Source organism: Paenibacillus sp. 22594, from assembly GCF_052044425.1.
Taxonomy (GTDB): Bacteria; Bacillota; Bacilli; order Paenibacillales; family Paenibacillaceae; genus Paenibacillus_AQ.
The window spans coordinates 1-115,343 of record NZ_JBQENA010000009.1 but is presented as its reverse complement, the minus strand read 5'-3'; the positions used below and the strand labels follow the sequence as shown (position 1 = coordinate 115,343).

Below are 115,343 nucleotides of genomic sequence, written 5' to 3'. Positions count from 1 at the left end.
TGATTTTCCAGTGGGAGGTGTTCCACCGGACTTCACCATCTTCCAGCAGGAAGATTTGCGGGGACTCATGCTTGATGCCGAAATCTTCGGCAATCTGGTTGGAGACCGGACGGTCTTCAATCACATGAACCACAGCAGCGGGAGTACCAGAGCTCTGGACATAAGCCTGGAATTCTTCATTTGCCTTAGCGCTGATCGGGCAGGTGGTACTGTGCTTGAAGAGCAGCTTTTTACCGGGCTGTGCAATGTATTGATGCAATTCATCAAGACTGCGGATTTGTTGTATGGACATTTGGGGGTCACCCTCCTGGTAGTTTATTTTGCTAACAATTCGGTTGTTAACAATGATATTCCTGATTGTAACATAGTTCAAAATTAAATCAAAAGGAAGAATCAGCAGGGAATGCATGGCGGAATAGTCCAGCAGAGGACGTTGAAAAATGACAATTGCCATGCTAAGGTGTATGGGATATGGCGATTTATGTATATTGATGTCTGATAAGAGGGAGTGATCCGTTCCATGAAAAAGGTCGCTTGTGTTACCGGTGCCGACCGGGGACTCGGATTTTTCCTTGTGCGCTGGCTTCTGGAGAATAAATATAAGGTTTTCGCCGGGCAGTACCTGGAGGAATCGGAAGCGCTGGAAACACTCAATGAGAAATATAAGGAACAGCTAATTCTGGTTCCGCTGGATGTCGGCAGCAGCGACAGTGTAAAGCGCGCGGCACGAACTATTGCAGGACGCACAGGGCATCTGGATATGATCATCAACAATGCTGGAATTATTGACCGCGCGGATGATGCCACCATGCTGGTAGATATGGATGACACCGCGATGGCACGCATTTATAATGTGAATACGCTTGGCTCTCTGCGGGTGAGCAATTCGCTGATGGGCCTCCTGCTGCAAGGGAAGCAAAAGCTGATTGTGAACATCTCCTCCGAAGCCGGCAGCATCAGCCGCAATCAGCGGATTAACATGTACGGTTATTGTATGTCCAAGGCGGCGCTTAATATGCAGTCCTCCCTGCTGCACAATCATCTGCGGGTCATGGGGGGCCAGGTGATGGTTTTTCATCCGGGCTGGCTCCAGTCCTACATGAACGGTGACATGAATGATGAAGCCCCTATCCCCCCTGAAGAATCCGCCCGCAAAATTATGGGAATCGTGCAGGAGCATAAGACGCATATGGGCATGGAACCGGCTTATCTTGATCTGGACGGCAATCCCTGGCCCTGGTAAGAACAACTCTTGCTAAGAGAAAGGCGTGGATGAAAGAGTGACAGAATGGAAGGCACTGGCGCTGGGAAGCTATACAGAGGTTAAATATCATCCGTTCTCCGGTGTAGACCGCGTGTTTGAGGAGTTGTTTGCCGGGAAGCTGGACGTGAAATCCACCGAAGATTACTCATTGCTCAGTCCGGACAGCCTATCGGCTTACAAGCTTGTGATAGCGTATACGGAATTTTCGGACGACAAAATAGCTCCTGAACAGAGCGGGGCATTGCTCTCCTATGTGGCTAACGGCGGCGGACTGCTGGTGGTGCACAACGGGATCTCACTACAGCGTAACCAGGAGCTGGGAGTGATGCTGGGTGCGCACTTCACCCATCATCCGGCCTACACCGAGCTTCACATGACAGTTCCGGCAACAGGCCATCCGATCATGCAGGGGATTACTGATTTTGTGATCGAGGACGAGCCGTATTATTTTGACATGCAGCCCTATTTTGAAACGACGGTGCTGGCCGAGTATTTCCACGAGGGGGCCCATCATGCGGCAGCCTGGTGTCATGAGTTTGGGATGGGGCGTGTAGTGTATCTGATGCCGGGCCATCATCTTCCTTCCTTTTCCGTAGAGCCGTTCCGGCAGATGATTACAAGGAGCGGTCTGTGGGCAGCCGGATTACTGTAGTCCTTAATCTTATTTAACAACATCATATGGATGTATTGTGTAAAACCAATGGAGCGTTAGACTTCTGTTGGTTTTTTGGTTGTTTGGCTGCTCCCGGCGATAAAAAGCCTTGACCCTGACACTGGTGTCAGGGTTTATACTAAGAACAGACCATTTCTCATGAACCCCGGGGAGAACAGACCATGAAAATAGGTGAGCTTGCCGCACGGACGGGTGTCAGCATCCGTTCTCTGCGATATTATGAACGTCAGGGCTTGATCACTCCGCTCCGCCAGGCCAATGGATACCGAGAGTATTCGCTCTTGTCCGTGGAGACTGTGGAGACGATCAAACTGTATTTGAATCTGGGCTTATCGACCGAGGAAATCGCCGGTTTCCTGAATTGTGTACTGAAGAAAAAAGAGGCTTTCTGTGCAGAAGTGATGCCGCTGTACCGCAGCAAGCTGGAGGATATTGAGCGTCAGCTCCTGCAGCTGAACCAGATCAAGCAGAATTTGGAGGAACGGATTGCTTCCATACAGCAGGAGCAGCAGGAATCAGAATAACCTGAATAAATTCTTAGACTGATAAGGAGGAGTTATCAATGACTGTTATAAATGCCGGGAACGCAGATACCGTTCGGAGACAGCTGCAGGAAGGTGGAACTGTGCTGGTAGATTACGGAGCACCATGGTGCGCGCCTTGCCGGAGTCTTCTGCCGGTTCTGGAGGAACTGGATGAAGAGTATGGCAGCAATATCACGATCCTCAAAGTGAATTGCGATGAGCTGCCGGAGCTGGCTGCAGAAGCGGGAGTCATGGGACTCCCTACCGTGATCGTATACAATGGGGGGCAGCCTATGGAAAAGCTGGTAGGGCTGCGCCCAAAATCGGCTTATCAGGGCGTGCTGGATAAATTTGCTGCCGCGAATAGCCGGTAAACGCAGGAAAGGCAGGAAGCCGCATGATGCTTGGCTTCCTGCCTTTTTGTTAAAATATAAGAATTTATATGTTTCATGCTATAAATTATCCTTCTATTTCTCGCTGAAACGGATACCATCCTTAAAAGGACGGCGAAGCCGTTTCCACTTGTGAGGAAAAATTATAAATGGAACGAAGTGCGGTTATTTCGCATTCAATGGGAACGGTACCACTTCATTATGGTGCAGCGCTTCGAGCACTTCAGCAGTGAGACTGTCCGTGAATTCAGTCCATACCTTACGGCTGACCCCCAGCTCATCACGGCCAATGGATTGGATCACTTCCAGCCATCCCCGTTTATCGTTAATAGTACCGAGCTGCTCCTGGATGTCTTTGTAGATTTCCTCATGAGCGTGAAATTTCTGGTTGAGCGCAAAGGAAGCGGCACCGGCAGTATAACGCAATTCCTTGGCGGCAATCCGCAGCTCATGCAGCGCATCGAAGGCCTCCTTGGATTCGGCCTCAGGACCCTTGAACAAGGTTTTGCAGGTCTTTTTCTTCTGCTCGTAAGCGACTTCAAGCTCACGCATGACGACATTCGCATCTCTTTTGGCTGCCAGTGCTTCGAGATCGCTGTTAAGGAATGCCTCCCACTCGGCGTCCAGCGCTTTGCCGCATAGCTTGGGCAGTTTGGTGCCCAGTTTCTTGCGGTACTTCTTCCGCTCGTTCCTCTGGTACTGGATAACAGCCTTGAGCAGCTTAGCCGTTTTGGCTTCTCCGGCTTCCTCCGCTTGCTCCCGTCGATCCTTGAAGGATTCAATCAGCACGTCGGTGTCTCTAACCTTGCCGAGCCTTTTTTGCGCCTCTTTGAAGGTGCTGTACAGATCTGCTGTCACCAAATGCTCCGGGTCCAGAATGGACAATAGCGTCAGCAGCTTGCGGCAGTTCACTCTGGCCTGGTGGGTATCTTCATCGCCGAACTCCTTCAGCGCATCCTTACTGTAATCGCGGAAATTGATATAGAGCTTATTCAGGGCCAGCTCCCATTGTCTGGCTTTGCTGATTTGCCGGTCTTTCACGGTTAGCAGGTCAGTCATGCGGCATCACTCCTTATGGGGTTGTGTATAGCATGAGCTTTGGTGCGGGACGATTGCTCTTCATATACCTTAAGGATAACGCTATCATCCTGCTTTTTCAAATGAAGGTGCTGCCCGGAGCTTCGCTGCTGTACCCCGGATCGGTTACAATGGGAATATTGCCTGTATTGTAAAATAGTACAGGAAGACGGAGTGTTCGACGGCAGTCTGCAGGAAGCCAGTAAGTGTGGATGTCTTAATTACGCGAAAAAGGAAAGCGATGGTCAGCGGGAGGGGTTATGGATGAGCGGAGAATACAAACAGCAGGGGCAAGGGCAAGAACGGGGTCAAGCGCAGGAGCAAGTAGTAGAGCAAAGACATATGTACGAGCGAGTGCAGGAGCAGGGGCAGGTACTGTTCCAGGAGTCTGAGCCTGAGCAGGTGCATCCGTCTGCGGGTTTGCTCCCGCCGGTTATGGCGCTCTTTGAGCATTTGGCGGGAAGGGAATCCTCACCGGAAAGCGCAGGCTCCCGAAGGATAGCAGATGCTGAAGAAGCGGCGACGATGCAAGAGACGGATGAGGCGGTTGCCGGGGATATGTTGCTCCCGTTCGCGTTCGAGGAGACGCTCTGCAGGGATGTGGGGGCGGGCCTGGTTCCACCGTCTGTACATCTGTGGAGCCATCCCGGCGGAGTGGCATTGGGCCTGCGGGACAGCAAGCTGCCGCGGGCAGCTGAAGCCATGGCCGCGCTGGAAGAGCAGGGCTACCGTACAGCGGTGCGGCATTCCGGCGGCGCGGCTGTGCCGCTGGATGCCGGCATTGTCAATGTGTCGCTGCTGCTCCGCAAAAGTCCGGGCAAGCTGGACTTTCATGATGATTTCCGGCTGCTGGCTTCGCTGATCACAGAAGCCGTTGCGGTCAGCCATCCGCAGGCAGCTGCGCAGATCCGGGCAGGCGAGGTCGCCGGGTCGTATTGCCCCGGCGACTTCGATCTGGCCATCGGCGGCCGCAAATTCTGCGGCATCGCCCAGCGGAGGCAGAGCAGCGCGTACTTCGTGCACGCGTTCGTGATCGTCTCCGGCTCCGGGCTGGAGCGCGGGCATTTGATCCGCGGCTTCTATGATACCGCCGCGGATGGCGATGACGCGCTGGACTATCCGCGCGTCATGCCGCAGACCCTAGCCGCGCTAGGCGAGCTTGGCGGACCGGCTTCGGCGGATGTATTCGCCGAAGGATTCCGCCAGGCCCTGGCCCGGCGCGGCGTCAAGCTTCAGCCTGCGGCCGGGCTAGCGGCCGCAGGGTACAAGCTCCAGTACACCGATATCCGTGTACTGGAGGCGGCGCGGGTGCTGCGTGAACGCTACGCCCGCTAAGCTGTGTCAGGGCCGGTCGAAGCGAACCGGCCCTGCCCCATAGCCGGTGTAATGATGCATCACCGGCTGACCAGAAAAGTGCCGCATCTGCTGATAGATTCAGCAGGTGCGGCACTTCTTTTTGCAGTCTATAGTTCAACTTGATGTGCCCTATACAATCGGCCGGCGGATCAAAGATACAGCTCTGGTCTCCGGTCGGAGAAAACAGGAATCTGCGCACGAACCTCCCGCACCTTGTGCAAATCAATCTCTCCGCTCAGAATTTCCTCGTTCTCCGAAGCTTCGCAGACCACCTCGCCCCAAGGATCGATGATCATCGAATGGCCGGCAAAGGTGTTCTCGGGATCTTTTCCTGTACGGTTGCACGCAACGACATAACATTGATTCTCAATCGCCCGGCTGATCAGCAGCGCCCGCCAGTGGGCAAGACGCGGCAGCGGCCATTCGGCGCTGATGAATAGGACTTCGGCACCGAGCGCCGTGTGGGCGCGGACCCATTCGGGGAAGCGGATATCGTAGCAGATCAGTCCGGCGCAGCTTGTCCCGTTCAGAGTGAACAGACCCTTGGCATCTCCAGGATGCAGATACAAGTGCTCATCCATCAGGCGGAACAGATGCAGCTTGCTGTATTCGCCGGCGAACGCTCCGGTGCGGCTGAACACATACATGCTGTTGGTTATGCCGTTGTCCTTCTTGCTGGCGACGGAGCCGGCCACAATATGGATACCGAGCTCGCGGGCCAGTCCTGACATCAAAGCCTTCGTGGCCTTCCCCTCAGGGTCGGCAATTTCCGCAAGCCGGGTTAAATCATATCCAGTTGTCCACAGCTCGGGAAGAACCGCACAATCCGTCCCCTGAGCGGCGGCTTCACGGATTTTACGTTCTGCGGCAGCATAATTCACCTGGGGATTGCCAAATGCTATATCGAGCTGAAGCAGGGAGATTTTCATGAAACAGCCCTCCTTTTTTGGTGGAGCACTACCCTTTGATTCTACGGGTAAGCGGCAGACGGGGCAAGTTGAAAGGCAATTGAAATTATTAGTTGACGGGTCAAGGATAAAGGTGTAAAGTGATGAATGTCAAAAAGGTTTTGCGCAATCTATTTGTGTTAGGGGGTTAATCTTGACTGAACATCTGCCTGAGGAGGACCGCATCTTTGAAAGGCTGCAGGCGCTGAACAAAGCCATTACACCAACCTTCGAGCGCTGTGCGGGCATAAGTCCCACCCGTCTCCGTCTGCTTCATGAGCTGTTTCAGGTTACTGAGATCAGCCAGATTTCACTGCAAAAGCAAGTAGACATCGATGCTGCAGCCATCACCCGTCACCTAAAGGGGCTGGAGGAGAATGGTATGGTCTCCCGACGCAACAATCCCGATGACAATAGAGTGACCCTGGTCTCGCTGACTGCGCAGGGAAGAGACAAAATCCGTACGTACAAGGAAGAGAAGAGCCGCTTCATCGGCAGTCTGCTCGCCGGTTTTGATGAGCCAGAGCGCGCTCTGCTCGCAGATATGCTTGTCCGGCTGCAGCATAATATCAACTTGCTGTAGCCATAAACTATAATCCAACTATAAAAGGAGTTTATTATTCATGAATGCAACCAGAACCAATGATTTCACAAGTATTATCACAGGCCGCCGCTCCATCCGTAAATACGACACATCTGTCAAAATTTCGAAAGAAGAAATGACTGAAATCCTTACCGAAGCCACGCTGGCACCTTCCTCGGTGAATATGCAGCCTTGGCGGTTCCTTGTGATTGAAAGTGCAGAAGGTAAAGCCAAGCTGGCGCCTATCGCCAAGTTCAACCAGCTTCAGGTAGAGACCTCTGCGGCCATGATTGCCGTGTTCGGAGATTTGAACAATTTCGATTATGCCGAAGAAATCTACGGCACCGCTGTAGAGCGCGGACTGATGCCTGCTGAAGTAAAAGAAAGACAGCTTGCTGCGCTGGGTGCGCATTTTGCTAAATTGCCTGCAGATATCAACAGAGAAACGATCATGATTGACGGTGGCCTCGTCTCTATGCAACTGATGCTGGCTGCACGTGCCCACGGCTATGACACCAACGCCATTGGCGGCTTCGAGAAAGATCAGATCGCCGAAGTCTTCGGTATGGACAAAGAGCGCTATGTTCCAGTCATGCTGATCTCCATCGGTAAAGCCGCTGAAGAAGGTTACGCCTCCGTCCGTCTGCCTATCGACACCATTGCACAGTGGAAATAAGAGGCGTAAGCTCATATAAGTAAGTCCACGCTTCTAACACGAACTTAGCCTATGCTAGAACTTAAGTTTATGCTTACAAAACTTTTAGGAGGACTAATCCATGATTATTATTCATGCTGTAATGCAAGTAAATCCTGCGCTTAAGGAAAAATTCCTGGCTGAGGCGAAGCAGCTGTTAGCCGCTACCCATAAAGAAGAAGGTAACCTCTCTTATGAGCTGTACAATCATTTCGAACAGGAAAACACCTATATCATGATCGAAATCTGGCGCGATATGGAGGCAGTAGCCAGCCATAATACAAGTGCTCACTTCACCGGATTTGCAGCGAAAGCGTCTGAGTTCCTGACCGCTCCGCTGGACGTTAAGGCATTTAACGGAGAACCGGCCGGCAAATAATCTGCAACCGGAAGATGAATTCCTGCGGTGAATCATTTTGAGCCATCCAGTGAAGCGGATCGCAGGGTTGAAATGAAATAAATACATTCTTCGAAGCAAGGGGGAGTTTCAAGAGCCGGACGGGCTGTTGAGACTTCCCCTGTTTGTTTCGAATATAAGCATTTAATGTATTTTACTCTATACCGATAGGATGGGGTGGTGAGGAAAATGCATGTGCGGTACGTTTATTGACGGACCATCCGGGGTATCTAACCTTAGCCTGACTAGACCTGCCATTTGTTCGCTGGTCCTGAACCGGTTAGATACACCTTAAGAAGGATGGAGGACTTGCCAATGAAGAATATACATAGCCATAACAGAGTATCCCTCGAAGAATGGGATCAAGAGCTGCAGCAGGATGTTATAGATCTAGTGAATTACTATATTTCGGGCGGATCACTGAGGGCGGTTGCTGACCCGTCCGAACGGGTTTCGTCATTGATTGCCGCAGCTCTGGAAGGAGGCGCTGCCCGCGCATACCGACAGAAAATTGGCGGCGTAATCACAGAGTTACGGCAGCTCACTGAATTGCCGGGTTTCAGTACGCAGCTGCTCGAACAGCTTGCCGGTGAGGTCAGCCGGCTGGATTCGGGTAAGCTCCGGGCGCTGGCTCCGCGGACTACCCGTAATAACCAGGTCGACGCATATGTGAACGGACCACAGTGTCTGGAAATGCTTCTTGAGGAAATCACCAAGGCCCGGCGTTATATTCATCTGTCTGTCATGCTGTTTTTTAATGATGATTCAGGCAACCGGATTGCGGCAGCGCTGCTGCATGCGTTGGATCGCGGGGTTCAGGTCCGGCTGATGGTGAATTACACTGTCACTGCCCTGGGGTATGGACATAACCTGGAGGTCGGAAGATTCTCGGAAATCTCGGACCGGCTGGAGCAAGCGGGAGCGAAGCTAAAGGATACCTTCCACTCCTACTATTCTGCTATGGAGTGGAGTAGGAGACGGGCTGAATTGAAGGCTAAGGGTATACCTGAGAGCATCCTGTTCCTGCAGGATAAAGTGCAGGAGGACGTTGAGCTGACGGGGCTGAATGTAATTGACCACCGCAAATTTATGATTATCGACGGGATCACCTCTATTGTGGGCAGTCTGAATATTGGAGATCAATATACGTTTGCTACACCGATTGAGGCCTCTGCCTCTGTGCAGGTGGATGGGCGCCCGATGGGCGTTCCGGTCCGTGAGGAGGAGTGGCATGACGGCTGTTTCCGTATCCGGGGAGCGGCGGCGCTGCCGCTGAATGCCGTGTTCCAGTCCAGATGGCTTCTGCTCGGAGGGGATTTTTTTGATCCGGAGGATGCATTTTATCGTTCCGAAGGCAATACGGATTTCGGCTCAGAGGAATGTACGCTGTTTGTGAGCTTTCCCGGAAACCCGGTCAATCTGATTCAGCAGTATTATCTGGATTTGATCACGTATGCTGCCGATGAGACGGTCATTGTGAACCCATATCTGATTGACCAGGCTTTCTGGGAACGGCTGGGCGGGCTCGGACCGGAACGCTCCTGCCATCTTACGATCTGCAATCCGCTGGAGGTCAATGACCATCCCACCAACCGTGCAGCCGTACGCAGCAATATGTATGTCCCTTTTTGCAATGGGGTGTCTTTTTATGACTACAGTGCCACAGAACGCTTTTCCCATTGGAAAATCACCTATGACCACAGGTCGCATGCGGTGTTCCACGGCTCATATAATATCAACGAAAGAAGCGCCTGCCACGATTTCGAGCTGGGGCTGCTGGTGAAGGGAGAGGCCTTTGCAGCAAAAGTAAAAGCTATGATAGACTATGACCTCAGCGTTTCACGCAAAATCACTGAAAAGAGGGAATTCTTCAAGCACCCGTGGATGCACCCCAGCACTTATGTGAATACAGCAACCCGGAATTATACCTGATCGCGCAGCGGGCATGATGTCATGTATAATATGCAGTAAATCCTAGCAAATGGAGCTATTGCGATGAATATTAAAATACAGATGACAGGCCTGAAGAAGGACGAGGTGTTTTTTGAAGCGAATGCCGGAGAGGGTAGGGGAATCTGGTGCGGAGCTCAGGTGAAGCCGGGTGACCATGCTGTGATAGAATTCGAAATCCCGGCACTGCTTATGCGCTGGGTGGACATCATTCCGGCAGGCGGAGGGGAGCACGGCATCCGTTTGGAGGGCGATGTTGTGGTGCTTACCGGTGTGCTGGACAATATCGAGGAGGATGGAACCGGCTGTCTGCAGCTGGACGGAGAGCTGATCATGTTCGAAAGCCTTGGTGAGCCGATGGCGCTGGGCAGCCTGGTGGAAGTCAGGACCCGGGAGATCCGGTTGTATCCGATTTTTCTGTGAATAAGGCATTCGTCTATCAATTTAACCCATTGGCATAGCCACTCTTGGCTAAATAGGCTAAGATAAATAGTATTCAAGAAGTAAGCTATGAGGAGCAGAGGTTCAATGAACAGCGATATTCAGCAATTCAAGACGGAATTTTTTAAGGCGCTGGCTCATCCGATGCGGATTCGTATCCTGGAGCTGCTGAGCGAAGGCGAGAAGAATGTGAACGAGCTGCAGGCTATTCTTGGATCCGAGGGGTCTGCCGTGTCCCAGCAGCTTGCCGTGCTCCGCGCCAAGAATGTAGTAGCCAGTGTAAAAGAAGGCACAACGGTGATTTACTCCCTGCGTGATCCCCTGATCAAAGATCTTCTGGCCGTAGCCAAGCAGATATTCGATAATCATCTGGTGAACGCAATCTCCCTATTGGAAGGGATCCGCAGCGAATAACCCGGGGCCTCCCGGGGCGGATTACCCGTTGACAAGTGAGGCTTGCAGGAGTAATGTTGCTCTTATATTCAAATAATCAGATATTTAGAGAAAAGAAGGTTAAAGGATGACAGGGTGGGGCCGTTTCAAAGGCTATAATATTGCTTCGCTGCGCAAGGATCTCCTTTCAGGGGTTATCGTCGGCGTCATTGCCATCCCTCTGGGGATGGCATTTGCTATTGCTTCGGGTGTGAAGCCGGAGTACGGAATCTATACAACCATAGTCGCAGGGATTTTAATTTCTTTGTTCGGCGGTTCAAAGTTTCAGATCGGCGGGCCTACGGGTGCGTTTATTCCTATTTTATTCGCTATTGCTATGCAGTATGGCTATGAGAATCTACTGCTTGCCGGGATGATGGCCGGGGTCATTCTTGTCCTCATGGGTCTGCTCCGGCTGGGGGTACTGATCAAGTTTATCCCCAAGCCTGTAACGATTGGATTCACCGCAGGGATTGCCGTCATTATCTTCACGGGGCAGATCGCAAACTTTCTGGGTCTGAAGGATATGAAGCGGCATGAGAGCTTCGTGGACAACATGAAGGAGATCGGCCTGCATATCTCTACGATTAATCTGTACAGTATTCTGACGGCGGCCATTTGTTTGGCTGTGCTTGTGCTGGGTATTCGTTTTGCACCCAAAGTGCCAGGGGCACTGGTCGGATTGCTCTGTGCAACCCTCATAGCCGCACTGTTTTTTAGCGGCAAGGTGACTACGATTGGCTCTGCGTACGGGGACATTCCGAATACACTGCCGAGCTTCCATTTTCCGGTCATAACCTGGGAACGGATTAGGCTGCTGCTTCGCCCGGCCTTTGTCATCGCCATGCTAGGCGCGATAGAGTCCCTGTTGTCAGCCGTGGTGGCAGATGGCATGTCGGGCAGCCGCCACAACAGCAACCGAGAGCTGATCGGGCAAGGGGTTGCCAATATTGCCGCCCCTCTGTTCGGCGGGATTCCGGCTACCGGCGCGATTGCCCGGACCGCTACCAATATCAAAAGCGGAGCCGCATCGCCCTTGTCGGGTGTGATTCATGGTGTAGTGGTATTTCTTATTCTGCTGTTGTTTGCTCCCTATGCATCGAGTATTCCGCTGGCCGCGATGGCACCGATCCTGATGGTCGTAGCCTGGAATATGAGCGAACGCAAGGAATTCCTTCATCTGCTTAAGCTGAAGACCGGAGATTCGCTGGTGCTGTTCATTACGTTTCTATTGACCGTATTTGCCGACTTGACCGTGGCGGTGGAGGTTGGACTGGTGCTCGCTGTTGTCTTGTTCGTCAAACGGATGGGCGAGGTACATCTGGTTTCCAAGGTGCTCCCAGATCCGAACTCAGTGAAGGTCGGAGCGCATATGGTCACGGACAGCCATGACTGTCCGCAGATCGGTATTTACAATGTGGAAGGGCCGCTGTTCTTCGGAGCTGCCTACCGGTTCGAGAATACGATGCCGGGCTTCGGACCGGATAAGCCAAAGGTTATTCTGCTGCGGATGGGCAAGGTGCCGTTTATCGACACCACCGGTGAAGCCAATCTGGCAGGGCTGGTGAAGGAGCTGCATGAGGATGGTGGCTGCCTGATGATCTCAGGCATTCAATCTCAGCCGCTAGGGTTGCTTAAGAAGACCGGATTGTATGACAGAATCGGAGCAACACAGTTCTATGAGCATACCGGAGAGGCAATCACTGATGCGCTTAAGGTCATTAATTATAATAAGTGTCTGGGCTGCCGTCATGCTGCCTTCAGGGAATGCGCAGCCTTTGCCGGACTGGATGAAACGTCTGGCCGCAGTGCCTTCAAAGGGCGCGTGCCAGCTGTAGCACGTAAACTGAGCGGTGAATTGTAGCCGCTGAGCAGTGTGTTTGGATGATTTTTGGCATCAGCGACAGGCAGTGGCAGAGAAGCCTTAGCTTAATTCTATAGCTTCAAAAGCCAGCAAAAGCAGCGCTTCTCCGTTCACCTGGAGAAGCGCTGCTTTGCGTTAGTGCTCTTTTGCCGCTTGCTCTAACTGATCATGGTCCAGTAAAGGTAGTGACCTTTGAATCGGCTCGCCAGCGTGGAAAGAGCCGAACCAAAGGTATTTCTGCCTTTGAATCGGCTCGCCAGCGTGGAAAGGGCCGAACCAAAGGTATTTCTGCTTTTGAATCCGCTCACCCGCGTGGAAAGAGCCGAATCAAAGGTATTTCCGCCTTTGATTCGGCCACCCCGAACAAGCTTATGGCTGCTCCGATTTGTACAAGACATAGAAAAATTTGTACAATTACAAATGAGGGTTAACGAAAATCATAGGGATAAGGAGATTACCCGGACATGAAGGAATTGAATTATATCAAGGTATTTCTGCTTTTGGCAGGACTGTCCCTTGTCACACTGGCGGTCTACGGTGTAGTGTCTCAGCGGACAGACACGTTCTACAAGTTTCTAATCTGGAATCTGTTTCTGGCCTGGCTCCCATTCGTGTTCTCCATGGCCGCCCATGAACTGGACAAAAGAAAGATCGGCGGACTGCTGGTGCTTCCGCTCGGCATCGCCTGGCTGCTGTTTTTTCCGAACGCGCCATATATTATGACAGATTTGGTGCACTTAACGATCCGCAAGAATTTGTATTTTGTCGGTGGAACGATCCAGAGCCGCTACTGGTATGATCTGATTACGCTGCTATTGTTCACCTGGAGCGGCTGGCTGACCGGTTTTTTCTCCCTGTACCAGTTCCAGGCCGTGATATACCGGAAAAGCAATCTGCTGCTCTCCTGGATTTTCGTGGTGTTCGCCTGCGCGCTCGGCGGTTATGGCGTACTGCTCGGACGGGTGTACCGGCTGAACAGCTGGGATGTGCTCACCGACCGGCATCAGCTGTACCAGCTCGTTGTCGACAGCCTGAACAGGCAGTCGGTCTTTTTCAGCGTATTTATTGCGTGTGTACTGCTGGCTATTTATGCAACGATGTACTGCCTGCTGAATGTGCTGGGCAAAGGGAGTGACCGGCCTTATTCCATCAGCTGAAGCTCATCCTCAGACTCCGGATGATACTGGTAGCGCTGAAGATCGATCGCTCCCTTTGCGTCAAAAACGATGCCTTCTCCCAGCAGATATAGCCGCTGCAGAGAGCCGGACTCATCGTCCGTAAGGGCAATTTCCCCTTTGACATTGACCACTCTGTGCCAAGGAAGTTTATACTTGCGGCTCATGGAGTGGAGGATGCGGACGACCTGTCTGGCCCCTCTCGGGCTTCCGGCAGCCCTGGCGATGCCGCCATAGGTCATGACATAACCTTCGGGAATCGAGCGGATGACGGCGATAACCTTTTGCGTGAATGGTGTCATGGCTGGAACTCCTTTTGTACAAACAGTTGTGTGGATTTACTTGATTATATCAGAAGAACAAGGCCCGTGATGCTCCAAAGAGCACTGCGGGCTTTGCTTTTGGAGCACTCTATTTCCTGCACAGTATAATAATGGCGAATAGGAGAACCAGAGTCGGGGGATAATCAGATCAAAACAATGGTGACAGGAGTGACTGCTGTGAAGAACACAGATGCTGCCCTGGGAAACAGACAGGACGCCTCCAAAATATCCTCTTCCCAGCCGCTTAGTCCCTCGCTGGACGATAATGTGGCTCTGTTTCGGCGGATATTCAGCAATGACGGGACGCTTCGGGTACGGGTGATTGAGAATAACCATGGAACGCCGTTGCGCTGCGGCCTGATCTATGTGGATGGAATGACCGATAGGGATCTTATACAGAATGGCATTACGAAACCTGTAATGACTTATCCATTCAAGGAAGAAGACCATGGGAATCCGGCGGAGCTGATGGAGAAAATCCGCATGGAGATCATAAACATCAGTGACATTATGGTTTCGACGGAGCTGGATGAACTAGTAGGAGCTGTTGTAGGAGGAAAGACGGTATTTCTCTTGGACGGTTATGCCGGGGCGCTGAATATTAATGCCCAAGGCTGGCAGACTCGTGCAATAGAAGAGCCTACGACGGAAAAAGCAGTCCGGGGTCCAAGAGAAGGTTTCACGGAATCACTGATCGTTAATTTAACCCTGATCCGCCGCAGAGTCCAGAATTCCGATCTAAAGTTTGTCTTCAGTGACATTGGGACAAGGTCTAAGACACAGACCTGCATCTGCTATATGGAGAGCCTGGCTTCACCGGATATTCTGGCCGAACTTCAGGGAAGGCTTGCGAAGGTAGAAATTGACCATGTCCTGGATACCGGTTATCTGGCTGAACTGATCCGTGACGAGCCCTACTCCCCATTCGAGATGATGGGCAGCACGGAACGACCGGATGCGGTTGTAAGCAAGCTTATGGAGGGCCGCTTTGCCTTGATGATTGAAGGCAGCCCCTTTGCCTTGACGCTGCCTTATGTTTTTGTGGAGAATTTCCAGGCCAGTGAAGATTACTACATCAACTATTATTTTGCCTCCTTCAACCGGTTCTTAAGAGTCATTGGAGCCTTCATGTCCATTAGTATTCCGGCAGTATATGTCGCTCTGGTTACCTACTCTCAGGAGATGGTCCCTACCTTACTGTTGCTCAGCATTGCCGCTGCCAGGCTATCCGTTCCATTCCCAACCATTATCGAGGCATTAATTATGCTGACGATATTCGAAATTTTGCGCGAGGCGGGTGCCCGAATTCCAACCACCATTGGCCAGGCGGTAAGCATAGTGGGAGCGCTGGTGCTGGGGCAGGCGGCTGTAGATGCACGGATTGTGAGTGCGCCAATGGTCATTGTGGTAGGTCTTACCGGAATCACGACCTTGCTTAATCCAAGGCTTACCGGACCCATGATTATCGTGCGTTTGATTCTTTTGTTTGCAGCGTTTTTCCTTGGGATCTACGGATACTTCTTTGGACTGCTCGGCCTGGTGATTCATCTGATGAGTCTCCGCTCCTTCGGTGTTTCCTATATGCTGGGAGTGGGCTCTATCCGCCCGCAGGATATTAAGGATGCGGCGATCCGCGCGCCTTGGTGGGATATGTATCTTCGGCCGGCAATAATCGGTGCGCGCAATATGAAGCGGAAGGCGCCCCGGAAGAAGGCGGGTAGCCGGTGAGACGAGCTCTGAGACTGTTGACACTACAGCTCTGCATGGCCCTGGTACTGTGTCTCAGCGGCTGCTGGAACTATACCGAGGTTGATGATATGTCCATTGTAGCCGGGGTGGCCATCGATAAGGATGCTGCTAACGGCAAGATCCAGCTGACGGCAGAGATGGTTGACATTAAGGGAGGGCTTGACCAGAATCAGGCCGGCTTCAAAATGCTCAGTCTTACGGGGAAAACCATCTTTGAAATTGTCCGCAATATGATAACCCTAACCGGAAAAAAACTGTTCTGGAGCCACGCTAAGGCGATCATCTTCAGCGAGGAGGTTGCCCGCGAAGGGTTGATCAAGACAATGGATTGGTACAGCAGAGATACTGAAACCAGATCAGATGTGTTCATTTTTGTGTCCAGTGAGCCAACCGCGCGGGAGATTCTGAACCTGAACACGTCCACAAAGGCGATTATGTCATTTGAACTGGCACAAATGATGCGTGACGAGAAGTTCACCAGCACTGCGCCGACCGTAGAAATATGGGATTTCATCGACAAGCTGGAGACTTCGGGTAATCATGCAGTGGCACCTCTGATTCACCTCCATGAGCAGAATGGGCAGAAGAACGAACGTGTTAACGGCTGTGCCATTTTCTCAAAGGATAAAATGATAGGCAAGCTGAATGGGAAAGAGACTAAAAATGTACTTTTTGCCAAAGACGGCATTAAGGGAGGCGTACTGGCGGTGAATGACAAACATGGGGTTCCCACCTACTCATTGGAGATATTATCGAGCAGAACCAAGGTGAAGCCAAAGCTGGTGAACGGCAAGCTGAGCTTGCAGGTCCGATCCGTTACACATACCGGCCTCGATGAGATCATGACTACGGAAAACTTCGCGGGCAACGAGGGCATCAATAGCATTGAGGAGCGCGCCGGCAAGGCCCTCCGGCAGGACATCGAGTCTGTCATACGGAAAATGCAGCAGGAATACCATGCCGATATCTTTGGATACGGGGAAATCATTCATGAACATCAGCCAAAGGTCTGGGCCAAGCTCCGTGACAACTGGGATAACGAATTCGCAAAAATGGATATTTCAGTAGACTCCAAGGTGATTATAGAGAGCACTGCCAAAACCTCACGTTCCATTAAGCTGGGAGATTAACAGATATGGTCATTTACCTGCTACTGATCTATGCCATAGTCGTGGTGACTGACCCTTACGGTCTGCTGAAGCAAGGGAAGAAGCGGGACTTCTATGTCTGCTCGGCACTGTGTCTGGTTTCCTTCTCCCTGGCCTTTGCCCTGTCCATGCATTGGGACATCCCCAGCCCGTCTCCTCCGATCGTTTATATGGTTAAGAAGTTGTTCTAGGACCAGACTCTATAAGGGGGGAGGAAAGATGGGCAAGGAAATTATCCCGGCAGGACAGTCTATAAGCATAGCGGTTCTCTTTATTATCGGCAGTTCTCTGTTTATGGGGGCTTCAGGGCAGTCCGGGAATAGCAGCTGGATCGCTTTAATTCTTGCGATGCTGCTGGCCCTTCCGCTAATGTTAATTTATGCACGGCTGCATATGCTGTTTCCCGGTAAGGATCTGTTTGACATGCTAATCCTTGTATTCGGAGCCGTAGCTGGAAGAGTGCTCTCCTGCTTGTATATTTGGTATGCGCTTCATCTGGGCTCGCTGGTACTACGGAATTTCGGGGAGTTCAGTAAGTCGGTTCCTCTGACTTCAACACCCATGCTGGCACCCATGCTGATCGTTAGCCTGCTGTGCGTGTGGGTAGTAAAAGAGGGGATAGAAGTACTGGGGAGGAGTTCTAAATTCCTGCTGCTGTTTACCTTCGTGGTAATTGTTGTGGTACAGCTGCTCTCCATCCCCAAATTTCAATTTCATCAAGTACTACCCTTCTTAGATAGCGGGTGGGCGCCTGTATTTTCAGATGCGATGGGTTCCTTCACCTTTCCGTTTGCCGAAATTGTGGTGTTCCTGGGTGCTTTCCATGCGTTGCCTCAAAAGGGTTCAGCGGTCAGAATTCTGGTCAGCGGCACGTTGATTGCCGGAGTTATTATTTTGTTAATCACGGTTCGCAATCTGCTCGTATTGGGGCCGGATCTCTTATCCAGCCTATATTTCCCCTCATATGTGGCGGTCAGCAGAATCAACATCGGCGATTTCCTGACCCGGATTGAAGGCTCGTCAGCTATTGTTTTTGTTACCACACTGTTTGTGAAAGTGAGTCTCTGTCTCTATACCGCCTGTAATGGCGTAGCCAGGCTGTTCAAGCTGAGCAGTTATCGTTCGGTAGTGCTTCAAATGGGCCTCATCATGGTCTATATGGCGGATTTCATCTATACAGATATTATGCAAATGGAGTATTTTGCCCACCATATCTACAAGGTTTATGCATTGCCGTTTCAGGTGGTCATTCCTGTGATCCTGTGGATTGCCGCTGAAATCCTGGCCCGAAAAAAAAGCCGCAAGCAGAAAGCCGTGCAGCATTAAGGGCAGTGTTGCTCCTTATGCTTCCTTGGTTACGCATGTTCATTTATATTTCCATCCTTCGCAGAAGATAGCTATAATGGGAGGCAGAGAGCTAATTTCTGGTGTAGGAGGAAGCACAGGTGAGTGTATCAAGTATCGTCATGTCCTCGCATTGGGGCAGAGAAGTCAGACATAAATATATTACACAGGAATCCAAAGTGCTCGCGGTAGTATTTCCGGGCAGGAACTACTCCGCAGAACGTTCACTGCTGGATTATGCTTCCAAGCTGGCCAGGGAGTATGGCTGCGATATCCTGCTGCTCGAATATGGCTATCAGAGCGCACGGGCAGAGCTCAAACGTGAAGAAATTGATATTGTAACTGAGGAATGCAAAGCGGCCGTAGCTTCACTTCCGGACTATGAACAGCTGCTCTTCATCAGCAAAAGCATGGGGAGTGTCATTGCCGGAAGAGTGGCGGCAGAGATGAACCTTCAGCAGAAAACCTCGCATTTGTATATAACGCCAGTTGCCGATTCGATGCCGCTGCTGAGACAGAGCCGGGGCAGCATCATCTACGGTGGCAGCGACCCGACATTCACCGAGGAGCATGCTGCCGTGCTTAGCGGACAGAAGAATCTCCGGGTGTACCGGATTGACGACGCCAATCATGCGCTCGAAGTAGGCAGTGTCAATGAATCACTGGCCGTGCTGCTCGTCATTATTAATTTCTATCACGAGTTTTTCCGGGATGCGCTCACAGGCTGAGGCTATAAAGACCACACAACAAGGAGATGATTGTGATGATTCTGGAAGCAGCTATGCTTCAGGTGAAGCCGGGGCTCACCCGCCAGTTCGAACAGAGCTTTAAGGCGGCGTCCGCACTGATTTCTTCCATAGAAGGTTATTTGGGCCATGAGCTGCAGCACTGTCTGGAGGATGATCATAAATATCTGCTGCTCGTGAAGTGGCGCAATCTTGAGGATCACACTATCTCATTCAGGGAATCAAGCCAATATCAGGAATGGAAAGCGCTGCTCCATCATTATTATAGCCCCTTCCCGGTAGTGGAGCATTTCAAGTCTGTTAATCTGGAATAGCTTGGGGGAGACGGTATGCAGGGGAAGCGGATTGGGGAAGGAAGAACCGCAGAGGTTTGGGAATATGGAACAGGGATGATTCTGAAGCTCTATCGTGAGGATATTCCCGCGCAATACGTGGAGCACGAATATGAGATCAGTAAATATGTCTATGAGCATAACGTTCTCACCCCGCAGCCTATGGAGCTTGCTGCGTTTGAGGGGCGTATGGGCATTGTGTTTCAGCAAATTCAGGGACGCTCCATGCTTAGGCTGATCGGTGAGAAGCCGTGGAAACTTGCCGAATATGCAAGACAAATGGCTGTGCTCCATCATAATCTTCATAAACTCCAGGGGGCAGAGGCTTTTGGGAAGCAGAAAGAGAACCTGAAGAGCAGTATTATCGCTGCGCCCACGCTCGCCATGGAGGAGAAGACGGCCGTATTGGCCCAGCTGGAGCAGCTTCCGGAGGGAGACCGGCTCTTGCACGGGGATTTCCATCCGGACAATGTGCTGCTGGATGGGCAGGCGTGGATTATCGACTGGATGACAGGAATTTCCGGCAATCCGGCCGGGGATGCTGCGAGGTCAGTCATTATGCTCAGCATGGGAGCCTTGCCGCCGGGAGCATCATTCGCCACCAGGCTTATTACTGGTTTTATAAGACAGAGGCTCACGAAAGGCTATATCAGAGAATACCTCAGGTTATCGGGTCTTACTTACGCCGAGGTAAAAGCCTGGGTTCTGCCGGTAGCAGCAGCCCGGCTTACGGAAGGCGTTCCGCTGGCGGAGAAAGAGCAGCTGGTCCGTGAAATCCGCAGACGTCTAAGATTAAGCTCCCGCCGGTAAGGATATTTAGGGAAGAAGGTGCGCTGTGAATACATATATTGCCCTGCTGCGCGGTATTAACGTGGGCGGCAACAAAATCATTAAAATGCAGGCTTTGAAGACAATGTTCGAGTCGCTTGGATATGAACAGGTGCGTACATATATTCAGAGTGGGAATGTGGTGTTTGAAAGCGGGGAATCGGCTGCCGCTAAGCTTGAGGCTGCGATCAGTGCGGCGATCCTTGACACTTTTGGTTTCGAGGTCTCTGTGATGATCCGTACGCTTGCGGAACTGGAGGCGGCTATCGCTGCCAACCCTTTTCAGAACCTGTCACAAGAGGATTATAAAAGGCTGTATGTTTCTTTTCTTAGTAAAGCTCCTTCGGAGGATGCACTGGTCAAGCTGATCCCCTACGCCGATGGTGCAGATAAGCTGCGCATTGCCGGCAAAGAGATGTACACCCTGTATGAGGGAAGTGTAAGCCAGTCTTCGTTGTTCAAGGTTCCGCTCGACAAATGGCTGGGCACATCCATTACCGCACGGAATTGGAATACGGTGAATAAGCTGGCAGCAATCGGGCGGGGGGAATAGCAGGCTGGCATTGAAGGACGGTGCTATCCCTTCTCTCATTCAAACAATGGCTTATGTTTATTGAAAAATTGATAAAAAAACCGCACATTGTCCAGCTCAAACCATTCTGCTGTTTGAAGAGGCCTCGCATCCAGATTATATATTTTTGCATGCAACGTGCCTAGAACAAAAGGAGAATGAGTGGCAATAATAAATTGACTGTCAAAATATCGTGCCAGCTCATTTATTTGTTCTGCCATCCGTATTTGATTAGCAGGAGAAAGTGATGTTTCCGGCTCGTCCAATAAATACAATTGCCCAGGCTGCAGATATTCCTCGAAGAACTGCATGGACGTCTCCCCGTTGGAGTATTTTTCCTGGGAAAATTGAATGTCCTCCAGCTTCTTCCTAAACGCATACGTAGCTTCATATTCTGCCGCCTGAGCTTCACTCATCCCTTTGTGCCTCTGCTCATTTATGATTCCCTCACGAAGCACGGAAGATTGCTGGATCTTCTTGATCTCATATAGAACATCCTCTGATTTCATATATCGGCTTCCTTTTGGAAGTTGTCGGATTTCACGTTCTTGCTCATCATGCCCAAACTGATAGCTGCTCCAATCAAGGAAACGTTGCGCATAGTTAATATGCCCATAGCTTGTCATTCTTTCTGCCCCAGGAATGCCCAGCTTGTTGGAAATTACATTGAGTAAAGTGGATTTTCCGCTCCCGTTATTGCCATACAGCACCGTAATCCGATCAAACAAAAGCACCTCTCCAGCCACGTGCTTAAATACATAATCAGGGTATATGTTGGGATTCCGATCTGTATAATCAGAAAGCTTAAAGCTTCTTAAATAAATCATTGCCGCACTCCCTTACCTAATTTTATGCTTCATCATTATCCAATTGAATACTAGCCTTGATGCCCATTGTGGTAATTATATCCTCCTTGGGCCCAATACTGAACCCCACATTGTGGGGCTATTTCTCGTTCCGGCATTCAGCAAACATTCAGCTTGATTTCATTATCAGTTAAGGTAGGGGTGCCATAATACACCTAAGCAAGCTGTGCCGGGGGATAGAGCACTGCCGGAATAGTGTATCGATCGATGGGAGTGGAGAGAAATGAAATGGATAAAAAAGCTGGGTTCCGATGTCGTGCTGCTGGGTATTCTGCTGCTTGCAGCCTTTCTGTATGGCTATGGAATCTGGAATGATCAATACTCAAACACGTACTATACCACGGCAGTAGGAAGCATGCTCCAGAGCTTCCACAACTTTTTCTTTGCTTCGCTGGACTCGGCAGGCTCGGTAACGGTTGATAAGCCGCCTGTGACGTTCTGGATTCAGACGCTCAGCGCGCTGATCTTCGGCCTGCACGGCTGGAGCGTGATCCTTCCGCAGGTGCTGGGCGGGATAGGCTCCGTATTGCTGGTATATCTGCTGGTAAAACCAACCTTCGGCCGTACGGCAGCGCGGCTCGGGGCACTGGTAATGGCAACTACACCCGTAGCTGCTGCTGTCAGCAGAACGAATAATATTGATGCCATGCTGGTATTCACACTTTTGCTGGCGGCATGGTTTCTCTTCAAGGGTACTAAGCACAATAAATGGGGCAGTCTCCTCATAGCGTTTGCCCTGATCGGCGTAGGCTTCAACGAGAAGATGCTGCAGGCATACATGGTGCTTCCGGCATTCTACCTCTTCTATGTTCTGGCGGCGAAGGTGAATTGGAAGAGAAAAACCGGAGTGCTCGCAGCCTGTACCGCAGTGCTGCTGGTGGTTTCGCTATCCTGGGCGGTTATTGTGGATTCGATCCCGGCAAGCAAACGGCCTTACATGGGCAGCAGCGGGACGAACTCTGTGCTGAATCTGGCTTTTGGCTATAACGGGGTGTCGCGCTTGACCGGTGACCGCAGTACCGGCGGCGGCGGAGGCGGCGGAATGTTCGGCGGCGGCGAAATGCCGTCATGGAATGGCGGGGAGATGCCGCCTATGAACGGAGCCGCCGCCCAGGGCGGTCAAGGAATGATGAATGGTATAAACGGTCAGGCACAGGGACAGCCACCTGGAGGTATAGGGGACGAACAGACTGACGGAGGCTTGAATGGCAGAGGCCAGGCTGCAGATGACGGCGGGATGCCGGGACATGCGCCGGGAGGCAGAATGGACGATCGGGGCCAGTTTGATTTCGGGCAAGGCGGCCGCGGCGGGATGAATGGCGGCGCAGGAGGAATGTTCAACACAGGTACTGCCGGTCCGCTCCGCTTGTTTCAATCGGCGTTGTCCGGCCAGGCCAGCTGGCTGCTGCCTTTCCTGCTGTTCGGCTGCATTGGAATCTTTGCCAGCCTGCGCAGACGGAACTTCACATGGCGGCATAAAGAAGCATTGTTCTGGCTGGCCTGGCTGGTGCCGGCTATGGGATTCTTCAGCATCGCCGGATTTTTCCACCAATATTACCTGATTATGATGGCTCCGCCCATTGCGGCACTGGCCGGTGCAGGCTGGCTGCAGCTGTGGACCTATTACAAAGAACGTTCAACCTGGCTATCCTGGCTGCTTCCAGTGGCGACGCTCGCTACAGCTGTTTTTCAGTGGTACATTATTCATCCTTATGATGATAAGATCGGAAGCGGCTGGTCCATAGGTGTTCTGGCTGCAGGAATCGCTGTCACTGTGCTGCTGCTCGTACTGCGGGTATGGAAAGGGCAGGAGAAGCCATTCGTACATGTTGCAGCGGTAACGGGTTTGCTGGTGCTGCTGGTCGGACCTGTCTACTGGGCACTGACACCTATCACTTACGGAGCAAACAGTATGACTCCGGCGGCTGGACCGGACAGCAGCAGCGGTTTTGGCGGCATGGGTGGTATAGGGGGAATAGGCGGCATAGGTGGCAGAAATGGCACAGCGGGAGTCAACGACAATCTGCTGACCTATTTGAAAGAGCGTAATACCGGTGAGAAGTATCTGTTCGCGGCAATGGATTATGGAACAGCAGGCCCTTATATTATCGATAAAAATGAGTCAGTCGTTATTCTAAACGGATTCAACAACTCGGATGTACCGTATACCACCGATACACTGAAGGCGCTCGTGGCGAGCGGTAAAGTGAAATATTTCCTTGTCACTACCGGAGGCATGGGCGGCGGTCGCGGGGGCAGCTCTGAAATTACCAACTGGATCACGGAGAACGGAACTGTAGTTCCAACAGCAGAGTGGCAGGGAACAGAGACAGGCACCAACGGCGGAACCTTGTACGAAGTGAGTGTTCAATAGGACGGGGTTTACCAGGCTGTATAGTAAGCGCGCTTGACTTGGTTTTTTGGCAAAAGCGCGCTTCATGACTAGAAATGAAATTAAGGAGGAGCTGCTCATGAGTACGCACGTGCGCTATTCCATAATCATACCGATGTACAACGAAGAGGCGGTTATTCAGGAAACTTACCGGCGGATAAAAAAGGTAATGGGAACAACAGGAGAGGCTTACGAGCTGCTGTTCGTCAATGACGGAAGCACTGATAATTGTGCGCAGATGATTGAGGAATACAGCTATTGGGATGAGAGCGTGAAGCTGATTGATCTCTCCCGCAACTTTGGTCATCAGATTGCCATTACTGCGGGTATGGATTATGCACTGGGGGATGCGGTAGTCATCATCGATGCTGATCTGCAGGACCCGCCGGAGCTGATTCTGGATATGATCCGGGAATGGAAAAACGGCTATGAGGTTGTATATGCCAAACGGGTGAAGCGGAACGGGGAGTCTCTGTTTAAAAAGTGGACAGCAAGCCTCTTTTACCGGGTGCTGCGTTATTCCACGGACATCTCTATCCCGGTGGACACCGGCGATTTCCGGCTGATCGACCGCAAGGTATGCGAGGAACTGAAACGGCTGCCGGAGAAAAACCGCTTCGTCCGCGGACTGGTCAGCTGGGTCGGCTTCCGGCAGAAGGCTATCGAATATGAGCGTGATGAACGGCTGGCAGGCGAAACGAAATACCCGTTGAAGCGCATGATCAAGCTGTCACTGGATGGGATCACCTCTTTTTCCTACAAGCCGCTGAAGCTGGCGGGCTATCTGGGAGGGCTACTGTCGGCAGCCGGGTTTCTGTACCTTATGTATGTGCTGTACCTGGCGCTGTTTACGGATGCAGCCGTTAAGGGCTGGGCATCGATGATCGGCATTACCTTAACATTCAACGGATTTGTACTGATTATGCTGGGGATTCTGGGTGAGTATGTCGGCCGGATCTATGACGAAACGAAGAGACGTCCGCTCTATATTGTCCAGGATATTTACAGCGGCAAGCAGCAGCAAAGTGCAAGCGAGCAAAGGGTGGCGCAGATTCATAAATAATTGGTGAGGGAGTGGGGCTGGGCGAAAATCTCAAGCAGCTGCTTGGCTGCCTCGGCGATGGCGCAGAGGTCTTGTCCGTCCGGCAGGTGGTTCCCGATGCAGAGGTAAACGGTCGGGTTCGCTGACGGCAAGGCTGAATCCAGTGGATCAAACACTTATGTCCAAAAAGTCCAGCCAGATGTATCTCTGGCTGGACTTAACTTGCCTGAAGCTCTTTCATTCGAACAGAAACGTTAAGCCTTCAGCAGATCGTGATCCACATATCTTGCACCGTTCAGTTCACTGATAATATTAATGGCAACCTTCGCACCGTCTCCGGCAGTAATAATGGCATGAACGCTTACCCCGGCTACCGTACCGGCAGCCCAAATACCTTCGACATTGGTTTTGCCTTCCGCATTTACGGCTACAACGGTCTTGATTCTTGGCTCTGTGCCGTCCTTCGTGTCCACACCGGCTTTGGCGGCCAGATCGGTCAGCACACCCGTTGCCAGGATTACGTGCTTCGCTTCATAGGTAGCGCCGCTCTCACTCTCAATGACAAAGCCCTCGCCGGCTGCAGTGAGGTTCACCGCTTGGTCTGCAACTAATTCCGCACCGAATTTCACAGCCTGCTTATGGCCGGTTTCCACGAGCTCGGGCCCGCCAATTTCAGCAATCCCGTAGTAGTTCTCATACCAGCCTCTGCGCGTCATGCCTTTATCGTTGTCGATTAACAGCGTTTTTTTGCCCGCCTTGGCGGCGAACAGGGCTGCACTTGCACCGGCAGGGCCGGCCCCGATGATGGCGATTTCGTACATAACATAACCTCCTAAAAGTTTTGTGAGCCTACACATCATCCGAACCGCTCCGTACAAAACTCGCTTCGGAAGCATAAGCTTTAAGTTTTGTGAGCGTCTCACTTACTATTATAACGTTAATGATTCTTCATTAGCTAATCCGTGAAGCAGGGAAGGGTAACCTTGAAGGAGGTTCCTTCACCGGGGCGGCTGTCAACACGGATATCGCCGTGATGTGCATCCACAATGGATTTGGTTATGGAGAGTCCTAGTCCTGAGCCGCCGTATTTACGGGTGCGTGAAGAATCACTTCGGTAGAATCTTTCAAATACATGGCAAATATGCTCTGCCGCGATCCCGGGGCCATTATCCCTCACGGTCAGTTCGGCTTCCGTGCCCCGGGCAACCAGGCCAACATGAATAATTCCCTCTTCAGCATCGGTATGTTGTACAGCATTGTGGAATAGATTAAGAATCACCTGCTTCAGCTTGTCGAGATCATACATGCCGCGGATGCCGCAAGGGATTTCGAAGGTAACCCTGCGGTCTCCGGCAAGCATGAGAAGCTGCGGCTGCATCTCGGTGATCACATCTCCCAGCATCATATTTTTGATGTTAAGCTGCGGTGCTCCGTCCATGCGGGCCAGGAGGAGCAGATCCTCTACCAGCTTATTGATCCGTTTCGATTCTCCGTGCATACTTCTTAGCGCGCTCATGAGCTGCTCCTTGTTGTCCGCAGCTCCACGCAGGAGCACCTCTAGAAATCCATGGATGGACGTCAGCGGGGTCCTAAGCTCATGGGAGGCATCAGCGGCGAAACGCCGCATTTGCTCTTTGGCTTCACGCTCACCTTGGAAAGAAATCTCCAGCCGCTCCAGCATTCCGTTGAATGAGCGGGACAGCTGGTCGATCTCCGTCTGTCCCTGGTTTACGGGGAACCGCTCGCTCAGATTGCCTGCATCGATAATCTGTGCGGCCTCCCCCATGTTGGATAAGGGAACCAGCGTTTTGCGCAGGGCTGGCAGGTACAGGAAAAGCCCAGCCAGCAGGGCTGCAACCGACAAGGCTGCAAAAATCAGCAGCTGCTGCATGATTACATCCTTCAGCGGCCCAGTACTCACACTCATCTGCAGCAGCATCCGGGACTCCTGGGGTTTGCCGAGATTCATGAATACAGCCAGATGCTCACTACCGTCCGGTGCGGAAATGAGCTGGTAGCTGCCAGTAGCTTTGTCGGTGGTGTGCTTCAGCAGGTCATTGTATTCCGCATCGGATAATCTGGGAGCGGAGGAATCAGACAGGGTCTCCTCCTGAAAATCCTTGAACCCTCCGCTTGTGCTGTAAATCGCGAGGGTCGTATGGGCGTCCAGCAGAAGCGGACGCCGGTTGGCAGCGTTGCGCATATTGCCGGGGATGGTAGTGCCGCTGCCTTCAGGGATTCCAATACCGCTAGTACTGCCGTTTATAGGCGGCAGGCCGGGAGTTGGCGTGTCGGTGGTGCCACTGCCTTGGTCTCCGCTGCTTGTCCCAGATCTATTCCCACTATTGTTATTGAAAGCCAGCGAGTTGAAAAAAATCTCTCGCGGTACGGAACGGATCTGGGTTTCCATGGATTCCGCGCGGTTGGTGTAGATGAAATCACGCATGAGTACATACTGAAGCACACCGATTAAGAGCAGCAGGCCGGAGAGAATCAGCAGTGAAATGATCAGCAGCTGCTTGCGCAAGGAGCGCGGCGCGGGGAGCCTGCCGAATAGGCCCTTGGCACGGGCAATCATACCAGATCCACCCGATATCCCGCACCGCGAAGCGTGCGTATGATCCGGTGTTCTTTGTCGCCCAGTTTCTCGCGGAGGGAACGGATGTAGACCTCTACGATATTCTCCTCACCGCCGAAATCATAGCCCCATACCTTGTCCAGAATCATCGGCTTGCTCAGCACCAGACCATGATTGATGACCAGGTATTGCAGCAGCTCATATTCGGTAGGGGACAGCTCCAGTACCTCGTCCTTGTGGCGGATTTCCTTGCGCCGGCCATCGATCCGGAACGGTCCGCAGCGCACCTCGCCGAGCAGTCCCGGGAATTGGTTGCGCAGGCGTGCCTGAATCCGGGCCAGCAGCTCTTCGAAGCTGAACGGCTTGACCATATAATCGTCAGCCCCGATGGACAGACCCTTAACACGGTCATCCACTTCATCTTTGGCTGTAAGCATGATTACCGCAAGCTCTGATTCCTCCGAACGGAGATAGCGGCAGAGTTCGAACCCGTCCATCCCCGGCATCATCACATCCAGAATGGCCACATGGGGCTTGAATTCCGCAGCAACGGCAATAGCACTAACCCCGTCCGGAGCGGTTCTTACTTCAAAGCCCTCATTGTTCAGGCCCAGCTCCAGGAACTGGAGAATATGAGGCTCATCATCCACGAGCAGCAATCGTACACCTTGGGCAGCCTTCATGCATTGTTCCTCCACATCGGTAATAGTTAGCTACATTATGACATATCAGAATGAAAGTTTGCTGAAGATGGAAACATTAAATTAACGAAAGGATTCGGAAATAGTCGTTCAGGGTTAATCAATATGGTTAATCTAATTATACGGAGATTTTAATGCTATTAATAAGAAGTTTAGTCGGGATTTAAAAGTTTTTGAACGGGACGATAAAGGGTTTTGACGGCGGCTATAGAACACTTTACAATAAGGATACTACCCGGCCTAAGGAGTCTTTCTGTGGCCGGAAATAAGTCCCAATTCTATGTGTTTTCCCCGTTTCTGACCTTATCTTATTCCTATGAAGCACGTCTCTTTCGCTACACTTCTTTCTGGAGTTTCTATTTCTGCACTGGGTTAAATCTACGCTGCACTATTCATCATCCAACCTATTTGATTACATGCTTCACTACCCATAAGTTAAGGGAGGCTCTTCCATGAAGAAAAAAGAAATGGTAGCCATGCTATTGGCGGGAGGCCAAGGGAAAAGGTTGAAGGGATTGACCAAGTCGCTCGCAAAGCCCGCTGTTTATTTTGGGGGGACCTACCGGATTATTGATTTCCCTTTGAGCAACTGCTCCAATTCGGGAATTGATACTGTCGGTGTGCTGACGCAGTATGAACCGCTTGTGCTTCATTCATACATCGGAGTAGGCAGTGATTGGGATTTGAACCGCAAGGACGGCGGGGTTTTTGTCTTGCCGCCGCATGAACGGGAGAACGGGAGCAGCTGGTACCGTGGCACAGCAGATGCCATTTACCGCAATCTGAAGTTTGTGGATCAATTCGATCCGGAGCATGTACTGATTCTGTCGGGAGACCATATCTACAAGATGGACTATCATGCGATGCTGCAGTACCACAAGGCCAGAAATGCCGACTGCACCATATCGGTTATCGATGTTCCGCTGGAGGAAGCCAGCCGGTTTGGCATACTGAATACGGATGAAGATCTTAAAATTTATGAATTTGACGAGAAGCCGGCCAAGCCGAAAAGTACATTGGCTTCTATGGGTGTCTATATTTTCAAATGGGAGGTGCTCCGCAAGCATCTCCTGGAGGACGGAGAGAACGCTGGCTCGTCCCATGATTTTGGCAAGGATATTATTCCGCTCATGCTGGCTGATGGTCAATCCCTCTTTGCGTATCCTTTTGAAGGGTACTGGAGAGATGTAGGTACTGTAACCAGCCTGTGGGAAGCGAACATGGATCTGCTGAGCGATACTCCGCCTCTGAATCTGAACGATCCGAACTGGCGTATCTTCACCCGCAACCCGAACCAGCCGGCACAATATGTAGCTCCGGGAGCGAAGGTGTCGGGCTGCATCATTAACGAAGGCTGCATTGTCCACGGAGAAGTGAAGCATTCAGTACTCTTCTACGGCGTGGAAGTGGGTGAAGGCAGTGTGATTACGGACTCTGTCATCATGCCGAAGGTCAAGATCGGGAAGAATGTAAGAATTCACAAGGCCATTATCAGTGAGAATACGGTCATTGAAGATTACATGGAGATCGGGATTGAGCGGGAGGATGAGGAAGGAATTCTGCTGATCGACAATCGAAGCAAAAAGCGCAAATCCGTTGCAGCCAAAACCATATAATCAGCAGAGGACGGGGGGATTCCGATGAAAGAACTCATGGGTGTCATCAATCTTGACCATGAACTGGACCAATTAAACGAGCTGACCTATTTCCGCTGCGGTGCGGCGGTGCCTTTTGCCAGCCGCTACAGGCTGATCGACTTTGTTCTCTCCAATATGATGCGTGCGGAGCTGGAGAGCGTAGGGCTGTTTGTCCGCCGTAAATACCGTTCGCTGATGGACCATCTCGGTGACGGCAAATCGTGGGATATGAACCGCAAGCACGGGGGGTTGTTCATTCTGCCGCCTGACTGGAATGATCCGACAGATACCTCCCTGGGAGATTTGCAGCACTATCACAACAATCTCGATTTCTTCAAACGGGCTGCGGCCAAATATATTGTATTCTCCGGCAGCCAGCACATCAACACTGTCGATCTCCAGGATGTGTTTCAATATCATATGGAGAAGGGTGCCGATGTCACGCTGGTTTACAAGAAGATTGACATCCTTAAGCCGGAGCACGATCCCTGTCTGCGGGTTGATGTGGACGAGGACAGTAATGTGACCGAGATTCATCAGGAGAAGGATCATCATAGTGTCTATCTGGATATTTTTATTATGGAAAAAAAGCTGTTTCTGGAGCAGGTGGAATATTGCATTGCGCATGGGGAGAGTTACTTTTTTCGTGACGCCATTCAGAAGAACCGCCACAAGTTCAAGATTTCCGCTTATGAATATACAGGCTATCATGCTGTAATCAACTCTCTGGAGAGTTATTACAAGAACAGTCTGGAGCTGCTGCAGCAGGATAATTATTTCGGACTCTTCAAAGAGAACCCGGTTCAGACGAAAATAAAATATGAAGCTCCTACCCGCTATCTGGACAGCGCGGAGGTCAGCAATTCGCTGGTGGCCAATGGCTGCATTATCGCGGGATCCGTGGAGAACAGCGTGATTTTCCGGGGGGTGCAGATCCGCAAGGGGGCACGCGTCATCAATTCGGTGATTATGCAGAAATGTGTCATTGAAGAGAATGCTGTGATTGAGAATGTTATTATGGATAAAGACGTGCAACTAAGCAAGGACCGGATACTTGTCGGGGACAGCAAACGACCCTTTGTGATTGTCAAGAGCAGCAAGATTTAACCGTGAGGCCATTTTTTTAATAAAAGCATTTGTCAGGAGGAACCTGCTGTTGTTCAACGATAAAGAGACTTTTAAACAAGTGTTCCGCGAGACACTCATCGGGAAATTGGGCAAGCCGCTGGAGGAAGCATCGAACGCCGACATCTACAACATTCTCGGCAACATGATCCGCGAAAATGCGGGTAAGAACTGGGCGGACACCAACCAGAAGTTCAAAGCCGATAAGGATAAGCAGGTATACTATTTTTCCATGGAGTTTCTAATCGGCAGACTTCTCGGCAATAACCTCCTTAATATGGGCGTGCTTGAAGTTGTACGTGACGGACTTACGGATTTGGGGTTCTCCCTTCGGGATGTGGAAGAGGAGGAAGCGGACGCGGGCCTCGGCAATGGCGGTCTGGGCCGTCTGGCGGCATGCTTCCTGGATTCACTGGCTTCCCTGCAATATGCAGGGCACGGCTGTGGCATACGTTATAAATACGGCCTGTTCGAGCAGAAAATCGTTGACGGGTATCAGGTGGAACTGCCCGATTACTGGCTGCAGAATGATAACGTATGGGAAGTGCGGCGGGAAGACAAGCAGGTAGAGGTGCGGTTCTGGGGCCATGTCGAGACCCGTGAGGAGAACGGGGAGCTGGCCTTCGAGCATAAGGACTATGAAGCAGTGCGCGCGGTTCCTTACGATGTGCCGATCATCGGAGCAGACCGCAGGCATGTGAACACACTGCGCAACTGGAGCGCAGAGTCCATCGCCCAGCCTTCAAGGATGTTCGGTTCTCTGGCCGGTAGTGATTACCACAAGTATCTGGAATACAAGCGTTCGGTAGAGTCGATCTCCGAGTTTCTGTATCCGGATGATTCGCAGTATGAAGGCAAGCTGCTCCGGCTGAAGCAGCAGTACTTCCTGTGCAGCGCGGGGTTGCAGAGTATTCTGCGGACCTACAGCAAGAACGGGCTTGGCATTGAATCACTGCCGGACAAAGTGGCCCTGCATATTAATGATACGCATCCTACACTGGTTATCCCGGAGCTGATGCGGATTCTGATGGATGTACACGGACTCGGCTGGGATCAGTCCTGGAGTATCACTACCCGCATGGTCTCCTATACGAACCATACCATTCTCAGCGAAGCGCTGGAAAAATGGCCGATCAGCATGGTACGGGAGCTCCTGCCGCGTATCTTCCTTATTATCGAGGAGATTAACGCCCGCTTCTGCGGTGAGCTGATGAGTAAGTATCCGGGAGATCAGAACCGGATTAATCAAATGGCAATCATTCATGATGATCAGGTGCGCATGGCCCATTTGGCGATCGTAGCCAGCCATAGCGTCAATGGTGTGGCGGCTCTGCATACAGAGATTCTGCAAAAACGTGAAATGCGCCTGTTCAATGAGATGTATCCGCACCGCTTCAATAACAAGACAAACGGCATCACCCACCGGCGTTGGCTGCTTCATGCGAACCCTGAGCTGGCCGGACTGATTACTGAATCGATCGGTTCACGTTGGGTTCATCATCCGCAGGAAATGATTGGGCTGATCAAATACAGTGAGGATGCTTCCTTCCAGGAGCAGGTGGCCGGAATCAAGCGCCGCAACAAGCAGCGCCTCTCTGAATATATTTTCAGCAAGCATGGCGTTCAGGTAGATCCGGACTCGATCTTCGATGTGCAGGTTAAGCGTCTGCATGCGTACAAGCGCCAACTGCTGAATGTGCTTCATATCATGCACTTGTACAATCAGCTCAAGGATAACCCTTCTATGGATATAGTGCCGCGCACCTTTATCTTCGGTGCCAAAGCAGCGCCAAGCTATCACCTGGCGAAGCGCATCATCAAGCTGATCAACACCGTAGCCGATGTCGTCAATAAAGACCCGCAGATCAAGGGTAAGATCCGTATTTTCTTCCTCGAAAATTATTCGGTGTCCCTGGCGGAGAAGATTATCCCGGCTGCTGATGTCAGTGAACAGATCTCTACCGCCAGCAAGGAAGCCTCCGGTACCGGGAACATGAAGTTCATGATGAACGGTGCGCTAACCGTCGGAACGATGGATGGGGCGAACGTGGAGATGCATGAAATGGTCGGGGATAACAACATGTTCCTGTTTGGTCTTCGTGCGGAGCAGGTTATGGATTACTACCAATACGGCGGTTACCATGCACGTGATATTTACAACGGCGACAGCCGGGTGAAGGAAGTGCTGGATCAGCTCGTGACCCCTGGGCCTATTTGCTGCAATACCCAGGAATTCGATACACTGTATCAGTCGCTTTTGGACAATAACGATGAGTTTTTTGTGCTTAAGGATTTCGCCTCCTATGTGGAGACCCATGTCAATATTGACTTGGCTTACCGCAACCAGAAGGAATGGCTGAAGAAGTCTATTATCAATATTGGACACTCCGGTAAATTCTCCAGTGACAATACCATTGCCCGCTATGCATCCGAGATCTGGAATATCAGTCCAGTGCGCCTGTAGGCAGAGCCCGACTGAATAAACTGGGGTGCGGGAAGAGAGGTTTCTCTCCAGCCCCCCCCCGGTAGCAAAAAGACCTTCACCAGCGCAGACTGTTCTGCGGCGGTGAAGGTCTTTTTGTCTGATTACGGAGCATATCAGATGACGTCGGCAACCAGTGCGGCGAACCGTTCCAGGAAACGTCGTTCCTCATCATCAAAACGGTGTTTGATAGGGCTGTCGATATCGAGTACGCCCAGCAAGCGGTCACCTTGAACCAGCGGGACAACGATCTCGCTGTTCGAAGCCTCGTCACAGGCGATATGCCCAGGGAAGGCATGCACATCGCCAACGACCAGCGTACGGCGCTCGCTTGCGGCCGTACCGCACACCCCTTTGCCCAGCGGAATGCGGATGCAGGCTGGCAATCCCTGGAATGGCCCGAGGACCAGCTCTTTGCCGTCGAATAAATAGAAGCCGGCCCAATTGGTATCCGGCAGAGAGTGCTTAAGCAGTGCGGAAGCGTTGGCCAGATTAGCAATGGCATTCGGCTCGCCTTCCATCAGTGCGCCGAGCTGAATGAGAACCGATTCAAACCGCTCGCTGCGTGTGCCATCATAGGGCATGGCTTGAAACATGAAGCATCACCTTCCTGTACAATAAATCAGCATATATCCATAACTGTAACTAACAACATAGTACAGCCTGGCGGGATACGTCAAGCATTCCTCGGATATTCACGGATTGTTTGAATTTTACATCAGCGGCCACTGGGAAGGAACGTCCGGTTACCATATCTGGTTGATGTTTCCGAAATCCCTAGCCAGGGTAATGCAGTTATAAATACCGAAGGCTTCTGGCCGGAAGGAGTGGAATATGCGCGCCGATGTACAGAACTTGTTCATAGGAATCCATATGTTGTATTGTGCACACGAGAAGGATCTGACACTGGCGGAGATGCTGCCGGAGCTCGAGAATCTGGGGTACCGGGTGGCAGAACGTGAAGTGAAGCAGGAGCTGGAGAGGCTCTCCCAGGAGAATTTCCTGACTGCCCATGGGGAGGCTTACAGTCTTACCGGAACAGGAATTGAGGAGTTCAAGGCAATCCAGCAGAAGCTTCAGGTGCTGTGCACCGAAGTTCTTAAGCCAGTCAAAGCGGCAGGTGCGTCCGGATAGCTCCCGGCGGTTATATTAGAATAACGACAGCGCCTGTTGGGGGTGGCAAGCACCCTATGACAGGCGCTATTTTTAAAATATAAGCTGTATAACGTTATAAATTATCCTTATATTTCTCGCTTCAAACGGATACCTGATAGCGATACGTAGTATCGCTGCTTCGGAAGCCTTAGCTTTTACAAGGACGTCGCAGCCGTTTTCACTAATGAAGACAGGTTAGGCAGGCTAGCATTTCACTTCAGAGAAAACGTGCATCTGATGTATACTAAATAAAGTTGAAAGGAGACGATCGTTTTGTATGTATGCGGCGGAGAAGTCCCTGTCCTGCACGGAAAAAAAGTAGAATTGCGCGCGATGGAGGCGGAGCATGCGGCAGACCTGTTCGCCGTCTGGTCGCATCCGCAGGTTGCCTGCTGGCTGGCTGCACCGCCGCTGTCTACTCCGCAGGAGGCGGAAGAGCTGATAGCGATTCTCCTGCAAATGTCCCGTGAGGAAGAAAGCCTGCGCTGGAGCGTCCTCGGACATGACGGGAATATTATCGGCAGCTGCGGTTATAACAGCTGGCAGCTGCAAGGAGCGTACAGAGGAGAAATCGGCTGTGAGCTGCTGCCTGATTATTGGGGGAAAGGCTACATGCGGGAGGCGCTGGAGCTGATGCTGGACTATGGCTTCACCGTGATGGGCCTCAACCGGATCGAAGCGTTATGCCATCCGGATAATATCCGGGCGCAGCGGCTGTTCCAGTCACTCGGGTTTGGGCGGGAAGGTCTGCTGCATGAATACCGGCATACGGAAGCGGGATTCCAGGATGTAGTCCTGTATGCACTGCTGCGGGGCCATGCAAAGGACGGCCTTCAGTGATGAAGGAGCGCAGTATACAGAAGAAGTCTGATCCTGGTTATCCCAAAGCTCAAAAAGCACAAAAAACCGGCGGTGCCTCCTGTACGGGAGACACGACCGGTTTCTATTGGTTTAATAATTCCAACTTGAAACGTGAATTGATTCACAACCTCTGAGGCCTGAATCCTACTTCCGGGGAAGCGGAGACAGTTTCTCAGCCTGCAGGCCCATCTTCTTAAGCAGTGTAATCATCTGTTCCTTCTCTTCATCACTCAGTCCGCTAAATGCAAGATGCAGCCGCTCCGAATATTTCGGATACATTTCGTTCATGAGACGTTCGCCTTCTGCGGTTAACTCGGCAAAGATCACCCGGCGGTCGCTTGGGCAGGGTTTGCGCTGCAGGTAGCCGCGTTCTTCCAGCTTGTCGATTACATAGGTAACGTTGCCGCTCTGCAGCAGCAGCTTGGCGCCGATCTGTTGGATAGGCTGTGGTCCCTTGTAGTAGAGGACTTCCATGACAGCGAAAGCCGTAGGATTGAAGCCTTCAATCTTGCTGCCGGTTACGGCATGCTCATTAATGCTCTTGAAAGACTTAGCAAAAACTCGGTACAAATGCAGTGTCAGTTGAGTATCGCGTTCATAGGATTGTATCATGCTTCTCCACCTCTATTGTTAATCGTGAGGGCTTGCCCACACGGTTTGGAATCTTGATTTCGTTGATCTAGCTTTACAATACGTCAAAGAATAGATGTTGAACATGTGATTTGTCACAATGAGCACACTTTTAATTATTAAAAATCAAACAATTTTTTACGGGTGCACAAAAGCTGTGAACATTTTGCAGATTACCGCAATCCGTCTCTAGAAGGAGTGGGAAATCAGCCTCAGGCGCAGCAGGTAATTACAGCCAGGGTTCGATGAACCTTCCTGTGCAATTCCTTATTATGGTTACAGTAGATAACCAATTGTACGGGGAGCGGATGAAGAATGAAAGAAAATCAGGGAAATGCGGCACAGGCAGTGAAACTCACGGCCAACAAGCCATTTGTAGTGCTAATCACAGCACAGCTGGTATCCAATATAGGGGATTGGCTGCATATTCTGGCCTTGCTCACTATGGTTGGACTGAAGTGGCAGGCGTCACCTTGGGAGATAACAGCTGTGTCCTTATGCATGGCAGTACCGATGCTTCTAGGGGGGCCGTTCGCAGGATACTTAAGTGATGTGATGGACCGCAAAGCAATCATGATCGGGTCTGATCTGGTGCGCGCCGGGATTGTGGCTTGTCTGGTATTTGCAGGCTCTCTTTGGCAAGTCTATGTCCTGCTTCTGGCAAAGGGAGTTCTGGATGTGATGTTCTCTCCGGCCAAAAGCGGCAAGCTAAAGGAGCTTGTGCCGCCTGAACAAATGGATCAAGCGGTAGCGCTCAGCTCCTCCATAGAGCAGATTACCAAAATTATCGGTCCAGCGATTGGAGGCTTGCTCGTTGCGGCCGTCGGTATTTCCGCCTGCTACATGATTGATTCGGTGAGCTATATCGTTTCGGCGGTCATCCTGCTGGGGCTGCCGCGCGCGGGGATGTTCAAGACAGACAGAGTGAATGAAGATGCTGAAACGCCAAAGCTTCGCCATTCCTTCCGCAAGGAAGCTGGTGCGGGGCTCAGGTTGATTGCCGGAATGCCGGTGGTGCTCAGTGGAGTCGTGATGATTGTAGCAGCCTTGCTGGTGCTTCAGGTTGCTGATTCCCAGACCGTGACTCTGTTCCGGGAAATCCCCGGAGTGAATGCTGATTTGCTGGGCTGGTGCGTAGCTGCCAGCGGTTTCGGCACTCTGCTCTCGGCTCTCGTAGTGGGACGGATGGGCAGCAGCAAACGTCCGCTTGTGTTCATGGCAACCGGTACGATTCTCATGGGCTCTGTATTTGCGAATGCCGCTCTTGTGACTGCTTACGGACAGGCAGGCCTCTGGATGAATATGATATTGTTCGGTTCGTTTATTCTCGCCGGTGTCGGCGCAGGCTTCGTGCTTATCCCTTTCAACTCGATGCTGCAGCGCCGGACACCGGAAGCTTATACGGGCCGGGTATTCGGAATCGTGGGCAGTCTGACCAGTGCGGCGGTTATTCTGGGACCGGTAGCTGGTGGGGCATTAGTGACAGTTTCCGGCCCGGTCACGGCTTTCATTGTCTCGGGTGTGCTAGCAGCTCTGCTTGGAGCGTCGCTGCTTTTCCTGCGGCCGGGAATCGAAAAAAGAGACAAGGCGGCGCACGCCCTTGAACAATCAGTAGCTTAAACGGACTGTCCGCCGAACTAAGCTGGTACAGGGTGGCTGAGGGTGATATGATCGGATTACCGGAGTGTATCCGGCAGGCGGTGGTATACGCCAGCTATTATGGTTTAGGAGATGGAGAGCTGTATGGAAGAGACGGAAGCACCGCAGGTACAGGAGCTTGGATCAATTGGAGATCATGAACAGGAGAGTACGGAACAGGACATTGTACTGGATGTCTATATTGAAGAAGCGGGCTATGAAGCAGGCGATAAGAGAATATCCAATATCTCTTTCCAGGTACAGCAAGGCCAGCTGCTGGGTTTGATTGGCCCTAACGGAGCGGGAAAGAGCACCACAATCAAGACCCTCCTGGGTCTGCTGAAGCATGCCAAAGCCCAGGTGAAGCTTGGCGGAGAGAACAAATCTTATGCTTACGTGCCGGAGCAGCCCGTATTTTATGAGGATCTGACGTTGTGGGAGCATCTGGATCTGGCTGCAGCCGCTTATGGCTTATCCTACGAAACCTTTGAGGCCACAGCCGAAAAGCTTCTGTCCCAGTTCGGTATGGAACAGGTGCGCAATGATCTTCCGGCAGGTTTCTCCAAGGGTATGAAACAAAAAATGATGCTGATGCTGGGCTTTCTGGTCCAGCCTGATGTCTATATTGTGGATGAGCCGTTCATCGGGCTTGATCCGCGTGCGACGAAGGATTTCCTTCGTCTCCTGGAAGCTGAGCGCAAGCGCGGAGCCGGGGTACTGATGTCAACGCATGTGCTGGACACTGCCGAAAAAATCTGTGACAGCTTCGTGCTGATCTCCGGAGGGAGAATGACAGCAACGGGGACACTGGAAGATATCCGCACTCAGGCGGGATTGCCGGAGGCGTCTTTGTTTGATTGCTTCGACGAACTGACATGAGTAGGAGTGCATTTGCTTTTCCCACAGCACGGAAGCTGTTCCGGCGGCGGCTGTTCTCCCATTTTCGCGAGCAATCCGCGATCATCCGTACAGCTGCGGACTGGACGGTACTGCTGTATATTATCATTCCAGGCGGTTTGCTGGGCGGACGGTTCTATTATGGCTTCTGGAACCAAGAGCTGCCTGCATGGGCAGCAGATTTACCCTTTGTAATCATTCTCGCGCTGCTGGCAATCCTGGTAGCCACCGGAGGCCTGGTTCTGCTCCTGCAGGAAGGGGATCTGTTATTCCTCAGGCAACGGGAGGACTGGATCCGGACGATTGTGCTGCGGGGAACACTCTACAGTCTCGTAGTCACAGCGCTGAAGATGGCTGCGCTGTATGTCATTCTGCTGCCCTTCATCGTCCATGGTTACAGCATTAGTCCGGCTGCGGCCTGGGCACTGCTTGCCATGACGATTGCCTGCAGCTGGTGTGTCAAGCTGCTCGGGCATATCGTCAAGGTCCAGCGGCAGGGCTTCCGCCGCTGGTTATGGCTGATTCCTGCGGTTACCGTACCCTGTGCCGTCTATATCCGGGCCGGACTGTACTTCAAGGACAGCCCTCTGCTTCTGCTGCTGGCCACCGCCCTGTTTGCGGCAGTGACAGCCTGGGCTATCCGCTATCGCTTGCGTTTGCGCGGCACCTTCATGAATGATGTGCGCGAAGACTACAAGCAGCGGATGAGAATCGCTGCGCTGATGCTGCGCGGGGTGCTCGATAAACCGCGGCCTACGCGGTACAAGCCGTGGATCTTCCGGAAATCACAGCCGCTGCTGAAGTCTACGCAGCCGGAGAGCCGGTTCACAGCGGCTGCTATCAAAGCATTGGTGCGGAACCCGTCCCATTTGAAGCTGTATCTGGCATTTACCGGAGTGGGATTGGTAGCGGTGTTCATTGTTCCATCTGTGTTGAAGTGGCTGATCTTTGCGCTGCTGATCGCATTAATGTCCTACTGGCTGTCTTCCTTCTGGCTGCTGTTTTCAGGGGATGACTACATTGGGATTTTACCATTTACCAAAGAACAAAAAGCAGAGGCGGGAGCCAAGGCGCTGCCGCTCATGCTGATGCCGTTTGCCCTGCTGTGCTCGGCGGCCATCTGTCTGCCGCTGTATGGCTGGCTCGGACTGCTGCTGTTTATTCCTATTGGCGGCGGGGCCGGATATCTGATAGCCAATATGTTCAGCGCATTCCGTTTTGCCAGATGACAACAGCTGTAAACCGGATTTTTTCCGAATAAAAGTAATCCTCTTCAAAGTTTCCCGCGAAGGTTAATATAGAGGGAGATTAATGAGAGGGGTTCCCTTATGACAGAAGCTCTGGATGACAGAGAGTTGATGAAACGCATTGGAGACAAGGAACCTGCGGCGCTGGAAAACCTCTATGACCGTTATGAAAAGGTGATATACTCCTTTGCTTACAGGATGGTACAGGACGCCATGGCAGCCGAGGAGGTTGTGCAGGAGCTGTTTCTGCGTGTATGGACGCATAGTGAGCGGTATGATGAATCCCAGGGCAAGCTGACAACCTGGATGTTCGCGCTCACGCGCAATATAGCGGTAGATATGCTGCGTCGCAAGTCGGTCAGGGACCGGGGAGTACCTGTGGAAGACGCTGCGCTGCATGCCGTGGCTGACGAGTCCTTGGAACCTGCTGTGGTTGTTGAGATGAGAACGGAAGGCCAACGCATGCGTGAGGTACTGGCAGAGCTTAGCCGCGATCAAATGCAGGTCATTGACTCCATTTATTATGGAGGCATGACGCAGCAGGAGGTTGCGGCGAGGTACAATATTCCGCTGGGGACGGTCAAAAGCCGCGTGCGGCTGGCCCTGAAACAGCTGAAGAGACATTTTAAGGCTCAGGAAAGGAGGGAAGGCTACCATGGATGAAGCGGACAATCAAATCTGTGAATGGGCAGAGCTGTATGCGCTGGGCGGGCTGGACGAAGAGCAACGGCTGGAGTTTGAGACGCACTTGACGGGCTGTGCGGATTGCCGGAAGGTAGTGGAAGAGCTGAGAGAGATCGTGGATGTGCTGCCGCTCGCTTCGGAGGAATTGTCACCGCCTGATGGGATGAAGGAGCGTGTGCTGGGCAGGGTGCTGTCTGCGAAAGGGAGCATGAAGACATCCCTTGCAGATGCTCTGGAACGGAACACCGTACGCGGTGCTCATGCTCATGAAACCATAGTGCCATCGGCTCCCGCACCGGAAACTCCTTTCTCTCCGTCAGCTGGAAATGTGAAGATAACTCCGTTGAGCCGCAACAGCCTTTTGCGCGGTGCATGCGCTATATTGGCTGTAGCTGCAGCAGCGCTTGCCATCTATTCCGTTTCCCTGCAGCGGGATGTCAGCGGGCTGAAGAAGCAGCTTGCACTGACCGGAGCCCCTTCCACTGAGCTAAAAGTAAATGAGGTGGTCCAGCTTGGTCCTGCGGCACAGGACATTGTGGCCAAGGGCCTCGCGACAATCGTTATTGATGCCAAAGGCACCCATCTGCTGGTACAGGCGGAGAAGCTGCCTGAACTTAGTGGAAGTGAGGCATTCCAGGTCTGGCTGATCAAGGGCGATGTTAAGAAAAGCGCCGGAACCTTCCTGTCTTCCGCGGGGACAGGTGCGATGTACTATACCTTTGATCCCCAGGGCTATGATACCGTGGCAATTACACTTGAACCGGATGGGCAGGGGGAGCAGCCCAGAGGGCGGCCTATACTCATCGCTAAGATTGAAGGGTAACCGCTGCCCGCAGCTAAGCCCTCAGATCACTAGTAGAGCATCAGTTCTAAATCTGTGAGTAAGATCAGACCCGCTGTGATTCGGTGAGGAGAATTAACATGAAGCGAGTCCGATCCACATGGACCGTAAAGCCTTTATTTTCAAGAAAGAGATACTTTTAACCGGCTAACGGACCGTGATGCGCTTATCGTCTCTCCATCAGGCTTTTATAGGTTGATTATCCGCATATAAAGGCTCTGGTGTCCGTTACACCCAGCTAGACTCACCAATCAGGCTATATTCAATCCGTAGGAATGGTACACCTGACGTGTGATATCTCCACGTCTTCATCCGTTCCGGTAGATCTGTGCTCGAACTCCACCGTTTAGAGTAAGATACTCTACTAGGAAGTTATCAAACCCCAAAAGCCAGCCTCCTAAGCAAACGGAGGCTGGCTTTTTACATTCAAGACAAATCTGCCGGAAGTGGGGTGCGGAGGGTTATTCCCCGTGCTGCCCGGCCGCATGCATGCCCGCCGTATATCCCGTGGAGAACGCGGCGGTAATATTGTACCCGCCGGTATATCCGTGGATATCCAGTATTTCGCCGCAGAAGAACAGTCCCTGCATCAGTTTCGATTCCATGGTCCGGGGATCAATTTCCTTCAGGTTGACGCCGCCTCCAGTAACAAAAGCTTCAGCCAGAGAACGGGTGCCATGCACCTGAACCGGCATCCGCTTCAGAAGCGCCGCAAGCGACTGCAGCCCGGTTTTGGGCAGATGATGTCCGGTAGTATCGCCATCCAGTCCAGTCTTAGCCAGCAGCAGGGGAATCATCCGTTCCGGCAGCAGGCCCTTCAGCGAGTTGCGGATGGCCTTTTTCGGCTCCAGCTCCAGCTTGTTCTGCAGCTGCTCCTCCATCTCCTGCGGGTTCAGGTCAGGGAAAAGGTCGATGGACAGCTCTACGGTGTCGGTTCCCGATTTGCGCTGAACCTGGCGCAGGAACTGGCTGCAGCGCAGCGCAATCGGCCCGGAGAGGCCGAAATGGGTGAAGATCATGTCGCCCCGGTGGGCAATGACCCGCTTGCCCTTCGGATTCCAGACCGTCAGTGTTACATCCCGTAGGGACAAGCCCTGCAGTTCCCCTGATTTAATCCATTCCTCCCGCGACAGGATAGGCACTTCCGTAGGGAACAGTTCCGTGATTGTGTGCCCGGCGGCCTCGGCCCAGGGATATCCATCCCCGGTGGAGCCGGTCTGGGGCACGGATTTGCCGCCGGTGGCGATGACCACGGCGCTCGCGCTGAGCGTTTTGCCCGATGTCAATCGAACGCCTTTCACTGTCCCATTTCCATAGAGAACGTCCGCCACCGGACTGTCGGTTATAATCTCTACACCAAGGCTTCGCACTTTGCCGATGAGCGCTGAGACGACGCTTGAAGCTTTATCGGATACGGGAAACATCCGCCCGTTGTCTTCTTCTTTCAGGGCAATCCCCAGATTCTCAAAAAATTCGATAATATCCTGATTGTTGAAATGATCAAATGCGCTGTACAGGAACCGGCCGTTGCCGGGAATATGGGAGATCAGCTCGGAGGTCTCTTTGATATTGGTCACATTGCAGCGTCCTCCTCCGGAAATCCCTAGCTTCCGTCCAAGCTTGGCCCCTTTATCAATCAGCAGAACTGCCGCTCCATGCCCGGCAGCAGCCACACTGGCCATAAGCCCCGAAGGTCCGCCTCCGATGATAATTACATCATAGTTACTGCTCATAAATCTGCTCCTTTACATGTGAAGACACGATGCAAACTGTGCACCCTTTATGGCATCATACCATTCTCGCCACGGCTGGGCCAGAGACCCCGAGGGCGAGGCGGTGAATTCCATTGTCAGGATTGCAAGGTTGTGATTTAATCAAATGGAATAGGGTGATTTGTCCAATTTGGGGAGTGATTGCAATTATTTACGCGGTAAAGGATATTTTATTGCAAATAACATCTGCCTGCTCCTTTCTGTTCATGTTCCAGTGGTGGCTTGATCAGAGCCATATGGTTCGCAGAAACGGGAAATTCCCGGATGACCAATCCTTTTTGATTATCAGTTGTGCACTAAGTATTGTGTTCTGCATGATTCTGTCCACAACGCTGTTTGGTGTGATCTATCTGAATTTAGCTATTATACCGGCTTACATCGGCGTTCTATACGCTGGATTCCGTTCGGGGGTCAGCTTGGTCATATTTTTTGTACTATGCACTATATTATTCTCGGAGCCTTCCGGTATCAGCAATCTGGTGCTGAACACAGGGGTGCTGCTGTATCCGCTGCTGTTTGGCATGGCGAAGCCGTTCAAGAACGGCAAGACGCTAAGCAAAATTGCCATCCTCTGGGGTGTACTGTTTCCGAGCATGCTGTTTATTGTCCTTGCACCCAAAATGCATGGGCACAGCCTGTATGATACCCCATCCAAAGAAGTGGGTGTGGCCGTACTCTACCTGTTGGTCTCGGTGGTCCTGGGCGGCAGCTTTATTTACTTTATCGAAACCGCTTGGGACCGGATGGAGATCCAGAAACAGATGAAAGGAATCTCTGAAAAGCTGGAAAGGGAATCGGAGAGGCTGCAGCAGATTACCGATGTCGTGCCGGTCAGTATTATGTCTCTGGATGATGCGGGCTGTGTAACCGAACTTAATGAATGTATGCTGAACCTTTTCCGCCAGCATGATCCTCTGATTACAAAAGAGGCCATTCTAGGCCGGAGGGCAGAGCGGCTGCTCTGCAAAGAGTCGGATAGCCAGATCTTAAAGCGTATGGCGGATAACGTATTGCACAAACAACGGTACAACGAGAAACTTCACTATGATTCCAGGATTTATGATGTATTTTCTGCACCGCTGCAGCAAGGATTGGGGGGCACATCCGGAGGAAGGGTTGTGATTGTCCAGGACCTGACCGAGGAAGAGAAATTTCGCAGTGAACTGGATCATGTGGAGCGGCTGACCCTGGTTGGGCAGATGGCGGCGGGAATTACCCATGAAATCCGCAATCCGATGGCGGTGGTGCGCGGATTTCTGCAGCTCATGCGGGAAAAAAGCCCCGGAGAGATGGACTCGTATTATCAGATTATTATGGAAGAGCTGGACCGGGCCAACAGCATTATCAATGACTTTCTCTCCCTTGCCCAGAGCCGGATATCGAACAAGGAGACTGTTCAGCTGCATCATATTATAGAAGAACTATCCCCGCTTCTCTGGGCGGATGCCAATCTCCGTGGTCAAAGCGTGGAGCTGAGATTATGTCCGTCCCTCCCGCTGCTTCAACTCAACCCCAGGGAAATCAAGCAGCTTATCCTTAATCTGGCCCGCAATGGAATGGAAGCGATGGAGTCTAAAGGGGTTCTGTATCTGGAGACGCGTATCCATGAGGACAAGGTGGAGCTGGTCATACAGGATACAGGAAGCGGGATTCCGCAGAGTCAGCTGGAGAAGTTATTTGTGCCTTTTTACACAACAAAAAGTCAGGGGACGGGCCTCGGTCTTCCGCTTTGCCTAAGCATTGCCGAGCGGCATCATGGCAGTATTACAGTAGATTCCCAAGAAGGCAAAGGTACGGCTTTTATCGTTTCTTTTCCTTATGGGCAGGAGGTCAGCCAGGAAGCTGCCGCCGCAAAGGAAACCTCTTATTTTCCCCCCAGCGATATCCCTCCCGGCCAAGAACTGTGAGGCCGGTTCTGCTTGCTTTCACAGAGTATGTATGTATAATAAAGTTAGTAAATCCTGCTGCAATGCGGTTTTGACAAATATTTTAAGGATAAAGGAGAGTGCATTGAATGTCCATGTCATTTAATCAATATATGAAGGATTCCATCCAGCCCATGCGCGATGATCTGACAAGCATCGGGTTTCAGGAGCTTTTGACTCCGGAAGAGGTGGAAGCAGCTCTTCCTGCCTCCAAAGGTACCTCACTAGTTGTTGTTAATTCGGTCTGCGGCTGTGCCGCCGGTCAATGCCGTCCGGGTGTAGCTCAGGCGCTGCAGAACGAGATCCTGCCGGATCACCTGTTCACCGTATTCGCCGGCCAAGAGAAAGAAGCAACAGCCAAAGCGCGTGAGTACTTTGCGCCGTATCCGCCTTCTTCGCCTTCCATTGCGCTGATGAAGGATGGGGAGCTTGTTCACTTCATCGAACGTCACGGTGTTGAAGACCGTTCGGCTGCTGAAATTGCTGCTGAGCTGAAGGATGTATTCAACCGCTTGTGTCAATAAAATAATGCCAGCATTACTCGGTCTCGCAGGCTGCCGGAAGTCCGGTTGTCTGCGGGACTTTTTTGAAAATATATAAATTGATGTTTCATACAAGAATAACCGCAGCTATGCTGCGAATCGGGGTGTACGTACTTGAGTATGCAGGAAGAGATAATTGCCGCCCTCGGTGTTAAGCCATCTATTGATGTGGAGGCGGAAGTCCGGAAACGGGTGGATTTTTTGAAAGCGTATGTACTGGAAGCAGGGGCAAAAGGGCTGTTGATCGCGATTAGCGGCGGGGTAGACAGTGCGGTAGCTGCAGGTCTGTGCAAAAGGGCAACGGATGAGCTTACAGACGGGGAAGGCAAGGAATATATCACACTTGGCGTGTTCCAGCCTTATGGCGAACAGGAGGATATTGCCCACAGTTATGCGGTAGCAGAGGCCTTTGCATTGACGCATAAGGTAGAGACCAATATCGAGGAAGCGGTCAATGAGATTGCCCTTGAGGTGGAACACAGCCTGAAATCGCTTGGGCAGCACCGTCACATCACCCATCAGGGCAAAGGCAATGTGAAGGCCAGAACGCGCATGGTGATGCAGTATGCGCTGGCCTTTGAGAACAATCTGCTGGTAGTAGGAACAGACCATGCTTCCGAGGCCATAACCGGCTTCTATACCAAATGGGGCGATGGTGCCGTGGACATTACACCGCTGTCTTCGCTGAACAAGCGTCAGGTGCGCCAGCTGGCTGCATTCCTGGGTGTGCCTGCAGACATCGTCACCAAAGCGCCGACAGCAGGCCTATGGCCGGGACAGACGGATGAGGCGGAGCTGGGCATCACCTATGAGGAGAATAGCGATTACCTGGAAGGCAAACTGGTCAGTTCTGAAGCCGCCAGGAAGCTTGAAAGCTATTACCGGAGAACAGCGCATAAGCGTAATGTGATTCCTGGGATCTGAAAAAGGGGTTATATCAAAAACCGCCGGGCCGCTGCCTTCAATCGCAGCCGCTCCGGCGGTTCTTCATGTGATTAGCTACTCCGCCAGAATACGTCCAATGAACGTCTTGGAAGCATCAATCGCCTGCTCCAGCCCGGGAGTAGTCCCGGCAAAAGGATGAACGGTGCCAAAGGTATGATTGCCTCCGGGAATTTGCACCCATTCAATATCCGGCCGTAAAAGGGTCAATTGTTCTGAACCGCGGCGCAGCCGCTCCCCATCCTCACTTCCCTGGATCAGGACGACCGGGAAGCTGGCCTGCTTCATCCGTTCCAGGATGTTGTAGCGTTCGGCTTGCTGTTCCAGATCTTCTAGAATTATAGCATCCAGCGGCATTTGCTGACCTGTACGTCCATTGAGCACGTAGGTCCGGCCCTTCGCTCTCATGTCACGCTTTTGGTCTTCTGTGAGCAAATCGATACTAGTGACACCGTTCCAGGAGATCACGCCGGTAATTGCCTCGGGATGATCGAGAGCGTAGAGCAGACATATCCCGCCTCCTAGGCTGTGTCCGAGCAGAAATACGGGCAGACCTCCAAATTTGTGATGCTGGCTGAGGTAGGAGAGCAGAATTTCCAAATCTCTGATCTCACGTTGACCCGTGTTGCGGGCGAACTTCTCCAGCTCGGTGAAGTTTTGCAGATCCTCGCCAATTCCGGCATGCGAGAAGTTGAAGGTGACGACCTCATGCTCATCACTAAGCGCCTCTGCAGTATAAGGAAACATTCCCCAATCCTTGAAGCCCTTGTAGCCATGGGCAATGACAACCAGGCTTCTAGCTTTGCCTCGGGACGGGAAATGGGAACAACGCAGGACAGCATCCTCACCTGCGGGCAGTTCGAAATTACGGGGCATAGGGCAATCTCCCTTTCCTTGCGAAATAGACTTCAGCGGCTTTTTCTTTTAAGATAGCAGAAAGCTTGCACCAAGACTATAATTTATACTATTCCATACAAAGGTTGAAAGACTTCTGTCCAGTATGAGATTATAGTCTTTCTGTAGGAAGATCATACCATTAGCACGCGGTTAAGGATAGAAGGCAATATGAGGCAGTCCATGACTGCAGGAGCATGAGGGGCGTGAAGTATTGATATACGGAATCGGACATGATGTGCTGGAAATCGGGCGGATTGTAAGGATAACAGACGGTAATTTGGGACACCGGTTTATCCGCCGGATTCTTACCGGGCAGGAGCTGGTACTGGCCAGAAGCAGGGGCGGGAAGGCAGCCGAGTTCATAGCCGGACGATTCTCGGCCAAAGAAGCGGTAGTTAAGGCGTTCGGATGCGGAATTGGGCATACCTTAGGCTTTCAGGATATTGAAATTCTGCCGGATGCCCAGGGCAAGCCGGTAGCCTCACTCTCCGCTGCGGCATGGGCCCGGCTGATGCTGCCGGAACCGGATTATGCCATCCACCTTACCATTACGCACAGCCGCGATTTGGCCTCGGCATTCGTTGTGGTGGAGCGGTTGCCGGCCCATTAAAATAGTCTAATAAATGAACGGCAAGGAGAATAACCATGACAACACATGAACAACAAGGTACAGCACAGCAGGAAGCCAAGTTATTCTTCAGCCGGTTCCTGCTGGAATGGTATCAGGGTCAAAAACGGGATTTGCCGTGGCGGCGCCACCGGAATCCTTATTATATCTGGATTTCGGAGATTATGCTGCAGCAGACCCGGGTGGATACGGTGATTCCATATTTCAACCGTTTTATTGAGCGTTTTCCCACGGTGGAGTCGCTGGCCGATGCCCCTGAAGAAGAAGTGCTGAAGTGCTGGGAGGGACTCGGCTACTATTCGCGTGCCCGGAATCTGCAGCATGCCGCCAAGCAGGTGAAAGAGCAGTATGGCGGGCAGGTTCCGAATGACCGCGACGCCGTATTTGGCCTCAAAGGCGTAGGCCCTTACACAGCAGGAGCTATCCTCAGCATTGCCTTTAACCGGCCGGAGCCGGCGGTGGACGGCAATGTGATGCGGGTATTGTCCCGGTATTTCCTCATTGAAGATGATATCGCCAAGGGACCTACCCGTGTTGCCATGGAGCGCCTGGCGGCAGAGCTGATTCCTGAAGGCGAAGCCTCGCATTTCAACCAGGCGCTGATGGAGCTTGGCGCGCTTGTATGCACGCCGAAATCACCGCGCTGCCTTCCATGCCCGGTGATGGAGCACTGCGCTGCGCGGCTGGCGGGCTGCGAGACATCGCTGCCCGTCAAGACCAAGGCCAAGCCGCCGCGCCCCGAGGAGCGGCTGGCGGCCCTGGTGGAGGGCCGCGGCGAGCACGCGGGCCGGGTGCTCATCCGGCAGCGGCCATCCAGCGGGCTTTTAGCCCGCATGTGGGAGCTGCCGCACTGGCCTGCGCCGCCTGCAGAGGGCGGCGCAGCAGGCGCGCTGCTGCCGGAGGCCGCGGCGCTGGACCGGCTGCGCCGGTCCCTGAGGCAGGCCGGGATTCCCGCCCGGCCTGCCGAGCACTGGATGGCTGCGGAGCATACATTCAGCCATATTGTGTGGACCCTGCAGGTATACCGCTGCAGGGAAGAGGACGTCCGCGCGCTGCCGCTGGCGGCGGAAGGGCGGACGGCGTATGCCGCTGGGCAGTCCCAGGGTGCCGGGGATGCCGGTCTGCCTGACGCCACCGGCAGAGCGGAGCGGCCTGCTGATGGCGATGACGTACCGGTTGGGAACCCTGTAACGGGAAACGGCCTTGCAGGCTTGTACTCTGCAGCTTCTCCAGGGCTATTCGCTGAGGACAGCGTATCTGTAGAGCCATTCGCCGACGGCAGCGGAAGTCCTGAGGATGGCGGGGCGGTACGATGGATCAATCGTGAGGATATGGCCAATTACGCCTTTCCCAATGTTTTTTTGAAGCTGCTGAATCACTATTTTGATGAGCAAGATTCCAATCAGGTGAACGGTTGAATGTCGCATATTACATGATATACAGCAAAAAACGGGTACCCTCCTTAATAGGAGGGTACCCGTCTTCGTATATACAGGTGCAGCATCATTGCACTGCACGAAGCGGCGCCAGGGCCGCTTTTACTTATTTTGCGCTGTCGTAGCGTTTGCCGACTTCTTCCCAGTTGACTACATTCCAGAAAGCTTTGATGTAATCAGGGCGTTTATTTTGGTAGTTCAAGTAGTAGGCATGTTCCCAAACGTCAAGACCGAGGATAGGTGTTGCGCCTTCACTGATCGGGTTGTCCTGGTTAGGTGTGCTTGTTACAGCCAGTTTGCCGTCCTTAACAACGAGCCAAGCCCAGCCGCTGCCGAAACGGGTAGTTGCTGCAGTAGCGAAATCTTCCTTGAATTTATCGAACCCGCCCAGTTCGCTGTCGATGGCTGCGGCCAGTGCGCCGGTTGGTGCGCCGCCGCCATTTGGTCCGATAACTTCCCAGAACAGAGTGTGGTTGGCGTGTCCGCCGCCGTTATTGCGGACTGCAGTGCGGATCGCTTCAGGTACTGCGTTCAGGTCAGTAAGGAGTTCCTCGATGCTCTTGTTCTGCAGTTCGGGTGCCTTTTCCAGAGCGGCGTTCAGATTCGTCACGTATGTGTTATGGTGCCTGTCATGGTGAATCTCCATCGTCAATGCGTCGATGTGCGGTTCGAGAGCGTTGTTCGGATAAGGAAGTGCCGGTAATTGAAATGCCATGGAAAAATCCCTCCTGAGTGTTATTAGAATTTGTATAGATAAAGAATTTTGGCGGTCTTGACGTCAAAACCCCTTATTTCCGATGAACCTTATTTCCGATGAACCTTATAGGTTATGTACCCGATAAGATACTATTATTAAACCGTATCTGGAACAATAATGCAACATTAAACAAACATTAATGTTTGTAAAGTTAAAACTATGAAAATCAAACCACATGTGTTAACGCTGTGTTAAGATCGTAAGGGGCTGCTCGCGGCACTCGTTTACATGGCCTTAACGCCCTATTTAACGAATTTCTGTAACATAATTCTATGTAAACGCTTTATATCAAGCGCTTTCAAAAGAAAAATGATGATATCGCCAGAAAAGTATGCTTTAATAGACTTAAAAGCAGGTATTCCTCGTTTTTTGAAGTTTAAAGAAGCTATGAACTGTTTAACATTAGGTTAATACTTCTTTAGTCGCATGAAAAGCTACTACTTAAGACAGATTCGGCGACTTCTTCGAAAGGCAATTTTTTGCTTTTCTTTTTTTCCTCTCCACGCTGTTACGGGAACTCCTTCTTTTTGTTAAATTCTAAGCCATAGAAAAGGGAGATTTAAAGAATGCACGTTCGTTCCTTTCAATTAAGCGACGTTACCCCTGTGACTGAACTGCTGCAGACCGCATTATCGGAAGAATGTTTCGAGAGCACTATCGAGCCTTTCTCCAGGCAGCTTTCATGGGATTCAGATCTCATTGTTGTTGCCGAGGATGAAGGAGAGATTGTTGGTGCGCTGATTGGTACGATCGAGAAGAATCACGGCTGCTATTTCCGCATTGCCGTTCATCCCGACTACCGCCGCAGAGGAATTGGCAGAGGTCTTGTATCGGCGATGGAACACAAGTTTCAGGCCCGCAAGGTCAGTGGTATTTTTGTAGCGGTTGATGAGCATAATTCATTTGCGCTGCCGCTGTATGAAGCCATGGGTTATGGCGAGGATCAAATCTTCAAGTCAGTACGGAAGCTCAGCATTGTCGGATAAGGAACTTTGATTCCGGTGCTGCGTAAGCGGAAACATTTTCTAGAGTAGAGAACTATAGCAATGGTTACGTCTTCAATGATTATGAGTAGGATTACATGCTTATTTTAGGATTGAGTACGTGCTTGCATAGTCTGATTCATTATACTGAAGCATATCTTCCCACAGTCCATTGCAAATGGCCGGGAGATATGCTTTTCTATTGTTATGGACTTGAATAACCAATGAGAAGCAAGAAGGTGGCCTATGAACCAGGAGCTTAAAGAAGATTTCATGCGGAGCCGCCGGCAGAGATACCGATCCGTTACCCATGGGAAACCCGGCTCTGCACCGGGACGGGGCTGGGTCCGTGATCTGCGGGACTTACTCTTTACTGCCGCAGTTATTTTCGCGTTGATGTCACTGCTCAATATATTTGTGTTCAACGTCTCAACGGTTATCGGCCAGTCCATGCAGCCAACGCTGCTGGAGGGCGAGAAATTGATTATTAACAAGATCTCACTAGTCTTTGCCAGTCCAGGGCGTGGAGATGTGATTGTTCTTCATGACCCAAGCACCGGACCAGACCGCAAGGAATACTTGGTGAAACGGGTCATCGGGATACCTGGTGACAAGGTAGAAGTGCGGAACCATAAGCTATATGTGAACGGCAAGCTTAAGGCTGAGCCCTATGTGGATACGGAAATACAAGACCCGGATTTTGCCCAGCTTACCCTTGATAAGGGAACCTATTTTGTGATGGGGGATAACCGGCATGCGGGGGCAAGCAAGGACAGCCGGTATTTTGGTGCCGTTTCGCAGGACCTTCTGGTCGGCAAGGCTGCGTTTATCTGGTGGCCCTTTGGCAAGGCAAGTGCATTATAAGTGAAGGAGAAGGCGGTAATGAACAATAACATTCAGACATCCTATGCCCCACCGCCTTCGAAATGGGAAGGTCTCAAAGCTGAAATTAAGGCTGCCGCCCCGGAACTCGGTATTGATGATATCGGGTTTGCGACTGCGGAGCCGTTTTTATATTTGAAAAATATGCTCCAGGAGCACCGTGACAACGGGTATGATTCGGGGTTCGAGGAGCCGGATCTTGACAAGCGGACCATCCCGGCCCTGCAGTCCGGCGGGCAGCCGATGTCTATTATCGCCATAGCTGTAGCTTATCCCTCTAAAATGGAGAATCCGCCCAAGTCGGAGCCGGGTGCACGGCGCGGTATTCTGGCCCGTGCCTCCTGGGGGCGGGATTATCATCATGTCCTGCGGGAGGCGCTGGCCAAGCTGGAGGACTTCATTCGGGAGCGGGTGCCGGGAGCAGAGCTAGAGAGTATGGTGGATACCGGAGTGCTGGTGGACCGGGCCGTCGCTGAGCGGGCGGGCATCGGATTCAGCGGCAAAAACTGCAGTATCATCTCGCCCAAATGGGGCTCGTGGATTTATCTCGGGGAAATGGTGACGAATATTCCTTTTCCGCCGGATCAGCAGGTAGAGGAAGGTTGCGGAGACTGCACAAAGTGTATCGATGCTTGTCCTACAGGGGCCCTGGTGGGTCCCGGGCAGTTGAATGCCCAGGCCTGTATTTCATATTTGACGCAGACGAAGGGCTTTCTAAGTGATGAATACATGACCAAGATCGGCAACCGGCTGTACGGCTGCGATACCTGCCAGATCGTCTGTCCGAAGAATCGGGCGAAGAATTGGGACCACCGTCCCGAGCTTCTGCCTGATCCCGAGATCGTCAAGCCGCTGCTGCTGCCGATTCTCGAACTCAGCAACCGCGAGTTCAAGGAGCAGTTCGGAAGCAGCTCTGCAGCCTGGCGTGGGAAGAAGCCGATTCAGCGCAATGCGGTCATCGCGCTTGGAAATTTCAAGGAGACTGCGGCTGTGCCGAAGCTGACTGAGATTCTGCTGAAGGAAACCCGCCCGGAGATGCGCGGGAGTGCTGCCTGGGCGCTCGGACGTATTGGAGGCCAAGAAGCGCTTACGGCGGTGAGGCTGGCGCTGCAAGAAGAAGAGGACACTACGGTCCGGGAAATGCTTGAGCGCTCGCGGTACAAGCTCCTGCTGCAGGAGGAGGTTCAGGAACATGACTGAGACAATGGCAGACACGGCTTGCATGGAGAAGTCTGTATTTTATGAGGAAATGGATTCTCCAATTGGCCCGCTTACCCTCTGCGCAACAGAGGCGGGGCTGTGTCTTGTAAAGTTCGGTACGTTTGGGGATACTGCTTCAGGTATCGGCCAGTGGATCAAAGGGCAAATGGGCCAGGTCAAACTGCATCAGGATTCGTCCAGATTATCGGAGGCTGTTCAGCAGCTCGAAGCCTATTTTGCCGGTGAGCTGAGAGATTTCTCGCTCCCGCTGGATATGCGTGGTACTGTGTTCCAGCGGCAGGTGTGGGAAGCGTTGTGTACTGTGCCATACGCCGGTTCGGCCTCTTATAAGGATATTGCGTCACTGATCGGCAATCCGCAGGCGGTCCGGGCTGTAGGCGGAGCCAATAACCGCAACCCTGTGCCGGTGATAGTGCCGTGCCACAGGATCATCGGTTCGGGTGGTGCTCTTGTCGGTTATGCGGGAGGGCTGGGGATCAAAAGCCGGCTGCTGCAGTTGGAGGCGGAGCACGGCATGGCGGACGGAATGGGGGCCTATCTTTTTTAATGTAGTTTTAGTATTTGCAGTGACCTGTTTCATTGTATTTGCCAATTGCTGTCCAGTTGTTGAAATGCTATGATAGATTCGCGTGCCTAGAGCGGCATTGCAGACAATAGAGTAAGAGGTGGACTTTGGATGAACATTGCATTGCCTATTATTACGCTTGTCGTAGGTCTGATCGGCGGATTTTTTATCGGGGTATATTATCTGCGCAGACAAATGACAACGATGCAGAATGATCCTGAAATGCTGCAGAAGGTTGCCAAACAGATGGGGTATAACTTGAACGGAAAGCAGATGCAGCGTGCCCAGCAGATGATGAAGAACAATAATCAGCCGGGACGCGCACCAGCGGCGGGCAAAAGACAAGGCCGTAAAGGCAAGTAACCGGTCCCGGATAAATTGGAATTAGATACGGGTACGGAAGGGGGAGGCTTCATGGGGGGCGTCAAAGATTACATGAATGGCAAGGTTGCTGCGAACCGTGAGCAAATCGAGTACCACGTAGAGAAAATACTGGAGCTGATCGGTGAAAATACCGGCCGCGAAGGGCTGCTGGAAACACCGGCCAGAGTTACACGGATGTATGAGGAGATATTCGGCGGTTATTCGATTGATCCCCGTGAGGCACTCGGTGTGACCTTCGATGAGTCTCATGAAGAACTGGTGATCGTAAAGGATATCGTCTACTATAGCCAGTGCGAACATCATATGGCCCCGTTCTTCGGAAAGGTGCATATCGGGTATATTCCGAGCGGACGGATTGCAGGGCTCAGCAAGCTGGCCCGTCTCGTGGAGGCCGTAAGCCGGCGCCTTCAGGTGCAAGAACGCATTACAGCACAGATTGCCGATATTATGACAGAGGTTCTGAATCCGCATGGTGTGATGGTCGTTGTGGAAGGGGAGCATCTCTGCATGTGCAGCCGCGGGGTGAAAAAGCCCGGCAGTAAGACGGTAACCATGTCAACGCGGGGGACCTTCCGTGAGGACGCTGCCGCCCGGGCGGAGTTTCTGGCCTTGATCAAGGAATAGAATACTGGGGCATGCCCCGTTGCTTCATAAGATTAAGAGCCCTTCCATCACTGCGAGGTGACGGAAGGGCTCTTTTTCTGCGCCCGGCCGGATTATGGTGCTGTCCTTCCTTAATAAGGCTGCCAGACAAGCTTGCGGGCGGCGGTGAACCTTTCAGAGACATAAGGCCAATTCACAACCTTCCACCAGTCCTTGATATAATCAGCACGGTTATTCTGATGCTTAAGATAATACGCGTGTTCCCATACATCCAGGGTCAGCAGAGGAACGACATCCCACTGGGAGAGATTTTGATGCTTCTCCGCTGTCAGGATTTCCAGCCTGCGGCTGCGTGGACTCCAGACCAGAATGGCCCAGCCTCCGCCTTCAACCTTATTCGCTGCTTCTGTGAACTGTTCCTTGAAGGCATCGTAGCTGCCGAAGCTGTGTTCTATGGCATCCAGCAGTGCTCCGGTCGGACGGCCTCCGCCTTGCGGAGACATGACATTCCAGAAGATCGTATGCAGGTAATGGCCGGCTCCGTTGAAGGCAAGCTCCCGCTCCCAATGTTTCACTAGATCAAAATCCCTGGTTTTCCGGGCTTCCGCCAGTTTTTTCTCTGCCTTATTCAGCCCGTCTACATAGCTTTGATGATGTTTGTCATGATGGATTCTCATGGTCTTTTCGTCAATATACGGTTCCAGCGCATTATAGGCATAGGGGAGGGGAGGCAGGGTGTGGCCTCCGATCGGGACCGGGCCCTGTTCCCGAATTCCGGAGGACTGAAGAATCAAGGGAACCTGCGGACTAGGCCCGGTCTGGCTGTCTCTGGGCTTATGCTCATCTGCTGCTTCCGATTGCGGCGCTGTGTCCTCGCGCATCCAGAGGGGAGCATTTCCGGTTAATGTCAGGGCGCTCAAAACGCCCAAGACATACTCTGACTCCCGGATGATGTGCAGCAGCACGGTTCCAGCCAACGGCTGGGCTTTTACAGCGGCGCTTCCCTCCATCAGGGCATACAGCTGCCGGATGAACTCGCGGGACTGGGAGCAGGCCACCTGGAGAAGCTGTTCTGTTCCGGCGGCCAGCTCTGCCGGACTGCAGTCCTGAGAAGCCTCAAGCAACTGGCGGGCCGCCTGCTCGGTAGCCTCGAAGACAAAAGCCCATTCGTCTAGCAGCTTCACATACCGCTCTTCAAGCTGAGGGATAACCGCCTTAATGACTACCGTATGCTCCTGCTCCTGTTTTTTCCAGAATGCAATTTCCTCGAGAATACGCACTGGCAGCACTTGCCCGTATAGTTCCGGCATACCTGTAATCCTCCCGTCATAGATCTTCAACAGTTCATTCTATGTACAGGAGCAGCAGCTTATGAGTTCCACATCGAATTCTTTAGCGCTTCATAACAGGGTGATTCTTCAGATCCATTGGCTCTGCAAACTTAACATTCTTAAACACCTGATTTACACTCAATTGCTGTTCAACACGCAGCGGCAACCGGGACACTATAATCTCTTTGACAGTTGTGCCAGTTTTATCGGTAAGGATAACCTTCAAATCGAGCTCTGTCCGGGTAATTTTCAGTTCACAATCATTTTTCACTTCAATTTGCAGGAGCTTAAAAGGAGATATATCAATAACTACCGTGAGCCCGATTCCTGTAAATCCGTAAAGATACGTTTGTTCTGTTGCACCTGCAGCTGTATAGGTGATGTCAATGGTCCCGCTTCCAATCTTAACGCGGGACTGTAAATCCCCGATCTCCCCGGGAATCCGGGGCGCAAGCGTAAGCCTCTGATTAACCATATCCGGCCGGAACCCTAAAAAATACTGATACCATACACGCAGCTGCTCGGCATTGGACCAGGCTTGCAGGTAGGCTCCCGTAAGTTTGGCTGAGCTCTGGCCTTCCTGCGGATAAGCATCCATATTCTCGCTCAGTCCCCCGACTACTCCCAGGTTCAGCGCTTGCCAGTTCATGTTCTTGAAAAGTTGATAAGCAGTTTCTTTCTGCCCGGCCTCGATCATACGCTGCATGGCTATACCGTTTAACCAGAGCCAAACCGTACCATTGTGGTAAGCTTCATCTTTATGGTACAGGCTGGTTAAGTGAAATGGATGGAAAAACGGATGTTTTTGATTCAATGAAGCAACTCCCCATGGATACACGAGTTCCTCCCATGCTGTACGAATCACTTCATATTTGAAGGAATTATCTTCAAACATGTCCAAGGCAAACAATTGGTTGGGCCGCAGTGAGAATTCCGGCTCATCCTCCGGGTTCAGCCGGTCAGCGAGATAGGGATGTGCCTGGTCCCTAAAATCCTCTGCAAAGTTTCTTTTGAGTTTGCCCGCGATATTGCTCCATTTCTTCGCACTGCCGCTGTCGTCCATGTACTCGGCAAAGTATATCCCAGCTTGCAGCTGGTCGTACCAAAGCGCTTGAATGTCATTGGCCCGGGTGTCTCTAGGAGAGTAGGACTTCAGATTCGCATCCCGGGCATCCATCCAGGTTTCGTTATCATCGTGCATAAGGTAGCCTTTATCGTCCACCCAATGCTTAATCGAGCCTTCTATACTGTTTTGTACCGCCGGATAAAGATCTGTGATGATTGCCGTGTCACCCGAATATTTAACGTAATCCTGCAATTGGATAATAAACCGCGGTGTCCCGTCGGTTGTATGATAGTCTACGTTTTTTAAAGCAAGAATATTGGGCACCCTGCCGAAGTATTTGGAAGTTGCATCGGTGTTCTGAAATTTCGCAAAGGATAGCAGTATATTCTTAGCAGTTTCAAATTGCCCGGTTACCAATACGGCTCCCGGAAGCGCAATAAATTGGTCTCTTCCCCAATATTCATTAAACCAGGGTAGGCCGGCATAGATCCCGTCGCCTTGCTGTCGGGTCACCAGTTGGTCCATCGTTAGATTTAACCAATTCAAAGACAAGGCGAGCGAGTCACTGCTGCTGGCGATATACACATTCTTCTGCAAAAAATCCTCCATACGCTTTATTCGTTCGAGCTTCATAGGGATGACGTCCCGTCTCGTATCATGAATCATATCTGCCGCTTCGGCAGCCGTTTTGCCCACGGCTATATAAAAGCCTCCAGCGTTGGCGCCGGAATAAACGATATGGTTCATAACTTCCACTGGATGGGTTATTGCTGCGCCTACAGCAATAACCCATCCGCCTTCTATTGAATTGAAAAAAGCGATGCCGTCCCGTGGGCTCAGCGGGTTCAGCTGTTCTCCCAACAATTCAATCCCAATGGTTTTTTGAGCACCGGAGAGACTGATCTCCAGCACATTTTTGTAGTCAAACATCCATAGTTCTTCGGTCAGACTTCCATGTCTACGCACCATTTTATAGGGGGACACACAGACTTCAGCTTCTTGATTATCGAGTTTCCGTTGATCTGCAATTAAAGTGTAGCCGCTAAAAATCCTACTTTTCGAGATGTTCAATCCCTCAAAATGAGCATGCTCCACATGATTGTTGAGATGGGATTGAGTATAATAATAAGCGGCCTCTTTATTAGTAAAGGAAATTCCGCGATTCTCTTCGCGAGACACGAATATGTTCATTTCATCCAGAATATCGGATGTTTGCCCGGCATGATTTGTTGATAATTTCACTGTTGCTTACCTCCCCGCAGTAAAAATTTATACATTACTCTTTAACAGAACCCACCACGATTCCTGTAACAAAGTATTTTTGCATAAAAGGATAAATCAGGAGAAGTGGCAAGGTGGAGATAACGATTTTGGCAGCATTCAGCGTCCGGTTCGAAATCTTGGAGTACTCTATGAGCTTTTGTGGATCAGTTATATTCTGAACGTCTACGCTTAGCTGCTGGATATAAGTCTGCAAAGGGTAATTTGATGTTTTGTTGATATACACCAAAGCACTGAAGTAGTCATTCCAATGTCCGACAATCGTAAACAGCAGTACAGTGGCAAGTGTAGGCAGCACCACAGGCACATATATCGTTGAGAGAATTCTCCACTGCGAAGCTCCGTCAATGGTTGCGGCCTCTTCCAGAGATTTCGGAACGGCGCGGAACGCATTCATCAGCAAAATGACATTGGCGATCGGCACAGCTCCCGGCAGAATCAAAGCCCAGATGGAATCCAGAAGATGAAGCTGTTTGACAACCATAAAGGTTGGAATGAGACCACCGGAAAACAGCATGGCGAAAATCACAATATTCATATACACCTTCTGTGCCCGGAATTGCTTTGAGCTTTTGGATAACGGATAAGCAGCAAGAACCATCAGCATCATATTGACGACCAGACCAAGGATAACCCGTTCCAACGAGATCATAAAGGAGCGCCAGAACTGGGAGTCCGACAACAACTTCTCATAGGAGCTTAACGTAAAGTTAACCGGGAAAATACTTACCATATTTGCGGAAGCCGCTGCGTTGTCACTGAAGGAAATGGCAACCAGATTAATTAAGGGTATAAGGCAGGATAAAGTGAAAGCTAATACAAATATCCAGATTATAGTATCCGCAATTCGGCTTTTGATGGAATGAGTGATAATGAATAACACCTCCTTGTTCAGAAGATTCTGTAATCAGTAAGCTTCTGTGCCAGTTTATTGGCGGATAGGATGAGAACAATTCCGACAACCGACCGCAGGAGCCCTACCGCTGTTCCCAGGCTGTATTGTCTCTCTACCAGACCCACCCGGTATACATAGGTGTCAATAATATCGGACGTTGCATAAACCAACGGATTATATAGATTGAAAATCTGGTCAAACCCGGCATTGAGCACGTTGGGCAGATTTAAAGTGGTAACCAGCAGGATGGTTGGCAACAGGCCGGGCAGCGTCACATACCACAGCTGTTTAAACCGGTTGGCGCCGTCAATGGATGACGCTTCATAAAGTCCCGGATCAATGGCCGTCAGGGAGGCCAGATAGATGATAGAGCCATATCCAAACCCTTTCCAGACATCTGTTAATACCAGCATAGGTCTGAACCAGTGGTTACTAGCCATAAACAAAACCGGATCAATGCCAAACCATCCCAAAAATGCGTTAACCGGACCTTCGTAAGAAAAAATATTCATAACGACAGTAGCCAGTACAGCCCAGGACAGAAAATTCGGCAGATAAACAACGGTCTGCATGAACTTTTTGACAAATCGTACCCGAATTTCGTTTAACAGTAAGGCGAACACGATGGAAACAAAAGTACCTATAAAAATTTTCCATAAGGCAATGACTATAGTATTGACTAATATTTGCTTACTGTCGGGCATTTGAAACATAAATTTGAAATTATCAAGTCCTACCCACGCTGATCCACTCATCCCTTTAGCGGGGATATAATTTTGAAAAGCCATCACGATACCGAACATTGGAATAAACGAGAAGATAATTAAAAATACTATACTTGGTGCGAGCATAAGGTGGAACGCAGCCTGATCTTTTTTATTGTTCATTTAGAATCATCTCTTTCTATCATTTGGAGGTGATTTCTTTATTGACTTCGTTCGTAATCGTATCGCCGCCTGTTTTTTTCCAACTGCTGACAAAGCTATCAAAAGCGTCAGGAGATTGCTCACCGGTAATGATCTTCAAAAACATTTCCAGCTCCATTTTCGTCAGTGTCGGCCACTTCAGTGCCATGGAAGGTGTTGTTCCGAAAAATACAGGGTTTACTTCCTTGATCTTTGAATTCTTGACTAGGTTGGCCGTCGTGATGCTCGAGGTATATCCGGCCCATCCATTCGAATCCAACTTCTCCCCATTTTTTATGTTATCCAGAAACTTCTTGTATGAGCGGTAGGCGTTTTTATCGTTGCTGGTGAGCAGTTTGCTGCTATCCCCTGTTTTCAGCGCCTCTTCCATAATCCCGACATTACGGTAAAATGCATCATAGTAATCGATATTTATAGCAATCGGAGATCCCCCAACGTTATAGCTGGCATAGTCCTCAAATTTCTTCAGGACCGCTGCATCTTTTTCCTGATAACGCTGATAATCAAACTGAAGGCTGGCGATTTTTATAGCGGCTTCCGGATGCTCGAACCCTTTCCGGACCACAAGGTAACTGCTTGAAGGGTTTCCGGTGAACATCGTAACTGAACCATCCTCCGACTGCGGAGCCACATAAGAAGCCCACTTAGCCTTTGGATTCAGTTTAATCGAATCCGCTACCGTCCAGCTTCCCCACCAATTGTCCATGAACGATCCGCTTTTTCCGCTGGTAAGCAGCGCCTTCCGGTCGTCGGAGGTGCGTACGGCAAACTGCCGGTCGATCAAGCCTTTTTTGTACATATCCGCCAGCTTTGCAAGGGCCGGCTTCATTTGGGGCTGCACGGAACCATACACTGCCTTGCCGTTCCCATCATCCATCCATTGTTTCGGGAATGCGCCATACAGCGTAAAGATGTTGTTCAATTCATACTGGCCGCCGGAAACACCAGCGGTATTTTCATTGTCGACCACAAGACCGACCGTTTTTCCCGCTCCATTGCCGCCAGGGTCTTTTTCCACGAACTGGGTGATGATTTTCTCCACATCATCCATCGTTTTGGGATCTGCGAGTCCCAGTTTATCCATCCAGTCTTTGCGCAGCCAGAGGACCCCTGGGCCGTGTGAAATTTCCGTAGTCGGCAGCGCCATCAGTTTTCCGTCAAACCTTGCGGTATCCAGAACACGGCCCTTATAGGAGTCGTAAATCTCCTTAATTTGGTCGCTGGCGCATTGATTATAAGCATCTGTCATATCCGCAATTAGATCGTTTTCATAAAGCTGCTGCAGAGTAGAGAGGTCAGGGACAACCATGATATCAGGAATCGTACCGCCTACAATGGCCATTGAAACCTTTTGGTTATAGTCCGTGCCGTCATTTGCTTCAAATGCAACTTTGTTTTGCACGTTGAGTTTTTCTTTGAAATATCTGGTCCACACATTATCGGTTGCATTATCCTTTTCATACGGCGTTCCCGCAAGCGCAGAGAAGTTGGAGGCTACCTGTCCAATGGTGTAGGTAACGGTTTCAGGATACGGGGTAAAAGGAGTCGTCTGGGCTTCCTTCCACGCGGGATCATTTGAATTTGCCGCAGGGCTTTTAGCCGAATCATTGGAATTGGAATTATTGGAACTTTGACAGCCTGCGACTGACACGGCTAAAAGCGCTGTCAATAAAATAGAGCAAGACTTTGTGAGCTTGGATGACATATAAGAACCTCCTTGAATAAATACGTTGAGTCAATGTGCTAGAGATAACGGATTCAAAGCGCCGGCTTGCTTTGGAACCAGAATAAATTTGGCTTCTTTATTGTAGAGCCCTTTACTTTTGAGCGTAAATACAAATAAATTACGTTTTACACAAATAAATAACATACTTGAAGCAAAGCGGTCTGCTTGCTGAAAAGCTCAATTAAAACATGGTACAATATACATGATTAGGGACAAATGGATTACTGCGCATGGAGAGGGCGTCCGGGATGTTAACGATACTAATAGCAGATGACCAAAGGGAAGAACGGGAAGGCATTGAATTTCTCATTGATGAACTGGGGTTTGTCCTCCATATAGAGACGGCGGAGAACGGCCGAAAGGCTCTCGAGTATCTGGAGCAAAATCCTGTCGATATCCTCTTTACTGATGTTCGGATGCCCTTGATGGATGGCTTGCAGCTTACAACAGAAGCTTTAAATCTTAACCCCAAATGTAAAGTTATCCTTTTCAGCGGATTCGCTGAATTTGAATATGCAAAAACCGCCATCTCCCTTGGTGTTTCTGAATATCTTCTCAAGCCGATCAATGTTGAAGCTTTCCAGAATACCATGCAAAAAGTAATTGCTCAGCTAACAGATCAGAAACAGGAAAACATCGCTTCGCAAATTAAACTTGAATATGTCAAAAAGCATGTGCTTTTTAATCTTGTTAATGGCCTGGGAATACCTTCTTCTATGAAGGAGATATCCTTCGGGCTTCCAGATCATTACCATGGAATGTTTTTGCTGGAATTTGACAAGAACTTTTTTGAAAATGCCGGACCGGAGTTTGAGGAGTTTGTCTTGTCTTTACTGAAGGGCCCTGTTGATTATGTGAATTTGAATGGCTGTCAGAGCTTGCTGTTATTTCCCCATCTGCCGGTAGGTTCCCCCTGTTCTTTCCGCGATACAGGCACGTTTGTGCATGAAAGTATACTAGATAAATATAAAGTACATTGCTACCTCGCTATCAATGATGAATTCACGGTGCTGGAGGATCTTTCCGCCGCTTTGATTCGATTAGATCAACTGATGGAATATCGGTTCTTCTCACCGGATTATTTTGTATTTGAAGTGAAGAAAGATTTTTATTGTTCTAATGACATGCTTCCCGGGTTATCAGATAGCGATCTTTTAAATCACATCAGAAATAATCTGAAGGAAAGGGACATTTTCAGTCTTAGAGCAAATACAGATCTTTTGTATCAAAAATATGCGAATCAGGCTCAATTTTCACAACTATATGTCAAGTATATGTTCTCTTCTTTGTATCAGGAAATTATGACATATTCTGCACCTGTATCTGAAATTGAATTGAGTTATGGAATCGAAAAAATATATAGATCCGAAGAATTAAAGGAAATAAAAGAGATTATAATTGCCGGGATTGCTCTTCTTGATCAGGGGTATAGCAGTTCGGAATTTTTAAACCGGGATATTGCCGCTGTAAAGCAGTACATCGAGGATCATTATGGCGAGGATTTGAATTTGGATCTTCTTGCTGCAAAGATACATTTATCGCCCCATTATTTAAGCTCCATTTTCAAAAAAAATACGGGATGCGGATTGAACAAGTATATTAAAAATGTCCGTATGAATATAGCGAAGGACATGCTGCAGCAAACACATCTTAAGGTTTCGGATATTTGTTATACAGTGGGGTTTCAAAACGTCTCTTATTTCTGTCAGAATTTTAGAGATTTTTTTGGGCAAACACCTGAGAAATTCCGGCAGTACAATCAGAAATAACCCCAGCCCGGGAGGAACGGCATGCAAACGTGGAAGGCCCTTAAACAGAAAATCGGAGACTTTAGATTTCAAACAAAAATAAAGCTTTCATTTTTGCTGGTTAGCATGATTCCTGTTATTGTTCTCGGAAGTTTTTGCTTCTCAGAAACCAGATCGCTTTTAGTGCAGCAGTCAAAAGCCGATCTCAATGCCACATTAAAACAAAGCGTCCTGTCTGTAAACAACCAGCTGGATGTCTACAATAAAGTAATGAACTTTCTGAGTTTCAACCAGGAGATTGTGAATGCCGCCAACACCACGTATACCAGTGCGTATGAAATGTATGACCAGTTAAATAACGTAATCGATCAGAATTTCTTTACAGCGCGTTACTTAAACACCGGGGTAGAACAAATCATCCTGTATACCGGAACTAATCTGCCTCCACATGGAAACACAGTAAGACCTATCGATGAAATCAAAGAAGACTCATGGTACCCGCTTGTCATGAAGTCGGTTGATGTTCTTTGGTTTTCCAGCGGGAAAAGTGTATATAGTGTCCGGCGTCTCCTCAGCACAAAACAGGAAAATCCCAAAGATAATATTCTGTTTGCACTTGTAGACTATGATGCACTGTTTAAAACGTTTGAACCCCTCGAATCGCATGGAGCGGAGATAATGATAATGGACTCCAATGGAGATTCTATTTATTCCTCGGGACCTGACCGTGAAAATTCAGTTATCCCCATTTCCGATAAGACCGCTGATGAGTTTCATTGGAGTGGTAAGAACTACACCGTCCTGCAATCTTCGATCCCGATTACAGGGTGGAAAGTATATTTGTATAAGCCGACAAGCCTGATCACCAACTCCGCATGGTGGATTGCTTTGACTGTCCTGCTCATGATTACCGCCTGCATCGCTGCAGTCGTTGTGGCTGGCACACTCTTTTCCCGGAAAATTATGCTGCCTATTCACCGCCTGCACAAAAATATGAAACTTATAGGAGAAGGGAATTTAGAGGTTAAAGTTTTTAGCGATTCTAAAGATGAAATTGGAGATCTGATCCGAGGGTTTGGAAGTATGTTAGGAAGAACCAAGACGCTAATTGATACTGTGTATGTGGGAGAAATCGCACGCAAGGAATACGAAATGAAAGCTCTGCAGGCGCAAATCAATCCTCATTTTCTATACAATTCCCTGTCATTAATAAATTGGAGAGCGCTTCGAATACATGCGACGGATATTAGTGAAATGGCACAGCTATTATCTACCTTTTACCGTACTACGCTCAATAAGGGCGAGAATCTGATATTGGTTTCAGACGAAATTCTTAATGTTCAGTCCTATATTAAGATCCAGTTGATTATGCACAGCAACAGTTTCGAGATAGATTATCAGATTGATGACTCCATTCTTTCCTGCCGTATGCCCAATTTAATGCTCCAGCCTTTAATCGAAAATGCGATCATTCATGGAATTGAAAACCGGGAAGACGGTGGTGGAATCATACATCTCTCAGGCAAAAAAGAAGGTCAAAGTATAGTTTTTCTGATAACTGACAATGGAATTGGAGTAGAGCAGGAGCGGCTTGCTCTATTGCTTAAATCTCAACCTAAAGGATATGGACTTAAAAATGTAAATGACCGGGCTGTTGTAATGTACGGCGAACAGTATGGACTGACGATTAACAGCATTCTCGGAGAAGGAACTCAAGTTGTACTCAGAATTCCTTATGATGAACACAATTAAGATTCAGCTTTTGCGCATATAAAAAACAGGTTCTGACAAGGCGACTGAGCCGTTTCAGAACCTGCTTAAATGCTACCACACGGTGAAACATACAAGTCTGTTCTACTGGGCCTTGGCCAGCTGCACATTGCCCAGAAAAGCGGATACACGCCGCAGATATTCACGGGGGTGCTCACGGAACAGCAACTCATGATGGCTGTCCTGCACGATCCAGGAATCCGAGTAAGGGTTGCTTTGGTTCGCCGCGAGTTCTTCAGCAATCGGATATGGCGCCTTGTCATCTTTGGTGCCGTGCAGGAACAGTGTAGGGAAAGGGTAATCCTCCGCCTTGACCTTGGAATAGGGGATTTGATTCAATCCAGTACCGTTCAGCACCGGAAATAGCAGTTCCATAATCTCCAGAGAGGGCTGGCGGGGGAGGTCGATATTGTGCTTGATGTTATGGTACAGCGTATCCGGCTCAAGCAGGAAGGTGCTGTCCAGAATCATGGCATCGACATCCTTGGTGACAAGACCTGCCTGAAGAGCGGTACCAGCCCCCATCGAGAAGCCCCAGACCACAATCTCTTTGGCTCCATGCTCCTTGGCGTACTTTATGGCTCCGAGGAGCTGCTTGGATTCTTTTTTGCCGCCGGTGGCGATATCCTTGTTGGTCTTGGAAGCGAAGCCGTAATCGAACATGACAACGTTGAAATTCAGGCTGTGCGCATAATGTGCCAGATCGTACATCGGTACCCAGGTTTCCTCGCGGTTGGCGCCATAGCCGTGACTGAACACGATAGTCTTGGTCGAGCCCTTCGACGGAATGTACCAGCCTTGCATCATACGGCTGCCATCCAGCGCCGGGAAGGTGATATCCTCATAATGCAGCCCCTTAGCCAATGAAGGATTGGAGTAGAGCGGGGCCACTGTCGGGTTGGACAGCACCCAGGCGATATAGCCATGCAGGGCGATGAAACAGAAGACAAAAAAGAAAAAAACGGACAAGAGCAAAGCAACGATAATATGTTTAACGCGAATCATCCGCAAAGAAAGCTTGGGTGCAGCACTTGGTTTGTGCTCACCCGGCATACGGGAGACCGGTGTGCCGGTATGCGTGGTTGCTAAGTCCATGAGGTCCCCTCCTATAATAGTCCGTAATTTGCAACGAAAAAAAAGAATGTGCGCGTGAGATATTGGGCTGTTCATTCTCTGCTGCAGGCTATATAATTCATATATTTAATCGTATGATTATGACCTTACAAAGTCAATGAATTCGCCGCTTTTGTAATCTAACTGTAAAGTGCCGCCCAATCTTTTCCGCTCACTGAAACTGCTGGACTTTCCCGGGGCATTTGCTCTAAGATAGAATGGATATCTTAAATAATGTAACCGGGTTTCATTTGGTGAAACAGTTGAAGGGGAGATTGCTGTGGAAGACCGAAAATTGACTGTACGCGCGGTAGAACGTGCGTTGGATATATTGCTGTGCTTTACACAGGAAAGTGATCTGAGTCTGACGGAAATTGCCTCCAAAATCAGCCTGCACAAAAGCACAGTGCATCGGCTGCTGACTACACTTGAGGAGAAGGGATTTCTTCTGCGTATTGAAGCCACGGAGAAGTACCGCCTGGGTATCCGCATCTGGGAGCTGTCCACGCATCTGCCAACGCTGGATGAACCGGCGGCGCTGCTGCTTCCAGCCATGGAGAAGCTGCGCGACTCGCTGGGAGAGACGGTCAGCCTGTATTTGCGCGACGATCTGGAGCGTGTGCGCATCCAGGCGGTGCAGAGCAGGCAGGCGATCCGCCGGGTCGCACAGATTGGTGCGAGACTCCCGCTCTCGGTCGGTGCTTCGAGCAAGGTGCTTGCAGCCTACGCTCCGCATGAGGTGCAGGCCCGCCTGCTGGCCGACCCGAACTGGCCGGAGGCTGTGGACAGGAGTACGTATTTGGAGCAATTGCAGGAAATTACACGCCGGGGTTATGCAACAAGTTTTGAGGAACGGGAGCCGGGTGCAGCAGCGGTAGCGGTACCCATTACCGGGAGGTCGGGGAAGGTGGTCGCTGCGCTCTCCCTGTCGGGACCCGTCAGCCGCCTTTCCCGCGAGACGCTGGAGGATTATGCTGTGATTTTGGCCGAAAAAGCTGCTGAAATGGGTCTGATGATGGGTTAATGCATCCAAGTTCCGTTATATAGTCGATTTAGGGGGTAATTAGTAAGTGAAGGTAATCGTACAGTCATTATCTATAGGATATTGTGGTTAATTCCGGGGCATGGGGTGATAGGATGGCAACTGTAGTACCCGATTCATTAATGGAGGAGATGGAGCAGCTCCAGGAAACATTCAGCAAGGTTACTGGGCAGGCTATCGTGCTAACGGACCACGAGGGGAATGTCTTCACTCGTCCGGTAGCTCCAGGAATGTTTTATGAGGTCATTTTGACTTCACTCCAAAGTATAGACAGCCCTTTCAAGCCTACCCTGCGGAGATTGGGTCCTTTGTCGCATCCTGTAATTCTGGAGGAGTGGATTCCCGGATTGAAATATGCCATCATCCCGCTGTTCCCCGGTTATGGACAGGTCTATTATTTATGGTCGGGCATCTACATGCAAGAGGGCACCAAAGCGCTGGTAATGCCTGCTTTTGAAGCGAAAATGAAGAATCATCCGGTCTATGACCATTTATGTAAAGAACTGCTTGAACTGCCTGAGCTCAGCCGGGAGCGTATTGCTGAAGTACGGGACAAGATCGCCGTGCTTGGCCGCATCCTAAGCAAGTTGTTGTCCGGTTGTGCGGGTGCCTCCTCTGCCACACAAGGCTTTGGAGATATGATCTCCGGGCTCTTAATGAATCTGGAAAAGGGTTATCTCAAGGTTGAAGAGGTGCTGCAGCAATTGGCGGCCACCCCCTCGGCTGGGGATTTATATGCTTTTGCCAAAGAGAATGAGGCTGGAGAATTTCAGGTGAAGTATGCCGCCGGCAAAGGATCGGACCAGCTAATGAATGCCGCATTCCAGCAAGGCGACGGATTCCTGGGACAGGCTGCACTAGGCAAGGAGCCACGGCACTGGAGAACGAGCGCGATGGACCCGAGGTCACTGTTCTTCACGCAGCGCGGTCTTCCGCAGCCGGAATATTTATCGTGCTACCCTGCTATGATCTATGGCGGCAGAAGAGCGCTGCTGCTGACAATTGGCTTCGGTAAAAGTGAACATATACAGAACTACGACCCTCAGGAGCAGTGTGTAGCCTCATTACTGGGGATTTCCGATAGAGGGCAAAAGCTGATACGACGGGAAGAGCTGCGCAAAGAAGGAACCCTCATTCTTAAAGAAGCTGTGCGGCTGCTGCCGCTGGCAGCCTCCCATAAGGAACTCGGTAGCCAACTGATTGATACAGTAATGAGCATGCCCTTTTCCCCTGCATCTGTCCTTGTCTTTTTTCAGAACCCAACAGCTGATCAGAGTACATATTACGCCAGAGGCTGGCCGGAAGCAGAAGAGCCGTTCTATGTGAAGGATCTGAAGATGCGATATTCCCCCCAAGCTTTTCTCTCTGGCTCTGTCATCCATGAGACCTCAGGCGAACGGTTTTTGCTGGAATGCCCGTTAATCGCGGAAAATGTATACAAAGGGATATTGTCCATCGGATTCCGTAAACGAATTGAAGCGCAGGAATGGCGGGCCTTTATGGAGTGTATTGCCACTCTGGCTACGACGGCTATCCGTCTTCTGGAGAAGGACAGCAGATATGCAAAGCAAGCGGAGACCTTTTTGAATAACCTCCTCCAAAATCTGCAATATCATCATCCGGAGCTGCAGCGCATTTCGCAGGAAGCCTCAAATATGGCTTATGATTTTGCCCGTTATGCAGGCCTGCCGGAGAAAGAGTCCGAGCAGCTGAAACGTGCCAGTAAGCTGGCACCTTTTCCGCTGGAGGTACTAATGGAATATGATTTCTACATTCAAGAAGTTTCGCTGCTGAATCAGGTAGATCAATTGTCCGCTTTTTATTTTGAAATTGAGAAACCCATGCTGTCCTTTGAGGCCCAGTTGCTGGCGCTTGTGCTGCATCATGCAGGCAAACAGGAGCAGGCAGAGACGCTGAAAGATAACCGGGAGAAAGGGATCGTTTCTTCAAGATTTCATTTGGACATCAATGTAAAAGCAGTAATTGATGCGGAGCCGCGGGTGGCGTTTCAGTCCTTTCTGCTCAGCCGGTCCGGGGAACAGCGTAATGAGCAGCCAGTCTCGCCTGTTAAGCTCCTCAATAATACGTCCCTCAAGTCACCGAAGGAGGAATGGGGGATCTCGCCCCGTGAAGAAGAGGTGCTTGAGCTAATAATCCTCGGCAAGACGAATAAGGATATAGCTGCGGCGTTGTTCATTAGCGAACATACCGTCAAGAACCATTTGAGCCGCATCTTTGATAAAATGAACGTAAGCGACCGCTCGCAGATCATTGCCCTTGTCTATAATAGGATTCTAAATTCGGAGCGGATTGAGATATAGAGGTTGGAAGTCTCCTCCATCCAAGTGTAATGGTTCTCAAAACAAAACAGCCTTCAATCCTCCCGCAGGGAGAGGTTGGAGGCTGTTTTGTGATAGGAGAAGACCGGCATCCCATGCGAAACGCAGGCAGCCGGTCTTCAGCGAAAGATTTATTCCACCGGAAGCGCCGAATCTGAAGTGGAGGCATCGGCCAGCATCTGGCGGAGCACGGTCTGCAGAATCCCGCCATTGCGGTAGTAGTCAATGTCCACGGTGCTATCGAGACGGGCAATGACCGGGAACTCGAACTGGGTGCCGTCTTCACGGGTAGCGGTGACGGTCAGCTCTTGACCAGGCAGTACATCGTTGCCAAGTCCGGTGATGTTGAAGGTCTCGCGTCCAGTCAGCCCCATGCTGCTCCAGCCATGACCTTCCTGGAATTGCAGTGGCAGCACGCCCATGCCGACGAGATTGCTGCGGTGAATCCGCTCGAAGCTCTCGGCGATAACGGCTTTGACGCCCAGCAGGAGTGTGCCCTTGGCTGCCCAGTCGCGGGAGCTGCCGGTACCGTACTCCTTGCCGGCGATGACGATCAGATTCTGTCCTGCGGATTGGTACAGCATGGATGCATCATAGATCGACATTACTTCTTCGCTTGGCAGGAAGGTGGTGACTCCGCCTTCCGTTCCCGGAGCAACCGCATTGCGGATACGGATGTTTGCGAACGTGCCGCGCATCATCACTTCATGGTTCCCGCGGCGCGAGCCGTAGGAGTTGAAGTCGGCGCGTTCCACGCCATGGCTCCGCAGATATTCACCGGCAGGACCGGAGTTGGAAATATTGCCCGCCGGCGAGATGTGGTCAGTGGTTACGGAATCAGCAAGCAGTGCAAGCACGCGGGCATTGCGGATGTTCTCGATATCGCCGACACCGTCTGCCAAATGCTCAAAGAATGGCGGGTTCTGGATGTACGTCGAGTTGTCGTCCCATTCATACAGCTCGCCTTCCGGTACCGGAATCGAGTTCCAGCGCTCATTGGCCGTGAATACATTCTCGTATTTGCGGCGGAACATCTCCGGACTCAGGGAGAGGGCGATGGCTTCGCGGATTTCCGCAGTGGTTGGCCAGATATCAGCAAGGAAGACAGGCTCGCCTTGCGGATCATAGCCCAGAGGCTCGGTTTTCAGATCAATGTTAACTGTGCCTGCCAGTGCATAGGCTACGACAAGCGGCGGGGAGGCCAGGTAATTGGCTTTGACCTGCGCATGCACGCGGCCTTCAAAGTTCCGGTTCCCGGATATTACGGCAGCTACCGTCATATCATGGTCTGTGATCGCCTGGCTGACTTCATCCGGCAGCGGGCCGGAGTTGCCGATACAGGTGGCGCAGCCGTACCCGGCCAGATAGAAGCCTAGTGCTTCCAGAGGCTTCAGCAGATTAGCCTTTTCCAGGTATTCGGTAACGACCAGCGAGCCTGGCGTGAGGCTGCTTTTTACGTATCCCGGTTTGGTCAGTCCACGCTCTACCGCCTTCTTGGCCAGCAGGCCGGCTCCCAGCATTACACTCGGGTTGGAGGTGTTGGTACAGCTCGTAATGGCTGCAATCACAACGGCACCTGTGCTTAACTTGCTGCTCGTGCCGTTCTTATGCTGTACTTCCACTACTTCGTTTATTTTCTCGTCGCTTAGGCCATAACCGCCTTTGTCCACCGGAGTACGGATAATACCTTCGAAGTTTTCTTTCATATGCGTCAGCTCAACCCGGTCCTGCGGACGTTTCGGTCCGGCAAGACTCGGAACCACAGAAGCTAGGTCTAGCTCAATGAAATCACTGAACTGCGGGTCTGGCGTGTCTGCGGTACGGAACATACCCTGTGCCTTGTAATAATCTCCAACCAGCTCCACAAGTTCATCCGGCCGGCCGGTGCTGCGCAGGTAGGCAAGCGTCTCGTCGTCCACAGGGAAGAAACCGATGGTTGCCCCATATTCGGGAGCCATATTGGCTACGGTTGCGCGGTCTGCCAGGCTGATGTTGGCCAGACCCGGTCCGTAGAATTCAACAAATTTGCCGACTACGCCTTTTTTACGCAGCATCTGGGTGACGGTCAGCGCCAGATCGGTTGCCGTAGCTCCTTCTACCAGACTGCCGGTAAGCTTGAAGCCCACCACATCCGGTGTTACAAAATAAAGCGGCTGACCCAGCATACCGGCTTCCGCCTCGATGCCGCCTACACCCCAGCCTACAACGCCGAGACCGTTAATCATCGTCGTATGGGAATCGGTGCCAACCAGGGAGTCCGGGTAGACGACGGTTTCGCCGTCAACGGTCTTGGTGGTTGCCACGGAGGCCAGATACTCCAGGTTAACCTGATGTACAATGCCAGTTGCCGGTGGAACCGCGCGGAAATTGTTGAAGGCGGTCTGCGCCCAGCGCAGGAACCGGTAGCGTTCTTCGTTGCGTTCGAATTCCACGTTCATATTGTATTCAAGCGCGTCTGCGGTGCCAAAAGCATCGACCATAACCGAATGGTCAATGACCAGGTCAACCGGTACGAGCGGATTGATTTTTTTCGGGTCGCCGCCGGCTTTCTTTACGGTATCGCGCATGGCAGCCAGATCGACAACCACCGGAACACCAGTGAAATCCTGCAGCACGATCCGGGCCGGGATGAAGGGGATTTCCTTATTGCGGTCGATACCGCCAGACCAATCCGCCAACTGCTTCACATGTTCTTCGGTAATCGCCCGTCCGTCATATTGGCGGACAGCGGCCTCAAGCAATACTTTGATGGAAAACGGCAGGGAGGAAATAGCCCCTGCGCCTTGCTCTTCAAGGGAATTAAGATGATAGTAGCGATAGCTTTTGCCGCCTGACTCCAGGGTGCGGGCCAGCGAAAAATGGTCCTTGCTTGGCATATATGCGCCTCCTTGTTTCATCTGATGAAACTACATTTCAATATTTCGTATATCATAAGTATAACGGTTACATAGGGGCGAGTAAAGTTTTTTTTGCCGCAAAAAGGCCCGGATTGTTCAACGGGTTATGAGGTTTGGTGCCTGGAAAATAAGGGGATTGCTATTGTTAGATACTGTTCCTTCTTCATCACATAAATGTGAACCCGTTGCCCCCGTCATCCCCATAAGCCAAAAGTGTTTCTTCTTTTTTCTAGCTGTATAGCTGCGAGGTTTTCCTCATATACATAGAGCAGCAGCTAAACAGGGGTGAAGGGCGGGGAATGGAATGGAACAGCAGTGGAAGAAAAGTCTCTACGTCTACGTAGATCAAGTGAATAAAGGCCGTGTGGCGCCGGGAGTTGACCAGCAGCGCAGCAGTGCGGTCAGGGACCCGCGGTTCCTGCTGGAGCAGGGCGAGCGCTCCCGCCGTCTGGCGCAGTGGTATCTGCGGCGAGGCATTACACCGCTTCGTTCGGAGACAGGCGTCCGCACATTGCGGACGGTCCGGCAGAACCCGTCCGAGGTGGTCGCGGATGTAGCGCTGCACAGTGCACTGTATTACGAGAAGGGTGGCATCACGCACCGCGAGGATGTGATTGAAACGGAGCGGCTGACTTTTGTGAGTGAAGGGGGCGCCTGGGAGATTACCGCTGTGGAGCGCAGCGTGCCTGAGCGGAATTCAATACGCAAAGTGCTCGGAGCGGAGCCTCTACTTCGGCTGTCCAAATGGGGCGAGGTGCTTCCCGTTCCGCAGCCGTCGCAGCCATTGCTTAATAAGAGTATTCTACGCAGCATTACCAGCGGCAAAGAAGTGCGCTACCGCCGCGAAGAGGCAGCAGCATATGCCGACCGGTGGTGGAAGAACGGCAATCCGGAGTTCGAGGTATTTGATGTGGATTGCACTAATTATGTGTCCCAATGTCTCTTTGCAGGGGGGGCGCCTATCAACTATACTGGTAAAAGAGAAACGGGCTGGTGGTACAAAGGCTATAATGGCGCCCAGGAATGGTGGAGCTTCAGTTGGGCTGTGTCGGACAGTCTGCAGCGCTATTTAAGTGCAGGCCGGAGCAGCGGACTACGGGCCGAGGCGGTGGAACGGGCAGATCAGCTGATGCTTGGGGATGTTATCCAGTACGATTGGGACGGCAACGGCCATTATCAGCACAGCACGATTGTTACCGCTTTTGACGCAGCGGGACAGCCGCTGGTGAATGCGCGGACAGTCAGCAGCCGGCACCGCTTTTGGGATTATCGTGATTCCTATGCATGGACTGACAGAACGGCCTACCGTTTTTTTCATATTAATGACTACTTATAAATCAGAAAGAGGTTAGGGCATGGGTGACACGAAATTAACCGTAGGACTGGTGTACGGCGGCAAATCCGGGGAGCACGAGGTATCGCTGCAGACGGCGTTTGCGGTTATGAATGCTTTTGACTACGCTAAATATGAGATTATTCCTTTTTATATTTCGAAGCAGGGGCTCTGGAAGGTAGGAGCCGTGCTGGACGCGCCTTTTGGTGCTATTGAGCAGTTGAAGCTGGGCGGTGAAGCCGGGGATATGGGCATGGCGTTAAATGCAGTATTCAGCGGTCTGACCGGCGGCGGCCAGGTGATTGATGTGATGTTCCCGCTACTGCATGGTACCAACGGGGAGGACGGAACGATTCAAGGCTTGTTCGAAATGGCTAATATCCCGTATATCGGCGCAGGCGTGCTGGCATCTTCCGCAGGTATGGATAAAGTCGTGATGAAGAAGCTGTTCGGGGAAGCCGGGCTGGATCAGTGCGAATACTGCTATTTCAATATTAGTTCCTGGAAACGCAAAAGCCATGAGCTGATCATCGGCCTGGAAGATAAGCTGGGGTATCCGGTATTCGTCAAACCAGCCAATCTGGGCTCCAGTGTGGGCATTTCCAAAGCCGTGGACAAGGAAAGCTTGATCAAGGCGGTTGATTTTGCGTTCCGTTACGATACCAAAGTCATTATAGAAGAGTTCGTCGATGCGCGTGAGGTTGAAGTCAGTGTGCTCGGCAATGAGGAGCCCGAGGCTTCTGTCCCGGGTGAAATCGTCTCTTCTGGTGAATATTATGATTACGCCGCAAAATACACCGACGGCAAATCGCAGATGCTGATTCCGGCACCTGTGGACTCTGAGGTTGCAGACCGCCTGCGGGAATCCGCCATTCAGGCCTTCCGGGCCATTGAGGGCAGCGGCATTACCCGGGCCGACTTCTTCCTCCGCAAATCAGACGGGAAAATCCTCATAAATGAAGTGAATACGATGCCCGGCTTCACACCGTTCAGCATGTATCCTTTGCTGTGGCGTGAGACCGGCGTATCTTACCAGGCGCTGCTGGACCGCATGATTGAGCTGGCGCTGGAGCGTTACCATTTCAAGCAGAACCTGAAGTACGACAACGAATAACATTTTGCGAGCGGCGGGATCATTCCGGCCGGGAAGGAGAGGAACAGGATGGGATTTCAATCCGAATTCAATTCCGTGTGCAAGTTCAAGAATGAGCAGGAGCTGTACGAGCTGCTGGAATACGGCCGCACCAAAATGGTTAAGCAGGGCTTTCGCGTGTATCCTACCGGTCAAAAGGTCATAGCCTACACACCGGAGAATGTGGCAGTAGCCATTGTCAAAATTTCCGCGTCCATCGCGGAAATTAATTTTCAAGGCAATGAGGTTACTGCTGTGGAGATGGATCTGGTACGCAAGCTGAATGACGAAGAATCACGGATACAGACAGCGCTGGCGTATGAGATGTTTTTTGGGGAAGAGGGATGATTGTCCGGTTTGGCTATGTAGCTATGTCCACAGTCATTCCGGACTGCTCGCCCTCCAAAACCATGACCATGGCTAGCTTCAACAAGCTGAGTGACCGGGAGGCCGGAATCCGGCGGCTGGAAACTATTGCCCGCGGGAATCTCCACAATACCCTGCGTCTGCTGAAACATAATGTCGGCTCGGATATACAGGTATACCGCCTGACCTCCAAACTGATTCCGCTCGCTACGCATCCCGACATGCAGGATTGGAATCCTTTTGCTGCACTCACTCCTGATTTTGCCGAAGTAGGCAGCTATGTGAAAAAACACGGACTGCGGGTTTCTTTTCATCCCGACCATTTTACGGTTCTGAGCACTCCCCGGCCCGAGGTGCTGGCCAGCTCCATCCGCGATCTGCAGCATCATGTGGATATGCTGAATGCCATGGGCCTTCCCGCAACCGCGAAGAACAACATTCATATCGGCGGCGCTTACGGGGACAAGCCTGCGGCGGCTGCACGCTTCGTAGAGCAATTTGCGGCATTGCCGCAAGTATTGCAGGAGCGGATCACACTGGAGAATGATGACAAGACATTCACCGCGCCGGAGACTCTTGAGGTCAGCCGGAGGCTGGGTCTGCCGATGGTTCTCGATATCCACCATCAGTGGGTGAATAACGAAGGCGAGCTTCCCTGGGAGTTGTGGCCGGAGGTCCTGAAGACCTGGCAGACACCACTGGCACAGAAGGACACGCTCCCCGGTGAATGGCTGCCCCCGAAGATCCATGTCTCCAGCCCGCGCAGCCCTTCGGACCCGAGAAGTCATGCCGATGGTGTAGAGCCCGCACCTCTTCTGGCTTTTCTGAAGCGCATCGCTGCGGATACTCCGGCCGTGGATGCGATGATTGAAGCGAAAGCCAAGGACGGGGCGCTGTTCGATCTGATGGAAGCCCTGAAGGAGCTGGCTGAAGCCGGGAACGGAATAAAGGTATTAGATGGAGCCAGCGTTAATATTGAACCATAAATCCCGGATAACCCGGGGCTAGAGGCGGGAAACGGGGCAAGGTATGACTTGATAAGTCCCTTGAAATAGGGTACGTTGAATGAAACTTAAGCAAGAAGAAGGCCAGTGCCGGGAACACCTGGCCTGGCTGATTGACCCCGAAGAGCACCTTGTCTTTACATATGAGAACAATTATGTTCAAGAAAGCGGAGTGAAGATATGAATCCTACAAATCCTGATAACCGGAATGACCGCGAGCCTTACGTCGTTACCAGTAAGGGGCATACGGCTGCAGCCATCAACGCCGCTGCCAAAGCGGGGGAATGGATCAAGAACAGACAGGGTCATGTGAAGGAACTGGGCAGCAAGACGTCGGCCCAGGATCTGGTTACAGAAGTCGACAAAGGCGTGGAACAGATGATACGCCGGCTGATCCTGACCCATTATCCCGACCATGCCATTCTCGGGGAAGAGAGCGTTCAGCCTGGGGTAGATGCTTTGACCGCCGCCCTGGAAGAAGGGCGGAAGCATGAATATTTATGGATTGTTGACCCGATAGACGGGACGACCAATTTCGTACACGGCTTTCCTTTTTATTGTGTCTCCATAGCCCTGGTAGTCAAGGGAGAGCTGACAGTGGGGGTTATCTATGACCCTATCCGGGATGAAATGTTCGTCGCCGAGAAGGGCAAAGGCGCGTATATGCACGGTATTCCTACCTCCGTTTCTGCTGAAGCAGACCCGGGAAGCAGCCTGGTAGCCATGGGCTTCCCTCCAGACCGTCTCTTTGCCCAGCCCGCCAACATGGCCGGGCTGCAGCAGATTCTGCCGCAGATCCGCGGCGTCCGTGCAGGCGGTTCTGCCGCTCTGCATCTGGCGTACGTAGCAGTGGGCCGGGTGGATGGTTATTGGGAAGTCGGCTTAAGTCCGTGGGACTGTGCAGCGGGTGTGCTGCTGGTATTGGAGTCCGGCGGCAAGGTGACGGATACGCAGGGCAATCCGTATGACATCGGCACCCGTCATGTGGTGGCAAGCAACGGCCGAATCCATGATTTCCTTGTGGGCTCGCTGGAGGAAGCTAAGGCAACAGGTTATAAGAAGTAGGAGGCGGCGGGAAGCATGAGCGAGAAGGACGATCTGGAGCGCAAGCTGAGTGAACTGCTGGAGGATGGCGAGATGGAGGAGACAGACCGGACCGCCAAGGAAATCCGCCAGATCTCACCCAAGTATGAGATTCGTGTTCAGACCACACTTGATCCGATTGTGGAAGAAACGCTGCGCTACCGCAAATTCGGCCAAGAACTGGATGACAGATATGATAAATATCTGAAGCGTACGGAGAAAGGCAATGCCTTAATAGACACTGATGATACTAAGCAATAATAGATTCATGCCAGAGCGGCTTCCAGATATCGGGAAGCCGCTCTTTTGCATAGGCGGACTGGGTGTTAGAATGGAATTATACCAATTTGGGAGGGATACGATGCTGAACGCATGGAAAAAAATGTACACGGCTGGCACAAGCGGCCTGCTGCTGTTCACGTTATTGATCAGTGCAGGAGCGGGGTCTGCTAGTGCAGCTGAAGCAGCAGTAACACAGGGGGCGGAGCCGGATGTTTTTCGCATCGTAGCTTTGGGGGATTCCATCACTGCGGGCTATGAGCCGGGAATGACCGATCCGAATGTAAAGCCTTACGGATATGCGGAACGCCTGCTGGAGCAAGGCTGGTATCATGGCAGAAGCGCTCTTAGCAACTATGGTATCCTGGGACTTACCACTACGGGGTTGCTGAATTATACCGCGGCTATTAAAGATGGAGCTGTTACAACTGCCGACGGGATACAGCCCGGACTTCCGGATCCGCGGATTCAACAATTTGCCTCACTCACTCCACAGATCAAAACAGAGCTTGGCGAGGCGGATCTGATCACACTGACGATCGGCGGAAATGATGTCAGCAGCCTGCTGCTTACGGCCAAAGATCTGACAGAAGAGGCGTTCAAGGCTGAGCTGGATCAGCTTTTGGCAAGCTACAGCAGCAATGTGAAGACAGCTCTGGAGAATATCCGCACGGTTAATCCGCAGGCCACCATTCTGCTGGCCGATCAGTATCAGCCGGCGCCTAAGATTGCCGTGAGCAGCTCCTACCTGAAGCTGATGAGCGCTGCGCAGCAGTTCACTGTGGCAGCAGAGGGTGTAGCGTCCAGCATGAACCAGCCGGGTGCTCCGGTAAAAGTGGCTCATGTGGCGGAGAAGTTCGCAGGTGTGGAAGCTTCGCTGACCCATATCATTGGCGCGGGAGCAGCGGATTTTCATCCGACCCAGCTGGGATATGAGACCATTGCGCGGGTTTTTGCCGAGTCATATTGGGGAGAGTACCGTACGCCATCCGTCCCCGTCTGGACAGCCGCATCGGCTCCTATGTCGATTGTAGTGAAGGGAGTGGAGCTGAATACGCCGAATAAGCCGATTCTGAAGAATGGCCAGAACTTCCTGGCGCTTAAGGATATTCTGAACGCTGTGGGCGCCAACGGCAAATGGGACAACAAAACCCAGAGTGCGAGCATTGTGTACGGTGGAAGAACCGTTGTGATTACCATTGGCTCCAAAACGATCAAGGTGAACGAGACAGCTGTAGCCGTTGATACACCGGCGTTTCTGCAAAAGGTTGGCAAGGAGGATAAAACCTATCTGCCGCTTGCCGCACTCGCCACCGGCCTCGGCTTCGATGTGAATTACAGCAGCAAGCTGCGGACGGCTTTCATAAATCCATAAATACGCATAAACTAAGATAAAGATAAATTCAGCCCGTACGGCATAAAAGGTGGATGAATGTTGTTGTCTAGTGCAAAATATAATGCAGAGTATATGATTACCATGGATGATATTGTGCGAGAGGGGGAGCCCGTGCTGCGCACGGTAGCTGAACCTGTACAGATGCCTTTGCAGGCCGAGGATCAAGAGGCGCTGCAGTGCATGATGCAGTTTTTGAAGAACAGCCAGGATCCGGAAGTATCCGCCAAATACAAGCTGCGTTCGGGTGTCGGGTTGTCGGCCAACCAGATCGGGCTGCTGAAGCGGATGTTCGTAATGTACCTGAGGGATGAGAAGGGCAACATGGTGGAGCATGCCTGGGTGAATCCCAAGATCATCAGCCACTCGGTCGCGATGGTATATCTGCCGGAGAGCGAGGGCTGCCTGTCCGTTGACCGCCCGGTGCATGGCTTTGTGCCGAGATATGAATCCGTGAAGGTGAAGGGCTATAATATGGACGGCAAAGAAGTGGTCATAAAGTTTAAGGGCTACCAGGCCATCGTAGTCCAGCATGAAATCGACCATCTGGACGGGATTATGTTCTACGACCGGATTAATGAAGAGAACCCGTTCAAGCTCCCTCAAGGTGTGAATATCCGCAGTCTTTATGAGCAGAAAGGCAAATAAAACTGCTGTCCCTGCTTAAACCGCTGTCCTCCGGGATAGCGGGTTTTTCAGAATGGAATGGCTAAGGGAGTACATATGGACAGAAACACAGACCTCCTGACGGTTATTTTTACCGTACTGGCACTCGTAATTGTCGGAGTGTTCCTGTACAGGATCCGAAACGGGACATTTAAAAAGCATCTCATGGCGGAGGCGGCAATTGTAGTCAGCTATATCGTTGTATCGGGAGCAGCATCCGACATGGCATTTCTTCTACGGCTGGCAATCACCTTATCCATTGCAGGAGTATTTGTTTACGGCCGCATGAAGAGTGATTGAAGCAGCAGAACTAAACGACAGGAGGGAATGCAAATGGGCTGGAGTAGAATGCCGATACGTGGGATGCAGAATGAGTACAATGATGAAGCGAAGCGGGTTGATGAGCAAATTCTAGAGTTGTATCGGCAGCGCAAATCAGTTTCTGGAGGTAAGAATCTTTTTCCTGATCCGGAAACGGTAGAGCAGTGGTCTGTGCAGTTAGGGCTTGAAGCTAGTGAAATCAGGTTCATTCTGAGCAACCTAAATGAGGCACGGCCGAGGCGGCATTTCTGGGAAGAGCCAGGTGCCTTGCTTGGTGTGCTGCCCATTATGAAAACAACGCTGCAGGATGATGCCGAGTATACTCTGACCCATGCGATGCAGCATGAAAAGCTTAGTATTGTCACGCTGGAGATCAGATATCTGAAAGAGACAGTGGGGCATGTCAACGTCAATGCTGAGCTTATGCTTGCGGTTGTCGGTGATACGGATTACGAAATCGATGGACATGGCGCGCATGGCGGAGGAGCTCATCTTCAAATGCAATTCATGGTTTCTCCGCCGCTGCCGGAAGAGATAAGCTCCGTCGAATTTTCCCTTGTACCTGGCAGCAACAGGTTCATACGCCCTATAAGAGAAGAGGTTATCCTGGACAAGCAGATTGACTTTCACTAGCATGTACCGAATGTTTATGCACAAACAACCCACTGCGCTTATATCCGCAGTGGGTTGTTTGTATTTAAGGAGCTTCAGCGCAGCTGAGGCTGTTGCCTGCAAGGACCGTATTATTTCTCCGCCGCCATGGCCTGGAACGAAGCGTCTGCCGCTTCAAGAGTGAGGTCAATATCGGCATCGGTATGAGCCGTGGTCAGGAACCAGGCTTCATACTTGGACGGGGCCAGGTTGATGCCGCGGTTCAGCATGTGGCGGAAGAAGCTGGCGAACAGCTCACCGTCTGTATCCTGGGCTTCATCGTAATTGGTCACCGGATGGCTGCAGAAATGAGTGGAGAATGAGCCGCGGATCCTGTTGATGGTCAACGGAATGCCATGGCGGTCAGCGGAGGCCTGAAGCCCTTCCGTCAGACGGATCGCCAGCCGTTCCATTTCGTCATACACACCTTCTGCTGCAAGCACCTCAAGGCAGGCAATGCCTGCGGAGATGGAGGCCGGATTGCCTGCCATTGTTCCGGCCTGGTAGGCCGGGCCGAGCGGAGCCACCTGCTCCATGACATGCTTGCGGCCGCCGTAAGCGCCGATCGGCAGGCCGCCTCCGATAATTTTGCCCAGTGCGGTCAGGTCGGGAATGATATCCTCATGATGATCAAGTCCTGCATAGGTCTGGGTAGAACCGTAATGGAATCGGAAAGCCGTGATGACTTCGTCATAAATCACGAGGGAGCCATTGTCGTGGGCCTGCTTGCAGAGCCCTTCGAGGAAGCCCGGCTGCGGCATAACCATGCCGAAATTCCCGACAATAGGCTCTACCATGACCGCTGCGACATCCTTGCCCCATTTGTCCAGCGCCTCACGCAGTGCGTTCAAATCATTGAAGGGCACGGTAATAACCTCCTGGGCGATACTTGCAGGTACTCCGGCACTGTCAGGTATACCCAGGGTGGATGGACCCGAACCTGCGGCTACCAGAACAAGATCGGAATGGCCGTGGTAACAGCCGGCGAATTTGACAATCTTGCTGCGCTTCGTATACGCGCGGGCCACACGGATTGTGGTCATGACGGCCTCGGTGCCGGAGTTGACGAAGCGGACTTTATCCATCGAAGGGATGGCTTCTTTCAGCATCTGGGCCAGCTTGATCTCGAGCTGCGTGGGGGTTCCGTACAGCAGCCCGTTTTCTGCAGCCTTTGTAATGGCTGCTGTAATATGGGGATGGGCATGTCCGGTAATAATCGGTCCGTAGGCGGCCAGATAGTCTATGTATTCATTGCCGTCTTCGTCCCAGAAGCGCGAGCCGCCGGCACGTTTCATGAAGACGGGAGCGCCGCCGCCTACAGCTTTGAAGGAACGGGAGGGGCTGTTGACGCCTCCGACAATATGCTGCAGGGCTTCCTCATACAAATGTTCAGATGTGGTACGGTTCATGGTTCATCATCCTTTCAATAGTAGTGGCACAAGGGAAAGGGCGAACCGCCGGATTCATCCGCTGTTCGCCCGCCCTAATGCCAAGCATAGGTTTATATACGAATATCTCTGAAATGGAGTGCACTATTTGCTGCCGGCACTTGCCGAAGGGCTGCTACCCGGTGAAGCAGAAGGCGATGGAGACGGTTCAGGACCAGTCAGCGTGTCTTGAACGAACTGCTTCAGCTCGTCTTCGCTGCTGATGCCGATGACTGCAGAACCGCCGCTGGTTTTTTCTTCAGTAAGCAGATCCATTGGGGGAATCTGCACGCTGCCGCCCATGGAACTGTCATAGCCTACGGTAGCCAGCTTCCACATATCATTCACATCCAGGTTGGTATCAATGAAAGGGGTAACCTGGGACAGGATATTGGGAAGCTTGATAATAGATGTGGTGCTTATTACTTTGTCTGCAACCGCCTTAAGGAAGCCCCGCTGGCGCTCCGTCCGGGTGAAGTCGGATGTAGCATCGTGACGGAAACGCACATATTGCAGCGCCATACTGCCGTCGAGGTGCTGGAAGCCCTTTTTCAGATCAATGTCGTATTCCGGTCCATCGGCTTTGGTCTTGTAGACCATGTCCTTCTCGACATCGTAATCGATCCCGCCAACAGCATCCACCAGCTTGATGAAGCCCTGAAAGTCGGTGTAGACATAATATTGAATCGGAATGCCGAGCAGATCGCTGACTGTCTGCATTGCCGTGTTGGGTCCATGAGTAATCGCCGTATTGATACGTTCTTTGCCGTGCTCAGGGATAGGAACATAAGTATCACGGAGGATAGAGAACACATAAAACTTCTTCTTGACCGGGTCAAGCGAGGCGACCAGCATCGTATCGGAGCGTGGTACTTCACCCTTCTTCACGCCTCGCGCATCGACACCCATAAGCAGGATGTTGACCGGCTCGGTACCTTCCCATTTAGGAGGCTGAATAACATCGGCCGAAGGAGAGGGGAGTGCCGCAAACGGTGAGTCTTCACCCGTCTTATGCAGATTGTCCATTTGATTATAGATCTCAGCAAAATAATAAATTGCCCCGCCGATAATGAGGAGAAGTATGATTGCCAGAGTCCAGAGCAGCGGTTTCTTTTTTGACTTACCGGCTTTTGCGTGCCGTTTCTTTCTTGGTGACATTTCGTTCTTCCTTTCCCATTCACATTCTCTACATTATAATTTCTTTTAGGTATACAAGCAATTTCGGAATATACATCGATATTATGAAGGAGCGAAACAGTAAATGAACGAACTTAAGGTCGGACAAGAAGTGCCGGATTTCACCCTTCCCGCTTCAACTGGACAGAACATCAGCTTACGGGATTACCGAGGCAGCAAGGTAGTGCTTTATTTTTATCCGAAAAATATGACACCTGCCTGTACCCAGGAGGCCTGCGAATTCCGTGACGCCGGGGACCCGATTGCCCGGGGCAATGCAGTTCTGCTGGGAATCAGCCCGGACACCCTGTCTTCCCACGCGAAGTTCATCGAGAGGAACAGTCTGCCCTTTCCGCTGCTTGCCGATGAGGAGCATAAGGTAAGCCAATTATTCGGAGTCTGGCAGCTCAAGAAACTGTACGGCAAAGAGTTTATGGGTATTGTGCGCTCTACCTTTCTCATTGATGAGCAGGGCCTTCTGGTCAAAGAATGGAGGAAGGTCCGGGTCAAAGGACATGTTGAAGCTGTATTGGGAGAAATCATGAATAAATAAGTATGCTAGTAGTTAATTGTAAATGTCTGTAACATTTCTAACAGCTTCCATAAGGCGCTCTCATGATATAGTTGCCTCATATTACTTCAAATTTGGAGCAAGGCATGGTGATGATGGCATGATGATGCTGCGTATTGGGCTGGACGTCGGATCAACTACGGCCAAATTGGTTGTTATGGAACGTGATACGATTATATATCAGGATTATGTGAGACATTTTAGCGATATAAAAAAAGCTGCGCTTTCTCTCCTGTCGGATGTGCGGGACAGGTTCCCGGATCGCGAGGCAGCACTTACTGTAAGCGGTTCCTCCGGCTTGTCTCTTTCGAAGCTTGGCGAAGTTCCCTTTGTTCAGGAGGTCATCGCCTGCACGAAAGCGATCAGCGAGCTGATCCCGCAGTGTGATACAGCGATTGAGCTTGGCGGAGAGGACGCCAAGATTATCTATCTCAGCGGCGGCATTGAGCAGCGGATGAACACGGCCTGTGCGGGTGGCACGGGAGCATTCATTGATCAGATGGCTTCCCTGCTGCAGACAGACCCGGCGGGCCTGAATACCCTGGCCGAACAGCATGAACGGATCTATCCCATCGCATCGCGTTGCGGTGTATTTGCCAAAAGCGATGTTCAGCCGCTGCTTAATGAAGGCGCCCGCCGCGAGGACGTAGCGGCTTCTATTTTTCAGAGCATCGTCAATCAGACGATTAGCGGACTGGCCTGCGGCCGTCCGATCCGCGGACGGGTAGCTTTCCTGGGCGGACCGCTGACCTTCCTGCCCGCGCTGCGGCAGCGTTTTGCAGAGACCCTTGGGCTGAACGAAGGGGATGTCCTGTTCCCGGAGCGTTCACAGTATTTTGTCGCAATCGGTTCAGCGCTATCGCAGAACGATCCGCTGGTTCTGCCGCTGTCCGGCTGGCTGGCCCGGCTGGATGCCGTGGACTTCTCAGCCGACCGTGCTGAGGATGCCGAGCTGCAGCCGCTGTTCGCGACGCCGGATGATTTGGCGCAGTTCCGTCTTCGCCACGGCCAGGCGGCAGCTCCGCGCTCTGAACTGGATACATATCGCGGTCCCTGTTATCTCGGCATTGATGCCGGGTCTACGACAACCAAGCTGGTAATTACCGGCTCAGCAGACGAAATCCTCTATACCTTTTATGGAAGCAACAAAGGCAATCCCCTGCAGTCTGTAAGCGATGCGCTGAAGGAGATTTACCGGATTCTGCCGGAGGGCTGTCATATTGCCGGTGCCTATGCAACCGGTTATGGCGAAGGCCTGGTCAAGGCAGCGCTTCGAACAGACGGAGGCGAAGTGGAGACGGTAGCCCACTATAGGGCAGCCTCCAAGTTCATGCCGGAGGTTGATTTCATCCTCGATATCGGCGGACAGGATATGAAGTGCATCAAGATCCGCGGCGGCGCCATCGACAGTCTCATGCTGAACGAAGCCTGCTCCGCGGGCTGCGGCTCCTTCCTGGAGAGCTTTGCATCTGCACTGGAGCTAGGCATTGGAGAATTTGCAGCAGCCGCATTGGAATCCACGGAGCCGGTCAACCTGGGCTCACGCTGTACGGTCTTTATGAATTCCAAAGTGAAGCAGGTTCAGAAGGAAGGCGCTACTCTTGCCGATTTATCGGCAGGGCTTGCGTACTCCGTGATCAAGAATGCGCTGCAAAAGGTGATCAAAATCCGCAATCCCGAGGATCTGGGACGCAATATCATTGTACAGGGCGGTACCTTTTATAATGAGGCTGTGCTTCGGGCGTTTGAACTGCTTACCGGAAGAACCGTGGTCAGACCGGATATTGCGGGTGTGATGGGCGCTTACGGCTGTGCGCTGATTGCCAGAGAGCATGCCGGACTTGATGGAATCAGCACCCTTTTGGGACCGGAGGAATTGAAAGCCTTCAAATATCAAGTCTCTCCGGGCCGCTGCGGCCTTTGCGCCAACAACTGTGCGCTGACAATCAGCCGCTTCCCCGACAAGAGCTTCCATGTTACGGGTAACCGATGTGAGCGAGGGGCAGGGGGCAAGAAAGAGAAGAATAGCCTTCCAAATCTGATGCAATATAAATATGAACGGTTTTTTGATTATGAGGGACTGCCTGAGGAGCAGGCGCAGCGGGGGACGGTCGGCATTCCTCGGACCATGAATATGTTTGAGAACTACCCGTTCTGGCACACTTTTTTCACCACACTGCGCTACCGGACTGTCCTGTCGCCGAAGTCCAGCAAGAAGCTCTACGAGAGTGGAATGGACACCATCCCTTCGGAATCCATCTGTTATCCGGCGAAGATGGCCCATGGCCATGTCCAAAGCCTGCTTGGCAAGGGAGTCGATTTCATCTTTTACCCGGCTGTTGTGTACGAGAAGAAGGAGGATGATGCGGCGCAGAACCATTTCAACTGTCCAGTGGTGGCCTCCTATCCCGAAGTTATACGCAACAACATGGATGGGCTAAAAGAAAAAGGCATACCGCTTGTGAGCCCATTTCTGACCTTTGATGATATCCCGGCGCTGACCCGGGTTCTGGTGAAAACCTTTATGGATATTCCTAAGGAAGAGATTGCCGCTGCCGTGCAAACCGGTCTTGCCGAAGCCGAACGGGCCAAAGCAGATCTGCGAAACAAAGGTGAAGAAACGCTTGAATTCCTTACTCATAGTGATACCAAGGGAATTCTGCTCTGTGGACATCCCTACCATGCAGACCCCGAGATCAATCATGGCATCGCCGAGATGATTACGGGTATGGGGCTGGCTGTGCTGACCGAGGATTCGGTCTGTCACCTGGACCGCAGTGAAGGGGATGTGGGAGTAGTCAACCAGTGGACCTATCACGCACGGATGTACCGCGCAGCCCGTCTGGCCGCCAGCAGAAACGATCTGGAGCTGGTGCAGCTGACCTCGTTCGGCTGTGGCATAGATGCCATCACTTGCGACGCGGTTCAGGACATTATGGAACGCAATAACAAGGTGTATACCCTGATCAAGATTGATGAGATCAGCAATCTGGGTGCCGCACGCATCCGCCTACGGTCACTGCTCGCGGCCATGCGCGAGCGGGAGAAGGGCGATGTTCAGCCTCAGCTTCTGTATAAGACACAGGCCAACGTGCCTTTTACGAAGGAAATGAAGGAAACCTATACGATTCTGGCTCCGCAAATGTCACCAATTCATTTCGAACTGTTCGAACGGGTCTTCCGTGACGCCGGATACCGGCTCAAAATTCTGGAGAGCACCGGACCGAAGGAGACAGAGGAAGGTCTCAGATATGTAAATAATGATGCCTGCTATCCGGCGATTGTCACCATCGGACAAATGCTGTCAGCGCTAAAGAGCGGAGACTATGATCCGAACCGGACCGCTGTGATTATGTCGCAGACGGGGGGAGGCTGCCGGGCAACCAATTATATTTCACTGCTGCGCAAGGCACTGAAGGATTCCGGGCTGGGGCAGATTCCGGTAATTTCGCTGAATGCCTCCGGAATGGAGAACCAGCCGGGCTTCCGCATTAGCCTGAAGCTGGCGAACCGTCTGATTGCAGCCGCGTGTTACGGCGACCTGATGATGCGTCTGCTGCACCGCTTCAGACCGTATGAGGTGATTCCGGGAAGCGCACAGGCCTTGTTCCGCAAAGGGATGGACCGCTGCAAGTCAAGCCTGTCGACCTTTTCGTTTAGAGAATACAAACGCCTGACCCGGGAGATCGTGGCTGAATTTAGCCAGCTTCCTGTAATTAAAGCTGTTAAGCCGCGAGTGGGAATCGTGGGCGAAATCCTGATCAAATTTCATCCCGATGCCAACAACCATATCATTGAGATGATTGAAGCCGAGGGCGGCGAAGCGGTTATGCCGGATTTCCTGGATTTCATTTTCTATTGCGTCTACAATCCCATTTACAAAGCTGAGCAGTTCGGCAAAAGCAAAAAGCTGGGCTACATTAATCCGATGCTGATCTCCTATCTGGAAATTTACCGCAAACCGGTTAAGGTGGCACTGGAAGCCGCAGGACTGGCCAAAGGGCGCGAGAATATCTACGGACTTGCCGAGAAGGCCAGCCGCCTGGTTTCTGTGGGGAACCAAATGGGCGAGGGCTGGTTCCTGACTGCGGAAATGATGGATCTGTTGGATAACGGGGTTAATAATATTGCTTGTATCCAGCCTTTCGCCTGTCTGCCAAATCATATAACCGGACGGGGAATGATTAAAGGGCTGAAGGATCTGTATCCCGGGGCCAACATTGCTGCCATTGATTATGATGCGGGTGTCAGTGTCGTGAACCAGGCGAACCGGATCAAGCTCATGATGTCTATTGCCAGCGGGCTGGAGAACAGTGTTCCCCACCCTACCCCTAAGGTGAAAAAAGGCAGTACGATTAAGCCTGTAATGGTGGGCATTAGAAGCGACCTATAATTTAGCTGATACCAAATCAAAGAGCGTACCCTTAGCAGATGGGGTACGCTCTTTATTTTGGATGCCGAATTCAATGACCTTAGGAGTCCTGTTACTTTTGCAGCTTCAGCTTGATCCGCATAGCTTTATTCAAATGAACGAAGTTATGCCGCGTGGCAGGCATCAGCACCAGGCCCGCAATGGTCTTGCTCCCCCAGTAATCAATCAGCCATTGTTCTGATTCTTTCACAGCGCCTTCCCCGGAAATTCTGCTGATCTGCGCGGGACTGGGCTTGGACCGGAACTGCCCGGGCTGCAGAGCAGCGATGATGGACCGTGTCCGTGCTGCTACGGCCTGACGGTAAGCCAGCAAAGCCTCAATGTGGACCGTTTCACTGAATTCGGCGATGTCCTCTTCGCTCATCCCGTTTCCAGAATGAATAAAAGGAGTCTTAAGCTTGTCGGCAAAATGTCCGGAATGAAGAACCTGTTCACCGCCTGCAATGAGGATATTCATGGTGATGTCCTCAATACGGGCACTGTGCCAAATATGCCACGCGATCGAATTATTGCTGTTAACTGTATGTACCGGATAACTGCGCAGGGTTTGCTCGCGGAGATCTTTTAACAGCTCATCTTCATAGGTTGCCTGTCCCTGATTCGTGCCATCCGAGGCGTACAGGTAGGCATGGAGCTTCAGGAACAGAGCTGCCGCATTAGTATGCTCCTCCGGTTTTGTGATGATTCCAGTCAATTGCTTATGCTTGGCGCTCCAGATTGTCCGTGCTTCAAGATTCAAGAGGCTCACCGCTTCCGCTTTAATGTTGTCATTTGTCTAAAGTATATATTAAATGAGAAATACTCCAAATGCCAAAATGATAGTTTCAGAAATTTTCAGTAAATGGTTGACGAATAAATAGGTAAATAGTAAAATAGTTCGCATACGAAGTATTATTGAGTATGTGGATTTCATGGAGGTGATGGGTGTTGGAGGATAAAGAGCAGCAATTGGATGAAATCTTTTCTTCATTCCGTTGCATCATCCATAATTTTCAACAGTTGATGTGGAAGGATGCAGAAGAGCTGGGCATTACATCCACCCAGTTAATGGTCTTACGCAAATTGGAAGCACACCACGATGTAGGGATCACAGAGCTTGCGGACCTGCTCCATTTGGGAAACAGCGCCGCGAGTGGTGTAGTAGACCGGATGGTAAAGGCTGGACTGATAACCAGACAACGCTCGGAGAGCGACAAACGCATATTTAAGCTGGCAATGACTGAGAAAGGCCTGGAGATCAGGGAGCGAAGCAAACAGTCGCTCAGAAGCCATCTGGAGCCATTGTCGAACATACCAGCCGAAGATGCCAAGGAGCTGCTGCGATTACATGGTGAAATTATTAAAATTTTAGAACAAGGGAGAGAAAACAAGAAGCTATGAGTACAATAAATGCTAACGCTGGCGCGCCGTCGAAGACGATACGCAGAGGCCCCATTATTGCAGCCCTTCTGATTGGCGCATTCGTAGCGCTGCTGAATCAGACGCTGATGAATGTGGCGCTGCCCAAAATGATGGAGGACCTCAACATTGCCGCCAATACGGCGCAATGGCTGACCACAGGATTTATGCTGGTGAACGGGGTGCTTATTCCAATCAGTGCCTTTCTGGTGGAGAAGTTTACCACCCGGCAATTATTTACTACCGCAATGATCCTTTTTTCTATAGGAACGCTGGTCTGTGCCATAGGGACCGGGTTTGAGATGATTATGGTCGGCAGAGTGATCCAGGCTGTCGGCGCAGGTATTCTAATGCCGCTGATGAACATCGTCTTCCTGCGGATCTTCCCCATTGAAGAGCGCGGTAAAGCGATGGGCCTGATGGCGGTCGCCATGATTTTTGCCCCGGCTGTAGGACCTACGCTGTCCGGCTGGGTGGTTCAGAACTATTCCTGGCGGGTGCTGTTCTACATTGTACTTCCGCTGGCTATTTTCTCCACGCTGCTGGGGATGAAGACGATGCAGAATGTCGGAAAGCTGACTTCACCCAGATTGGATAAATTGGGTGTGGTCCTGTCCACGCTTGGTTTCGGCGGATTGCTGTATGGCTTCAGTGATGCCGGTACAGACGGCTGGAACAGCCCGACAGTATATGCCTGCCTGATTCTAGGTGTTGTATCTTTGGCTTTGTTTGTATGGCGTGAGCTTACTGCCGACAAGCCGCTGCTCGAGTTCCGTATATTCCGGTACAATATGTACTCATTGACTACAGTCATTAACATTATCGTTACGATGGCACTGTATTCCGGTATGATCCTGCTGCCGATCTATCTGCAGACGATCCGTGGCTTTACACCTATGGAGTCGGGACTGATGCTGCTGCCGGGTGCAATTCTTATGGGCGTAATGTCTCCGATCACAGGGATTATTTTTGATAAAATCGGTGCCAGATGGCTGTCCGTTATCGGTCTGATTATTACTACCGTTACCACTTGGGAATTCAGCCAGATTACCCATACAACTACGTACACCCACCTGATTCTGACGTACACGGCCCGGATGTTCGGGATGTCCATGCTGATGATGCCAATCGTAACCGCCGGTCTGAACCAGCTTCCGCAGCGCTTGGCTTCACACGGTACCGCAATGTCCAATACGCTGCGGACGGTAGGGGGAGCACTGGGTATGGCGCTGTTCGTCAGCCTGATGACCAACCGTACGAAGAGCAACATTACGGATGCTGTAATGAGCGGAGCTGTATCCCAGACTGACAAGGCGGCAATGCTCAAACTTACACAGGATGCCACGATCAACGGGATTACCCATGCGTTTACCGTAGCTACCTGGGTGACCGTTGTGGCCCTGGTGCTGGCCTTGTTCATCAAGAAAACCTCTCCGCAGCCTGATTTCCTGAAAACGGAAGAGGCGGAGCCTGTGCAGCTACAGAAAGTGAAGTCACAGCAGGCATAAGCTGCTTACTAATTATATTTGAACAAAAGGACTACCCGGCATGGGTAGTCCTTTTGCTGTATATTGGCCCTTGTTTACAGGGATTTTTGGACCCCGGCCCCTGTACTCCACCGCTTCAAACGCGGCAGGCTGTTAGCCAGAATACTTCGTGCCTCAGCTTCATCCATGCCCTCCTCTACCATGTATCCGGCGCACAGATCAGCCATCTCTTCCAGGGTAGTCTCCGGTTGCTTGAATTCCCCACTCTCGTAGCAATATACACAATACTCTTCTGTCTTACTGCCTTCGCGGTCAGTGCCCTGCAGCTCTGCCTCAGCCATCGGCATTCCGCAGCTTTGGCAGATGGGGATTCCGTTCTCACGGGATGCTGTTATTTCCACTATTAACACGCTCCTTGGATATGGATTGGGCTTCTTCAGCCCGTATTCCTTCACAGTATAAAATAACAAACCTGACAACATTCCTTCAGGTTTACAAGCTGTCTTTATATTTGGCGGCGATTTCTGCTGCGAGTCCGGCCAGTTTGCGGCGGATCGGTTCCGGTTCAAGTACCTCCACGACGGTTCCGAAGCTCAGCAAAAATCCGTACAGCCAGTTGTTTTCCGCATAAGCCACCTTAACGGTGTATCCGCCGTCTCCAGCCGGTTCCAGCTCTTCCGAATCGAAGTAGTCCTCCGCCAGATGTCTACCCTCCGCCGAAAAATGCAAAACGATGGCTTGTTTGTGCAGCGGTTCTTTCCAGCCCTCTGTCCAGGGCAGATCCTTCAGCGGAATATCCAGGCGATCGTAGCTTCGGGTTTCCTTAACCAGTGCCTTCATTCGCTGCAGCTTGAACAGCCTGAAATCCTGACGCTCAGTGCAGTATCCATATAGATACCACCCCGCACCTTTATGTACAAGTGTATAAGGCTCCACAGACCGGTGGCTGACCCCTCCGTCTGCATCGACATAATCAAAAGCTACGGCAATGCTCTCCTCCAGCGCCTCCTTGAGAAGGGACAGACGCTCTTCCAGCAGACCCTGCAGCCCCCACCAGGGGGAGAAGTCGACAATCAGCTGGGTTGTTTTGGTGCGGAAGGCCTGCGACTTGGAGGGAGGAATGACGCTGCTGATTTTTTCCATAAGCAGGTTGTGTCCAACGCCACCGTAGGAGGAGACGCTCTGCAGAGCCGTGAAAATATCCGCCAGTTCGCGTTCGGTGAGGACATTGCGGTCCAGCCGGTATCCTTCCATAAGGGCAATGCCGCCATTGGCACCCTGATAGGTGACCACTGGGATACCGGCGCCGTTAATGCTATCGATATCACGGTAAATAGTGCGTACAGACACCTCGAACATCTCGGCCAAATCCTTGGCCTGAACCAGGGGCCGGTTCATCAGTAATATGACGATGGAGAGCAAACGGTCTATTTTCACACAAACGTCCTTCTTTCCGGGAGTATTCGTACTCTCATTATCCTTATATTCTCACATGGAATCAAAGTAAATAAAAGCTTGCCAAATCATACATGTTAGAATAACATCTAATTAGATATTTATTTAATTATGAATGTGAGGGTACGCATTGTGAACATGAATGGATTGAAGGACAGCACCGTGGCAGTACTGACAAGGAAAAAGGGAGGGTATTCGCGGCTGTTCACAGCCGGTCTTGTAAATGGCATCGGTGACCGGTTCAGCAGTATCGCCATGCTGGCGCTGATTCTGAAGGTGACCGGATCGGGAATGGCGGTAGGGATCGCACTGGGGATAAGAGTCATTCCCTATCTGTTCATGGCTCCTCTTGCCGGGATACTGGTCTTGAAAATGCCGCGCAAAACCCTCATGATGGCCGTCGATATACTGCGGATACCGATTGCGCTGTCTTTTCTGTTGGTGGATGGGGAGGACAAGTTATGGCTGCTCTATGCAGGGAGCTTTATTATGGCAGCTGGGGAGGCGATTTACAGTCCGGTGCGCAAATCTTCGATTCCACTGTTGGCAGGTTCAGATGCTTTGCTTAAGATTAATAGCCTGGAGCAGTTGATGACCGGATGTGTACTCATCCTTGGGGCATTTACAGGTGGAGTTGTGTCCCTGTGGTGGGGGCCGAAAATGGGTTTTGTCCTGAATGCAGCTTCATTCCTGCTGGCGGCACTTCTGATCCGGGGCATAAGGTTTCCGGAGAATACTGTCACTGGGGATGAACAGAGTGCAGATTCTGATTCAGCAGAGTTACAGCAGGGGTTTCGAAGACGGGCTGGTCGCTTACAGACTCTCAAAATTCTGATTGGCGGCAGTCAGGTGCTGCAGATTATTATGGCCTACGAGTTACTGGTGCCCATTATCAATGGCTGGGACAATGTGCTGATCAGCGTGTATGCTGTGCAGGTTTTTCATGCGGGGGATGCCGGAGTCGGAGCCTTTTATGGCGCGCTGGGCATCGGACTCAGCCTTAGTTTTTTTGCCGGACGGCTACTGAAGAAGAGGCTGCTATCTATCGCGCTTGCCGGATTACTGATGGAGGGAATTCTGCTGATGAGTATCAGCGGCAGCAGCCACTTTGGAGCGGCCTTTGTCCTTTACATTCTACTGTCGCTGTGCGGAGGGATTGGCAATGCGTGTCTCGATACGCTGGTGATGAGGGAAACGCCTCAGGCCCAGCAGCCTGTGGTTTTTGGAATATTGGCAGCGATAAGCGGATCCCTGATTGGAGTGTCCATGTTCGGCGCAGGCTGGCTGCTGGATATGATGGGGCCGAGGGAGCTGGGATTCACAGGTGGAGCCGGCTTCGCAGGGGTGGCATTGCTGCTTGGAGGTTTTTCATTGCTGCGCCGGCGCCGGGAGAATAAGTGAAGTCAGTCATTTCAGTAACGGGTAGAAACAAATCTTCACTTGGAAGGCTCTTTGACCTTGACGGTTACCTTTGAATCCAGGTTCATTCCTCTTTTGCGCCGGAGAAGGCGGGCACTGATGCTACGCCGGCAGCGGTAGAGGATAATAAGGGCTGCAAGGCCGGCGATACCGGAGGCAATCCAGACCGCATTCTGTTCGATGAGGTGAAAGATACCCATCCATTGCGGGCCGAATATTTTTCCAATTCCTAGAAAAAGCACTACCCATAACAGGGCACCGCTGTATGCATAGAGGGCAAACTTCCGGAACGGCAGGGCGGTAATGCCGGAAAAATAGCCGGTAAAGTGCCGGACTCCGGGGATGAAGTAGCCTATGGAAACCAATATGCTGCCATAGCGGTCGAACCAGTGCTGCGTTTTCTCCAGCTTACTCTCTGAGAACAGAAACCATTTCCCATAACGGCGAATAAAAGGAAGCCCAGCCTTAAGCCCGATGAAATAAGTCACAGTCATACCAATTGTAGTTCCGGCAAAAGCTACGGCAATCAGCACAAAGAAGTCAAGTCTGCCGGTATAGGACAGAAAGCCCGCAAAAGCCATAGTAGTCTCCCCCGGAAAAGGCAGGGCCACAAACTCCAGCAAAAGTCCAAAGAAAAGTACACTATATCCGTAACTGGCGAACAATTCCTCTATCCAATTCAACATTTCCATATGGTCGTCACTCTCCAAGGGCATCATGCCTAAGTCTATTTCGGAGCTTGTCTTCATACAATCTACCAAACAGCGCAAAAAGCGCAATAGAATGCTGGAGGTAGAGAAGATGAAAGAAAGCCGGAAAAATCATATCCGCCCGATCGTTCTAAGCGGGCTGCTTGCTATGGCAGTTCTAATATTTGCAGTAGGGGGATGGGCTGTACTCTATAAGAATAATCTTCCGGCTTCCGTGACGCAAGATTTGGCCCCGGTAGCGGCGAATTCCGGCCAGCTTCAGCCACAGTCAAGCTCCTCTGCAGCCGTTGCCGCGACAGCTCTTTCCGTGAACCGCAACCCTTCACAGGCAGCGGGGAAAACTGCGACCCAAAGTGCGGCGGACCCCCGGGTTAAAGCTGCTGTTAAGACAGAAGCTGCTGTGCCGAAGAATCCCGCCCCAAATCCTCTTCCTGCGCCTAACAAGCACAAGACGGTCTACTTAACATTTGACGACGGTCCCAGCAAGATCACTTCAAAGGTGCTGGAGATCCTGCAGCAGCAGGGGGTAAAGGCGACTTTTTTCGTGCTTGGGGAGCAGGCCAGACAACGGCCGGAGCTGATCAATGCTATATGGGAGCAGGGCCATTCCATCGGCAATCATACGTATAATCATAATTACCATGATTTATATAGCGGGTTTACGGAGTTTTGGTCTCAAATCAAGCAAACCGAGGAGATTGTCCGCAATATCACAGGTGTGCGCCCGCAGCTTATACGTGCTCCAGGCGGCACGTTTGGGCATTTCGACGAGACGTATTTCCATCTGCTGAAGCAAGCGGGCTATTCCGTCATGGACTGGACAGTGGATAGCGGGGATTCCAGGCGGAAAGGGGTGCCTGCTGCGGATATTTTGAAGGAATCGGTAGGAGATATGAACGCTTCCCGTGTGATCCTCCTGCTGCATGACGGGGGCGGCCATGAACAGAGTGCCAAGGCTTTGCCGGAAATCATCCAGCGCTACAAGTCTGCCGGATATGCCTTTGGTGTACTGGATGCAGAGATGCAGCCTGTCCAGTTCAGAGTATCGGACGCAGCAGCCAAAGCTGGCCATAACGGGCCTTCCAGGGACTGGATTGCTGCAAATATAGTTCCTAACCGTGAACTGTTCACCCCGGGCAAAGCACTGGCACTGGAGGTGGGGCTGCTGGAAACCAAGCTGCTGCCCGGGGAATACAGCATCAGCGAAGGACAGTATAGGGTTCCGCTGCGTGCAGTGGTGGAGCGGCTTGGCGGCCGGGTTAACTGGGATTCAACCAGCCATAGCGGCAAAATTGTCTGGAATGACCGGACCATCATAGCGGATGCTGCGCGCAAACAACTAACCATAACAGGTGCAGATGGCAGACAGCAGATCCGCGGTGCGGATGTTCAAATGATCGGCTCTTCACTGTGGGTTCCGCTTCGGGGGCTGCTGGAGGCTGCCGGTCATGCGCCGTTGACAACAGCAGTGACCGTAGACGAGCGCAGGGTAAAAGCGCTTTGAAATGGAGCTGAACAGGAGGTCTAGGCACTCTTTTTCGTGGGAAGAATAGACAGTATCAGGCTTCGAACCGCCATATCACCTAACGGGGATGGCAGTGGGGGCTAGTCTATGACCAAAGGAAGGGTAGTCCATTGTCCTCTTCATCCTTAATGGAACAGAAACCGCTTGAACGGAAGGATCAAAATAGCGTAAATCCTACCAGGAGCCTGCCTGCCCGCTATGGCCGAAATGCCTTGGGAGAGTGGCTGAGAATGCTGGCGGTGGCTGCTGTTACTCTATCCCTGTATGTCTGGCGGGGAGGCGAGACGCTGTTGTTTCTCTTAACGGCCTGCGGAGTTCTTATGGCAGGCGGGCTGCTGCTGAAGCTCCTGGGCCCGCGTCAGGTGACGGTTACGCGAAGTTTGTCCCGTGTCAGCCTTGCAGCCGGGGATACGCTGACCGTGGAAGTGCGGGTCAGCTTCAGATCAAGCATTCCACTGCCATGGATGGTTATAGCCGACCACTGGAGCCAAGGACAACACCAGGAGTTGCTTTTTCCGGGATTCCGGCGATCGCTGACTTATAGCTATCCGCTGGAGGAAGTGCAGAGGGGTGTACACCGGCTTCACGGGTGCAGTGTAAGCTGGGGAGATATGCTCGGCTTATTCACTGGCGGCTGCCAGTCAGGGTGCGGCGACAGTTTCAAGGTCCGGCCGAGACCTTTGTACATAGGTGGCGCGGCGCTTTATAGCAGCGCGAAGGCGGGAGACGTGGCACTCAGCAGCCGTACGCGGAATTACAGCGCTGAAGCTGGTGAAATCCGCGAGTATGCACCAGGAGATCCGCTCAGCCGTATCCACTGGAAGAACAGTGCGCGCAAGGGGACGCTGCAGAGCCGTGTACCGGAGCGGGAAGAAGGACGCATGTCCTGCATCGTTCTTGCCAACACTCCCGGAGAATATCAAATTCCATACGGGGCTTTGACCCCGCGGGGGCAGCGCAGTGCTGCACCCGATGCATTTGAGCAAGCTGTTTCGGCCGCCATGGGTCTTTTGCTGGCCGCTGAACAGACTGGTTCATATGTACAGCTCTTCAGCGGCGGGTGGCCTGAGGGCATGGCAAGGCATGAAGGACTCGGGCAAATCCCGTCCAGAGTACAGGATATGCTCACCGAAATTGCCCCCGATGGCAGGCGTTCTCTAAGCACTCTGCTGGAGGATGCCTCGAAGGGCTGGATTCCCGGGATGACCGTTGCCGTCATTACAGGCCGGCTGGAGGAAGAATCTGCCCGTTCCCTTGCCCGTTTTCTGGTGCAGGGCGTGAAGGTTGAACTGTATTATGTCTGGGATCAACCCGCTCCGGAACCGGCAGGTGGTACTGAGAAGAATTCATGGAGCCCTTCTTCAACGGTCGGCGCCAGCCTGACCAGACTCGGAGCCAGTGTATACTGCCTCAGAGACAGTTGCCCGTCAAACGGATATAAGGGGGTGGGAAACCGTGGATTCCAGGAGAAGTCAACGCTTTGGTAGCGTCCAGCCGAATGCTGCAGAAGCGATTGCAGGGCCGTTAGGCATGTGGAAGAAACGCCTGGAGAAGAGGATCGGTACAAGCACTGCCTCGACCGCCCGGGACCCTTCGGAGAACAGTCAAGCTGATTACAGGGACAGCAGTCCTCTGCATTATCGGCTGCTGTTCTCTTTGGCCATTATGGGCTTGTTCATGGAATGGCTGCTTCCGCTTCTCCGGTCTTCCGTGGAGCCGGATACGCTGCGGCTGCTGTACACGCTCATGTTCTCCGCGGCAGCATTGCTGCTCTGGGGAAGCCTACGGCTTCCTAATTTTCTGCTGTATGCGGTTCAATGCATAATGATGTTCCTGACCTGGTTCTATATATGTGCCGCCAATGAAGGGGAACGCTGGCTGAGCACATATGCTGCCGGGTTTCCGGAGGATGTGGCTTTACTTTTTTCAGGACATCTCTCGGCGCTTAGCGGGAATAGCCGCTTGCTGATTCTGGTGCTGGGCTGGGGACTGCTGGTCTGCTCCGTACAGCAGCTGGCGCTATATAGAGGCAGCACGGCGCTTTTTACTCTCGTGACCTTGGTGTACCTTCTTGCACTGGATATGGGCTTCAGCGTGAGAACAACCGGCGATATTATAGTTGCTCTGGGGCTGATTCTATGGATGCAGGCTTTGAACAGTCTGCTGCGGCTAAGAGAGCGAACCGGAAGTGACTCTCTTCCTTATACGCGCTGGGGAGTGCTGACCCTGGCTGCTGCATTAATGATAATAACGGCGGCCTGGACAGGGGGGCAGCTGTACGGATCACGTCCGGGAGGGCCAATCACACTCCAACCGCTGTTGACCATGATGCAGAACTGGGCATCAGGGCAAATGGAGGAGTCCTCCCGAAAGCAACAGACCCTGTTAGGGAACACAGGCTACAGTTTAGGTGACGCAGAGCTCGGGGCTCCGCTGTCATCCAGTACGGAAGCTGTTTTTAGTGTGTTTGCCTCTAAGCCCTCCTACTGGCGCGGCGAGAGTATAGCTTACTATGACGGGCGGCGCTGGATCAGGGACGGAGCGGCATATCTACCGGTCAGTCTGACAGGGCTGCCTGTATTCAAGCAGGAGCTGTCCGAAAATGCAGGGGAGGGCCGCCGACTTGTTCAGCGCGTTCAATTCGCGGTTCCTTCCGCGGGTGGACTTCCGCTGTTCGGTGCCGGAACGGTAGCGGATATCCCGGGCGTCATCCTTGAAGACGGGAGCAGGCTTGGCTATGTGCTTGCGAATCCGGAGAAAACCAGCTTTCGGCTTCCGGAGGCGGGCGGCACGGTCAGAGTAGCAGAATACACTGTAGACTCTGTGCTCCCGGAGAGTGACCCGGCTGTGCTGGCAGCCTCTTCCGGAATAGACCCCCTGTCTGTTAGCAATGAGTATCTACAGCTTCCCGCAATGCTGCCTAAACGGGTCAGCAAGCTGGCCGCACAGCTCACGGTTTCAGCGGGCAACCGCTATGAAGCTGTCACCGCTGTGCGGGATTACCTGCAAAACGGCTTCACCTATACGCTGAAGACCCGGGTGCCGCCCCACGGGTCTGATTTCGCGGATGATTTCCTCTTCGTCACGAAACAGGGCTACTGCGTGCATTTCGCAACAGCGATGACCGTATTGCTTCGGAGCTCCGGTATACCGGCCCGTTATGTCCAAGGCTACGGGACGGGTACGCTGGCGCCGGGCTCCGTGCCGCCTCGTTATGACGTCACCCAGGGCGATGCCCACGCCTGGGTGGAGGTCTACTTTCCCGGCACGGGCTGGGTCCCGTTCGACCCCACCCCCGCTGCCGCTCTCGCCGCTGCCGGAGGCCTGGCGGCGGCCCCCCCGGCGGCTGCATCCGCGCCGCCGGGAACCCCCGCGTCCGCGCCGCGCGCAGCGGACGTCCTGCCCGCCCTACCGCAGGCGGGCGGGAATCCGCCAGCGCCGGCAGCAGCGGCGCTGGTGGGGCTGGCCGCCGCCTGGCGCTGGCGGCGCAGCCTGGCCCTGCTGCCGGCGGCACGGCGCGCCGGCAGGGTAAGCCGCGAGCGGCAGCTGCGCGCTGCCGCTCTGGCCTGGCGCGGGCTGGCGGCGCGGTACGGACCGCCGCCGCCCGGGGTGACGGCCAGGGAGTACGCCGCCTCCCTGGCCATTGAGGATGCGCGGCTGCGCGCCGCGCTCCGGCAGTTCATACGCCAGTGGGAAGCCCTGGCGTACAGCTGCCCCGCCGCGTCAGCGCAGGTGCAGCTACCCATCCCGGCCGACCCGCCGCTCCGCACAGCGGCTAACCTCAAGCACCAACGCTGCGCTGGGGCCGCAGCCGCCAGCAATAAAGCCGCTGCCGAAGGCGCCGACTTTATCGGGAGCTGTCTGGCAATTACCTTTCGCCTGACTGAATGACATTATGGCTCATCCCCATACTGTGAACATCTGCCAAATTGTTGATATTTACTTGCTGCACAAGGGCAAAACCATTGAATAAACGTGCCTTCCTTTCCTTGACGGTAAGAATTAACCATGAGTATAATGAATCCAATAATCAAGGGAGGCACGTAATGAACAAGCCAAATGAAATTATCGTCGTTCTCGATTTTGGGGGACAATACAATCAACTTATCGCGCGCAGAATTCGGGACCTGGGGGTATACAGCGAGCTTCTGCCGTACAATACGCCAATTGAGAAGATTAAGGCACTTTCGCCGAAGGGGATTGTCTTTTCCGGTGGACCAAGCAGTGTTTATGCCGAGGATGCACCTCATGTAGATCCGGCTATTTATGATTTGGGCTTGCCGATTTTTGGTATCTGCTATGGCATGCAGCTTATGGCACACCAGCAGGGCGGTAAGGTTGAACGTGCGGACAAGCGGGAATACGGCAAGGCCAACGTTGACTTTGAAATGGGCGCTGTACTTGCTACCGGACTGGATAGCGGTCAGACCGTTTGGATGAGCCATGGTGATCATGTGGTGGAGCTTCCGACCGGATTCAAGCTGGATGCCGGCACGGAGAGTGCACCGATTGCGGCAATGAGTCATGCAGACCGCAAATTCTTCGCAGTTCAATTCCATCCTGAGGTGCGCCACTCCGTGAACGGGAATGAGATGATCTCGAACTTCTTGTACGAAGTTTGCGGCTGTGAAGGCAAATGGACGATGGAATCTTTTATTGAGGATGCCATCAAGGATATCCAGGATAAAGTCGGCGACAAAAAAGTACTCTGTGCCCTCAGCGGCGGTGTAGACTCTTCAGTTGTTGCAATGCTGATTCACCGGGCAATTGGTGACCAGCTGACCTGTATGTTTATCGACCATGGCCTCCTGCGAAAAGGTGAAGCCGAGAGCGTAATGGAAACCTTTGTCGGCAAATTCGACATCCACGTGGTGAAGATTGATGCACGCGATCGTTTCCTGGGCAAGCTGGCAGGTGTCTCCGATCCCGAACAGAAACGCAAAATCATCGGCAACGAATTTATCTACTGCTTCGACGAAGAATCGGCCAAGCTGGGTGACTTCTCTTTCCTAGCCCAAGGTACGCTGTACACCGACATTGTAGAAAGTGGAACAGCAACGGCGCAAACGATCAAATCGCATCACAATGTCGGCGGACTGCCGGAAGATATGAAGTTCAGTTTGATCGAGCCATTGAATACGTTGTTCAAGGACGAGGTGCGCAAGCTGGGTGAAGAGCTGGGAATGCCGCATGCCATTGTCTGGCGTCAGCCTTTCCCGGGTCCAGGACTTGCTATCCGTGTGCTTGGCGAAGTGACCGAGGAGAAGCTGACCATCGTGCGCGATTCCGATTACATCCTGCGTGAGGAAATTGCCAAAGCCGGTCTCGACCGCGAAATCTGGCAGTACTTCACCGCATTGCCTAACATGAAGAGTGTGGGCGTAATGGGTGACGAGCGTACCTACTCCTACACTGTAGGTATTCGCGCAGTAACCTCCATCGACGGCATGACGGCCGACTGGGCACGTATCCCTTGGGATGTGCTGGAGAAAATCTCCGTCCGTATCGTCAACGAAGTGGACAACGTCAACCGCATCGTGTATGACATTACCTCGAAACCGCCTGCAACGATTGAGTGGGAGTAGGCTTAAATTCCAATACCACACCGAAACCTTCAAATCCACGATTGCCGTGGGTTTGAAGGTTTTTTGTGGATAAATAATCATATGTTTCACGCTATACGGCGAAGCCGTTTCTTCTTATTCTAATCCTATGGAAATGGTTTGGTCATTTGCATTTTTTGTGTAATGAGATGGATAATACTGTTGAAGAGTATATTTAAGGAGGAGAAGCAATGAAAGCCATCGTCATCGATCGTTATGGGGGCAAGGAAGAACTTCAGGAAAGAGAAGTGCCTAGCCCTGCTCCGCAAGCGCATCAGGTCGTAGTCAAAGTGGCCGCCACCTCAATTAATCCGATTGATTGGAAGCTGCGGGAAGGTTACTTGAAACAAATGATGGATTGGGAGTTTCCGATTATTTTAGGGTGGGATGTTGCCGGGACGATTTCAGAAATCGGCAGCGGGGTAACAGATTGGAAAGTGGGGGATGAAGTGTTTGCACGTCCGGAAACTACCCGCTTTGGCACGTATGCTGAATACACTTTAGTGGATGATCACCTGCTGGCACGCAAGCCTGGCAACATCTCATGGGAAGAAGCCGCATCGGTTCCTCTCGCAGGCCTTACGGCTTGGCAGGCGCTTTTTACCCATGGTGGACTGACTGCAGGAGAAAAGGTATTAATTCATGCTGGTGCAGGTGGCGTGGGTATGTTCGCAATCCAGTTTGCCAAACAAGCCGGAGCCTACGTTATTACGACAGCGAGTGAGCGTAACCATGAACTGCTTGCTTCACTTGGAGCTGACCAGATTATTGATTACCGTACGACCCGGTTTGAAGAGGTTTTATCGGACGTGGACCTTGTGTTCGATACGATGGGCGGGGACATACAGAAGGACAGCTTCCAAGTGTTGAAAAAACATACCGGGCGGATTATATCGATCGTCAGCAATTTTGATGAAGAGCTGGTGAGGGAGTTTGACGTAACCGCTAAAAATATATGGCTGGAGCCCAATGGCCAGCAGCTTCAGGAAATTGCCGGCCTTTTGGAGCAGGGGAAGGTAAGATCAGTGGTCGGTGCTACGTTTCCTTTTTCGCAAAAGGGACTGTATGATGCCCACGCATTAAGCGAGACCCACCATGCTGTCGGTAAAATAGCCGTATCTTTCTCTTAAAGAACCTGTCGATGTATCCCGAATAGCTAGAATATAAGAGCATTCCTAACCAGGGTGCTCTTTTCTATTGGCTAAATGGAGGGATACCCTCTCCTTGACAAGGACAAGCTAGGAGAAGGGATTAAAATTACACCGTAGAGCTGAGCTGCTCAAGCTGCTTGTTAAAGACACAAGTAAGTGTAACGTGACAAATGTCTGAATTACGAACAATATTTAAAACCTCACCCATAATGTTCGTATTTACCATTGACAAGTGATGTCATGTACACCTAAAATAATAAAGCGTTAGAGCAGCATAAATATTCGTATAATTCCGGGAATCGGCCCGGAAGTCTCTACGAGGTCACCGTAATGACCTGGCTACGATTAAGAAGAGCAAAGCCTTCACAATCCTTCGGATGTTAGTCCGAATATAAGGATTTATGTGTTTCACTGCATAAATCATCCTTATATTTCTTGCTGAGACGGTACCGTCCTTTGTATGGACGGCACAGCCGTTTGGCTTGACAGGCGCGAAGCTGTTCTTTTTTCGGGCCGGTGTCTCCCAAGATGCCGGCTTTTCTGTTGCTTTCAGACAACATACACCATAGGGGGAGAACAATTTGAACCGCTTTTTCAAGTTGAAAGAAAACGGCACCACAGTACGCACAGAGATTATGGCCGGTCTGACCACATTTATGGCAATGGCGTATATTTTGTCGGTTAATCCAGGTACACTTACCGCCTTTGGCCGTATTGACATGGGCTGGTATTCCGTATTTCTGGCAACCGCTCTTGCAGCGGGGATCTTCACCATCGCCATGGGACTGTTCATTAATTTTCCGGTAGCGCTGGCGCCTGGTATGGGCCTTAATGCATATTTTGCATCCGTAGTTTTATCGTCGGCAACCACTGACCATGAGTTTACCTGGCAAATGGGTCTGACCGCCGTATTTATTTCCGGTATTATCTTTATCTTGCTTACGATCACCCAGATCCGGCAGATCTTGCTTACCGCCATTCCTGACAGCTTGAAGCATGCCATTACCGTCGGTATCGGTATGTTCATTACCATTATCGGCCTGAAAAACAGCGGACTGATGACCATCGGCGTTGAAGCCGGCAAAGACATCGCCGCTAATAAGTTTACAGATGTACTTTCCTTTGAAACGGTTATTCATATGGGAAGCCTGGAGAACACCAATGTTCAGCTGGTCATTATCGGCCTGCTGCTGATCTCCATCCTGATGGTACTGAAGGTACGTGGTGCAATCCTGTTCGGGATTCTTGGTACCACGGTAGCTGCTATCCTTATGGGCGCTGTTGATTTCAGTACCCTGTCCAATCCGCAGACCCCTTGGGTTCCTGATTTCTCACAGCTGAATTTCTGGGAATTTGACTGGCAGGGTATCATGCACACTGGTATCGTATCTGCGATTGCCACATTCACCTTTGTTGAATTATTTGATACCTTTGGTACGCTTGTCGGTACAGCCGAACGTGCAGGAATTATGAAGGACCCTGAAGAAGGCAAGAAACGTGTCGGAAAAGCGATGTTTGTTGATGCAGTCGCTGTTGCCGGCGGTGCAATGCTCGGTACTTCCACAACTACCGCTTATGTTGAGAGTGCTGCCGGGGTTGCTGAGGGCGGACGCACAGGCCTGACTGCCGTTACAACGGGTGTCTGCTTCCTGCTGGCGCTGTTCCTGGCTCCAGTTGTGGCGCTTATCCCTGGCCCAGCTACTGCGGCTGCACTGATTATTGTCGGTGTGCTGATGGCTCAATCTATCCGCGAAATCGATTTTCAGGATATGGTTCTGGCGATTCCAGCCTTCCTGACCTTCGTAATTATGCCTTTCACTTACAATATCGCGAACGGGATCTCCTTCGGAATTGTTACGTACGTTATTCTGGCCTGTGTAGCCAACCTGGCCGGCAAAAAGAAATACGACATCCACTGGATGATGTGGGTGCTCGCTGTTCTGATCGTTCTGCGTTACCTTCTGATCGGCAGCCAGGGCTAAGTTAAGTCTATTGCGTAGTCTATATAAACCGGAACATGCAGATTTCTGTTTCAGCGGTCCCTTCTATTGAAGAAGGGGCCGTTTTCTCATATTGAGGAGTAACTTCGGGATAACCTCTGCTGTGGCCTTTTCTTGAGCCGGCATTTCGATTATATTGTTGAAGAGGTGATCCTATTGTCCGTCTTTTTCCAAAAAACATATCGGTCCTGCAAAGACAATCCGTGGCCGCTCGTACTGTTTGTACTGGGTGCCATTGTCAGGACGGTTTATCTCGGCTCTATTCCTTCGGGACTTAATCAGGATGAGGCATCCATCGGTTATGATGCTTATGCGATCCTTCATTATGGGATTGACCGCAACGGTGTCCACCTTCCCGTTCACCTCATCGCCTGGGGCAGCGGACAGAATGCACTGTATGCTTATTTATCCATGCCTTTCATTTGGATCTTCGGATTGACACCGATGTCGGTAAGAGCGCTTAGTTTGGTGATGGGCCTTTTTGGCATGATTTTTTTCTATTTATGTATGAAAAGACTGTTTCCATCCAGAGTAGCAGGCATCTTCGCCATGTTCTTTATCGCCATCAATCCCTGGCATATTATGATGTCCAGATGGGCGCTTGAATCGAACTTGTTCCCTACTTTGATCCTGATTGCTGTCTATTGTCTGCTGAGATCATTTCAGAATTCTAAATGGACTTACGGCTTCACCGTTATCCTGGCAATCTCGCTGTATGCATACGGTACAGCCTACTTTTTTGTGCCGGTATTTGCTATCTGTGCGGCATTTCTTCTATTGTATAGTAGAGCCATGAAATTCCGGACGTTAGGCTGGAACGGTATTCTATTTGTGCTCCTTGCTTTGCCTATACTATTATTTATAGTAATTAATCATTATGGGCTTCAAGAGATTGGCATGAAGCTCTTCACGATTCCCAAATTAACGATGCCCCGGGTGGAGCAGATTTCCTCTGTATTCAGCGGACAGCTCCTGCAGACGGCATCCGGCAACTTTAGTTCATTTCTCCGGCTTATGCGCAGCGGGAGTGACGGGCTGCCCTGGAATTCCATATCTCCATACGGTTATGCTTATCCAATTGCTCTGCCCTTTGCTCTGCTTGGGCTTTTCGTCCTGATGTATGAGTTCTACCAGCGCGGACGCGAAGGGCTTGTGAATATCGTCGTGCTACTCTGGCTGGGCATTGCCGTACTGATGGCCCTGATCACAGATGTGAACACCAACCGGATTAATATTATTTTCTACCCTCTGATTATGCTGGTTGCTGCAGCTGTATTCTGGCTGTATCAGAAAATTAAGCCTGCCGGTATAGTAGCGGTTTTGGCATTTGCTGTAATGTTCGGCTTTTTTACAAATACTTATTTTCGTGAGTTCCCCAAGAGCATCGGTCCAGCCTTTTATGACTCATTGGGGGAGGCTATCCAGTATGCTTCAGAAGCAACCAGCGGCAATGTCTATGTCACGGATAAGGTCAACATGCCCTATATCTATGTGCTCTTTTATGAGAAGACCAATCCGCATGACTTTCTGGATTCTGTCAAATACATCAATCCCGGAGATGCATTTCAGAGGGTCGCTTCGTTTGGGCGGTACAAATTTGGCGCTCCGGACACGCAGCCGGGACAGAAGGCATATGTCTACGGGAATAATGAGCCTGTGCCTGCAGTGAATGGAGGCTACACGATTACGCGCTTCACGAATTACAGCGTGCTTATTTATAACCATACGGAAGGTATGAATGCTGCTGATGTAGAAGGAGTGCAAGCAGAGGTTCCTAATACAAACTGACCTGAATATCACTCTGTTGTACTTCCGGATGCATCCCTTAAGCAAGGCGAGCAGGCGGAGATTTACATAACCGGCGGGAACGGCTGGATTAACATTGACGAGGTGAGGTTGGAACGATGATCAAGAGTACACGCGCGGCCGCAATGATGCTTTTAATGCTGTTATTGTTCATTCTCCCTGTAACAAGCATTCATGCAGCAGGCAATTTATTGCAGAATCCGGGCTTCGAGGATGGAGAAGAGGGTGCTCCTTCGGGCTGGACCAAGGATATGTGGATCGCAGGGGACAACTCCGGGCTGCTTTCTGTGCAGTCTGAGGATGTCCATTCCGGAAGCAAGGCAGCAGTTATAGAGAATCTGGAGCCCAATCACCTCAAATGGGTACAGACGATTGCTGTTTCGGCTAACAGCTACTATAAGATCTCCGGCTATATCAAAATCGTCAGTACCGCAGGCGAGGGCCTTGGTGCGAACATTTTCCCGGTAGGCATCGGAGGCGGTTATCCCGCTACCAAGGATACGGCTGGAGATTGGCAGTATCTTGAGTTCTACGGCCAAACGGGCCCCGAACAAAAAGAGCTGGGCATCGGCGCAGCCCTGGGCGGCTATGCCAGTCTGATTCAAGGCAAGGCTTACTTTGATGATTTGTCAGTAGAGCAGGTAGATGCCGCTCCTGGAGGAGCCAGTGTCATCTCGCTGGATAGCGGAGCGGCAGCAGCCCAGAACGGAAGCAGCAAAGCTGCTGAGACACCGCACAAAGTATCGCCTGCCAAGCTTCTGTTGCTGTCGGCGGTATTTAGCGTCTTTTTCGCTTTCTTCTATAATAGGGCATTCCGCAGTGACCGGCTTCTGAAGCAGCAAGATGTTATCTATACCAGATGGCTCTATGTTGTCTTCGGCGCAGCTTTGATCCTGCGGATCTGGATTGGATTGACCGCACAAGGATATCAAAATGACATGAATACCTTCATCGCCTGGGGTCAGCGTCTTGTGGACCTGGGGCCAGGCAAGTTTTATGAAAAGGGGTATTTTGCCGATTATCCTCCTGGATATCTTTACATATTATATGTGCTTAGCCTCATTCGCGGGCTGTTCGGATTTGCACATGGCTCCGGAGGAGAAAATCTGCTCTTTAAGCTGCCGGCAATCATTTCCGACTTGGTACTGGGCTGGCTGATCTACCGCGCAGGCCGCAAGAAGCTTGGTTCCGGTGTGGCTATCGGCCTGATGCTGCTGTTCCTGTTCAATCCGGCTGTCCTGATGGATTCTGCTGCTTGGGGGCAAGCGGACTCGTTCTTTTTAGTGTTCCTGCTGCTCAGTATTCTGAGTGCCTCGGAACAAGGATTTGTGCGTTCGGCTATCTTTTTTGCTCTGGCCACGCTCATTAAACCACAGGCACTAATATTCACGCCTGTTCTGCTGTTTGCCTTCTATCATCACCGTGCGTGGAAGCAGCTGGCGGTCGGTGCCCTTTACGGTCTTGGCATCTTTGCTGTGCTGGCCGCTCCATTCTTCTGGAATAATGGCGGACTCGGAGGACTTATCGACCTTTATAAGGGAACCTTATCCTCCTATCCTTATTCCACGGTGAATGCCTTTAATCTATATGCGCTGACCGACCCGATGTGGGCTTCGATTGATTCCATGTGGCTTGGGATTACCTACCGTGCCTGGGGCTTTATTTTCATCCTGGTAGCCGTTGCCCTTGCAGCGTACTACTCTTTCACAAAAGACCGCAAAGATCTGTCGAAGTCCTTCTTCATCGGTATGGTTCTGATCATAATCGTGTTCGTGTTCGGTACCAAAATGCATGAACGTTACATGTACCCGGCCTTGATCCTGTGTCTGTTCACCTATATTGAGAGCCGTGACCGGCGGTTCTTGACTCTGTTCCTCGGCTTTACTTTGACACAGTATCTTAATGTAGGGTATACACTGGCCCATCTGAACGCCGGCAATAACCCGCCTTCAGACGGAATTGTGCTGGTGACTGCAATTGCCAATATCGCTTTGGCGTTATATATGCTGTACGTAGGCTATTCCGTATATGTCCGTAAAAACATCAAAGAGCTCGCATCACCGGCCACTCCATCAGAGAAGTATGATGCCGATATGGAACTCGCTGAGGGAATCCGTCCGCTGGTGAAGAGCGTCAAAGCCGGCAGGTTTAAGCTGCAGCGCAAAGACTGGATTTGGATGCTGGGCATTACCGCCGTATATGCGGCACTGGCATTATTTCATCTGGGCTCTACCAAAGCCCCGGAAACCCTGTGGGAACCGGCAGCCAGCGGCGAGAGCTTTTATGTAGACCTTGGCCAGAGCAGACAACTGGAACGTGTGAATATATTCGGCGGTGTCGGGACCGGCAAATTCAAGCTGGAGTTCAGCGAGTCGCCGGATGTCTGGAACAGCCCGCTGGACGTCAACGAAGATGTCGGCAATGTGTTTATTTGGAAAAGCCAGCCTTTGAACGTAGCGGCAAGATATGTGAAACTGACTGTTACATCGCCAGGCTTCACTTTGAATGAGATGGCCTTTTATGAACAGGGGGGAGGCAAAACACCGCTTCCGGTAGCTAGCGTTACACCTGATGGTGCTGCTGCCAAGAGAGGCCAGCCGTCCAATCTGTTTGACGAACAGTCGATCATTCCGGAAAACTCCGGATTCATGAACAGCACCTACTTTGATGAAATCTATCATGCCCGCACGGCCTATGAGTATGCACATGGTATTGTTCCGTATGAGAATACCCACCCGCCGCTTGGTAAGCTGCTGATCTCGGCCGGCATGGAGCTGTTCGGCGTCAATCCGTTTGGCTGGCGGATCATCGGTACTCTCTTTGGCATCGCAATGCTGCCGCTGATCTATATCATGGCCCTGAGGCTCTTCAAAAAGAGTCTCTACGCCGCACTTGCCGCCGGATTGTTCGCTCTCGATTTCATGCACTTCACCCAGACGCGCATCTCCACGATCGATGTCTACGGCGTATTCTTCATCATGCTGATGTTCTATTTCATGCAGCGGTATTTTACAATGAATTTCTATCGTGTACCGCTGCGCCAGACGCTGGTCCCGCTATTCTGGTCGGGTCTGTTCTTCGGAATCGGCGTTGCCTCCAAATGGATTGTAATCTATGGAGGAGCCGGGCTTGCTATTATGCTGGCGCTTGGCTTATTTGAACGCTATAGAGAATACAAGGCGGCGGGGCGTTTGCTGTCTGAGGGCAGAGTGGGGGATCAGGAGCTGAAGGCGGCCTGCCACACCGCGGCCGGATCATTCTGGAAGAATACTATCATTACCCTGCTTAGCTGCCTGTTGTTCTTTGTAATTATTCCAGGCATTATCTATAGCCTGTCCTTTATCCCTGTACTGTCCGTCTCGGCGGATGGCTACACGTTCAAAGGCCTGATCGAAGCCCAGAAGAACATGTACGATTACCATAGCCAGCTTGTTGCCACCCATCCGTTTGCATCCTCATGGTGGGAATGGCCGTTCATGAAACGGCCGGTGTGGTTCTTCAGCGGGGGAGAAGGCCTGCCTGAAGGCAGGGTTAGCAGCATCGTCACGATGGGGAATCCGCTGATCTGGTGGACCGGAATCTTTGCTATGCTGGCTGCGGTCTGGTTTACAGTGAAGCGCAAGGACAAGAACCTGTACATGATCTGGATCGGGTTCTTCTCACAGTATGTACCGTGGATGCTCGTGCCGCGTGAGACATTCCTTTACCACTATTTTGCGATGGTGCCGTTCATGATTCTTGCCATTGTATATATCATGAAGCTGTTCGACAGCAAATACCCCGAAGCCCGCTACATGCGTTATGCATATGTGGCCGGAGCCGCACTGCTCTTTGTATTGTTTTATCCCGTACTGTCAGGTATGCAGGTCAGTAAAGACTATGTGGACGTTATGCTGCGCTGGTTCCCTTCTTGGGTATTCTAGTGTACTGGCAAATGCTTGCGAAGCAGCTGCATATCTTTTGATTTATGTAGTAAATGACTAGGCATATGCTTCTAAGGCGGTTTTGTATGAAGCCGATCTGGAAGCATATGCTGACAAAACCTAGGTTTATGCTTCCGAGGCGAGTTTTGAACGAAGCGATTCGGATGGATGCATGGGCTCACAAAACTTTTAGGAGGAACAAAGGTGAAAGCCAGATACAGTGTAATTGTCCCCATGTTCAATGAGGAGGAAGTCATTCAGCATACGTATGAGCGTCTCAAGAAGGTAATGGACGGTTGCGGCGATTCCTACGAGCTGGTCTTCGTCAACGACGGAAGCCGGGACCGTACAGCCGAGATTATGCGCGGGGTCAGCCGTCAAGATGAGCATGTCAAGCTGATCGATTTCTCGCGCAACTTTGGCCATCAGGTAGCGATCACGGCGGGGATGGATTATGCTGAAGGCGAGGCGGTCGTGGTTATTGATGCGGATCTTCAGGACCCGCCGGAGGTTATTTTGCAGATGATCGCGAAGTGGAAAGAGGGCTATGATGTTGTTTATGCCAAGCGGCTCAAACGCCACGGAGAGACTTTTTTCAAAAAAGCAACTGCGAAGATCTTCTATCGTTTGCTGAGCAGCATGACAAGTGTGGATATTCCTACAGATACAGGGGATTTTCGTTTGATTGACCGTAAAGTATGCGATGTGCTGCGTGGTCTGAAGGAGAAGAACCGTTATGTGCGAGGACTGGTAAGCTGGGTGGGCTTCCGGCAGACCATGGTGGAATACGTTCGTGAAGAGCGCTTTGCCGGCGAAACCAAATATCCCCTGAAGAAAATGATCCGGTTTGCGCTCGACGGCATCACCTCCTTTTCCCATAAACCGCTGAAAATCGCCTCATACATTGGCTTTTTTCTTTCCTTCTCGAGCTTCCTTTATTTGTTCTTCGTTTTATTCCAAAAGGTTTTTACTTCTTGGACCGTCCCGGGCTGGGCTTCTATCGTGGGCGTCAACCTGCTGTTTAACGGCATTGTGCTCATGCTGCTTGGTGTAATTGGTGAATATATCGGGCGGATTTATGATGAGTCCAAGGATAGACCGCTGTATATCGTGCGCGAGACTAAGGGCTATGGTGACGTTGAGAGTGATGTAGAGCGCGCAGACATGCGGAAGGAAAGCGATTATGTTAAATAAAAAACTGAATGCAGGCTTTGTGCAGTTTTTAAAATTCAATGCCGTTGGCCTGCTGAATACATTGATTGATTTTGTGGTATTTACCCTGTTGCATTCGCTTGGGATGATGAATACACCGGCACAGATTATTTCATACAGCACCGGTACAGCCAACAGCTTTATTTGGAATAAAAAGGTGACCTTTAAGGACCATAACCGCGGGAGCCAGGACGGCTTTGACCGGATGCAACTGGTTAGGTTTATTGTACTGAACCTCGTAGTGCTGGGCATTTCGGTGCTGCTTATGCATTTGCTGACAGACCGCTTCGGTCTTCAGGTGCTGATTGCCAAAGTGCTGGTTACCGGTGTGACTGTGATTATCAATTTTTTCGGAAGCCGGAAGTGGGTATTTTGAAAAGGCTCCTTCAAAGGAGGAGCCAGCTTTGTCTGCTTGGGTCTGCACAAACTAACTTATGGGGGTGATGTTCATGCGCAAATTCTCTTATCTTATTATTCTTGCCGGGATTCTGATTATGCTGTACCCCAAAGCAAACGAGTGGTACAACGATTGGCAGCAGCAGAAGCTGCTGGAAGAAGCTGAACAGGCATATAGTGAAAGTGCGCCTTCAACGTCTCCGCAGTCCGACCTGAGTAAGCGGTACGCCGAAGTCACGCAGCTTCTTGCAGAGGAGTCCTCTGGAGATCAGGCGGAGGCGACGGAACCGCCATCCCCTGAAATCCGGTTGGGTGGGAAGATCACAGGCATCATCCAGATCGATAAAATCAATCTTAAGCTCCCTATCCTGGAGGGCGCCACCAAAACCAATATGAAACATGCCGCCGCTCATATGCAAGAGACTGCTGCAATTGGGCAGGTTGGTAATGCTGCGATTGCAGCACACAGATCAAGAACGGCCGGCCGGCTTTTTAACAGATTGAATGAAGTTGCGATCGGCGATACCATATCCGTACAGACGAGTGGGCATGATTACCGCTACGTAGTGTATGATATCTCGATTGTTGAACCTACGGATGTTTCCGTCTTGAATGGCAAGGGCGATGACAAAATACTCACACTGATTACTTGTGATCCATTGGTTAATCCAACCCATCGTCTGATTATTCACGCTAAGTTATCCTGAATTCGATAAGCTGTGACTTGGAAGTCCGATATTGTAAAAATTTTATCAATAAATAGTAGGAATCTAGTGATTTAGATCTTGTATATAGAGATGAATATGGTAGTATATAACTATAAAAGCTAAGCACGATAACGGCAAACCTATCGAAAGGTAGGGACGCAAAGCTAAAGGGCCTTCCCTCTATGGATGGCAGCCAGCTACCGAATGAAGAGGCTTTTTTTGTTTAGTCTTATATGAATCTAGTAGATCACTTTTAGAAGTGAGAACAGATAAAGCTTATACGATAACGGCAAACCTATCGAAAGGTAGGGACGCAAAGCTAAAGGGCCTTCCCGAATGGATGGCAGCCAGCTACCGAAAGGGGTTTTATCCATGAAAAAGATCTATTTTATGCTATTGACACTGTTCGTAGTCGCCACTTCCGTCCAAGTAGGCTCGGCAGAAGCTGCCAGCACGGAAACAGGCTGGTTAAATACATCGCAGCTGAACCAAGGTGTAATCGCAGTATCTTATGACGTACCGAATGACAAACGAATTAAGCTGATGATCACCAAGGACAATAACAGCTACACTTACAATCTCTATGCATCTAAGCCAACAGAAACATTCCCATTGCAGCAAGGTAATGGTTCTTACAAGGTTTCGGTTTTGGAGAACACTACCGGCAACAAATACAAAGTAATTTCTTCAGAAACAGTAGATCTGAGCCTGGACAATGCTAACGCCGTATATTTGAGCTCTGTACAGAATGTGAAGTGGAGTTCTTCCGATAAATCAGTTCTCAAAGCCGCCCAGTTGACACAGGGCTTAACCACCGACGAACAAAAGGTGAAAGCAATCTACGACTTCATCGTTTCCAATGTGAAATATGACTATACTCTGGCCTCTACGGTTACGACAGACTATATTCCGAACAATGATAATACACTCATCACCAAAAAAGGCATCTGCTACGATTATGCCTCATTGTTCGCAACCATGCTTCGCAGTCAAGGCATACCTGCTAAGCTGGTAATGGGGAATACAAGCTATGTGACCTCCTACCACGCATGGAATGAAGTATTAATTAACGGCAAATGGGTAACTATCGATACTACAGTCGATGCTGGACTGGGTAAGAGTAACCAAGCTACAGGATTGATCAAAGTAGCAAGCAAATACTCGGCCGCTAAGTTCTACTAATAATAGTAGAAGCGTAATTCAAATAAACGCGATTTGAAGATAACCCACTTAAAAATTAAGTGGGTTATCTTTCTTTTTTAAAAGGGTTGCTTTTTCGTATGACAATAGGGTATTATAAATAAGCGTTGTTGGAGCACTGCTAAGTAAATATGAATGACTAAACAAGTGATTCGAAAAAAGCTTGCATTACTCGAATGAATGTGATATATTATAAGAGTTGCTGGTGACGAGATAATCGGCGCCGACGACGAGCTTGATCTTTGAAAACTGAACAACGA

General features: G+C 51.4%; 100 protein-coding genes, 1 pseudogene and 3 riboswitches (1 of these 104 running past the window's edge). Of the genes and pseudogenes, 75 read left to right on the top strand and 26 right to left on the bottom strand.

Annotated features, from left to right (window positions below; all coding sequences use genetic code 11):
• Window positions 1–292 carry the 5' portion of a bacillithiol system redox-active protein YtxJ gene (gene ytxJ / locus ACTJKB_RS24570; protein WP_074107282.1) on the bottom strand. 35 nt of this gene lie to the left of the window's left edge, so 292 of the gene's 327 nt are visible here — the first part of the coding sequence; its start codon is at window positions 290–292; its stop codon lies off the left edge, out of view.
• A 228-nt stretch (window positions 293–520) separates the two neighbouring features.
• On the opposite strand from ytxJ, the gene ACTJKB_RS24565 reads away from it, so the two are divergent.
• From ACTJKB_RS24565 to ACTJKB_RS24550, 4 genes are all read left to right on the top strand, one after another.
• The gene (locus tag ACTJKB_RS24565; RefSeq protein WP_440836970.1) at window positions 521–1,243 is read left to right on the top strand and encodes an SDR family NAD(P)-dependent oxidoreductase; all 723 of its coding nucleotides are present in this window, start codon (window positions 521–523) and stop codon (window positions 1,241–1,243) included.
• A gap of 25 nt (window positions 1,244–1,268) precedes the next feature.
• A complete protein-coding gene (locus ACTJKB_RS24560; protein ID WP_440836969.1) occupies window positions 1,269–1,916 on the top strand; it encodes a ThuA domain-containing protein in 648 nt (215 codons plus the stop codon).
• 182 nt (window positions 1,917–2,098) lie between these two features.
• On the top strand, window positions 2,099–2,461 hold the full coding sequence (locus ACTJKB_RS24555; protein WP_074086779.1) for a MerR family transcriptional regulator: 363 nt from the start codon (window positions 2,099–2,101) through the stop codon (window positions 2,459–2,461).
• 38 nt (window positions 2,462–2,499) lie between these two features.
• On the top strand, window positions 2,500–2,835 hold the full coding sequence (locus ACTJKB_RS24550; RefSeq protein ID WP_440836968.1) for a thioredoxin family protein: 336 nt from the start codon (window positions 2,500–2,502) through the stop codon (window positions 2,833–2,835).
• 183 nt (window positions 2,836–3,018) lie between these two features.
• On the opposite strand, the gene ACTJKB_RS24545 is transcribed toward ACTJKB_RS24550, so the two are convergent.
• Window positions 3,019–3,912, bottom strand: coding sequence for a CHAD domain-containing protein (locus ACTJKB_RS24545; protein ID WP_440836967.1), 894 nt, complete (start codon window positions 3,910–3,912; stop codon window positions 3,019–3,021).
• A 282-nt stretch (window positions 3,913–4,194) separates the two neighbouring features.
• Here ACTJKB_RS24545 and ACTJKB_RS24540 point away from each other — a divergent pair, with 282 nt between their 5' ends.
• Complete coding sequence (locus ACTJKB_RS24540; protein WP_440836966.1) at window positions 4,195–5,265, top strand: lipoate--protein ligase family protein; 1,071 nt, start codon at window positions 4,195–4,197, stop codon at window positions 5,263–5,265.
• A gap of 170 nt (window positions 5,266–5,435) precedes the next feature.
• Here ACTJKB_RS24540 and ACTJKB_RS24535 read toward each other — a convergent pair whose 3' ends face one another.
• Entirely contained in the window at window positions 5,436–6,215 is a 780-nt protein-coding gene (locus ACTJKB_RS24535; protein WP_440836965.1) for a carbon-nitrogen family hydrolase, read from the bottom strand.
• 172 nt (window positions 6,216–6,387) lie between these two features.
• Between ACTJKB_RS24535 and ACTJKB_RS24530 the strand changes: the two genes are divergently transcribed.
• The 8 genes from ACTJKB_RS24530 to ACTJKB_RS24495 all read left to right on the top strand — a co-directional run bounded on the left by ACTJKB_RS24530 (window position 6,388) and on the right by ACTJKB_RS24495 (window position 13,751).
• On the top strand, window positions 6,388–6,816 hold the full coding sequence (locus tag ACTJKB_RS24530) for a MarR family winged helix-turn-helix transcriptional regulator (RefSeq protein ID WP_074086783.1): 429 nt from the start codon (window positions 6,388–6,390) through the stop codon (window positions 6,814–6,816).
• 40 nt (window positions 6,817–6,856) lie between these two features.
• A complete protein-coding gene (locus ACTJKB_RS24525; RefSeq protein WP_074109901.1) occupies window positions 6,857–7,492 on the top strand; it encodes a nitroreductase family protein in 636 nt (211 codons plus the stop codon).
• Between the two features lie 100 nt (window positions 7,493–7,592).
• Window positions 7,593–7,889: a putative quinol monooxygenase gene (locus ACTJKB_RS24520; protein WP_440836964.1), complete on the top strand. Its 297-nt coding sequence runs from the start codon at window positions 7,593–7,595 to the stop codon at window positions 7,887–7,889.
• 333 nt (window positions 7,890–8,222) lie between these two features.
• On the top strand, window positions 8,223–9,839 hold the full coding sequence (locus ACTJKB_RS24515; protein ID WP_440836963.1) for a phospholipase D-like domain-containing protein: 1,617 nt from the start codon (window positions 8,223–8,225) through the stop codon (window positions 9,837–9,839).
• Between the two features lie 63 nt (window positions 9,840–9,902).
• Entirely contained in the window at window positions 9,903–10,280 is a 378-nt protein-coding gene (locus ACTJKB_RS24510; protein WP_440836962.1) for a hypothetical protein, read from the top strand.
• A gap of 105 nt (window positions 10,281–10,385) precedes the next feature.
• On the top strand, window positions 10,386–10,712 hold the full coding sequence (locus tag ACTJKB_RS24505) for an ArsR/SmtB family transcription factor (RefSeq protein ID WP_062522366.1): 327 nt from the start codon (window positions 10,386–10,388) through the stop codon (window positions 10,710–10,712).
• Between the two features lie 106 nt (window positions 10,713–10,818).
• Window positions 10,819–12,594 (top strand): SulP family inorganic anion transporter, encoded by a 1,776-nt coding sequence (locus ACTJKB_RS24500; protein WP_440836961.1) that lies wholly within the window; start codon window positions 10,819–10,821, stop codon window positions 12,592–12,594.
• A gap of 464 nt (window positions 12,595–13,058) precedes the next feature.
• Window positions 13,059–13,751: a DUF1361 domain-containing protein gene (locus tag ACTJKB_RS24495; RefSeq protein ID WP_440836960.1), complete on the top strand. Its 693-nt coding sequence runs from the start codon at window positions 13,059–13,061 to the stop codon at window positions 13,749–13,751.
• Here the strand turns inward: ACTJKB_RS24495 and ACTJKB_RS24490 are convergent.
• Entirely contained in the window at window positions 13,736–14,071 is a 336-nt protein-coding gene (locus tag ACTJKB_RS24490) for an MGMT family protein (RefSeq protein ID WP_440836959.1), read from the bottom strand. The genes ACTJKB_RS24495 and ACTJKB_RS24490 overlap by 16 nt on opposite strands.
• A 198-nt stretch (window positions 14,072–14,269) precedes the next feature.
• Here ACTJKB_RS24490 and ACTJKB_RS24485 point away from each other — a divergent pair, with 198 nt between their 5' ends.
• The 8 genes from ACTJKB_RS24485 to ACTJKB_RS24450 all read left to right on the top strand — a co-directional run bounded on the left by ACTJKB_RS24485 (window position 14,270) and on the right by ACTJKB_RS24450 (window position 20,792).
• Window positions 14,270–15,820, top strand: coding sequence for a spore germination protein (locus ACTJKB_RS24485; protein ID WP_440836958.1), 1,551 nt, complete (start codon window positions 14,270–14,272; stop codon window positions 15,818–15,820).
• Window positions 15,817–16,971, top strand: a complete 1,155-nt coding sequence (locus tag ACTJKB_RS24480; RefSeq protein WP_440836957.1) for a Ger(x)C family spore germination protein — start codon at window positions 15,817–15,819, stop codon at window positions 16,969–16,971. The genes ACTJKB_RS24485 and ACTJKB_RS24480 overlap by 4 nt, the downstream gene beginning before the upstream one ends.
• 5 nt (window positions 16,972–16,976) lie before the next feature.
• A complete protein-coding gene (locus ACTJKB_RS24475; RefSeq protein WP_440836956.1) occupies window positions 16,977–17,180 on the top strand; it encodes a hypothetical protein in 204 nt (67 codons plus the stop codon).
• A gap of 28 nt (window positions 17,181–17,208) precedes the next feature.
• Window positions 17,209–18,315, top strand: a complete 1,107-nt coding sequence (locus ACTJKB_RS24470) for a GerAB/ArcD/ProY family transporter (RefSeq protein ID WP_440836955.1) — start codon at window positions 17,209–17,211, stop codon at window positions 18,313–18,315.
• A gap of 119 nt (window positions 18,316–18,434) precedes the next feature.
• Window positions 18,435–19,061 (top strand): hypothetical protein, encoded by a 627-nt coding sequence (locus ACTJKB_RS24465; RefSeq protein WP_440836954.1) that lies wholly within the window; start codon window positions 18,435–18,437, stop codon window positions 19,059–19,061.
• A 35-nt stretch (window positions 19,062–19,096) separates the two neighbouring features.
• On the top strand, window positions 19,097–19,393 hold the full coding sequence (locus tag ACTJKB_RS24460) for an antibiotic biosynthesis monooxygenase family protein (protein ID WP_074109890.1): 297 nt from the start codon (window positions 19,097–19,099) through the stop codon (window positions 19,391–19,393).
• A gap of 15 nt (window positions 19,394–19,408) precedes the next feature.
• Window positions 19,409–20,221, top strand: coding sequence for a phosphotransferase family protein (locus ACTJKB_RS24455; protein WP_440836953.1), 813 nt, complete (start codon window positions 19,409–19,411; stop codon window positions 20,219–20,221).
• A 25-nt stretch (window positions 20,222–20,246) separates the two neighbouring features.
• Window positions 20,247–20,792 carry a DUF1697 domain-containing protein gene (locus ACTJKB_RS24450; RefSeq protein WP_440836952.1) on the top strand — a complete coding sequence of 182 codons (546 nt, stop codon included), beginning with the start codon at window positions 20,247–20,249 and terminating at the stop codon, window positions 20,790–20,792.
• A gap of 35 nt (window positions 20,793–20,827) precedes the next feature.
• Here the strand turns inward: ACTJKB_RS24450 and ACTJKB_RS24445 are convergent, their stop codons facing one another.
• A complete protein-coding gene (locus ACTJKB_RS24445) occupies window positions 20,828–21,544 on the bottom strand; it encodes an AAA family ATPase (RefSeq protein ID WP_440837075.1) in 717 nt (238 codons plus the stop codon).
• A gap of 355 nt (window positions 21,545–21,899) precedes the next feature.
• Between ACTJKB_RS24445 and ACTJKB_RS24440 the strand changes: the two genes are divergently transcribed.
• Together ACTJKB_RS24440 and ACTJKB_RS24435 are read left to right on the top strand one after the other, a co-directional pair.
• The gene (locus tag ACTJKB_RS24440; RefSeq protein ID WP_440836951.1) at window positions 21,900–24,050 is read left to right on the top strand and encodes a glycosyltransferase family 39 protein; all 2,151 of its coding nucleotides are present in this window, start codon (window positions 21,900–21,902) and stop codon (window positions 24,048–24,050) included.
• Between the two features lie 97 nt (window positions 24,051–24,147).
• A complete protein-coding gene (locus ACTJKB_RS24435; RefSeq protein ID WP_440836950.1) occupies window positions 24,148–25,131 on the top strand; it encodes a glycosyltransferase family 2 protein in 984 nt (327 codons plus the stop codon).
• Between the two features lie 233 nt (window positions 25,132–25,364).
• Here ACTJKB_RS24435 and ACTJKB_RS24430 read toward each other — a convergent pair whose 3' ends face one another.
• The 3 genes from ACTJKB_RS24430 to ACTJKB_RS24420 form a co-directional block, all read right to left on the bottom strand.
• Complete coding sequence (locus ACTJKB_RS24430) at window positions 25,365–25,931, bottom strand: FAD-dependent oxidoreductase (RefSeq protein ID WP_440836949.1); 567 nt, start codon at window positions 25,929–25,931, stop codon at window positions 25,365–25,367.
• A 134-nt stretch (window positions 25,932–26,065) separates the two neighbouring features.
• A complete protein-coding gene (locus tag ACTJKB_RS24425) occupies window positions 26,066–27,688 on the bottom strand; it encodes a sensor histidine kinase (protein WP_440836948.1) in 1,623 nt (540 codons plus the stop codon).
• The gene (locus ACTJKB_RS24420; protein WP_074086803.1) at window positions 27,685–28,371 is read right to left on the bottom strand and encodes a response regulator transcription factor; all 687 of its coding nucleotides are present in this window, start codon (window positions 28,369–28,371) and stop codon (window positions 27,685–27,687) included. Before ACTJKB_RS24420 ends, ACTJKB_RS24425 begins: the two co-directional genes overlap by 4 nt.
• 470 nt (window positions 28,372–28,841) lie before the next feature.
• On the opposite strand from ACTJKB_RS24420, the gene ACTJKB_RS24415 reads away from it, so the two are divergent.
• From ACTJKB_RS24415 to ACTJKB_RS24405, 3 genes are read left to right on the top strand one after another with little or no spacing between them, the layout of a single operon-like run.
• Window positions 28,842–30,005 (top strand): glucose-1-phosphate adenylyltransferase, encoded by a 1,164-nt coding sequence (locus ACTJKB_RS24415; RefSeq protein WP_440836947.1) that lies wholly within the window; start codon window positions 28,842–28,844, stop codon window positions 30,003–30,005.
• A gap of 24 nt (window positions 30,006–30,029) precedes the next feature.
• Window positions 30,030–31,133 carry a glucose-1-phosphate adenylyltransferase subunit GlgD gene (gene glgD / locus ACTJKB_RS24410; RefSeq protein WP_440836946.1) on the top strand — a complete coding sequence of 368 codons (1,104 nt, stop codon included), beginning with the start codon at window positions 30,030–30,032 and terminating at the stop codon, window positions 31,131–31,133.
• Between the two features lie 49 nt (window positions 31,134–31,182).
• On the top strand, window positions 31,183–33,615 hold the full coding sequence (locus tag ACTJKB_RS24405) for a glycogen/starch/alpha-glucan phosphorylase (RefSeq protein ID WP_440836945.1): 2,433 nt from the start codon (window positions 31,183–31,185) through the stop codon (window positions 33,613–33,615).
• A 134-nt stretch (window positions 33,616–33,749) separates the two neighbouring features.
• Here the strand turns inward: ACTJKB_RS24405 and ACTJKB_RS24400 are convergent, their stop codons facing one another.
• Window positions 33,750–34,229, bottom strand: coding sequence for a GAF domain-containing protein (locus ACTJKB_RS24400; protein ID WP_440836944.1), 480 nt, complete (start codon window positions 34,227–34,229; stop codon window positions 33,750–33,752).
• A gap of 238 nt (window positions 34,230–34,467) precedes the next feature.
• On the opposite strand from ACTJKB_RS24400, the gene ACTJKB_RS24395 reads away from it, so the two are divergent.
• On the top strand, window positions 34,468–34,767 hold the full coding sequence (locus tag ACTJKB_RS24395) for a hypothetical protein (RefSeq protein WP_440836943.1): 300 nt from the start codon (window positions 34,468–34,470) through the stop codon (window positions 34,765–34,767).
• A gap of 294 nt (window positions 34,768–35,061) precedes the next feature.
• On the top strand, window positions 35,062–35,628 hold the full coding sequence (locus ACTJKB_RS24390; RefSeq protein ID WP_440836942.1) for a GNAT family N-acetyltransferase: 567 nt from the start codon (window positions 35,062–35,064) through the stop codon (window positions 35,626–35,628).
• A 165-nt stretch (window positions 35,629–35,793) separates the two neighbouring features.
• Here ACTJKB_RS24390 and ACTJKB_RS24385 read toward each other — a convergent pair whose 3' ends face one another.
• Window positions 35,794–36,261 carry a MarR family winged helix-turn-helix transcriptional regulator gene (locus ACTJKB_RS24385; protein ID WP_074086810.1) on the bottom strand — a complete coding sequence of 156 codons (468 nt, stop codon included), beginning with the start codon at window positions 36,259–36,261 and terminating at the stop codon, window positions 35,794–35,796.
• Window positions 36,262–36,594: 333 nt separating this feature from the next.
• Here ACTJKB_RS24385 and ACTJKB_RS24380 point away from each other — a divergent pair, with 333 nt between their 5' ends.
• From ACTJKB_RS24380 to ACTJKB_RS24360, 5 genes are all read left to right on the top strand, one after another.
• On the top strand, window positions 36,595–37,899 hold the full coding sequence (locus tag ACTJKB_RS24380) for an MFS transporter (protein ID WP_440836941.1): 1,305 nt from the start codon (window positions 36,595–36,597) through the stop codon (window positions 37,897–37,899).
• Window positions 37,900–38,022: 123 nt separating this feature from the next.
• Window positions 38,023–38,796, top strand: coding sequence for an ATP-binding cassette domain-containing protein (locus ACTJKB_RS24375; RefSeq protein WP_440836940.1), 774 nt, complete (start codon window positions 38,023–38,025; stop codon window positions 38,794–38,796).
• A complete protein-coding gene (locus ACTJKB_RS24370) occupies window positions 38,793–40,043 on the top strand; it encodes an ABC transporter permease (RefSeq protein WP_440836939.1) in 1,251 nt (416 codons plus the stop codon). Before ACTJKB_RS24375 ends, ACTJKB_RS24370 begins: the two co-directional genes overlap by 4 nt.
• 99 nt (window positions 40,044–40,142) lie before the next feature.
• Window positions 40,143–40,724 carry an RNA polymerase sigma factor gene (locus ACTJKB_RS24365; RefSeq protein ID WP_440836938.1) on the top strand — a complete coding sequence of 194 codons (582 nt, stop codon included), beginning with the start codon at window positions 40,143–40,145 and terminating at the stop codon, window positions 40,722–40,724.
• The gene (locus ACTJKB_RS24360) at window positions 40,717–41,568 is read left to right on the top strand and encodes an anti-sigma factor domain-containing protein (protein ID WP_440836937.1); all 852 of its coding nucleotides are present in this window, start codon (window positions 40,717–40,719) and stop codon (window positions 41,566–41,568) included. The genes ACTJKB_RS24365 and ACTJKB_RS24360 overlap by 8 nt, the downstream gene beginning before the upstream one ends.
• A 479-nt stretch (window positions 41,569–42,047) precedes the next feature.
• Here the strand turns inward: ACTJKB_RS24360 and ACTJKB_RS24355 are convergent, their stop codons facing one another.
• Window positions 42,048–43,319 carry an NAD(P)/FAD-dependent oxidoreductase gene (locus ACTJKB_RS24355; protein ID WP_440836936.1) on the bottom strand — a complete coding sequence of 424 codons (1,272 nt, stop codon included), beginning with the start codon at window positions 43,317–43,319 and terminating at the stop codon, window positions 42,048–42,050.
• A 176-nt stretch (window positions 43,320–43,495) separates the two neighbouring features.
• Between ACTJKB_RS24355 and ACTJKB_RS24350 the strand changes: the two genes are divergently transcribed.
• The 3 genes from ACTJKB_RS24350 to nadE all read left to right on the top strand — a co-directional run bounded on the left by ACTJKB_RS24350 (window position 43,496) and on the right by nadE (window position 46,749).
• Window positions 43,496–45,265 carry a two-component system sensor histidine kinase NtrB gene (locus ACTJKB_RS24350; RefSeq protein ID WP_440836935.1) on the top strand — a complete coding sequence of 590 codons (1,770 nt, stop codon included), beginning with the start codon at window positions 43,496–43,498 and terminating at the stop codon, window positions 45,263–45,265.
• Between the two features lie 107 nt (window positions 45,266–45,372).
• Window positions 45,373–45,807 (top strand): BrxA/BrxB family bacilliredoxin, encoded by a 435-nt coding sequence (locus ACTJKB_RS24345; protein WP_074109871.1) that lies wholly within the window; start codon window positions 45,373–45,375, stop codon window positions 45,805–45,807.
• Between the two features lie 132 nt (window positions 45,808–45,939).
• Window positions 45,940–46,749 (top strand): ammonia-dependent NAD(+) synthetase, encoded by an 810-nt coding sequence (nadE, locus tag ACTJKB_RS24340; protein ID WP_440836934.1) that lies wholly within the window; start codon window positions 45,940–45,942, stop codon window positions 46,747–46,749.
• Window positions 46,750–46,824: 75 nt separating this feature from the next.
• Here the strand turns inward: nadE and ACTJKB_RS24335 are convergent, their stop codons facing one another.
• Entirely contained in the window at window positions 46,825–47,643 is an 819-nt protein-coding gene (locus tag ACTJKB_RS24335) for an alpha/beta hydrolase family protein (protein WP_440836933.1), read from the bottom strand.
• Between the two features lie 232 nt (window positions 47,644–47,875).
• Here ACTJKB_RS24335 and acpS point away from each other — a divergent pair, with 232 nt between their 5' ends.
• Together acpS and mutY are read left to right on the top strand one after the other, a co-directional pair.
• Window positions 47,876–48,274: a holo-ACP synthase gene (acpS, locus tag ACTJKB_RS24330; protein WP_440836932.1), complete on the top strand. Its 399-nt coding sequence runs from the start codon at window positions 47,876–47,878 to the stop codon at window positions 48,272–48,274.
• A 35-nt stretch (window positions 48,275–48,309) separates the two neighbouring features.
• On the top strand, window positions 48,310–49,710 hold the full coding sequence (gene mutY / locus ACTJKB_RS24325) for an A/G-specific adenine glycosylase (protein WP_440836931.1): 1,401 nt from the start codon (window positions 48,310–48,312) through the stop codon (window positions 49,708–49,710).
• Window positions 49,711–49,834: 124 nt separating this feature from the next.
• Here mutY and ACTJKB_RS24320 read toward each other — a convergent pair whose 3' ends face one another.
• The gene (locus tag ACTJKB_RS24320) at window positions 49,835–50,443 is read right to left on the bottom strand and encodes a superoxide dismutase (RefSeq protein ID WP_440836930.1); all 609 of its coding nucleotides are present in this window, start codon (window positions 50,441–50,443) and stop codon (window positions 49,835–49,837) included.
• A 608-nt stretch (window positions 50,444–51,051) separates the two neighbouring features.
• Between ACTJKB_RS24320 and ACTJKB_RS24315 the strand changes: the two genes are divergently transcribed.
• From ACTJKB_RS24315 to folE, 5 genes and pseudogenes are all read left to right on the top strand, one after another.
• Window positions 51,052–51,471: a GNAT family N-acetyltransferase gene (locus tag ACTJKB_RS24315; protein WP_440836929.1), complete on the top strand. Its 420-nt coding sequence runs from the start codon at window positions 51,052–51,054 to the stop codon at window positions 51,469–51,471.
• Between the two features lie 243 nt (window positions 51,472–51,714).
• Window positions 51,715–52,332: a signal peptidase I gene (gene lepB, locus ACTJKB_RS24310; protein ID WP_440836928.1), complete on the top strand. Its 618-nt coding sequence runs from the start codon at window positions 51,715–51,717 to the stop codon at window positions 52,330–52,332.
• An 18-nt stretch (window positions 52,333–52,350) separates the two neighbouring features.
• Window positions 52,351–54,118, top strand: a pseudogene (gene queG, locus ACTJKB_RS24305) (tRNA epoxyqueuosine(34) reductase QueG).
• Between the two features lie 129 nt (window positions 54,119–54,247).
• Window positions 54,248–54,499 carry a YneF family protein gene (locus ACTJKB_RS24300; protein WP_074086825.1) on the top strand — a complete coding sequence of 84 codons (252 nt, stop codon included), beginning with the start codon at window positions 54,248–54,250 and terminating at the stop codon, window positions 54,497–54,499.
• 51 nt (window positions 54,500–54,550) lie between these two features.
• On the top strand, window positions 54,551–55,144 hold the full coding sequence (gene folE / locus ACTJKB_RS24295) for a GTP cyclohydrolase I FolE (RefSeq protein ID WP_440836927.1): 594 nt from the start codon (window positions 54,551–54,553) through the stop codon (window positions 55,142–55,144).
• Window positions 55,145–55,254: 110 nt separating this feature from the next.
• On the opposite strand, the gene ACTJKB_RS24290 is transcribed toward folE, so the two are convergent.
• The 5 genes from ACTJKB_RS24290 to ACTJKB_RS24270 form a co-directional block, all read right to left on the bottom strand.
• Window positions 55,255–56,433, bottom strand: a complete 1,179-nt coding sequence (locus ACTJKB_RS24290; RefSeq protein ID WP_440836926.1) for a Fe-Mn family superoxide dismutase — start codon at window positions 56,431–56,433, stop codon at window positions 55,255–55,257.
• An 82-nt stretch (window positions 56,434–56,515) separates the two neighbouring features.
• On the bottom strand, window positions 56,516–58,762 hold the full coding sequence (locus tag ACTJKB_RS24285) for an amylo-alpha-1,6-glucosidase (protein WP_440836925.1): 2,247 nt from the start codon (window positions 58,760–58,762) through the stop codon (window positions 56,516–56,518).
• Between the two features lie 34 nt (window positions 58,763–58,796).
• Window positions 58,797–59,672: a carbohydrate ABC transporter permease gene (locus tag ACTJKB_RS24280; protein ID WP_440837074.1), complete on the bottom strand. Its 876-nt coding sequence runs from the start codon at window positions 59,670–59,672 to the stop codon at window positions 58,797–58,799.
• 20 nt (window positions 59,673–59,692) lie between these two features.
• Window positions 59,693–60,583, bottom strand: a complete 891-nt coding sequence (locus ACTJKB_RS24275) for an ABC transporter permease (protein ID WP_440836924.1) — start codon at window positions 60,581–60,583, stop codon at window positions 59,693–59,695.
• 19 nt (window positions 60,584–60,602) lie between these two features.
• A complete protein-coding gene (locus ACTJKB_RS24270; protein ID WP_440836923.1) occupies window positions 60,603–62,327 on the bottom strand; it encodes an ABC transporter substrate-binding protein in 1,725 nt (574 codons plus the stop codon).
• A gap of 269 nt (window positions 62,328–62,596) precedes the next feature.
• Here ACTJKB_RS24270 and ACTJKB_RS24265 point away from each other — a divergent pair, with 269 nt between their 5' ends.
• Complete coding sequence (locus tag ACTJKB_RS24265; RefSeq protein ID WP_440836922.1) at window positions 62,597–64,117, top strand: response regulator transcription factor; 1,521 nt, start codon at window positions 62,597–62,599, stop codon at window positions 64,115–64,117.
• A 21-nt stretch (window positions 64,118–64,138) separates the two neighbouring features.
• Window positions 64,139–65,848 (top strand): sensor histidine kinase, encoded by a 1,710-nt coding sequence (locus ACTJKB_RS24260; RefSeq protein ID WP_440836921.1) that lies wholly within the window; start codon window positions 64,139–64,141, stop codon window positions 65,846–65,848.
• 102 nt (window positions 65,849–65,950) lie between these two features.
• Here the strand turns inward: ACTJKB_RS24260 and ACTJKB_RS24255 are convergent, their stop codons facing one another.
• Window positions 65,951–66,919 (bottom strand): alpha/beta hydrolase, encoded by a 969-nt coding sequence (locus ACTJKB_RS24255; protein WP_440837073.1) that lies wholly within the window; start codon window positions 66,917–66,919, stop codon window positions 65,951–65,953.
• Window positions 66,920–67,259: 340 nt separating this feature from the next.
• Here ACTJKB_RS24255 and ACTJKB_RS24250 point away from each other — a divergent pair, with 340 nt between their 5' ends.
• Window positions 67,260–68,003 carry an IclR family transcriptional regulator gene (locus tag ACTJKB_RS24250; RefSeq protein ID WP_440836920.1) on the top strand — a complete coding sequence of 248 codons (744 nt, stop codon included), beginning with the start codon at window positions 67,260–67,262 and terminating at the stop codon, window positions 68,001–68,003.
• Window positions 68,004–68,116: 113 nt separating this feature from the next.
• A complete protein-coding gene (locus tag ACTJKB_RS24245) occupies window positions 68,117–70,342 on the top strand; it encodes a LuxR C-terminal-related transcriptional regulator (protein WP_440836919.1) in 2,226 nt (741 codons plus the stop codon).
• Between the two features lie 149 nt (window positions 70,343–70,491).
• Here ACTJKB_RS24245 and acnA read toward each other — a convergent pair whose 3' ends face one another.
• Window positions 70,492–73,236, bottom strand: a complete 2,745-nt coding sequence (gene acnA / locus ACTJKB_RS24240; protein ID WP_440836918.1) for an aconitate hydratase AcnA — start codon at window positions 73,234–73,236, stop codon at window positions 70,492–70,494.
• A gap of 325 nt (window positions 73,237–73,561) precedes the next feature.
• On the opposite strand from acnA, the gene ACTJKB_RS24235 reads away from it, so the two are divergent.
• From ACTJKB_RS24235 to ACTJKB_RS24185, 11 genes are all read left to right on the top strand, one after another.
• Window positions 73,562–74,593 (top strand): amidase domain-containing protein, encoded by a 1,032-nt coding sequence (locus ACTJKB_RS24235; protein WP_440836917.1) that lies wholly within the window; start codon window positions 73,562–73,564, stop codon window positions 74,591–74,593.
• A gap of 19 nt (window positions 74,594–74,612) precedes the next feature.
• Complete coding sequence (locus ACTJKB_RS24230) at window positions 74,613–75,704, top strand: D-alanine--D-alanine ligase (protein WP_440836916.1); 1,092 nt, start codon at window positions 74,613–74,615, stop codon at window positions 75,702–75,704.
• Window positions 75,705–75,752: 48 nt separating this feature from the next.
• The gene (locus ACTJKB_RS24225) at window positions 75,753–76,070 is read left to right on the top strand and encodes a hypothetical protein (RefSeq protein WP_074086838.1); all 318 of its coding nucleotides are present in this window, start codon (window positions 75,753–75,755) and stop codon (window positions 76,068–76,070) included.
• Window positions 76,067–77,074, top strand: a complete 1,008-nt coding sequence (gene uvsE, locus ACTJKB_RS24220) for a UV DNA damage repair endonuclease UvsE (protein ID WP_440836915.1) — start codon at window positions 76,067–76,069, stop codon at window positions 77,072–77,074. Before ACTJKB_RS24225 ends, uvsE begins: the two co-directional genes overlap by 4 nt.
• Before the next feature lie 79 nt (window positions 77,075–77,153).
• Window positions 77,154–77,276 carry a hypothetical protein gene (locus ACTJKB_RS24215; protein WP_440836914.1) on the top strand — a complete coding sequence of 41 codons (123 nt, stop codon included), beginning with the start codon at window positions 77,154–77,156 and terminating at the stop codon, window positions 77,274–77,276.
• Window positions 77,273–78,157 (top strand): inositol monophosphatase family protein, encoded by an 885-nt coding sequence (locus tag ACTJKB_RS24210; protein WP_440836913.1) that lies wholly within the window; start codon window positions 77,273–77,275, stop codon window positions 78,155–78,157. Before ACTJKB_RS24215 ends, ACTJKB_RS24210 begins: the two co-directional genes overlap by 4 nt.
• 15 nt (window positions 78,158–78,172) lie before the next feature.
• Window positions 78,173–78,436: a hypothetical protein gene (locus ACTJKB_RS24205; RefSeq protein ID WP_440836912.1), complete on the top strand. Its 264-nt coding sequence runs from the start codon at window positions 78,173–78,175 to the stop codon at window positions 78,434–78,436.
• 100 nt (window positions 78,437–78,536) lie between these two features.
• Window positions 78,537–79,829, top strand: a complete 1,293-nt coding sequence (locus tag ACTJKB_RS24200) for a stalk domain-containing protein (protein WP_440836911.1) — start codon at window positions 78,537–78,539, stop codon at window positions 79,827–79,829.
• Between the two features lie 93 nt (window positions 79,830–79,922).
• On the top strand, window positions 79,923–80,495 hold the full coding sequence (gene def / locus ACTJKB_RS24195; protein WP_440837072.1) for a peptide deformylase: 573 nt from the start codon (window positions 79,923–79,925) through the stop codon (window positions 80,493–80,495).
• A gap of 75 nt (window positions 80,496–80,570) precedes the next feature.
• Complete coding sequence (locus ACTJKB_RS24190; protein WP_440836910.1) at window positions 80,571–80,813, top strand: hypothetical protein; 243 nt, start codon at window positions 80,571–80,573, stop codon at window positions 80,811–80,813.
• A gap of 33 nt (window positions 80,814–80,846) precedes the next feature.
• Entirely contained in the window at window positions 80,847–81,467 is a 621-nt protein-coding gene (locus ACTJKB_RS24185) for a hypothetical protein (protein ID WP_440836909.1), read from the top strand.
• Window positions 81,468–81,577: 110 nt separating this feature from the next.
• Here ACTJKB_RS24185 and ACTJKB_RS24180 read toward each other — a convergent pair whose 3' ends face one another.
• A complete protein-coding gene (locus ACTJKB_RS24180) occupies window positions 81,578–82,894 on the bottom strand; it encodes a glutamate-1-semialdehyde 2,1-aminomutase (RefSeq protein WP_440836908.1) in 1,317 nt (438 codons plus the stop codon).
• Between the two features lie 123 nt (window positions 82,895–83,017).
• Window positions 83,018–84,070: an LCP family protein gene (locus ACTJKB_RS24175; protein ID WP_440836907.1), complete on the bottom strand. Its 1,053-nt coding sequence runs from the start codon at window positions 84,068–84,070 to the stop codon at window positions 83,018–83,020.
• Window positions 84,071–84,173: 103 nt separating this feature from the next.
• On the opposite strand from ACTJKB_RS24175, the gene bcp reads away from it, so the two are divergent.
• Both bcp and ACTJKB_RS24165 read left to right on the top strand, forming a co-directional pair.
• Window positions 84,174–84,641, top strand: coding sequence for a thioredoxin-dependent thiol peroxidase (gene bcp / locus ACTJKB_RS24170; protein ID WP_440836906.1), 468 nt, complete (start codon window positions 84,174–84,176; stop codon window positions 84,639–84,641).
• Window positions 84,642–84,765: 124 nt separating this feature from the next.
• On the top strand, window positions 84,766–89,052 hold the full coding sequence (locus ACTJKB_RS24165) for an acyl-CoA dehydratase activase-related protein (RefSeq protein WP_440837071.1): 4,287 nt from the start codon (window positions 84,766–84,768) through the stop codon (window positions 89,050–89,052).
• 91 nt (window positions 89,053–89,143) lie between these two features.
• On the opposite strand, the gene ACTJKB_RS24160 is transcribed toward ACTJKB_RS24165, so the two are convergent.
• Window positions 89,144–89,839: a DinB family protein gene (locus ACTJKB_RS24160; RefSeq protein ID WP_440836905.1), complete on the bottom strand. Its 696-nt coding sequence runs from the start codon at window positions 89,837–89,839 to the stop codon at window positions 89,144–89,146.
• A 176-nt stretch (window positions 89,840–90,015) separates the two neighbouring features.
• Here ACTJKB_RS24160 and ACTJKB_RS24155 point away from each other — a divergent pair, with 176 nt between their 5' ends.
• Entirely contained in the window at window positions 90,016–90,471 is a 456-nt protein-coding gene (locus ACTJKB_RS24155; protein WP_440836904.1) for a MarR family winged helix-turn-helix transcriptional regulator, read from the top strand.
• A complete protein-coding gene (locus ACTJKB_RS24150; RefSeq protein ID WP_440836903.1) occupies window positions 90,468–91,997 on the top strand; it encodes a DHA2 family efflux MFS transporter permease subunit in 1,530 nt (509 codons plus the stop codon). The genes ACTJKB_RS24155 and ACTJKB_RS24150 overlap by 4 nt, the downstream gene beginning before the upstream one ends.
• A 74-nt stretch (window positions 91,998–92,071) precedes the next feature.
• Here the strand turns inward: ACTJKB_RS24150 and ACTJKB_RS24145 are convergent, their stop codons facing one another.
• Both ACTJKB_RS24145 and ACTJKB_RS24140 read right to left on the bottom strand, forming a co-directional pair.
• Window positions 92,072–92,377, bottom strand: a complete 306-nt coding sequence (locus ACTJKB_RS24145) for a zinc ribbon domain-containing protein (protein WP_440836902.1) — start codon at window positions 92,375–92,377, stop codon at window positions 92,072–92,074.
• Window positions 92,378–92,468: 91 nt separating this feature from the next.
• Window positions 92,469–93,413, bottom strand: a complete 945-nt coding sequence (locus tag ACTJKB_RS24140) for a helix-turn-helix transcriptional regulator (protein ID WP_440836901.1) — start codon at window positions 93,411–93,413, stop codon at window positions 92,469–92,471.
• A gap of 129 nt (window positions 93,414–93,542) precedes the next feature.
• Here ACTJKB_RS24140 and ACTJKB_RS24135 point away from each other — a divergent pair, with 129 nt between their 5' ends.
• Entirely contained in the window at window positions 93,543–94,832 is a 1,290-nt protein-coding gene (locus tag ACTJKB_RS24135) for an MFS transporter (RefSeq protein ID WP_440836900.1), read from the top strand.
• 35 nt (window positions 94,833–94,867) lie between these two features.
• Here ACTJKB_RS24135 and ACTJKB_RS24130 read toward each other — a convergent pair whose 3' ends face one another.
• A complete protein-coding gene (locus ACTJKB_RS24130) occupies window positions 94,868–95,542 on the bottom strand; it encodes a DedA family protein (RefSeq protein WP_440837070.1) in 675 nt (224 codons plus the stop codon).
• Window positions 95,543–95,651: 109 nt separating this feature from the next.
• Here ACTJKB_RS24130 and ACTJKB_RS24125 point away from each other — a divergent pair, with 109 nt between their 5' ends.
• From ACTJKB_RS24125 to ACTJKB_RS24070, 12 genes are all read left to right on the top strand, one after another.
• Window positions 95,652–97,064: a polysaccharide deacetylase family protein gene (locus tag ACTJKB_RS24125; RefSeq protein WP_440836899.1), complete on the top strand. Its 1,413-nt coding sequence runs from the start codon at window positions 95,652–95,654 to the stop codon at window positions 97,062–97,064.
• A 149-nt stretch (window positions 97,065–97,213) separates the two neighbouring features.
• Window positions 97,214–98,572, top strand: coding sequence for a DUF58 domain-containing protein (locus tag ACTJKB_RS24120; RefSeq protein WP_440836898.1), 1,359 nt, complete (start codon window positions 97,214–97,216; stop codon window positions 98,570–98,572).
• Window positions 98,541–100,976 (top strand): DUF4129 domain-containing transglutaminase family protein, encoded by a 2,436-nt coding sequence (locus ACTJKB_RS24115; RefSeq protein ID WP_440836897.1) that lies wholly within the window; start codon window positions 98,541–98,543, stop codon window positions 100,974–100,976. The genes ACTJKB_RS24120 and ACTJKB_RS24115 overlap by 32 nt, the downstream gene beginning before the upstream one ends.
• A 155-nt stretch (window positions 100,977–101,131) precedes the next feature.
• Window positions 101,132–102,670, top strand: a complete 1,539-nt coding sequence (gene guaA / locus ACTJKB_RS24110; RefSeq protein WP_074109840.1) for a glutamine-hydrolyzing GMP synthase — start codon at window positions 101,132–101,134, stop codon at window positions 102,668–102,670.
• 209 nt (window positions 102,671–102,879) lie between these two features.
• Window positions 102,880–103,818 carry an NADP-dependent oxidoreductase gene (locus tag ACTJKB_RS24105; protein ID WP_440836896.1) on the top strand — a complete coding sequence of 313 codons (939 nt, stop codon included), beginning with the start codon at window positions 102,880–102,882 and terminating at the stop codon, window positions 103,816–103,818.
• A 283-nt stretch (window positions 103,819–104,101) separates the two neighbouring features.
• Window positions 104,102–104,201: riboswitch (purine riboswitch) on the top strand.
• A 219-nt stretch (window positions 104,202–104,420) separates the two neighbouring features.
• Complete coding sequence (locus ACTJKB_RS24100; RefSeq protein WP_440836895.1) at window positions 104,421–105,821, top strand: NCS2 family permease; 1,401 nt, start codon at window positions 104,421–104,423, stop codon at window positions 105,819–105,821.
• A gap of 132 nt (window positions 105,822–105,953) precedes the next feature.
• Window positions 105,954–107,627 carry a phospholipid carrier-dependent glycosyltransferase gene (locus tag ACTJKB_RS24095; RefSeq protein ID WP_440836894.1) on the top strand — a complete coding sequence of 558 codons (1,674 nt, stop codon included), beginning with the start codon at window positions 105,954–105,956 and terminating at the stop codon, window positions 107,625–107,627.
• A gap of 116 nt (window positions 107,628–107,743) precedes the next feature.
• Window positions 107,744–111,568 carry a glycosyltransferase family 39 protein gene (locus tag ACTJKB_RS24090; RefSeq protein WP_440836893.1) on the top strand — a complete coding sequence of 1,275 codons (3,825 nt, stop codon included), beginning with the start codon at window positions 107,744–107,746 and terminating at the stop codon, window positions 111,566–111,568.
• A gap of 204 nt (window positions 111,569–111,772) precedes the next feature.
• Window positions 111,773–112,762, top strand: coding sequence for a glycosyltransferase family 2 protein (locus ACTJKB_RS24085; protein WP_440836892.1), 990 nt, complete (start codon window positions 111,773–111,775; stop codon window positions 112,760–112,762).
• Entirely contained in the window at window positions 112,752–113,156 is a 405-nt protein-coding gene (locus ACTJKB_RS24080; RefSeq protein WP_440836891.1) for a GtrA family protein, read from the top strand. The genes ACTJKB_RS24085 and ACTJKB_RS24080 overlap by 11 nt, the downstream gene beginning before the upstream one ends.
• A gap of 73 nt (window positions 113,157–113,229) precedes the next feature.
• Window positions 113,230–113,883, top strand: coding sequence for a class D sortase (locus ACTJKB_RS24075; protein ID WP_440836890.1), 654 nt, complete (start codon window positions 113,230–113,232; stop codon window positions 113,881–113,883).
• Window positions 113,884–114,006: 123 nt separating this feature from the next.
• Window positions 114,007–114,088: riboswitch (cyclic di-GMP riboswitch) on the top strand.
• A 73-nt stretch (window positions 114,089–114,161) separates the two neighbouring features.
• A riboswitch (cyclic di-GMP riboswitch) is annotated at window positions 114,162–114,242 on the top strand.
• 13 nt (window positions 114,243–114,255) lie between these two features.
• Window positions 114,256–115,065 carry a transglutaminase-like domain-containing protein gene (locus ACTJKB_RS24070; RefSeq protein ID WP_440836889.1) on the top strand — a complete coding sequence of 270 codons (810 nt, stop codon included), beginning with the start codon at window positions 114,256–114,258 and terminating at the stop codon, window positions 115,063–115,065.
• Window positions 115,066–115,343: the final 278 nt, after the last annotated feature.

Bases quoted from the DNA above. Each gene is read 5' to 3' on its own strand.
- ACTJKB_RS24565 (WP_440836970.1), top strand. From the start codon at position 521: ATGAAAAAGGTCGCTTGTGTTACCGGTGCCGACCGGGGACTCGGATTT.
- ACTJKB_RS24555 (WP_074086779.1), top strand. From the start codon at position 2,099: ATGAAAATAGGTGAGCTTGCCGCACGGACGGGTGTCAGCATCCGTTCT.
- ACTJKB_RS24550 (WP_440836968.1), top strand. From the start codon at position 2,500: ATGACTGTTATAAATGCCGGGAACGCAGATACCGTTCGGAGACAGCTG.
- ACTJKB_RS24545 (WP_440836967.1), bottom strand. From the start codon at position 3,912: ATGACTGACCTGCTAACCGTGAAAGACCGGCAAATCAGCAAAGCCAGA.
- ACTJKB_RS24540 (WP_440836966.1), top strand. From the start codon at position 4,195: ATGAGCGGAGAATACAAACAGCAGGGGCAAGGGCAAGAACGGGGTCAA.
- ACTJKB_RS24535 (WP_440836965.1), bottom strand. From the start codon at position 6,215: ATGAAAATCTCCCTGCTTCAGCTCGATATAGCATTTGGCAATCCCCAG.
- ACTJKB_RS24525 (WP_074109901.1), top strand. From the start codon at position 6,857: ATGAATGCAACCAGAACCAATGATTTCACAAGTATTATCACAGGCCGC.
- ACTJKB_RS24520 (WP_440836964.1), top strand. From the start codon at position 7,593: ATGATTATTATTCATGCTGTAATGCAAGTAAATCCTGCGCTTAAGGAA.
- ACTJKB_RS24515 (WP_440836963.1), top strand. From the start codon at position 8,223: ATGAAGAATATACATAGCCATAACAGAGTATCCCTCGAAGAATGGGAT.
- ACTJKB_RS24510 (WP_440836962.1), top strand. From the start codon at position 9,903: ATGAATATTAAAATACAGATGACAGGCCTGAAGAAGGACGAGGTGTTT.
- ACTJKB_RS24505 (WP_062522366.1), top strand. From the start codon at position 10,386: ATGAACAGCGATATTCAGCAATTCAAGACGGAATTTTTTAAGGCGCTG.
- ACTJKB_RS24500 (WP_440836961.1), top strand. From the start codon at position 10,819: ATGACAGGGTGGGGCCGTTTCAAAGGCTATAATATTGCTTCGCTGCGC.
- ACTJKB_RS24495 (WP_440836960.1), top strand. From the start codon at position 13,059: ATGAAGGAATTGAATTATATCAAGGTATTTCTGCTTTTGGCAGGACTG.
- ACTJKB_RS24490 (WP_440836959.1), bottom strand. From the start codon at position 14,071: ATGACACCATTCACGCAAAAGGTTATCGCCGTCATCCGCTCGATTCCC.
- ACTJKB_RS24475 (WP_440836956.1), top strand. From the start codon at position 16,977: ATGGTCATTTACCTGCTACTGATCTATGCCATAGTCGTGGTGACTGAC.
- ACTJKB_RS24470 (WP_440836955.1), top strand. From the start codon at position 17,209: ATGGGCAAGGAAATTATCCCGGCAGGACAGTCTATAAGCATAGCGGTT.
- ACTJKB_RS24460 (WP_074109890.1), top strand. From the start codon at position 19,097: ATGATTCTGGAAGCAGCTATGCTTCAGGTGAAGCCGGGGCTCACCCGC.
- ACTJKB_RS24455 (WP_440836953.1), top strand. From the start codon at position 19,409: ATGCAGGGGAAGCGGATTGGGGAAGGAAGAACCGCAGAGGTTTGGGAA.
- ACTJKB_RS24440 (WP_440836951.1), top strand. From the start codon at position 21,900: ATGAAATGGATAAAAAAGCTGGGTTCCGATGTCGTGCTGCTGGGTATT.
- ACTJKB_RS24435 (WP_440836950.1), top strand. From the start codon at position 24,148: ATGAGTACGCACGTGCGCTATTCCATAATCATACCGATGTACAACGAA.
- ACTJKB_RS24430 (WP_440836949.1), bottom strand. From the start codon at position 25,931: ATGTACGAAATCGCCATCATCGGGGCCGGCCCTGCCGGTGCAAGTGCA.
- ACTJKB_RS24425 (WP_440836948.1), bottom strand. From the start codon at position 27,688: ATGATTGCCCGTGCCAAGGGCCTATTCGGCAGGCTCCCCGCGCCGCGC.
- ACTJKB_RS24420 (WP_074086803.1), bottom strand. From the start codon at position 28,371: ATGAAGGCTGCCCAAGGTGTACGATTGCTGCTCGTGGATGATGAGCCT.
- ACTJKB_RS24415 (WP_440836947.1), top strand. From the start codon at position 28,842: ATGAAGAAAAAAGAAATGGTAGCCATGCTATTGGCGGGAGGCCAAGGG.
- glgD (WP_440836946.1), top strand. From the start codon at position 30,030: ATGAAAGAACTCATGGGTGTCATCAATCTTGACCATGAACTGGACCAA.
- ACTJKB_RS24400 (WP_440836944.1), bottom strand. From the start codon at position 34,229: ATGTTTCAAGCCATGCCCTATGATGGCACACGCAGCGAGCGGTTTGAA.
- ACTJKB_RS24395 (WP_440836943.1), top strand. From the start codon at position 34,468: ATGCGCGCCGATGTACAGAACTTGTTCATAGGAATCCATATGTTGTAT.
- ACTJKB_RS24385 (WP_074086810.1), bottom strand. From the start codon at position 36,261: ATGATACAATCCTATGAACGCGATACTCAACTGACACTGCATTTGTAC.
- ACTJKB_RS24380 (WP_440836941.1), top strand. From the start codon at position 36,595: ATGAAAGAAAATCAGGGAAATGCGGCACAGGCAGTGAAACTCACGGCC.
- ACTJKB_RS24375 (WP_440836940.1), top strand. From the start codon at position 38,023: ATGGAAGAGACGGAAGCACCGCAGGTACAGGAGCTTGGATCAATTGGA.
- ACTJKB_RS24370 (WP_440836939.1), top strand. From the start codon at position 38,793: ATGAGTAGGAGTGCATTTGCTTTTCCCACAGCACGGAAGCTGTTCCGG.
- ACTJKB_RS24365 (WP_440836938.1), top strand. From the start codon at position 40,143: ATGACAGAAGCTCTGGATGACAGAGAGTTGATGAAACGCATTGGAGAC.
- ACTJKB_RS24360 (WP_440836937.1), top strand. From the start codon at position 40,717: ATGGATGAAGCGGACAATCAAATCTGTGAATGGGCAGAGCTGTATGCG.
- ACTJKB_RS24355 (WP_440836936.1), bottom strand. From the start codon at position 43,319: ATGAGCAGTAACTATGATGTAATTATCATCGGAGGCGGACCTTCGGGG.
- ACTJKB_RS24345 (WP_074109871.1), top strand. From the start codon at position 45,373: ATGTCCATGTCATTTAATCAATATATGAAGGATTCCATCCAGCCCATG.
- ACTJKB_RS24335 (WP_440836933.1), bottom strand. From the start codon at position 47,643: ATGCCCCGTAATTTCGAACTGCCCGCAGGTGAGGATGCTGTCCTGCGT.
- mutY (WP_440836931.1), top strand. From the start codon at position 48,310: ATGACAACACATGAACAACAAGGTACAGCACAGCAGGAAGCCAAGTTA.
- ACTJKB_RS24320 (WP_440836930.1), bottom strand. From the start codon at position 50,443: ATGGCATTTCAATTACCGGCACTTCCTTATCCGAACAACGCTCTCGAA.
- ACTJKB_RS24315 (WP_440836929.1), top strand. From the start codon at position 51,052: ATGCACGTTCGTTCCTTTCAATTAAGCGACGTTACCCCTGTGACTGAA.
- lepB (WP_440836928.1), top strand. From the start codon at position 51,715: ATGAACCAGGAGCTTAAAGAAGATTTCATGCGGAGCCGCCGGCAGAGA.
- ACTJKB_RS24300 (WP_074086825.1), top strand. From the start codon at position 54,248: ATGAACATTGCATTGCCTATTATTACGCTTGTCGTAGGTCTGATCGGC.
- folE (WP_440836927.1), top strand. From the start codon at position 54,551: ATGGGGGGCGTCAAAGATTACATGAATGGCAAGGTTGCTGCGAACCGT.
- ACTJKB_RS24290 (WP_440836926.1), bottom strand. From the start codon at position 56,433: ATGCCGGAACTATACGGGCAAGTGCTGCCAGTGCGTATTCTCGAGGAA.
- ACTJKB_RS24275 (WP_440836924.1), bottom strand. From the start codon at position 60,583: ATGAACAATAAAAAAGATCAGGCTGCGTTCCACCTTATGCTCGCACCA.
- ACTJKB_RS24270 (WP_440836923.1), bottom strand. From the start codon at position 62,327: ATGTCATCCAAGCTCACAAAGTCTTGCTCTATTTTATTGACAGCGCTT.
- ACTJKB_RS24265 (WP_440836922.1), top strand. From the start codon at position 62,597: ATGTTAACGATACTAATAGCAGATGACCAAAGGGAAGAACGGGAAGGC.
- ACTJKB_RS24260 (WP_440836921.1), top strand. From the start codon at position 64,139: ATGCAAACGTGGAAGGCCCTTAAACAGAAAATCGGAGACTTTAGATTT.
- ACTJKB_RS24255 (WP_440837073.1), bottom strand. From the start codon at position 66,919: ATGCCGGGTGAGCACAAACCAAGTGCTGCACCCAAGCTTTCTTTGCGG.
- ACTJKB_RS24245 (WP_440836919.1), top strand. From the start codon at position 68,117: ATGGCAACTGTAGTACCCGATTCATTAATGGAGGAGATGGAGCAGCTC.
- acnA (WP_440836918.1), bottom strand. From the start codon at position 73,236: ATGCCAAGCAAGGACCATTTTTCGCTGGCCCGCACCCTGGAGTCAGGC.
- ACTJKB_RS24235 (WP_440836917.1), top strand. From the start codon at position 73,562: ATGGAACAGCAGTGGAAGAAAAGTCTCTACGTCTACGTAGATCAAGTG.
- ACTJKB_RS24230 (WP_440836916.1), top strand. From the start codon at position 74,613: ATGGGTGACACGAAATTAACCGTAGGACTGGTGTACGGCGGCAAATCC.
- ACTJKB_RS24225 (WP_074086838.1), top strand. From the start codon at position 75,753: ATGGGATTTCAATCCGAATTCAATTCCGTGTGCAAGTTCAAGAATGAG.
- uvsE (WP_440836915.1), top strand. From the start codon at position 76,067: ATGATTGTCCGGTTTGGCTATGTAGCTATGTCCACAGTCATTCCGGAC.
- ACTJKB_RS24215 (WP_440836914.1), top strand. From the start codon at position 77,154: ATGAAACTTAAGCAAGAAGAAGGCCAGTGCCGGGAACACCTGGCCTGG.
- ACTJKB_RS24210 (WP_440836913.1), top strand. From the start codon at position 77,273: ATGAATCCTACAAATCCTGATAACCGGAATGACCGCGAGCCTTACGTC.
- ACTJKB_RS24205 (WP_440836912.1), top strand. From the start codon at position 78,173: ATGAGCGAGAAGGACGATCTGGAGCGCAAGCTGAGTGAACTGCTGGAG.
- ACTJKB_RS24200 (WP_440836911.1), top strand. From the start codon at position 78,537: ATGCTGAACGCATGGAAAAAAATGTACACGGCTGGCACAAGCGGCCTG.
- def (WP_440837072.1), top strand. From the start codon at position 79,923: ATGATTACCATGGATGATATTGTGCGAGAGGGGGAGCCCGTGCTGCGC.
- ACTJKB_RS24190 (WP_440836910.1), top strand. From the start codon at position 80,571: ATGGACAGAAACACAGACCTCCTGACGGTTATTTTTACCGTACTGGCA.
- ACTJKB_RS24185 (WP_440836909.1), top strand. From the start codon at position 80,847: ATGGGCTGGAGTAGAATGCCGATACGTGGGATGCAGAATGAGTACAAT.
- ACTJKB_RS24180 (WP_440836908.1), bottom strand. From the start codon at position 82,894: ATGAACCGTACCACATCTGAACATTTGTATGAGGAAGCCCTGCAGCAT.
- ACTJKB_RS24175 (WP_440836907.1), bottom strand. From the start codon at position 84,070: ATGTCACCAAGAAAGAAACGGCACGCAAAAGCCGGTAAGTCAAAAAAG.
- bcp (WP_440836906.1), top strand. From the start codon at position 84,174: ATGAACGAACTTAAGGTCGGACAAGAAGTGCCGGATTTCACCCTTCCC.
- ACTJKB_RS24165 (WP_440837071.1), top strand. From the start codon at position 84,766: ATGCTGCGTATTGGGCTGGACGTCGGATCAACTACGGCCAAATTGGTT.
- ACTJKB_RS24150 (WP_440836903.1), top strand. From the start codon at position 90,468: ATGAGTACAATAAATGCTAACGCTGGCGCGCCGTCGAAGACGATACGC.
- ACTJKB_RS24135 (WP_440836900.1), top strand. From the start codon at position 93,543: ATGAATGTGAGGGTACGCATTGTGAACATGAATGGATTGAAGGACAGC.
- ACTJKB_RS24130 (WP_440837070.1), bottom strand. From the start codon at position 95,542: ATGGAAATGTTGAATTGGATAGAGGAATTGTTCGCCAGTTACGGATAT.
- ACTJKB_RS24125 (WP_440836899.1), top strand. From the start codon at position 95,652: ATGAAAGAAAGCCGGAAAAATCATATCCGCCCGATCGTTCTAAGCGGG.
- ACTJKB_RS24120 (WP_440836898.1), top strand. From the start codon at position 97,214: ATGGAACAGAAACCGCTTGAACGGAAGGATCAAAATAGCGTAAATCCT.
- guaA (WP_074109840.1), top strand. From the start codon at position 101,132: ATGAACAAGCCAAATGAAATTATCGTCGTTCTCGATTTTGGGGGACAA.
- ACTJKB_RS24105 (WP_440836896.1), top strand. From the start codon at position 102,880: ATGAAAGCCATCGTCATCGATCGTTATGGGGGCAAGGAAGAACTTCAG.
- ACTJKB_RS24090 (WP_440836893.1), top strand. From the start codon at position 107,744: ATGATCAAGAGTACACGCGCGGCCGCAATGATGCTTTTAATGCTGTTA.
- ACTJKB_RS24080 (WP_440836891.1), top strand. From the start codon at position 112,752: ATGTTAAATAAAAAACTGAATGCAGGCTTTGTGCAGTTTTTAAAATTC.
- ACTJKB_RS24075 (WP_440836890.1), top strand. From the start codon at position 113,230: ATGCGCAAATTCTCTTATCTTATTATTCTTGCCGGGATTCTGATTATG.
- ACTJKB_RS24070 (WP_440836889.1), top strand. From the start codon at position 114,256: ATGAAAAAGATCTATTTTATGCTATTGACACTGTTCGTAGTCGCCACT.